105 protein-coding genes and 7 pseudogenes (2 of these 112 only partly in view) are annotated in these 115,080 nt (G+C 60.8%); 36 read left to right on the forward strand and 76 right to left on the reverse strand.

What is annotated here, in order from left to right; genetic code table 11:
• The 4 genes from nifV to nifH all read right to left on the reverse strand — a co-directional run.
• Positions 1–907, reverse strand: partial view of a homocitrate synthase gene (nifV, locus tag LMTR13_RS26450; protein WP_065732987.1) — the 5' portion only. 281 nt of this gene lie to the left of the window's left edge; 907 of the gene's 1,188 nt are visible here — the first part of the coding sequence; the start codon lies at positions 905–907; its stop codon lies off the left edge, out of view.
• Positions 908–1,078: 171 nt separating this feature from the next.
• On the reverse strand, positions 1,079–1,465 hold the full coding sequence (irr, locus tag LMTR13_RS26455; RefSeq protein ID WP_418219726.1) for a Fur family transcriptional regulator Irr: 387 nt from the start codon (positions 1,463–1,465) through the stop codon (positions 1,079–1,081).
• A gap of 145 nt (positions 1,466–1,610) precedes the next feature.
• Positions 1,611–2,318 carry a nitrogen fixation protein NifQ gene (locus tag LMTR13_RS26460; RefSeq protein WP_083219237.1) on the reverse strand — a complete coding sequence of 236 codons (708 nt, stop codon included), beginning with the start codon at positions 2,316–2,318 and terminating at the stop codon, positions 1,611–1,613.
• A 128-nt stretch (positions 2,319–2,446) separates the two neighbouring features.
• A complete protein-coding gene (gene nifH / locus LMTR13_RS26465) occupies positions 2,447–3,331 on the reverse strand; it encodes a nitrogenase iron protein (RefSeq protein ID WP_065732989.1) in 885 nt (294 codons plus the stop codon).
• A gap of 419 nt (positions 3,332–3,750) precedes the next feature.
• Between nifH and LMTR13_RS26470 the strand changes: the two genes are divergently transcribed.
• The 3 genes and pseudogenes from LMTR13_RS26470 to LMTR13_RS39880 form a co-directional block, all read left to right on the forward strand.
• Positions 3,751–4,185, forward strand: coding sequence for a response regulator (locus LMTR13_RS26470; RefSeq protein WP_065730342.1), 435 nt, complete (start codon positions 3,751–3,753; stop codon positions 4,183–4,185).
• Positions 4,186–4,192: 7 nt separating this feature from the next.
• Positions 4,193–4,606 (forward strand): ArsC/Spx/MgsR family protein, encoded by a 414-nt coding sequence (locus LMTR13_RS26475; protein ID WP_065730343.1) that lies wholly within the window; start codon positions 4,193–4,195, stop codon positions 4,604–4,606.
• 385 nt (positions 4,607–4,991) lie between these two features.
• Positions 4,992–5,198, forward strand: a pseudogene (locus LMTR13_RS39880) (transposase); the annotation flags it as partial.
• Positions 5,199–5,559: 361 nt separating this feature from the next.
• Here the strand turns inward: LMTR13_RS39880 and LMTR13_RS26480 are convergent.
• The 6 genes from LMTR13_RS26480 to LMTR13_RS41275 form a co-directional block, all read right to left on the reverse strand.
• Positions 5,560–6,009, reverse strand: a complete 450-nt coding sequence (locus tag LMTR13_RS26480) for an Mpo1-like protein (protein ID WP_236843143.1) — start codon at positions 6,007–6,009, stop codon at positions 5,560–5,562.
• A gap of 353 nt (positions 6,010–6,362) precedes the next feature.
• Positions 6,363–6,488: a hypothetical protein gene (locus LMTR13_RS43200; RefSeq protein WP_257784720.1), complete on the reverse strand. Its 126-nt coding sequence runs from the start codon at positions 6,486–6,488 to the stop codon at positions 6,363–6,365.
• Between the two features lie 482 nt (positions 6,489–6,970).
• Positions 6,971–7,465: an MFS transporter gene (locus tag LMTR13_RS26485; RefSeq protein WP_335622048.1), complete on the reverse strand. Its 495-nt coding sequence runs from the start codon at positions 7,463–7,465 to the stop codon at positions 6,971–6,973.
• 372 nt (positions 7,466–7,837) lie between these two features.
• On the reverse strand, positions 7,838–8,143 hold the full coding sequence (locus LMTR13_RS26490; RefSeq protein WP_065730346.1) for a hypothetical protein: 306 nt from the start codon (positions 8,141–8,143) through the stop codon (positions 7,838–7,840).
• A 127-nt stretch (positions 8,144–8,270) separates the two neighbouring features.
• On the reverse strand, positions 8,271–8,465 hold the full coding sequence (locus LMTR13_RS26495; RefSeq protein WP_065730347.1) for a hypothetical protein: 195 nt from the start codon (positions 8,463–8,465) through the stop codon (positions 8,271–8,273).
• 273 nt (positions 8,466–8,738) lie between these two features.
• Positions 8,739–8,888, reverse strand: coding sequence for a hypothetical protein (locus LMTR13_RS41275; protein WP_156795814.1), 150 nt, complete (start codon positions 8,886–8,888; stop codon positions 8,739–8,741).
• 802 nt (positions 8,889–9,690) lie between these two features.
• Between LMTR13_RS41275 and LMTR13_RS26505 the strand changes: the two genes are divergently transcribed.
• From LMTR13_RS26505 to LMTR13_RS43870, 3 genes are all read left to right on the forward strand, one after another.
• The gene (locus LMTR13_RS26505) at positions 9,691–12,009 is read left to right on the forward strand and encodes a S9 family peptidase (protein WP_065730349.1); all 2,319 of its coding nucleotides are present in this window, start codon (positions 9,691–9,693) and stop codon (positions 12,007–12,009) included.
• A gap of 713 nt (positions 12,010–12,722) precedes the next feature.
• Positions 12,723–13,451, forward strand: a complete 729-nt coding sequence (locus tag LMTR13_RS26515) for an OmpW/AlkL family protein (RefSeq protein ID WP_065732990.1) — start codon at positions 12,723–12,725, stop codon at positions 13,449–13,451.
• A gap of 331 nt (positions 13,452–13,782) precedes the next feature.
• The gene (locus LMTR13_RS43870) at positions 13,783–13,857 is read left to right on the forward strand and encodes a hypothetical protein (protein WP_418219812.1); all 75 of its coding nucleotides are present in this window, start codon (positions 13,783–13,785) and stop codon (positions 13,855–13,857) included.
• Between the two features lie 164 nt (positions 13,858–14,021).
• Here the strand turns inward: LMTR13_RS43870 and LMTR13_RS26520 are convergent, their stop codons facing one another.
• Positions 14,022–14,369, reverse strand: coding sequence for a (2Fe-2S) ferredoxin domain-containing protein (locus LMTR13_RS26520; protein WP_065730351.1), 348 nt, complete (start codon positions 14,367–14,369; stop codon positions 14,022–14,024).
• A gap of 1,877 nt (positions 14,370–16,246) precedes the next feature.
• Between LMTR13_RS26520 and LMTR13_RS26530 the strand changes: the two genes are divergently transcribed.
• Both LMTR13_RS26530 and LMTR13_RS26535 read left to right on the forward strand, forming a co-directional pair.
• Positions 16,247–17,047 carry a type IV toxin-antitoxin system AbiEi family antitoxin gene (locus LMTR13_RS26530; protein WP_083219239.1) on the forward strand — a complete coding sequence of 267 codons (801 nt, stop codon included), beginning with the start codon at positions 16,247–16,249 and terminating at the stop codon, positions 17,045–17,047.
• Positions 17,044–17,859 carry a nucleotidyl transferase AbiEii/AbiGii toxin family protein gene (locus LMTR13_RS26535; protein WP_083219240.1) on the forward strand — a complete coding sequence of 272 codons (816 nt, stop codon included), beginning with the start codon at positions 17,044–17,046 and terminating at the stop codon, positions 17,857–17,859. Before LMTR13_RS26530 ends, LMTR13_RS26535 begins: the two co-directional genes overlap by 4 nt.
• A gap of 246 nt (positions 17,860–18,105) precedes the next feature.
• Here the strand turns inward: LMTR13_RS26535 and LMTR13_RS26540 are convergent.
• The 27 genes and pseudogenes from LMTR13_RS26540 to LMTR13_RS26675 all read right to left on the reverse strand — a co-directional run bounded on the left by LMTR13_RS26540 (position 18,106) and on the right by LMTR13_RS26675 (position 40,529).
• A pseudogene (locus tag LMTR13_RS26540) lies at positions 18,106–18,886 on the reverse strand (beta/alpha barrel domain-containing protein).
• 85 nt (positions 18,887–18,971) lie between these two features.
• Positions 18,972–19,874, reverse strand: a complete 903-nt coding sequence (locus tag LMTR13_RS26545) for a terpene synthase family protein (RefSeq protein ID WP_065730352.1) — start codon at positions 19,872–19,874, stop codon at positions 18,972–18,974.
• Entirely contained in the window at positions 19,871–21,421 is a 1,551-nt protein-coding gene (locus tag LMTR13_RS26550; protein ID WP_065732993.1) for a hypothetical protein, read from the reverse strand. The genes LMTR13_RS26545 and LMTR13_RS26550 overlap by 4 nt, the downstream gene beginning before the upstream one ends.
• Before the next feature lie 292 nt (positions 21,422–21,713).
• Positions 21,714–22,712 carry a polyprenyl synthetase family protein gene (locus LMTR13_RS26555; RefSeq protein WP_065732994.1) on the reverse strand — a complete coding sequence of 333 codons (999 nt, stop codon included), beginning with the start codon at positions 22,710–22,712 and terminating at the stop codon, positions 21,714–21,716.
• 154 nt (positions 22,713–22,866) lie between these two features.
• The gene (locus tag LMTR13_RS26560; protein ID WP_065730353.1) at positions 22,867–24,210 is read right to left on the reverse strand and encodes a cytochrome P450; all 1,344 of its coding nucleotides are present in this window, start codon (positions 24,208–24,210) and stop codon (positions 22,867–22,869) included.
• A complete protein-coding gene (locus LMTR13_RS26565) occupies positions 24,210–25,055 on the reverse strand; it encodes an SDR family oxidoreductase (RefSeq protein WP_065730354.1) in 846 nt (281 codons plus the stop codon). The genes LMTR13_RS26560 and LMTR13_RS26565 overlap by 1 nt, the downstream gene beginning before the upstream one ends.
• Positions 25,042–26,640, reverse strand: coding sequence for a cytochrome P450 (locus LMTR13_RS43455; RefSeq protein ID WP_065730355.1), 1,599 nt, complete (start codon positions 26,638–26,640; stop codon positions 25,042–25,044). Before LMTR13_RS43455 ends, LMTR13_RS26565 begins: the two co-directional genes overlap by 14 nt.
• Positions 26,641–26,734: 94 nt before the next feature.
• Positions 26,735–27,937: a cytochrome P450 gene (locus LMTR13_RS26575; RefSeq protein ID WP_065730356.1), complete on the reverse strand. Its 1,203-nt coding sequence runs from the start codon at positions 27,935–27,937 to the stop codon at positions 26,735–26,737.
• A 154-nt stretch (positions 27,938–28,091) separates the two neighbouring features.
• Positions 28,092–28,571 carry an ATP-binding protein gene (locus LMTR13_RS41960; protein ID WP_065730357.1) on the reverse strand — a complete coding sequence of 160 codons (480 nt, stop codon included), beginning with the start codon at positions 28,569–28,571 and terminating at the stop codon, positions 28,092–28,094.
• A gap of 12 nt (positions 28,572–28,583) precedes the next feature.
• Positions 28,584–28,970: a hypothetical protein gene (locus LMTR13_RS41965; RefSeq protein ID WP_197520924.1), complete on the reverse strand. Its 387-nt coding sequence runs from the start codon at positions 28,968–28,970 to the stop codon at positions 28,584–28,586.
• Positions 28,971–29,204: 234 nt separating this feature from the next.
• Positions 29,205–30,056, reverse strand: coding sequence for a PHP domain-containing protein (locus tag LMTR13_RS41970; RefSeq protein WP_197520925.1), 852 nt, complete (start codon positions 30,054–30,056; stop codon positions 29,205–29,207).
• Positions 30,057–30,416: 360 nt separating this feature from the next.
• The gene (locus LMTR13_RS26600; RefSeq protein WP_065730361.1) at positions 30,417–30,866 is read right to left on the reverse strand and encodes a Rieske (2Fe-2S) protein; all 450 of its coding nucleotides are present in this window, start codon (positions 30,864–30,866) and stop codon (positions 30,417–30,419) included.
• 594 nt (positions 30,867–31,460) lie between these two features.
• Positions 31,461–32,651, reverse strand: coding sequence for a DegT/DnrJ/EryC1/StrS family aminotransferase (locus LMTR13_RS26605; RefSeq protein ID WP_236843501.1), 1,191 nt, complete (start codon positions 32,649–32,651; stop codon positions 31,461–31,463).
• A 5-nt stretch (positions 32,652–32,656) separates the two neighbouring features.
• On the reverse strand, positions 32,657–32,926 hold the full coding sequence (locus LMTR13_RS26610; RefSeq protein WP_065732995.1) for a hypothetical protein: 270 nt from the start codon (positions 32,924–32,926) through the stop codon (positions 32,657–32,659).
• Between the two features lie 34 nt (positions 32,927–32,960).
• Positions 32,961–33,320: a DUF3024 domain-containing protein gene (locus LMTR13_RS26615; RefSeq protein WP_065730363.1), complete on the reverse strand. Its 360-nt coding sequence runs from the start codon at positions 33,318–33,320 to the stop codon at positions 32,961–32,963.
• A 15-nt stretch (positions 33,321–33,335) separates the two neighbouring features.
• Entirely contained in the window at positions 33,336–33,575 is a 240-nt protein-coding gene (locus tag LMTR13_RS26620) for a nitrogen fixation protein NifZ (protein WP_065730364.1), read from the reverse strand.
• Positions 33,572–33,892, reverse strand: coding sequence for a nitrogen fixation protein NifZ (locus LMTR13_RS26625; RefSeq protein ID WP_065730365.1), 321 nt, complete (start codon positions 33,890–33,892; stop codon positions 33,572–33,574). Before LMTR13_RS26625 ends, LMTR13_RS26620 begins: the two co-directional genes overlap by 4 nt.
• Positions 33,889–34,662 (reverse strand): 4Fe4S-binding leucine-rich repeat protein, encoded by a 774-nt coding sequence (locus tag LMTR13_RS26630; RefSeq protein WP_065730366.1) that lies wholly within the window; start codon positions 34,660–34,662, stop codon positions 33,889–33,891. The genes LMTR13_RS26625 and LMTR13_RS26630 overlap by 4 nt, the downstream gene beginning before the upstream one ends.
• A complete protein-coding gene (locus LMTR13_RS26635) occupies positions 34,652–35,188 on the reverse strand; it encodes a tetratricopeptide repeat protein (protein ID WP_065730367.1) in 537 nt (178 codons plus the stop codon). The genes LMTR13_RS26630 and LMTR13_RS26635 overlap by 11 nt, the downstream gene beginning before the upstream one ends.
• Positions 35,185–35,526, reverse strand: a complete 342-nt coding sequence (locus tag LMTR13_RS26640) for a HesB/IscA family protein (RefSeq protein WP_236843145.1) — start codon at positions 35,524–35,526, stop codon at positions 35,185–35,187. The genes LMTR13_RS26635 and LMTR13_RS26640 overlap by 4 nt, the downstream gene beginning before the upstream one ends.
• A gap of 26 nt (positions 35,527–35,552) precedes the next feature.
• Complete coding sequence (locus LMTR13_RS26645; protein ID WP_028350583.1) at positions 35,553–35,765, reverse strand: 4Fe-4S binding protein; 213 nt, start codon at positions 35,763–35,765, stop codon at positions 35,553–35,555.
• Between the two features lie 11 nt (positions 35,766–35,776).
• Positions 35,777–37,276, reverse strand: a complete 1,500-nt coding sequence (gene nifB, locus LMTR13_RS26650; RefSeq protein ID WP_236843502.1) for a nitrogenase cofactor biosynthesis protein NifB — start codon at positions 37,274–37,276, stop codon at positions 35,777–35,779.
• A 337-nt stretch (positions 37,277–37,613) separates the two neighbouring features.
• Entirely contained in the window at positions 37,614–38,477 is an 864-nt protein-coding gene (locus tag LMTR13_RS26655; protein ID WP_065730368.1) for an SIR2 family NAD-dependent protein deacylase, read from the reverse strand.
• Positions 38,474–38,698: a putative nitrogen fixation protein NifT gene (gene nifT, locus LMTR13_RS26660; RefSeq protein ID WP_065730369.1), complete on the reverse strand. Its 225-nt coding sequence runs from the start codon at positions 38,696–38,698 to the stop codon at positions 38,474–38,476. Before nifT ends, LMTR13_RS26655 begins: the two co-directional genes overlap by 4 nt.
• Positions 38,699–38,714: 16 nt before the next feature.
• Positions 38,715–39,902, reverse strand: coding sequence for a cysteine desulfurase NifS (gene nifS, locus LMTR13_RS26665; protein ID WP_156795815.1), 1,188 nt, complete (start codon positions 39,900–39,902; stop codon positions 38,715–38,717).
• Positions 39,899–40,189, reverse strand: a complete 291-nt coding sequence (locus tag LMTR13_RS26670) for a NifU family protein (protein ID WP_065730370.1) — start codon at positions 40,187–40,189, stop codon at positions 39,899–39,901. Before LMTR13_RS26670 ends, nifS begins: the two co-directional genes overlap by 4 nt.
• Before the next feature lie 16 nt (positions 40,190–40,205).
• Positions 40,206–40,529 (reverse strand): HesB/IscA family protein, encoded by a 324-nt coding sequence (locus LMTR13_RS26675; protein ID WP_065730371.1) that lies wholly within the window; start codon positions 40,527–40,529, stop codon positions 40,206–40,208.
• Positions 40,530–40,809: 280 nt separating this feature from the next.
• Here LMTR13_RS26675 and LMTR13_RS26680 point away from each other — a divergent pair, with 280 nt between their 5' ends.
• The gene (locus LMTR13_RS26680; protein ID WP_065730372.1) at positions 40,810–41,400 is read left to right on the forward strand and encodes a hypothetical protein; all 591 of its coding nucleotides are present in this window, start codon (positions 40,810–40,812) and stop codon (positions 41,398–41,400) included.
• 15 nt (positions 41,401–41,415) lie between these two features.
• Here the strand turns inward: LMTR13_RS26680 and LMTR13_RS26685 are convergent, their stop codons facing one another.
• The 4 genes from LMTR13_RS26685 to LMTR13_RS26700 form a co-directional block, all read right to left on the reverse strand.
• Complete coding sequence (locus tag LMTR13_RS26685; protein ID WP_065730373.1) at positions 41,416–41,823, reverse strand: Rieske (2Fe-2S) protein; 408 nt, start codon at positions 41,821–41,823, stop codon at positions 41,416–41,418.
• Between the two features lie 101 nt (positions 41,824–41,924).
• On the reverse strand, positions 41,925–42,260 hold the full coding sequence (locus LMTR13_RS26690; protein ID WP_065730374.1) for a hypothetical protein: 336 nt from the start codon (positions 42,258–42,260) through the stop codon (positions 41,925–41,927).
• A 513-nt stretch (positions 42,261–42,773) separates the two neighbouring features.
• The gene (locus tag LMTR13_RS26695) at positions 42,774–43,694 is read right to left on the reverse strand and encodes an ImmA/IrrE family metallo-endopeptidase (protein WP_065730375.1); all 921 of its coding nucleotides are present in this window, start codon (positions 43,692–43,694) and stop codon (positions 42,774–42,776) included.
• Positions 43,681–44,076: a helix-turn-helix domain-containing protein gene (locus tag LMTR13_RS26700; RefSeq protein ID WP_065730376.1), complete on the reverse strand. Its 396-nt coding sequence runs from the start codon at positions 44,074–44,076 to the stop codon at positions 43,681–43,683. Before LMTR13_RS26700 ends, LMTR13_RS26695 begins: the two co-directional genes overlap by 14 nt.
• 161 nt (positions 44,077–44,237) lie before the next feature.
• On the opposite strand from LMTR13_RS26700, the gene LMTR13_RS26705 reads away from it, so the two are divergent.
• The 6 genes from LMTR13_RS26705 (at position 44,238) to LMTR13_RS26730 (ending at position 50,184) form a co-directional block, all read left to right on the forward strand.
• Entirely contained in the window at positions 44,238–44,948 is a 711-nt protein-coding gene (locus LMTR13_RS26705; RefSeq protein WP_065730377.1) for a multiubiquitin domain-containing protein, read from the forward strand.
• A complete protein-coding gene (locus LMTR13_RS26710; protein WP_065730378.1) occupies positions 44,945–45,274 on the forward strand; it encodes a hypothetical protein in 330 nt (109 codons plus the stop codon). The genes LMTR13_RS26705 and LMTR13_RS26710 overlap by 4 nt, the downstream gene beginning before the upstream one ends.
• Positions 45,193–45,774: a hypothetical protein gene (locus tag LMTR13_RS26715; RefSeq protein WP_236843147.1), complete on the forward strand. Its 582-nt coding sequence runs from the start codon at positions 45,193–45,195 to the stop codon at positions 45,772–45,774. Before LMTR13_RS26710 ends, LMTR13_RS26715 begins: the two co-directional genes overlap by 82 nt.
• Positions 45,771–46,670 (forward strand): HesA/MoeB/ThiF family protein, encoded by a 900-nt coding sequence (locus LMTR13_RS26720; protein WP_083219242.1) that lies wholly within the window; start codon positions 45,771–45,773, stop codon positions 46,668–46,670. Before LMTR13_RS26715 ends, LMTR13_RS26720 begins: the two co-directional genes overlap by 4 nt.
• Before the next feature lie 149 nt (positions 46,671–46,819).
• On the forward strand, positions 46,820–47,965 hold the full coding sequence (locus LMTR13_RS26725; protein ID WP_065730380.1) for an AAA family ATPase: 1,146 nt from the start codon (positions 46,820–46,822) through the stop codon (positions 47,963–47,965).
• On the forward strand, positions 47,962–50,184 hold the full coding sequence (locus tag LMTR13_RS26730; RefSeq protein ID WP_065730381.1) for a S8 family peptidase: 2,223 nt from the start codon (positions 47,962–47,964) through the stop codon (positions 50,182–50,184). Before LMTR13_RS26725 ends, LMTR13_RS26730 begins: the two co-directional genes overlap by 4 nt.
• A 28-nt stretch (positions 50,185–50,212) precedes the next feature.
• Here LMTR13_RS26730 and LMTR13_RS26735 read toward each other — a convergent pair whose 3' ends face one another.
• The 9 genes from LMTR13_RS26735 to LMTR13_RS26775 all read right to left on the reverse strand — a co-directional run bounded on the left by LMTR13_RS26735 (position 50,213) and on the right by LMTR13_RS26775 (position 59,861).
• Positions 50,213–50,428: a PDDEXK family nuclease gene (locus LMTR13_RS26735; protein WP_210184844.1), complete on the reverse strand. Its 216-nt coding sequence runs from the start codon at positions 50,426–50,428 to the stop codon at positions 50,213–50,215.
• Between the two features lie 130 nt (positions 50,429–50,558).
• Positions 50,559–50,798: a hypothetical protein gene (locus LMTR13_RS42955; RefSeq protein ID WP_065730383.1), complete on the reverse strand. Its 240-nt coding sequence runs from the start codon at positions 50,796–50,798 to the stop codon at positions 50,559–50,561.
• A 330-nt stretch (positions 50,799–51,128) separates the two neighbouring features.
• Entirely contained in the window at positions 51,129–51,416 is a 288-nt protein-coding gene (locus tag LMTR13_RS41285; RefSeq protein ID WP_156795816.1) for a hypothetical protein, read from the reverse strand.
• Between the two features lie 608 nt (positions 51,417–52,024).
• Positions 52,025–53,215, reverse strand: a complete 1,191-nt coding sequence (locus LMTR13_RS26750) for a Wadjet anti-phage system protein JetD domain-containing protein (protein ID WP_065730385.1) — start codon at positions 53,213–53,215, stop codon at positions 52,025–52,027.
• 2 nt (positions 53,216–53,217) lie between these two features.
• Complete coding sequence (locus LMTR13_RS26755) at positions 53,218–56,655, reverse strand: SbcC/MukB-like Walker B domain-containing protein (RefSeq protein WP_065730386.1); 3,438 nt, start codon at positions 56,653–56,655, stop codon at positions 53,218–53,220.
• Positions 56,652–57,290 (reverse strand): DUF4194 domain-containing protein, encoded by a 639-nt coding sequence (locus LMTR13_RS26760; protein ID WP_065730387.1) that lies wholly within the window; start codon positions 57,288–57,290, stop codon positions 56,652–56,654. Before LMTR13_RS26760 ends, LMTR13_RS26755 begins: the two co-directional genes overlap by 4 nt.
• Entirely contained in the window at positions 57,283–58,803 is a 1,521-nt protein-coding gene (locus LMTR13_RS26765) for a Wadjet anti-phage system protein JetA family protein (protein ID WP_065730388.1), read from the reverse strand. The genes LMTR13_RS26760 and LMTR13_RS26765 overlap by 8 nt, the downstream gene beginning before the upstream one ends.
• A 168-nt stretch (positions 58,804–58,971) precedes the next feature.
• Complete coding sequence (locus LMTR13_RS26770; RefSeq protein ID WP_236843148.1) at positions 58,972–59,460, reverse strand: GNAT family N-acetyltransferase; 489 nt, start codon at positions 59,458–59,460, stop codon at positions 58,972–58,974.
• Positions 59,461–59,486: 26 nt separating this feature from the next.
• Entirely contained in the window at positions 59,487–59,861 is a 375-nt protein-coding gene (locus LMTR13_RS26775) for a type II toxin-antitoxin system TacA family antitoxin (RefSeq protein WP_236843150.1), read from the reverse strand.
• A gap of 424 nt (positions 59,862–60,285) precedes the next feature.
• Between LMTR13_RS26775 and LMTR13_RS26780 the strand changes: the two genes are divergently transcribed.
• From LMTR13_RS26780 to LMTR13_RS41290, 7 genes are all read left to right on the forward strand, one after another.
• Positions 60,286–60,537, forward strand: a complete 252-nt coding sequence (locus LMTR13_RS26780) for a helix-turn-helix domain-containing protein (RefSeq protein WP_065730390.1) — start codon at positions 60,286–60,288, stop codon at positions 60,535–60,537.
• Entirely contained in the window at positions 60,537–61,862 is a 1,326-nt protein-coding gene (locus LMTR13_RS26785) for a type II toxin-antitoxin system HipA family toxin (protein ID WP_065730391.1), read from the forward strand. The genes LMTR13_RS26780 and LMTR13_RS26785 overlap by 1 nt, the downstream gene beginning before the upstream one ends.
• Positions 61,863–62,113: 251 nt before the next feature.
• A complete protein-coding gene (pdxR, locus tag LMTR13_RS26790; protein WP_065730392.1) occupies positions 62,114–63,607 on the forward strand; it encodes a MocR-like pyridoxine biosynthesis transcription factor PdxR in 1,494 nt (497 codons plus the stop codon).
• A 99-nt stretch (positions 63,608–63,706) separates the two neighbouring features.
• A complete protein-coding gene (locus LMTR13_RS26795; RefSeq protein WP_065730393.1) occupies positions 63,707–64,336 on the forward strand; it encodes an FMN-binding negative transcriptional regulator in 630 nt (209 codons plus the stop codon).
• A 69-nt stretch (positions 64,337–64,405) separates the two neighbouring features.
• Positions 64,406–65,032, forward strand: coding sequence for a LysE family translocator (locus LMTR13_RS26800; RefSeq protein WP_065730394.1), 627 nt, complete (start codon positions 64,406–64,408; stop codon positions 65,030–65,032).
• Between the two features lie 493 nt (positions 65,033–65,525).
• Positions 65,526–65,768, forward strand: coding sequence for a globin family protein (locus LMTR13_RS26805; RefSeq protein ID WP_065730395.1), 243 nt, complete (start codon positions 65,526–65,528; stop codon positions 65,766–65,768).
• Between the two features lie 12 nt (positions 65,769–65,780).
• A complete protein-coding gene (locus LMTR13_RS41290; protein WP_156795817.1) occupies positions 65,781–66,542 on the forward strand; it encodes a hypothetical protein in 762 nt (253 codons plus the stop codon).
• Between the two features lie 626 nt (positions 66,543–67,168).
• Here the strand turns inward: LMTR13_RS41290 and fdxB are convergent.
• The 8 genes from fdxB to nifD all read right to left on the reverse strand — a co-directional run bounded on the left by fdxB (position 67,169) and on the right by nifD (position 74,865).
• Positions 67,169–67,468: a ferredoxin III, nif-specific gene (gene fdxB / locus LMTR13_RS26810; protein WP_065730396.1), complete on the reverse strand. Its 300-nt coding sequence runs from the start codon at positions 67,466–67,468 to the stop codon at positions 67,169–67,171.
• Positions 67,469–67,480: 12 nt separating this feature from the next.
• Positions 67,481–67,681, reverse strand: a complete 201-nt coding sequence (locus tag LMTR13_RS26815; RefSeq protein WP_065730397.1) for a CCE_0567 family metalloprotein — start codon at positions 67,679–67,681, stop codon at positions 67,481–67,483.
• A gap of 9 nt (positions 67,682–67,690) precedes the next feature.
• The gene (locus tag LMTR13_RS26820; RefSeq protein ID WP_065730398.1) at positions 67,691–68,161 is read right to left on the reverse strand and encodes a NifX-associated nitrogen fixation protein; all 471 of its coding nucleotides are present in this window, start codon (positions 68,159–68,161) and stop codon (positions 67,691–67,693) included.
• A 7-nt stretch (positions 68,162–68,168) separates the two neighbouring features.
• A complete protein-coding gene (nifX, locus tag LMTR13_RS26825) occupies positions 68,169–68,564 on the reverse strand; it encodes a nitrogen fixation protein NifX (protein ID WP_065730399.1) in 396 nt (131 codons plus the stop codon).
• Entirely contained in the window at positions 68,561–69,964 is a 1,404-nt protein-coding gene (nifN, locus tag LMTR13_RS26830; RefSeq protein WP_065730400.1) for a nitrogenase iron-molybdenum cofactor biosynthesis protein NifN, read from the reverse strand. Before nifN ends, nifX begins: the two co-directional genes overlap by 4 nt.
• 9 nt (positions 69,965–69,973) lie before the next feature.
• Positions 69,974–71,635: a nitrogenase iron-molybdenum cofactor biosynthesis protein NifE gene (gene nifE / locus LMTR13_RS26835; protein ID WP_065730401.1), complete on the reverse strand. Its 1,662-nt coding sequence runs from the start codon at positions 71,633–71,635 to the stop codon at positions 69,974–69,976.
• 98 nt (positions 71,636–71,733) lie between these two features.
• On the reverse strand, positions 71,734–73,293 hold the full coding sequence (gene nifK, locus LMTR13_RS26840) for a nitrogenase molybdenum-iron protein subunit beta (protein WP_065730402.1): 1,560 nt from the start codon (positions 73,291–73,293) through the stop codon (positions 71,734–71,736).
• A 69-nt stretch (positions 73,294–73,362) separates the two neighbouring features.
• Positions 73,363–74,865 carry a nitrogenase molybdenum-iron protein alpha chain gene (gene nifD, locus LMTR13_RS26845; RefSeq protein WP_065730403.1) on the reverse strand — a complete coding sequence of 501 codons (1,503 nt, stop codon included), beginning with the start codon at positions 74,863–74,865 and terminating at the stop codon, positions 73,363–73,365.
• 290 nt (positions 74,866–75,155) lie between these two features.
• On the opposite strand from nifD, the gene LMTR13_RS43875 reads away from it, so the two are divergent.
• From LMTR13_RS43875 to LMTR13_RS26855, 3 genes are all read left to right on the forward strand, one after another.
• Positions 75,156–75,452 carry a SufE family protein gene (locus LMTR13_RS43875; protein WP_083219243.1) on the forward strand — a complete coding sequence of 99 codons (297 nt, stop codon included), beginning with the start codon at positions 75,156–75,158 and terminating at the stop codon, positions 75,450–75,452.
• Between the two features lie 148 nt (positions 75,453–75,600).
• On the forward strand, positions 75,601–77,901 hold the full coding sequence (locus LMTR13_RS26850) for an NADP-dependent malic enzyme (protein ID WP_065730404.1): 2,301 nt from the start codon (positions 75,601–75,603) through the stop codon (positions 77,899–77,901).
• A gap of 181 nt (positions 77,902–78,082) precedes the next feature.
• Positions 78,083–78,466, forward strand: a complete 384-nt coding sequence (locus tag LMTR13_RS26855; protein ID WP_236843152.1) for a hypothetical protein — start codon at positions 78,083–78,085, stop codon at positions 78,464–78,466.
• A 754-nt stretch (positions 78,467–79,220) separates the two neighbouring features.
• Here the strand turns inward: LMTR13_RS26855 and LMTR13_RS26865 are convergent.
• The 5 genes from LMTR13_RS26865 to LMTR13_RS26885 form a co-directional block, all read right to left on the reverse strand.
• Positions 79,221–80,468: a cysteine desulfurase gene (locus tag LMTR13_RS26865; protein WP_065730406.1), complete on the reverse strand. Its 1,248-nt coding sequence runs from the start codon at positions 80,466–80,468 to the stop codon at positions 79,221–79,223.
• On the reverse strand, positions 80,465–81,790 hold the full coding sequence (gene sufD, locus LMTR13_RS26870; RefSeq protein ID WP_065730407.1) for a Fe-S cluster assembly protein SufD: 1,326 nt from the start codon (positions 81,788–81,790) through the stop codon (positions 80,465–80,467). Before sufD ends, LMTR13_RS26865 begins: the two co-directional genes overlap by 4 nt.
• Before the next feature lie 17 nt (positions 81,791–81,807).
• Positions 81,808–82,560, reverse strand: coding sequence for a Fe-S cluster assembly ATPase SufC (gene sufC, locus LMTR13_RS26875; protein ID WP_065730408.1), 753 nt, complete (start codon positions 82,558–82,560; stop codon positions 81,808–81,810).
• 125 nt (positions 82,561–82,685) lie between these two features.
• A complete protein-coding gene (gene sufB, locus LMTR13_RS26880) occupies positions 82,686–84,182 on the reverse strand; it encodes a Fe-S cluster assembly protein SufB (RefSeq protein ID WP_065730409.1) in 1,497 nt (498 codons plus the stop codon).
• Between the two features lie 189 nt (positions 84,183–84,371).
• Entirely contained in the window at positions 84,372–84,566 is a 195-nt protein-coding gene (locus LMTR13_RS26885) for a 4Fe-4S binding protein (protein ID WP_065733000.1), read from the reverse strand.
• Between the two features lie 903 nt (positions 84,567–85,469).
• Here LMTR13_RS26885 and LMTR13_RS41295 point away from each other — a divergent pair.
• On the forward strand, positions 85,470–85,613 hold the full coding sequence (locus LMTR13_RS41295; protein ID WP_156795819.1) for a hypothetical protein: 144 nt from the start codon (positions 85,470–85,472) through the stop codon (positions 85,611–85,613).
• Positions 85,614–86,403: 790 nt separating this feature from the next.
• Positions 86,404–87,948, forward strand: a complete 1,545-nt coding sequence (locus LMTR13_RS26890) for an acyl-CoA dehydrogenase family protein (protein ID WP_065730410.1) — start codon at positions 86,404–86,406, stop codon at positions 87,946–87,948.
• Between the two features lie 194 nt (positions 87,949–88,142).
• Here LMTR13_RS26890 and LMTR13_RS41975 read toward each other — a convergent pair.
• From LMTR13_RS41975 to LMTR13_RS26905, 3 genes and pseudogenes are all read right to left on the reverse strand, one after another.
• A pseudogene (locus tag LMTR13_RS41975) lies at positions 88,143–88,666 on the reverse strand (hypothetical protein); the annotation flags it as partial.
• 956 nt (positions 88,667–89,622) lie between these two features.
• On the reverse strand, positions 89,623–91,587 hold the full coding sequence (locus tag LMTR13_RS26900) for a glycoside hydrolase family 127 protein (protein WP_065730412.1): 1,965 nt from the start codon (positions 91,585–91,587) through the stop codon (positions 89,623–89,625).
• Positions 91,588–91,859: 272 nt separating this feature from the next.
• Positions 91,860–93,956, reverse strand: coding sequence for a prolyl oligopeptidase family serine peptidase (locus LMTR13_RS26905; RefSeq protein ID WP_156795820.1), 2,097 nt, complete (start codon positions 93,954–93,956; stop codon positions 91,860–91,862).
• Between the two features lie 495 nt (positions 93,957–94,451).
• Here LMTR13_RS26905 and LMTR13_RS43880 point away from each other — a divergent pair.
• From LMTR13_RS43880 to LMTR13_RS26930, 4 genes and pseudogenes are all read left to right on the forward strand, one after another.
• Positions 94,452–94,539: pseudogene (locus LMTR13_RS43880) on the forward strand (IS5-like element ISRhru5 family transposase); the annotation flags it as partial.
• 629 nt (positions 94,540–95,168) lie between these two features.
• Positions 95,169–97,757, forward strand: a pseudogene (locus tag LMTR13_RS26920) (PAS domain S-box protein); the annotation flags it as partial.
• On the forward strand, positions 97,754–98,428 hold the full coding sequence (locus tag LMTR13_RS26925; protein WP_083219245.1) for a response regulator transcription factor: 675 nt from the start codon (positions 97,754–97,756) through the stop codon (positions 98,426–98,428). The pseudogene LMTR13_RS26920 and the gene LMTR13_RS26925, both read left to right, overlap by 4 nt.
• A 116-nt stretch (positions 98,429–98,544) precedes the next feature.
• Entirely contained in the window at positions 98,545–98,934 is a 390-nt protein-coding gene (locus LMTR13_RS26930; RefSeq protein WP_065730415.1) for a response regulator transcription factor, read from the forward strand.
• 1,336 nt (positions 98,935–100,270) lie between these two features.
• On the opposite strand, the gene LMTR13_RS41300 is transcribed toward LMTR13_RS26930, so the two are convergent.
• The gene (locus LMTR13_RS41300) at positions 100,271–100,681 is read right to left on the reverse strand and encodes a hypothetical protein (protein WP_156795822.1); all 411 of its coding nucleotides are present in this window, start codon (positions 100,679–100,681) and stop codon (positions 100,271–100,273) included.
• A gap of 1,420 nt (positions 100,682–102,101) precedes the next feature.
• On the opposite strand from LMTR13_RS41300, the pseudogene LMTR13_RS26945 reads away from it, so the two are divergent.
• From LMTR13_RS26945 to LMTR13_RS26950, 3 genes and pseudogenes are all read left to right on the forward strand, one after another.
• Positions 102,102–103,007, forward strand: a pseudogene (locus tag LMTR13_RS26945) (TauD/TfdA dioxygenase family protein); the annotation flags it as partial.
• A gap of 114 nt (positions 103,008–103,121) precedes the next feature.
• The gene (locus LMTR13_RS43885; protein WP_418219814.1) at positions 103,122–103,301 is read left to right on the forward strand and encodes a thioesterase, FlK family; all 180 of its coding nucleotides are present in this window, start codon (positions 103,122–103,124) and stop codon (positions 103,299–103,301) included.
• Between the two features lie 190 nt (positions 103,302–103,491).
• The gene (locus LMTR13_RS26950; RefSeq protein ID WP_065730418.1) at positions 103,492–103,923 is read left to right on the forward strand and encodes a hypothetical protein; all 432 of its coding nucleotides are present in this window, start codon (positions 103,492–103,494) and stop codon (positions 103,921–103,923) included.
• A gap of 420 nt (positions 103,924–104,343) precedes the next feature.
• On the opposite strand, the gene LMTR13_RS41305 is transcribed toward LMTR13_RS26950, so the two are convergent.
• Positions 104,344–104,580 (reverse strand): hypothetical protein, encoded by a 237-nt coding sequence (locus LMTR13_RS41305; RefSeq protein WP_156795823.1) that lies wholly within the window; start codon positions 104,578–104,580, stop codon positions 104,344–104,346.
• Between LMTR13_RS41305 and LMTR13_RS39910 the strand changes: the two are divergent.
• Positions 104,470–104,837: pseudogene (locus LMTR13_RS39910) on the forward strand (IS630 family transposase); the annotation flags it as partial. The gene LMTR13_RS41305 and the pseudogene LMTR13_RS39910 overlap by 111 nt on opposite strands.
• Before the next feature lie 24 nt (positions 104,838–104,861).
• Here LMTR13_RS39910 and LMTR13_RS39915 read toward each other — a convergent pair.
• On the reverse strand, positions 104,862–106,448 hold the full coding sequence (locus tag LMTR13_RS39915; RefSeq protein ID WP_083219246.1) for a carbohydrate porin: 1,587 nt from the start codon (positions 106,446–106,448) through the stop codon (positions 104,862–104,864).
• Positions 106,449–106,737: 289 nt separating this feature from the next.
• Positions 106,738–107,121: an isocitrate lyase/phosphoenolpyruvate mutase family protein gene (locus LMTR13_RS43890; protein ID WP_083219247.1), complete on the reverse strand. Its 384-nt coding sequence runs from the start codon at positions 107,119–107,121 to the stop codon at positions 106,738–106,740.
• Positions 107,122–108,196: 1,075 nt separating this feature from the next.
• Between LMTR13_RS43890 and LMTR13_RS26970 the strand changes: the two genes are divergently transcribed.
• Positions 108,197–108,718: a hypothetical protein gene (locus tag LMTR13_RS26970; RefSeq protein ID WP_083219248.1), complete on the forward strand. Its 522-nt coding sequence runs from the start codon at positions 108,197–108,199 to the stop codon at positions 108,716–108,718.
• 264 nt (positions 108,719–108,982) lie between these two features.
• Here the strand turns inward: LMTR13_RS26970 and hemN are convergent, their stop codons facing one another.
• The 5 genes from hemN to hypF form a co-directional block, all read right to left on the reverse strand.
• Positions 108,983–110,317, reverse strand: coding sequence for an oxygen-independent coproporphyrinogen III oxidase (hemN, locus tag LMTR13_RS26975; RefSeq protein WP_065730421.1), 1,335 nt, complete (start codon positions 110,315–110,317; stop codon positions 108,983–108,985).
• A 379-nt stretch (positions 110,318–110,696) separates the two neighbouring features.
• A complete protein-coding gene (gene hypE / locus LMTR13_RS26980; protein ID WP_065730422.1) occupies positions 110,697–111,743 on the reverse strand; it encodes a hydrogenase expression/formation protein HypE in 1,047 nt (348 codons plus the stop codon).
• On the reverse strand, positions 111,743–112,882 hold the full coding sequence (hypD, locus tag LMTR13_RS26985) for a hydrogenase formation protein HypD (protein ID WP_065730423.1): 1,140 nt from the start codon (positions 112,880–112,882) through the stop codon (positions 111,743–111,745). Before hypD ends, hypE begins: the two co-directional genes overlap by 1 nt.
• Positions 112,879–113,115: a HypC/HybG/HupF family hydrogenase formation chaperone gene (locus LMTR13_RS26990; protein ID WP_065730424.1), complete on the reverse strand. Its 237-nt coding sequence runs from the start codon at positions 113,113–113,115 to the stop codon at positions 112,879–112,881. Before LMTR13_RS26990 ends, hypD begins: the two co-directional genes overlap by 4 nt.
• Position 113,116: 1 nt before the next feature.
• Positions 113,117–115,080: the 3' portion of a carbamoyltransferase HypF gene (gene hypF / locus LMTR13_RS26995; RefSeq protein WP_065730425.1), read on the reverse strand. The gene runs 292 nt beyond the window's last position; 1,964 of the gene's 2,256 nt are visible here — the last part of the coding sequence; the start codon falls outside the window, past its right edge; the stop codon is at positions 113,117–113,119.

Raw genomic sequence — 115,080 nt, forward strand, 5'->3', positions numbered from 1 at the left:
TGCCGGATTCGTGGGTGAACACATGCTCACCGACGATCGCCTTGTTCAGAGGAATCGTGCGTGCGGCCGCGGCTGCCACCAACGCGGCGACGTTCTCCAGCTCCGGCAACACGATGCCGGTGTCGCGCCCGTAGAGTTGTTTGAGCGCGACCGCGACTTCTTCCAGCGGCGCATTGCCCGCCCGCTCGCCGAGCCCGATGATGGTCACCGAGGCATGGCTCGCGCCGCCCTTGATGGCGGCGAGCGTATTGGCGGTCGCGAGCCCGAGATCGTCATGGCCGTGAAATTCGAGCTCGAGATCGGTGGTCGCGCGCAAACGAGCGATCAGCGCATAGGTGGAGTCGGGATCAAGCACGCTGAGCGTATCGGCAATGCGAAAGCGCCGTGCGCCCGCGGCTTTTGCGGTGGCGATCAGCGTGATGAGAAAATCGACATCTGCGCGGGAGGAGTCCTCGCCCCCGACGGCAACCTCAAGCCCCCGCTCGCGGGCATAACTGACCACCCGTCTCACCTGCTCCAGCGCCAGCTCGCGGTCACCACCAAGCTTGGCGGCAATCTGCACGTCAGAGGCCGGAATCGAGACGTTGACCATCGACACCTTCGCCTCGATTGCCGCATCGACGTCGACTTCACGCATCCGGCACCAGCCGATGCTGGTGAGCGGGAGACCGGCCTCGACCACGGCGCGGATAGCCGCGATTTCCTCGCTGCCCATGGCAGGCGTGCCCACTTCGATCTCGGGGACGCCGGCCCGCGCCAGGGCCTGCGCGATCGCCACCTTTTCGTCGGAGGTGAAGGCAACGCCAGGCGCTTGTTCGCCGTCGCGCAGCGTCGTGTCGTTGAGCACGATTGGACTTCCCCCTACCGTCTCGGACCATAACGGTTTGGCAGAGGTGGCGGCGATCATGGGAGGCTCCTTGTTCTTGGCAAAGCAAGGCTTGAGCAACCCGCATGCCACGCCGGCACCCTCCCAAGCCATTGAATAAGCGCGAAGTTTTCGGCACAGCCGGATTGTCGCAAACGCGACAGCCTCGCAAAGTCGACGCGCCGGCTTACCTCACGGCGCGATGGGATGGCATCAACTCCGCTTGCGGCTCAGATGGATGATCAGATCGACGCAGGAGACTTCGTGGCATGGCAGCGGCTCGGGCACATTCACAAGCAGGAGATCCGCATCGGGAATATCGAGCAGGATATCCTCGCCGTGCAGATAATAATGCGGATGCGGCGTGGTGTTGGTGTCGTACAACGATTGCGACCCATCAAGACAGATCCGGCGCAACAGACCGGCTTGCGTGAACTGGTTCAAAGTGTTGTAGACGGTAGACAATGAGACCGGAAACCCGGTCTCGCGCGCCTCGGCAAATAGCATCTCTGCGGTGACATGCCGGGCGCCCCTGGCAAACAACAGCTTGCTTAAGATCAGGCGCCGGCGCGTTGGTCGCAGCCCGGCCTTGAGCAACACATCCTTCCCGCCGGCGTCGGGACATCGCCCGCTGAGACGGGCAGAGGCCGGTTCCACCTGCACCTCGTCGAAGCCCGTGCGATCCCCGGCGTCACGGGTCGGAAGTCTGGCCAACGGGCGATCCATCCGATGTCGCTCACATTGGCTAAGTGCCGGCCGCAACCGGGACAGCCGCCTGCAGCAGAACCTCGCGCCGGCGCTCGGCCATGCGGCTCTCGCCGCTTTCATCGCCAAAGCAGAGGTTGAAGTCGTTGCATTGCGTGCACACCGGCGTCGTGCACATGACAAGGCCGTCGTCCTCGCACAGCCTGCGATAGAAGAAGCGCTTCCAGCGCATATTATTGATATTGCGCGCGGCCAGCGGCGCGAAATGGCGGCCTAGGAGCCGGGATAGTTCGCCACGACCGCGCAATCCGAGATCTTCCCACAAGTGATTTGGCTCGATCGCGCGACGCGCGATCATCCCAGCTAGCCAGTTGCCGATGTCCCCTTCGGTCGAGCGTTGTGCGAGCAGGAGATCACGCAATATTGCCGCCTCGTCGCTCTCATTGCGCTCGACACGCAAGAGCAACTCCTCGGCGTTTATCCGAATCGACGGGAAGTACTGCTCCAGCAACTCGGCCAGCTCATGGCCGGACAGACCGACCTTCTCGGAAACCAGACCACCATCCATCGTGGCGGCCGCCAGAATGGACGCCAGCACGTGGCGATCGAAATTGCTGTCACTGGTTATGTCGGCATCTGCGGGGTCCGCCCCAGTGAGCAGGCGGTAGGTCGCAATTCCCCTATGCCGCTCACCGTTCGCTTCAGTCGCTCCGGCAGCCATAAGCGAAAACAATTGCGCTTCGAACATGGATTGCCGACCTTTCCACAGTGATCAAGTATGCTCAGCTGCATCGTGATGCTGGTCACGACATCTTTCACCGGAACGCCGACCTCCTTATTGAGCATTGGGAAGGCCGGCCTCCGTCGGTGTGTCCTTTACTCGGCTGCGAGTTCGGCTGCGGTCTTGCCGATGATGGTCTCGTCAACCGGCTTCATGATGCCGTGCTCCATCAGCATGTCCTCGAGCTCATCCATGGAGATCGGGGTCGGGATGATGCCCTTGCCGCCATTGTTGTGGATCTTGGTCGCGAGATTGCGATAGTGATCGGCCTGCTGGGATTCTGGCGCATACTCCAGCACGGTCATGCGGCGCAGCTCCGCGTGCTGCACGACGTTGTCGCGTGGCACGAAATAGATCAGCTGGGTGCCGAGCTTCTTGGCCAGCGCCTCCGCCAGTTCCAGTTCCTTGTCGGTCTGCCGCTCGTTGCAGATCAGGCCGCCGAGCCGCACGCCGCCAGAGTTGGCATATTTCAGAATGCCCTTGGAAATGTTGTTGGCGGCATACATTGCCATCATCTCGCCAGACATAACGATGTAGATCTCCTGTGCCTTATTCTCGCGGATCGGCATCGCAAAACCGCCGCAGACGACGTCGCCGAGCACATCGTAGGAGACGTAGTCGATGTTCTCATAGGCGCCGTTCTCTTCCAGGAAGTTGATCGAGGTGATGACGCCGCGGCCGGCGCAGCCGACGCCCGGCTCCGGACCACCCGACTCGACGCAGCGGATGTCCTGATAGCCGATCTTCATTACGTCCTCGATTTCCAGGTCCTCGACGCTGCCGGCATTCGCCGCCAAGCTCAAAATCGTGTCCTGCGCCTTGGCGTGCAGGATCAGGCGGGTCGAGTCCGCCTTGGGATCGCAGCCCACGATCAGGATCTTGTGGCCCATCTCGGCCAGCGCCGCCAGCGTGTTCTGCGAGGTGGTCGACTTGCCGATGCCGCCCTTGCCGTAGAACGCGATTTGTCTCAGTGAAGACATGTTGCTCTCCATCAACCAATTTGCCAAAGATTGCGCGCTGGCTCGCGCGCTAGCTTGTTTCTCTCTCAGAAACGAGGCACACGGGTTCAAGGGAAGGAGAGCATCGCTCGTCTCGCGCGTCTGCGTGCACTCAGCCCTCACTCAGTGTTGCTGCATCCTGATAGCAACCGCCGTGCCAACCCTGTCCACGCTCTTTAAGTTTCTGATTACACTTTAGAAAATTCGTGAGCCGGTGGATGAAACCAGGTGTTTTGAACGTGACAGGATTCGTGCCGCTGTCAGAAGCCGGACAAGGATCGCTAGCATCGAACGGGCAAAAGCCGGCCTGGCGCGGGCCATTTCGATGCATTCATGCACGGAACGGAAATTGCTAACGCTCTTGCAAGCGCTTTATCGGAGCGATTTTCAGGAGAGCGACAGTGCAGATCGGTGTCGAAAGGTCGAAAGCAGTGGACCAGCGACGGGTGTTCGTGGTCGACGACGACGAGATCACCCGCGCGGCCTTGCAATTCATGCTGCATGACAAGATCGAGACGCACGAGCTTGCAACGCCGGAAGAGGCCTTTGCCGGGGGCGTCGATGGGTTGAAGCCGCATGTGGCGCTGCTCGGCGCCTCCTTTTTGAAGCTAAAGGGGCCGACGCTGATCGGTGAATTTGCAGCCCATTTTCCCGACGTTCGGATCCTGATCGTCTGCGACAAACACGACTGGCCCACCGCGGTCGAAGGCATCAAGGCCGGCGCGCAGGGCGCGCTGCTCAAGCCGCTGACCTTGGAAGCCGTCCGTAAGAAGGTAGATACGATTCTCCGACGTTGCGGCGCCCCGCCGATCGTGCAGCGCAGCGTGCGCAAATAGGCGCGCCATGGCGACGATCATTTTCTATCACAAACCCGGCTGCGCCACCAACGCGCGCCAGATGCAGGCGCTGAAGGCCGCGGGCCACCACGTGATTGCCAAGGATATCTTGAAGGAGCCGTGGCGTGCGGAGGAACTGCGCCGCTTCTTCGGCAATACGCCGGTCGCATCCTGGTTCAACCGCGCCGCGCGGCGTATCAAGTCAGGCGAAATCAATCCCGACACAAGCGACGCGGCGAGCGCACTCGCGCTGATGCTGAGCGATCCGCTCCTGATAAGGCGCCCGCTGATCAACGCCGATGGCGCAAGATGCGCGGGATTCGATCATGGGCCCGTGCTGTCGCTGCTTGGGCGGAGCATGCAAGATGATGTCGAGCGATGCTCGCGCGAGGGAACCGGGGGACACTGCCCGAGCGGGTGAGCTGCAGAGCTCGTAGCTGCACCGAGAGAGAAAGGAACGACGTTTCCCCCGCTCCCCATTCTTGACGGGCGCGAGAAGCAAAGCTCGCTGACGGCGGTCGGGCTCTACACGCGCGTACATTTGGGAGATTCAATGACACTTCGGGGTCCCACTTTCGGTCCACAGATCGTCTTGCCCCTGGAACGAGCGGGTCTCATGACGCGGCAACTCGGCTCGCCACAGCAACGAAATGCTGGTCGCTCCTGAGCAGCTATCCCTCTTGGAAATGCCAAACCAACCAATCAAAACCTCTGTGTCGAAGTACCAAGCAGGCGGTTGAAAAAGGCGCTCGCCGCCGACCGGCGAGCGGGATTCATTGCCTCCGATGAGATACGGAGATCGTTGCGTGCGCGGCGGCGACAATCGAACGGGCGAGCTGTTTAGCTACGTTGACCTGGAGGCGCGGGTGCGGAGTGATCACCCGCTGCGATCATCCATCGTGAGCGAGGCACTTTCGGCGCTATAGCGCGAGCTTGCCGCGCTCTATTCGCCGATTGGGCGGCCGTCGATCCCGCCGGAGAAGCTGCTGCTGGCGATGCTGTTGCAGGCGTTCTGATAGGTGTACTACTCCCCTCTGCGACCAACTAGGACAGCACTCTGCGGTGGAGAAATGCGCGCATCGGCCTGCGCTTTCTACTCGATAAGCCTCCGCACGCAATGTGATACGAACGCCTTCGGCCTTATCGGAATGAGATCGGCGCGTCACGTGATCGGCGATAAATTCCAGCACTGCAGCGCCAATTTCGGCAACTCGGCCGGTCGCCTCAAGGCGCCGAGCGCGGCGGCCACTGATCGCCGCCATGAGTTCGAGAATGTTTCAGCGGGATCGCTTCGCCGCCGAGCATGTAGCGATGTCCAGCACCTGCGCGCCCCATGGCAACGATAAGACCTTCGGCAACGTCGCGCACATCGGTTCACGACGAATTCAAAGGGCCTTGCGGACGCTCGTCGATGATGATGGCGAGATCGCGCCGAAATCCGAGCACGATAAACAATTTCGCCATTACAAACATCGGTCCGAGCAACAGATGGACCGGATTGTCGACCAGCGCCGGTCGGCGACGTTCGAACACCTGGTGTCCAATAACCTGCGATGTGCCGCCAATCACAATCAGGATAGCGGTAAGCGACCACATTCCGGCAGTACTTGCCTGACCCACGATGATGGCGGCGGCCGAAAGCAATACGATCGCAGCCCCAAGGATCGCGGCCCCAAGCGCGAAGTCGAGCAAGAACCAATAGATGAGCACCGGTATAGCAGCAATGGTCGCCACACTGGTTTGGATCCCGAACACGGCGATGGACCATTGGCTGAGCGGAAGAACGGCAGCCAGGAACAGGAGCACGATGCCGAAGACATGCATGGCGCAATTCCAGGGGGCGCGATGATACTCAACATAGTCGGCAAGCTGCCGCCGAAAAAATGACCTCATGCGGCGCTCGCTTCGTATGTTGTATCGGCAGGCGCGGCAAAGCTCATCAGGCGCATCTGCTAGTCTCCGTCGGAAACGTCCCGGCACTTAAACGTGGGAATTGGTCTTAAGTCAAAGCGCGGCCACGTGAATGTTCGCTGTCCGTCGAGCGCGCGACACTGCCGCCAGCATCAAAGTCGTGCGCCCAATTCAGCGACTAACGTCTACAAGGCTACATCATGAAACAGGTATTCGAAATGACCGCGCGACGCGCGGATTTTTCTCGCAGGTGTTACCATTCAGCCTCATCGTTGCGGCCACAGTTGATCCCGCCGGTCATTGAAATCTCCGCGTTTTGCATTGTGGTCCGCATGCCACCACGCGAGCAGCGCCGCAGTTGGCAAATCGCGACGGATAGCGAAATCGATCATCGAATCTATCCTTGCTCGGCCGGCAATTCTTGCTTCTATTCGTGCGCTACGGTCTGTCGCATTGACATGCATCAACCGACGCTCATTATTCTTTGGAGACGCTTCCCAAGCGCTCGCACCTGCGCGCCGAGTACGTGACTCCAAATTTACTCGGTCCGTTATCGAGAGAACCCCAGAATTTGTGACACGCTCTTCTATGGGCGGATTAGAGCCCAACTCGGAATCCGGCGATGCGCCCCGCGATGCGATTCAGCTGGCGCCTCCTCAAACCAGGAGTGCAAGCCAGATGAAATGCTCGATATGCGGGCGCCCAGGACCGGCGCGTCAGCGGCGGCCGCAGTGTCGTCACCAGGCTTCCCGTTATCGCCTACCCTACCTGCGGGAATGGGCCGATGCGGCATGACGACAGCGATCCCTGCTGCTCGCTTTGGTCAATCGCGGCCAGGTCAGCGACAACGCGATCGCCATGAGGGCCTAGCAAATTAGGGTTGATGACAAAGCCTCAACGTGCAGCCAGCCAATGCGGTCATCGCGTCGAAGCCAACAAATTCGCCGATGCTGAATTGCACGTGAAAGCCGCACATCCGCGGACGCTTCGCTGCACGTTCCAGTTCGACCGCCTTGACATTCGCAGCGACGTCGAGCGAGCCGAGCGAGAGGCCGAAGGCAACCAGCGCGGCCCCGAGCGCCAGAGACGTACTGGCAACCGCGAGCCACGGCAGGATGAGCGCAATTCCGAAGGCGCCGATCAGGATGATCGGTTTGCTGCCGTAGCGCGCGCACAACAAATCGCTCAAAAACATCGAGGCGACCAAGCCGACGCCCAGGCAGAGCAGCAGAAAACCGAGAACTCCGTCATCGACCGTCAGCCGCTGCTTCGCGAACGGTACCAGCAGCGCCCAGGCCGCAATGCCGAAGCCGGCGACAAAAAATGCAAGGCGCGTCGCGAGCCGGGTGGCCAGGCGATCGACGGACATCATCGGGGAACCCCGGAGGAAACGTTGGTGGTTTCGTGTTTGGATAGGCTAAGGACATCACGGCGGAGCGTGAGCGGCTGCAACCGCGGTCGCAGTCGCTCGAACATGTTGTTTCATGTCGCCTCACAGCAAATTGGCGGGGCGGCCGGACGCCACCGAGGAAGTGCCGAGTCCGCTCTTACAGCACCCCCGCCTCCGCCCGGTGATGGTGCCCGAATGAAGCAAGCGGCGTTCCGATTTTGAAAGTTGGAGGTTCTACAGTCGCTTCGTACTGGGTGTGTGTAGCGTCAAGTCGCGGACATTGGTCTCAAAGCTGACAAACGGGCGCTCTCGTTCAGTGCGCCCGAAGGCTCTGCCAAATCTGTATCCCTATCAGCGCTGTGTGATCACGTCGGGGTTGTCGCCTGCCATGTCGAGCAGCGTGTCCTCGACCATGCGGCAATCCACGCCATTGATCCGGACGCGGCGAGCATCGCCGGACCGGAATACAACCCAATCTCCGACATTGACGTCCCAGCCGTGGAAATAGGTGCCGGTCTCCGGCTCATCCTTGAAGGCGGTCTTGCGCTTCTTGAGCACCAGGCCGACGGTGCCCTGCCAGACTGATTCCTTGGTCGCGCAGGTCGACAGGATGAGCCCGCTCTTGGTCTTCTCCGGCGCGATGTAGATGCCGACCAAGACCGTTGTTGTTCAGCAGCTCGATGCTGCGCAGAGCGCCAATGAGCTTCATCAGCTCGGCCTTCTGGTCCTCCGACTTCGAGCGCCGTTCCAGTGTCAAAACGCGTACCATCCCTTCCCTCTCCTGCTACTCTTTCAGGATGTTCCATCGTCTCAGCGAGCACCGTGCGCGCCGGCGAGCCCCTTTCGGCACCCCCTCGCGCTGATACCGGCCCCAATCTGTGAGATTGCCGGACGTGATGGCGTCGATCGCCTTCTTATCCAGCTCATCCCGCTTGGCCTTAAGACGTTCGGCCAGCTTGGAGTCGATGGTGACGCTCATTTACAGCCCGCCCACTTGTTTCTCGAGCCAATTGCAGGGAGCGCCATGCGAGTCAGCGGGCATCTGACAAGAAAAAGGCCGCCTGCGTTGCCACAAGCGGCCGAAGTCTAGGGAGGAAACGCCCAAGGAGGGCAGGATGCAGCTTAGGATGATCGCCATCAGCAGCTCAATTGAACGCAGGTAATCGTCGAGCATCCAAAAGGTACGACGGAACGATACGAAGGTTTATGCCGAGATCGGCAAGGGCAACGCCAAAATCACCGCTCGCCGCCGTCATCGGCCACCATATGCCGCACCAGGATCATTTCCGCGGTTCGCCTTGTCGCCGTACTCGAGAAGGCCCTCGCCGCTGCCGGCGCCATACTCCAGCTTGGGGGACGCCTTCACGCGGCCGCCGTTGGCAAGGCCGGCCTTGTTGCTCATCTTTTGGCGCTTTTTGCGGAGCGGCGGGCTGCATCACCCGCGTACTTGAGCTGTCGCGTCCCTTCGATGTGCCCCCAAGACATCCTCCAGACCAGCTCCACATGGTCGGCGGCAGCTGCAGTGCTGGCTCAAGATCGGCCGCAGTAGCTGCGCGGGTTGCGACAAGCGGAAGATTGTGGGCCCCCAAACAAGAACTTCAGATCGCATTTTAAAGACTCGGCTGCGCTTTTCCGGTCCACAACCGAACGCCTTGGCGGCGCCATCGGCGATGGCGCAGCGGATGAAGCAAGCGGCGAGCCGCCTGAAAAAGCTCGGCTGTCGTGCACGTGTGCGGGTCGGGTGCGTCATCTTCTTAATTGCATGCGCCTGCGCCACAAACTGCATGCCGCGCCATAGACGCCCAAGTGCAACAAGCCGAACCGCTTGGAGCCAGATGCGCGCCTTATGGTTGATCATTGACCAAAGTGCCGTAGACGCGGGCGTGGTCGATCTGATGTCGACAGTGACCTGCAACTGGCATGGGGTTTGTGTTGATCTTAGACGCGCGGCTTGGTTCAGCATCCAACGTTCTTGTCGCCTAGACGACCATCGTGATCGAGAAACACGGGGAATGCGCATCGCGCTCCGTTTGGCATCGATTCTGCACACCACGAGCGCATAGGGAGTTGGAAGCAACGTTCACGGTGCTCTACGCGCAGAAGTCCGGTGCGGGTCTCTGGAGGAGACGCTAAACGCAGCTGCACAACGTTCGCGAAGTCAACGCTCGTGCTTCATCCCACACAACCAGAAGAGGTAATCGATCATGTACAAGCTCGGCGTTTTGACGCTTGCTCTGTTGGCTCAGCAGGGGTCCGCTGCCGCGAACGCTCCGACGAATAGCATTGCAAATCAGCTGCAGCTCTCCGATTACAAGCGAGCGCTCACGATAGGCAATCACTATGCAGATCTCACTATCAATGTCCCCGACGGGCCGTTCTGGCTCGCAGATGGTGAGTCGTTCGTCTACCGACGGACGACTAAAGGCAAGCATCAGTTCATTCTGGTGAATGTTGCCACGGGCAGAAAGCAGCCGGCTTTTGATCAGACCCGCCTCGCGGCCGCGCTGAACAGGGCAAGCCACAAGGACTATAAGGCCGACAACCTGCCCTTCGCCCGTTTCAAGCTGGCCGAAGATGCTGGCAGGATCGCCTTCAACATCGAGAATACCCGGTGGAGCTGCGACCTTGTAAGCGATGCCTGCACAAGCAAGACCATGCCACCTGAAGTCGATCAGGAGCGCTACGGCCCCACGCCGCCCGCGGCAAATGATCGAAAGAAGACAAGCGTATCGCCTGACGGCAAATGGCTCGCCTATTCTAAGAACTACAACTTGTTCCTGCGCAGCAAGGATGGCTCTCAGGACATCCCTTTGACCTGGGACGGATCTGAAACCAACTACTATGCCTTGTCGACGCTGAGATGGTCTCCAGACTCGCGTCACCTCGCGGGTTACCGCATCCGTCCAGGGCACAAACGGGAGGTCCATTACGTCGAATCATCGCCGAGGGACCAGCTTCAACCGAGACATTGGACGATGACGTATCCGAAGCCCGGTGATGCCTTGGCACTGCCCCAGCCGGTGCTGTTTGATATCATCAGCCAGCGCGAGATCGCAGTCGATAATGCTTCGTTCCCAAATCCCTACGATTTTTCGCCGATCCAGTGGTGGAAGGATGGGCGCGGATTTACTTTCGAATACAATCAACGTGGGCATCAGCTCTATCGTCTTCTCGAGGTCGACGCCACCACAGGCCAGGTGCGCTCTTTGATTGATGAGGTCAGCCACACCTTTATCGACTACGAGCCACTGGTGGATGAGCCGCATACTGGAAAGACCTTCCGCTACGATGTTGAAGACGGAAAGGAGATCATCTGGGCGTCCGAGCGCGATGGATACGAGCATCTCTACCTTTTCAATGGCCGGACCGGCGAGCTCAAAAACCAGATCACCAGAGGAGATTGGGTGGTCCGCGCGGTCTATTACGTCGATCCGGTCAAGCGCCAGATCTGGTTTGGCGCGAGCGGGATGAACCCAGCGGAGGATCCCTATTTCGTCCATGCCTACCGCATCGACTTCGACGGGAGGGGACTGACCGCGCTCACGCCTGAGCTGGCCAATCATCACATCGAGTTCTCGCCTGACGGCCGCTACTATGTCGACCTGTGGTCTCGCATCGATGTCCCGTCGCGCTTGACGCTGTACCGAGCCAGCGATAGTGCCGAGCTGATGCAGGTCGAGGGCGCCGAGATAAGCGAACTCATCGCCGCCGGCTGGCAGCCGCCACTCAGCTTCCATGCCAAGGGGCGGGACGGCGAAACCGATATATGGGGTATCATTCACCTGCCGATCAACTTCGATCCAAACAAGAGATATCCGGTCGTGGAGAACATCTATGCCGGCCCGACCGGTTCCAGCGTTCCCAAATCCTTCTCGGCCTTGGTCGAGCCGCTCACCCAGCTCGGGTTCATCGTCGTTCAGATCGATGGAATGGGTACGAACAACCGCTCTCGCGCGTTCCACGATGTTGCCTGGAAAAATCTGAAGGACGCCGGCTTTCCCGACAGAATCCTGTGGCACAAGGCGGCGAGTGCGAAGTATTCGTGGTACGACATCTCGAACGTCGGCATTTTTGGCACGTCCGCCGGCGGGCAGAACGCGGTGAGTGCGCTGCTCTTCCATTCTGATTTCTACAAGGTAGCGGTCGCGAACAGTGGCTGCTACGACAACAGGATGGACAAGATCTGGTGGAACGAACAGTGGATGGGTTGGCCGGTCGGCATCGAATATTCGCAATCCTCCGCCGTCGACAACGCCCACAGATTGCAAGGTAAGCTGATGCTCATTGTCGGCGAAACCGACCGCAATGTCGATCCGTCCTCTACTTTCCAGCTTGCCGACCGGCTCATCACGGCGGGAAAATACTTCGACATGCTTGTGGTGCCCGGCGCAGATCACGGAACACCGGGCCGTTACAGCCGGCTCAAGCTCCTGGACTTCTTCGTTCGCAACGTTCTCGGGCAGATACCGCCTAACTGGAACGCCACCTCGGTCGAGCTGCCGAAAAGCAATTCAGGGCCATGATAGAGCGGAAGAGCCATGGTGACTCGCCGCGTTCACCGACCGAGGAGTTCGCGGTGAGTTCAAAAGCTGGCGGGACAAGTACGCCAACACGCCGCAAGGCCGACTACGCCTGGACGACGATGGCGCGCCTGATGTCGTTCGCAAATGACCGCGGCATCATCGCGACCAACCCATGCGAGCGAAGCGGCCGTCTCTACGCGGCCGATCGCAAAGACAAGAGTTGGTCCGAACAGGACATAGCCGCTGTCCGCTCGGTCGCATCTCTCAGGATCCAGTTGGCACTAACTATAGCGTTGTGCAGCGGGCAACGACAGGGCGACCTTTGCCGGCCGGCGCCCTTCAGCTAGAGGAAGCCGGAGAAATTTGGCGAACATTCCCGCGTCAATGAATTCCCGGGCATGCGCGGGGCATGACAGGCGGCGGTGCAACTTCGAGGCCCCTCGACCGCGCGTTCCGCTGCGGCTGGATTGTATTAGAGCATGATCCGGAACGTGGAAACCAGTTTTCCGAGAAGATCATGCTCAAACACAATATAGAGCGGAATAACGCTTCGAAGAAACGTCATCACGCTCTACGGCCGTGATCCTTTTGCAACGTTGCGACTTAATCGCGCCACGACCGCCCGATTTTGATCCGCATCAAATCCTTCGACATCCCGCTGTGTGACAGAGGCGTCGCGCGACTCCCGCGTTGATTTGGGAATGGAGAATTTGATGAGAATAAGAACAATTCTGACGACGGCGTCACTGCTCGTGCTGGCGGCGGAGTTCGGTGGGGCCACCACGTCGGTACAGGCTGCGACGGCGACGCCTTACACCAAAGCGCCGCCGGTCGAATCGTTCAATCCCTGGATGGTCCGTCTGCGCGTGCTCGGCGTATTGCCGGATGCCGGAGGCAGCTCGGTCAATGTTCCCGGTGTCCCGCCCCTGTCGTCGCCGAATTCCGGGCTCTCGATCAGCGATCAAGTCATACCGGAGCTCGACATCACCTATTTCTTCACCAGGAACATCGCCGCCGAACTCATTCTCGGAGTGACCAAGCATCACATCGGCGGCACAGAGACGCTCCACGGGCTCGAGATCGGCGAAGCCTGGCTGTTGCCGCCGACGCTGACGCTGCAGTATCACTTCACCGATTTCGGCGCGTTCAAGCCCTATATCGGCGCTGGCATCAACTACACCGTATTCTTCAACCAGTCTGCAGCCAATACGCCGTTTGCCGGCCTAGCGGTGACGGATTTGCACGTCAGCAACCAGGTTGGCGCCGCGGTCCAATTCGGCTTCGACTACATGCTCGACAGTCACTGGGGCCTCAACTTCGACGTGAAGAAGTTGTGGCTGCGGCCGGATTATTCGGCGATCGTCAACAACGCGATTCCCGTCACCGGGCGCGCCAATATCGATCCATGGCTGGTCGGCGGCGGCTTCACCTTCAAGTACTGACGTAAGGAGCACGATCGGGCAAAGTGGAAACCCGATTTGCTCAAACAAGAAGATCGAGCGAGCTGACGATTCGAAGAAGCGTCGTCTCTCTCAGCGCCGGGAGCCGGGCCCGGTGCCGCATCCGCTTTGGCTGTGAGCTATTGTGCGGAGCCAGCATGAGGTGACGGACGCGATCGAATTGGGTTAGTAATCGATTAGATCATTTTCTCATCTCGGCGCGCGTCGCGGAAAAGCACCACATGGACATCAAGGTCCACGGATTCAAACGGCACGCCGCTAGGGTGACAGCGTCACGGGAATCAAGGACTTGAAGCTCAAAGGCTCGTCCAGGGTGATCAAGCGCGGCACCGTGATCAAGAACATCCATCTCACCGAAGATCCCGATGAAATAAGGCCACACCGATAACTCAGGGCCTAGTGTTGCGCACGGATTTCTTGAAGAGAGGTGTGAGGTCATCACCACTCATCGTTCTGGCGATGAGGGCAATCCAACATTCCAGAGACGTCAGTCGTTGGACGCATAGGCCGCGCCGTACTTGATAGCCCGCGCAAGCGGCGCTAACCGAGCCTTTAGCTCCGCTTCAACACCATCACCAGGCGGTCGACACGTTTGCCTTCCTTAAGATGGGACTCGATGATTTCGTCGATATCGTCAGCCGTGGTCGGGCGGTACCAGACGCCGTCGGGATAGACCACCATCAAGGGTCCGGCGTTGCAAAAGCCGAGGCAGCCCGCCGCCGTGAAGCCGATATCGGTGAGCCCTTGCGCTTCGATCGCCTTGCTCATCCTGTCCCACAGGACTTGCGCGCCAGCCGCGCCGCAGCTGCCGTGCGGATGTGTGGGCGGACGCTGGACGTGGCAAGCAAAGACATGATGCCTGTAGAGTTGAGGAAGCTGGAATTCCGTTTCTGCGTTCATGCGCCTGCCATGCTGGGTTCATCTAAAGAGAGACAAGGTCCGAGTGCATCGCCCCTGGGACAGCGGTCATCAGCGCGCGCGCGTGAAGTTCGTCACCCATTGTCCCGTTGAGCGCCGCATACACAATCTGATGCTGCTTCGGCTCTTGACTGTGAAGGCACGCGGAATGACGCGCGCGCCATAATGATCGCCGTCGCCGGCATGATCTGCCACGGACACCTCCGCCTCCGGAAAGGCCTTCCTGATCAGTGCTTCAATGCCTGGTCCCATCATCGCGATCTTCCTTGCTCCCGCTTTGCTTGCTCCGCCATCTTGCTTCTCAATGCAAGCTTCGAACCAAGATGCGGGATGGCGTGCTTCTGCGCCGATCCTTCTCAATCTGCCGACGTGCAACCGCCAGTCATTGTCACGTTTGCTACAGCAGCGGTCTCTTCTGTTGCGGACGTGACAAACATCGAGCCGGACACGCGCGCCTCCAGCTTTTCCGCAAGCGAGGCCCAAAATAGCCGGAGCATCCCGGTCCTTCTGGATGGCCCGGCTCTTGCAATGTCATCTCAAGGATGAAGCGATCGCCATAACTGTCGTCTTCTTGGAGGAGCCCATCAATTCGGCGATCTTCCTGATGAGATCGACGCTTTGCTGCAGCAAGGCGTGATCGCCTACCGGCATGATCCGGCGCGAACCGAGCGCATCTTTCGGTCAGCGTTGGACCGTGCGACGAGGCGCGCGTGATCGCCGAGCGTGGCTTGCGCGAGATCGCAAGCCAAGCCGGCTAGGAGCCCGACTGGCGCCAATGGCAAACCGCAATCAGCGATGCCAGTGGCGCCGGCGCTTCGCGCTGTACACCTTGAAGGCGCTTGCCTTCAATCAGTTGATTCCTGGGGCGGAGACCTCGATTACAAGACTACGATCAATGGATATGCCCTTTGAATTGCCGCGCGTGACTGGGATTTGTAGCAGGGTTGTTCCCCCTCTTCCTGCACGCACGGCCAATCTGGTTTCAGCGAGTCTCAAAGAACTCCTGATACAGGATCGTTATCTCACCCTAACGGTCCTGTTACGTCTGGGTCTACATACCCCCTCCAGCCCAGACGGAGCCCTCGGCGGCGTTGTGGCCGCCGGGGGCTTTCTTTGTTTCAAGCGCGCCTTGGATGTCACTAGCACCTGCTCGATCTCGGCGCCCTCCACAAGCGCGGGTGTCATCGGAAGCAAAGACCACACCCGGCTTCACCCGACCAAACAGTGCTGGCGTCGATGTTCGCCCGTTGCCGGCCCGCCTCACTCCGTAGACAGCATGGAACCGTGCAGCTCGCGCTCGCTCGCACCCGATTTGTGGATCTAGCAATATAGGGAGAGGCAGCTGCCAATTCTCCTAAAAGGACGCCGGCGTCTTATCGCAGGCCAAGAGAACGGAAAGGAAAAGGCAAGCGGGACTAGGTTATCAGCTTGCCGAGGATTGTCTTAGTGCAGCCATGCTTTCTCGCGAGCTGGAGCTGAGCAGAATAGAGATTGATGGACGCTTTGACCGGGCGGAGCGCGTCGCCCACAAGGCGGGCGCAGGGCAGCAGCTATCAAGAATCAAATACGAGCGTGCGTGGACGGCTTGCTATTGGTTTTCCTTGATGGGCGCTGCGAGGATTTCTTTCTTCAGCGCATGCGGCAGCGCTTCGGAGACTTGGTCCGGCGAGAACGCAGCCTTCGCAGATCGCTCCGCTAGGTGCTTCCAGTGCCGCCGCATGGGCAGGCTTCTATGTGGTCCATCACTCATTGCGCCTCCAATGTCAGAATTGGATGAGAGAAATACTGACAATGTCAAAATATTGGAACTTGGTTATGGATCATTTGCATAAGGTATCGAAAAATGATACTTTACGCAGATGATTTCAGAAAATCGCTTGTATGCTCGAGATTACCTGACGCGACTCGCTGCCAGCGGGCGCTATCATTTTGAGTCCAGTGATGCCCAAAAGGCGCTTGGCGTCTCACCGGCGGCGGCGAAGCTGGCTCTGAACCGTCTCGCCAAGCAGGGTCTGATCGCGTCACCAGCCCGGGGCTTCTACGTCATCATCCCGCCCGAATACCAATCTCTGGGATCTCTCCCCGCAGACCAGTTTATCCCCGCACTCATGCAAAGGATGGGTCTGACATACTATGCGGGGCTGCTAACGGCCGCTCAGTATCACGGCGCGGCCCACCAACGTCCTCAAGAATTCCAGGTGATGCTGGCAAAAAGCCGACGCCCGCTCATCAGTGGTGCGGTTCGGGTCGCCTTTTTCGTCCGCAAGGACATCGCTGCGATCCCAACCCAGAGCTTCAACACTCCACGCGGCACAGTGCTTGTTTCTACCCCGGAGGCTACGGCTGTCGATCTCGTCGGCTACCCCAACCATATCGGCGGCCTCGATCAGGCCGCAACGGTCCTTGGGGAACTGGCGGAGACTCTAAATGCCGAAAAGCTCGTGGCGGCGGCTCAAACGGCGCCGATGCCCTGGGCGCAGCGGCTCGGTTATCTTCTTACGAAGGCAGGTGCAGGTGACCGTACTGAAGCCCTCAAGTCTTATGTCCGGCAGCATGCGCGGCAGTCCGCCGTGCTTTTGCCGACCGCGCCTCACGACGAGGCCGCCCGTGACGATGACTGGAAACTGATTGTCAATGCCGAAGTCGAGCCAGAGCTATGATTCCACGCGACTACATCTCGGAATGGCGGGCTCACGCACCCTGGGTGCAGGATATTCAGGTCGAGCAAGACCTCGCGATCTGCAGGGCGCTCGTCGAGATATTCAAGCATCCTGTACTTTCGAAAGCCCTCGCATTCCGCGGCGGCACGGCTCTCTACAAGCTCTACATCACTCCCGCTGCCCGCTACTCAGAGGATATTGATCTGGTGCAGGTCCGCGCAGAGCCAGCTGGCGCGGTCATGGAAGCCTTGCGCTCCGTCCTCGATCCGTGGCTCGGCACGCCCCGCTGGAAGCAAACCGAAGGTCGCGTCACCTTCGTGTACCGTTTTGCCTCCGAGGATACGCCGCCGATCAATATGAGGCTCAAAGTCGAGACTAATACACGGGAGCATTTTGCTGTCCATGGTTTCAAACAGGTGCCATTCAGCGTCAGTTCGCGTTGGTTTGAAGGAAAATGCGATATCTCAACTTACGAACTTGACGAGCTGCTTGGCACTAAGCTGCGCGCCCTCTATCAGCGCAAAAAAGGCCGCGACCTCTTTGATCTTGCGATTGCTCTTAAACGAGATGGGGTTGATCCAGAGCGCATTGTGAAAACCTTTGCGACCTACATGGAGCATGGCGGTCATAACATCACCCGCGCTCTATTTGAGCAGAACATGCATCAGAAAATGACGGATGCCCAGTTCACCGCCGATATCAGCCCGCTGCTGGCGAATGAATATTCTTGGGACATGAAGAAGGCGGCTGATGAGATTGCAGCGGTCTTGATTCAGAAATTGCCAGGAGATCCTTGGAAAGGCGGAGGGTAATCCCCAAGTTACGAACTTCCCCGCCGCGCATCGCTTCGGCTACCGCAACCGAAATCGTCGCCTTGTGCACATCCAGCCCCACGAAAATGCTATCGTTCATCAGGCCCGCTCCCCATGCTTGAGGCTCGGCGCCGGACCATCCGGCGCAACCCTCGATAGGAGCTTGCCGCGGGGCGGGCCGCCCGTCACCTCAGAGGGCGAACGTAGGGTCTAGGCGCCCGCCGCCACGTGGGGGCGACGCCGGCATCAACCGGCGGGCAGATGCGCCGAGGGCAACAAGCGCGCCTGACGCAACGCCGCCAGTCAGCCGAGCCGGTGCAGAAGCAGGCGACGGCCAACTGGCGGATGACGATCTCGAAATGGGCGACAACCGCCTCGGTGGACACCGTCGCCGCGCGCAGCACGCCGGCAGCCTGCCCGGCGATGTCCGGCCCAGGCGGATGGCCTTGGCCACGATCGGCACGCCCACGCTGCGCGCGGCGCGAGCGATCTGCGCCAGGACGCCGCGCCAGTCGCGGTCGCCCTCCGGCTGTACCGCTTCCTGCAGCGGATTGAGATGGACGATGAGTCCATCGGCCTCCAGCGCATCCACCGCCCGGCGCGCCAGGTCCAGGCCGTCGGTCTCGCGCAGTTGCGCGGCGCCGATATTGGCCAGCGAGGGAATGTCTGGGGCCAGGCGGCGCAGCGCGCGCGTCCGCCCCTGGGAGTTGCGGGATTGCAGGCTCACGCCCTGCGAACCGACGCACATGGCGATCCCCAAGGCTTGCGCTGCCTCGCTCAGATGCCGGTTGATGGCCTCGGCGCGTGGCATGCCGCCAGTCATGGAGCTGATCAGCAGCGGCGCGCGCATGGTCTTGCCCAGCAGCGAGGCGCGCAGGTCGATCTGCGTCAGGTCCAACTCGGGCAAGGCGCAGTGTTCGAAACGGATGTACTCCCAGCCGGCAGCGACCGTGGCCGGCGCCGTTCGCCGATCCAGCACGATGTCCAGATGGTCGTCCTTGCGCCGGCTCAGGGCGGTGCCGCTCATGCTCGCTCCATCCGTCGCATCGGGCGACGGCGTTGCGTCGGATCGGACCGACGGCAGCGCGCGCACGCCGCCGCCTCCCGCGCGTTCAGGCCGGCGCACGCTGGCCTCCCCCCGCAGCGTCGCCGCGGTAGCGGCTGGTCGAGGTCTGGTAGTACTGCGCACGGATGGCCGCCATGGCCTCGATCAACGGTCCCCACGGCGCGGGAAAGCGTTCTTCCGCCATCACCCGGTGCAGCATACGCGTATGGCCGGCCAGCTCGTCGTTGAGGAACTCCACCACAGGCATAGCCGGATAGCGCTGCAGCAGCAGGATCGCCGCGTTGTCGGCCTCGCCCGCCGACCTGTCCTTGTCGCGTCCATGCAGATCGTTCTGCAGGCGCCCTATCGCGGAGATGAGCCGCAGGACCTGGCGAAACGCCGGACGCGCGCGCAAGGTCGCCATGTCCAGCCCCCACAGCAACGACAGGCAACAGAACACGTTCGCGTAGGCGATCGAATCGATGCCATTGTGCAGGTACTCGGCGTAGGACCAGCGTTCCGCCCCTGCCGCCTGCGCGTGTCCGGCGCGCAGCGCCGCGCAGTAGCACCGGGTATCGTCGAGAAGCTGAGCATAGTCGCGACGATCGTATGCGAGCGCGGCCAGCGAAGCGCGCAGCACAGCGCAGCCCTCGAATCCGGGGAGCGCGCACGGCACGCCCTGCCCCAGCGCCTGCTCCACCGCGGCGAGCTGCTCCGGCGCGATCAGGCCAAGGTCGTTGCAATCGTCGAGCCAGAACAGCAGCGCCAGTTCGCGATAGAACGCCACGATCAGCGTTTCGTCCTGCGGATCGCGGCCGGTGCGGGCGCTGGTGTCGCGCAGGCTCGGGTGGATGCGCTGCAGGATGTACTGGCCGCCCCTGACCGCTTCCATGGCATGCTCGTCGGCGAACCCGGTCAGGGAACGCCCCCACTCCAGCACCTGCTGCAGCGCGCGTTCGGTCTGGATCATGGCGCCGCTCCTGCTCCCTCGGCCAGGACGCGCCGCCCCCAACGAAGCGCCAGCCACAACCCGGCGAGTTCGGCCACGCGCACGACCCGGGTGGGGCAATACAGTTCCTTGCCGATCCACAGCGGCGTCTGCGGCAATGCATGCGCCGCATGGCGGGCGAGCATCCACTCCAGCGCACGCGCCACCGCCTGCGCGATGCGCCGGCGCCCTGTCGGCTCTTCGCTCCCGTCCATCACGTGCAACGCGAACAGCGCATAGGCGGTTTCCTCGAATGTGGACGCGCGACCGGCGCCCCAGCCGCCGTCGTCGCGCTGCGCCTGCAGCAGCGCCGCCAGCGCGCGCTCGTCGCGCCACTGGGGCTTGCCTTGCGCCAGCGCAGCGACCGCATGCGCGGTGGGATACAGCCACGAAACGTGCCATTTTTCGTTGTCCCATAGACCGTGCGGGTTGCGATTGGCCTCGACGTAGGCGCTGGTGCCGGCGGCGGGCTTTCCCAACAGTCGCAAGGCATGCAGGGCATGGATGTTGGTCGACACCGAGGCATTGCGCTCGCCGGGGAAGGTGGCGAACAGCTCGCCGATTTCGAAATGGCGCAATGCATCGACCGCCGGGTCGCGGCCAGCAAGGCGCAGGACGCACAACGCAACGGCGGTGTCGTCCGCATCGGCCGCGAAGTGCAAGGCCGGGCCCAGACCGCGCACGCCCAGACGGGCGTCGAGCTGCGCGACGATCACGCGCACCGCCTCGGCGAGCGCGGGATGCGCGAACAGCCCGGCCAGATGCAGGGTGTACAGCGACCAGCATGGCTCGAACACATTGATCGGCCAGACGTTGGGAACGACACCTTCGATGCCGCTGGGCGTCGCCCGCGATGCCGCCTGCAGATACGCGTCGGCGCGCCCGACCTGCGGCGTGTTCCCCTGTGTCACGGCGTGCGCACGCCACGCGGCGGTGGCCGCCGGACTGATGCCGATGCTGCCATCGTCATCCGGGCATGCCGTGGTCGGCGACGTCCCCCAGGCTTCCCAGGAGTGCAGCAACGGATGGCCGCTCGGCAACGTCGCCACCGCCCCCAGCTTGACCAGGCACGCTCGCCGCAACGGCAACAGCGCCGGGTGGCGCGGAAACGCCACGCCGCCCGGCAAGGATGCGGCCTCGCCGCAAAACTTCGGCAGGATCAGCTCCGCGCCGATCGGTGCGTCTTCCGGCACCGCATGCGCGTAGGGATCGGGCTGGCGCTGGAGGAACCGGGTTGCAGCCTGGACTGCGTCGGCAGCGCCGGGAAGAGGATCGGCACGCTGCAATGCCAGCAACGCCGCCCACGTAGGCGCATGGCGGAACAGCGGGAAGTCCGCGCTTCCCCATCCGCCATCGGCCTGTTGCTGCGCGATGAGCCACGCGTATGCGTCCTGCCGACCGGTGACGTTGCCGTGGAACTGCAGAGCTCGCGCCGTGTCGTAGACGGACGGACCGATGCTGCCGCCATCGCTCATCTCGCTCAGCAGGTGGCGCAATTCGGAAAGGATCTGTTCGGACAGCGCGTTCACGCGGGATGTTCCTTCTGCAGACGGTTGGCGAGAACCAGGATCGGGCAGACGCCGCGCACGTCGCCGCAGGCCCGTCGCGGCCCGGCGCATGGGCAGCGCCGGACGGCCGCCCTGCTCCGGCGCGGCGACGCGCCCGATGCTGACCGCCGGTCCGCCGCATAGGCTTGCGCGCAGCGCGCCGCGGCCGTGCCGGGCAACCGCTGCGATCGGCGCCGCGGACTCCGACACAGTGCAGCATGCACCGCCGGCCGATCGCAGCGGCACAGGGGCGCCTCCATGCGGACGGGCGCGCTCATGCGCATGGCGCGTGCTTAAACAGATACGCGTTGGCCCGCTGCAGGATCTGCGCCAACCGTTCTGCACGCGGCCCGAGCGGGGCGATGGCCTCCCCGGCATCGCGCAACAGATCCGGCGCGAACTGGCGCGCTGCCTGCAGCCCCATGATCGACGCGCAGGTCGGCTTCTGCGCCGCCGCGTCCTTGCCGGGGGTCTTGCCCAGCGTCGCGGTATCCGCTGTCGCGTCGAGAATGTCGTCGATCACCTGCAACGCCAGGCCGAAACAGGCGCTGTAGCGATCGAGCGCACAGTACAGCGCAGCGTGCGCGGCATCCTCCGCGATGGCGCATAGCGCGCCCATGCGAACGGATGCGCGTACTAGCGCTCCGCACTTCATCCGGTGCATCGCCACGATCCTGTCCAGCTCGACGTGCTTTCCAACCAGCGACAGATCCATCGCCTGCCCGCCTGCGGCACCCTCGGCTGACACCGCCTGCGCCAGTTCGCGCACGAGCGCGATACGGTTGTCGCCCGGCGCATCCAGGCTCGCCAGGGTCAGGAAGGCGTGCGCCTGCAGCGCATCGCCGACCAGGATCGCAGTGGCTTCGCCGAATTTGACGTGCACGGTCGGAAGGCCGCGGCGAAGCACGTCGTCGTCCATCGCGGGCAGGTCGTCGTGGACCAGGGTACAGGCGTGCATCATCTCGATGGCGGCGCCGACGTCGTCGAGCATGTGCGCCGGCGTGTCGGCCAGTGCGCCGGCAGCCAGACAGAGCAAGGCGCGGGTGCGCTTCCCGCCATGCAAGGTGGCGTAGCGCATCGCCGCCATCAGCTCGGTCTCACCGTCGTCTTCGGCACAGAGAAGACGCGCCAGCGCCTGTTCGACCCGCTTTGCGCCGTCCTGCATCCAGATCTCCGGCAGCAGCCTGCTGGATGCGCCGCGCGCCTGCGCGCCCAATCCGCCGAGCGCGGAAACGCCAGTTCGGTCGTCGTGTAGCGTGGAACCGGTCTGCATGTTGTTCATGTCCTTGTACCTGACAGGAGACGGCCACGGCGAGCGGCGAGCCGCCGCGGTGTTGTCGGCGTCGCACCGAGCGCGCGCGCCGAGTGCAGCAATGCCGCGCGGCGCCGGCGCCGCTGCCTCGCCACACGGGGCATGCGATGCCAGCTCATGAGAATCCGATGCGGATTGTCATGGACGGATGTGCGGTCGGGTAATAGCGCCGGCCTTTTTCGACGCCGCTCGCCAACCGCGGCCGCACCCCGGCCTTGTGCATGGTCAGCGCCAAGGCGATGCAGAACTGCACCAGTTCCAGCCACACCAGGTGGTAGCCGATGCAGACGTGTGGGCCGGTACCGAACTGCAGCATGTCCACCGGCCGTATCGGCTCCGTGCGTTGCAGCCACCGCGCCAGGCGGAACTGATCAGGCGCCTCGTGCAGCAGCGCCGAGGTCGAGAAATGCAGCAGCGGGATGCACAGATGGGTGCCCGCGGGAATGCGCCGTTGGCCGAGTTGCAATTCCTGCAGCGCGCGACGCGGCAGGAGCGTGGTCGCCGGATGCACGCGCAGCGTCTCGCGGAACAGCGCCTCGGCGACCGGACACTGCGCCAGGTCCGCGTGCCGGGTCGGCACCGCGCCCACGCGTTGCGCCTCCTCGACCAGGGCGTCCCACAGCCCAGGCTGCCGCGCCAGCTCAATCACCATCCAGGCCATCGTCGAGGCGGTGGTGTCGTGACCGCCAAGCAGCAGCAAGCGGATATTGGCGACCAGGACGTCATCGGAAAGCGCATCGTCGCTGCGATCGAAGGCGCTCACCATGTCGTTGATCAACCCGGTGCGCGCGGCATGTTCGCGCGCGTCGCGGACGAACTGGCGCAACTGCGCGTCGATCCAGTCGCGGGCGGCGCGGCCGCGCCGCAAGGGCAGTCCGGGCAGGTCGACCGGGGGCGCGACGATCAACTGCAGCAGTTGCCGGTACTTGCGATGCCATCCCGGCAGGTCCTGCGCGGGGATTCCCATGAGGCTGAAGATGAGCTTGAGCATCAAGTCGGTGGTTTCGCGCAGGATGGTTACGTCGCCGCGGTCGCGCCACGCCTGCACCCGCGCCCGGATGACGGGCGCGAACAGGTCGCCGATGCCGGCCTGGGTCAGCCCCTTGGGCAGGAACGCCGCCTGGATCGCATCGCGCGCCTGCCGGTGCGCGCCGCCGTCCTGGGCGACCAACGTTCCGCCAAACAATTCGGGCACGATCTCTTCGATCAGCGCCGAGGACACGTCCTTGTGCCGGAGCAGTGCGAACGCATCCGGATCCAGACAGGTCATCAGGTGTCCGGCAGGGCCGAAATCCAGCCAGAAGTGGCTGCCCAGCGTCCGTTCCGCGCGCCGCAGCAGGCGCGGCAGGTCGCAGACGATGGCGGGAAGATGCCCGACCAAGGGGAAAGCGCCGGGCACGACCGGGATGTCGTGCCGCAGCCGATGCCGACGGTCCAGCGGGTTGAGCAGCATGTCCATCAGCAGCGCGGCGACGCGGCCGCTTCGGCGGTCTCGCCAGCAGGCCGCGCGGCGCGGCTGTTGCCACCGTCGGCGTACGTCGGCACATGCGCCAGCATGCCGCCGTCGATGCACACGACCTGGCCGGTGATGAACGCAGCATCGTCGGAGAGCAGGAACGCCACCAGCGCGGCCACGTCCTCGGGGCGGCCGACGCGCGGCAGGAGCTGGTGCCGGCGCAGATGCCGTTGCATGCACTCGTCCAGCTTGGCGAGGAGACGCTCGGTCATGATGAGACCCGGCGCAACCGCGTTGCAGCGGATCTGCGCATGACCGTACTGGGTGGCGAGCGAGGCCGACAGCATGTTCATCGCCGCCTTCGACGCGGCGTAGGACGTCTGCGCGGTGTCACCGCTGAGCCCCTGGCACGACGACATGTTGACGATCGCGCCACCGCCGCGGGCGATCATCCGTGGGATGGCCTGCCGGCAGCAGAGTAGCGTGCCGCGCAGATTGGTCGCCATGGTCTGATCCCAGACCGCCAGGTCCAGGTCGAGGATCGCGCGGTCGCGCGGAGTCAGATGCATTGCGCTCGCGTTGTTCACCAGCAGGTCGACCCCACCGAAGTGCCGCTCCGCCGTCTCGAACAGCGCTGCCACCGCCTGCGCATCGGCGATGTCGATGGCCAGGGCCAGCGCGTGGCCCGCTTCGGCCGCGATCTGCGCGGTGCAGGCGATGGCCGCCGAGCCATCAATGTCGGCCACCACCACTCTGCCGCCCTCGCGCGCGATGGCGAGGGCGCATGCCTTGCCGATGCCGGCGCCGGCGCCAGTCACCACGGCCACCTTGCCTTCAAACCGTCCCATCGTGTCCTCCTGGATTGCGTTGGTCTTTCGCAGCATGCCGCTCGGCCTCCGCCGGAGAAGGCGCAGGGTCGGCGCTGGCGCGCCCGTCATCGCCAGCGTCGCTTTCGATGACCCGAATGGCGGCGACCGGGCACTGGCTGGCCGCGAGCCGCACGGCGGCGTGCAGCGCCTGCGGGACCGTCGCCCCACACACTTCGGCCACGCCGTCTGGTTCGCGCTGGCGAAAGGTGCCCGGCAGCGTCAGCACGCACTGCCCGGTGGTTCCGCACAGATCCTGGTCGACCACGACGCGCATCTCAGCCCCCTGCGCATGCAGCCGGACCGGCAGCGCGCGGAACGTCCTAAGGAACGCGGAGGGCTCTCGGGTCGGCTGCTCGGCCAATGCCAGCGTGGGGAAGCGCGCCTGGATCCGCGGCAGGCACTCGGCCAACTGCACCCGGGCCAGTTGCGCACCGAGGCAGAAGTGGATGCCGTGGCCGAAGCTCAGCATGATCTTCCCGTCGGTCGACATGCCCGGACTGGTGCCGTAGAACCGCGCGGGATCGAAGCGGTCGGGATCGGCGAAGGCGTGCGGGTCGCGATTGCCGGCCGCGATCAGCACGCGCACGTCCGCGTTCTTCGGGATCACCACGCCGCCCAGTTCGATGTCGCGCTGGGCGATACGCGGAATGGAGCTGAACATGGCGGGCGCGTCGCAGCGCAGGACTTCTTCGACGAATGCCTTCACCCCCACGGCGTCTCCCTGTAGCCAGTGCCGCTGTTCGGGATACGCCAGCATCGCCAGGACCGCATGGTCGATGGTCGCAGCAGTGGTGGCGAACCCGCCCAGCAGCATGCCCCACAGCATGCTGATCAACTCCGCATCCGACAGTGTGTCGGCATCGTCGTCGTGTGCGCCGACCAGCATCGACACGATATCGTGGCGGGGACCGGTGCGCTTGCGCTGTATGAGGTCGCCGAAGTAGGCCTGCACCCTGGCGCTGGCCGCGTCCGCCGCGGCGAGCTGGGGATCGCTGGCGTGCGGGCTCAGGCCTTCCAGAATGGCGTCGATGCCGGCGGCGAGCCCGAACATGTCGTCCTGGGGCATGCCGAACAGTTCGGCGAAGACCAGCATGGGCAAGACCAGCGCGAATTCCCGATGCAGGTCCACCGCCTCCCCGCGCTCCAGCGCGGGCGCCATGCCGTCCAGGCGCGCGGCGACGATGCGCGCGATGCTCGGCCGCAGGTTGTCGATCTGGCGCATGGTGAAATCGCGCGAGATCAGCCGGCGCAGACGCGTATGCGTCGGTGGGTCCTTCATCGCTAGCGTGGACGCCAGCAGATTGAGCGACAGGCTGGTCGCCGCACGCGGGAAATAGCGCGCCAGTTCGCCCGGCGCCGGTCCCCGAAACGCATCGCCCGTGGCCTTGAGCGCCCAGTAGATGTCGGCGTGGCGGCTCAACAGAAAGAGGCCCGACGCCGCGCGATGCACCGGATCGTGCTCGCGCAACCACCGCATGAACGGATACGGGTCGTGGATGCACGCTGGCGACGCCAGTTCGGCGAAGGCGTCCCGGCATGCTGCCGTGGTTTCTTGCACGTCCATCTTGGTTACCTGTTGGCTGGCTGATCTGACCGGCGCGCGCCAGGCGCGCCGGCAAATTGCGGAGCAGATCGCGATCCGCGGCGGCGTCCGCGCATCACCAGAGCACCGGGAACTCCTCGAACCCGCCAGTGATGATCTCCTTGCGCAACTTCAGTTCTTCGGGCGCCACGGCCAGGCGCAGCGCGGGAAAGCGCTGGAAGATCGAACCGAACACCGCCTTGAGTTCCAGCCTGGCCAGCGCCGCGCCGATGCAGGAGTGCGGCCCGTAGGAGAACGCGAGGTGCGGCTTTTCCTGGCGTCCGATGTCGAAGATTTCCGGGTCGTCGAAATGGCGCGGATCGAACGACGTCGCCGGCAGGCCGACCAGCACCTTGCTCTCCGCGGGAATATGCACGCCCGCGATGGTCACGTCGGTCCTCGGATAGCGCATGATGCCGTCCCAGCCCGCGCCCGGCGGGTACATGCGCAGGATTTCCTCCACCGCCTTGTCCACCAAGGATGGATCGCCGACCAGGCGTTCGCGCTGTTGCGGATGGCGGAACATGGCCAGCAGGCCGAATTCGATCTGCGCGACGGTGCTCTCGTGCCCCGCCACCAGCATGCCCGCCGCCAGGCCGATCGCCTCTTCCTCGGTCGCCTTGCCCTGGTCGACCGCCGCGAGCAAATCCGTCAGCAGGTTGTCGCCTGGATCCTGGCGCTTGTCCCGCATCTTGCCGCGAATGTAGGCGCGCAGTTCTTCCCAGGCCAGGCGCGACGCGCTGCGCGGGCCGCTTTCATGCTGGTGCGTCATCACCTCGTCGGACAGCCCGGCGAAAAAGGCGTGATCCTCGTAGAGCACGCCCATCAGCGCGCTGATGACCATGGCCGGAAGCGGAAAGGAGAGGTGGCGCCGCAGGTCGGCGGGCTGGGGCTGGGCCGCCAGCGTCTCGAACAACTGCGCGGCGATCGCCTCGACCTGCTGCGCGAGCAGCTTCACCCTGCGGTTGCTGAAGGCCGGCGCCACGATCGTGCGTAACCGGGCATGCTCGCCCCCCTCATGCGAGACCAGCCACCCCGGCGAACCGAGAATCACCGAATCCGGGGTGAATGCCGCCGGCGGCATTCCCGCGGGCCGGAACGCCGTGTCGGACAGCGCCGCCTTGGCCTCGTCGTAGCCTGTCACCCACCAGCCTTCGTGCCCGGACGGGAAGCGCACGCGGTGGATCGGACCGTTGGCGCGTAGCGCCAACATCTCGGGCGAGGGCTCGATGTGATCGACGCGCCACATCGGCAGCGTCGGCAAGGATTGTTCGGACATGGTGGCACTTCACTCTCTAAGCGATGGAAGCGCGGAAGGTGACCGCAGGCGCTGCGGGCAGCGGCTTCACGTGCGCTTGCGTTCACTTCTGTTCGTCGATGATGATCGACGGGAAGGCGGCCGGACCCTAGGGCCTCAATCTGGCTTTAGCCATCTACCGAATCTTGTAGTAGCCCCCTAAGCTAGAGAAGCCATACTTTTCGCGGCGAAGATTGAAGGCCGCCTTGCCGCCTTCCATGATCCGTTCGATGGCTTCCCGCACGTTGGGAACGTCGATTGCGCCTTCGCCGGCAACGACGTCGCGCGACTGATCGCCTGAAGTCCTGTAGTCGCACCAAGCGACAAGTTCAGCGTCGCCATTGACGACAAGATTGGCGTTGTGGCTTGCAAAGATGATCTGCCTTTTCTGTTTGGCCTTCCAAAGCTGCTGTACGATCTCCAGCATCACGGGATTGTCGAGATCCTCTTCGGGCTGATCGATGATAAGAGGTGTTCCCACTTGGTTAAGCAGGGTCTTTAGCAGCGCGGTTGCCTGTTGGCCGGCGGACGCGTTGCCAAACGGGATGTATTCGTTCTCGCGCGTCCTGTATTCGAACACAGGTACGCTCGGGATCGGAATAAGCGACAGCGCCAACCACTGGTCAGGCTAGAGGTTGCGCGCCAGACGATCGATTTCACCCGCGGTCAGACCGGCCGCAGAAAGCGATGGCGTTTCGGGACGTGGCGCGTTGCTCTCGTTCTCCGGATCGACTTCGGCGAGTTTTTCAAGATCGGCCAACACCGCGCTCCATTGGACGGCGCCATCGGCGGCGGTTGGAATGCCTTCCCCCAGCGATTCAATCTTGCCGCCGGAAATGTGCGATCCGCTCAAGAACTGACGTAGGCTGTTCACGAACTCGGAAGGATCGGCATACGGCTTAACATGCGCACGTATCATTCCATCTGAACTAGCCGTGAGCGACGCGCATTGGGCCCGCATGAGCTCATCACGCTCTCGCCGTAAAGTCAGCCATGCTCGCCCTTTCGGTTTCATAAACGGCCTCGGCGGTTTCTAGCCCGCGCAGTTCCTCGCGGAGGCGAGCAGTCTCGCGGACGTGTCGCGCGAGTTGCTCCTCGATCTGCCGCAGCTACGTCATCCTCTCGGCATGCGTCGAGGAGCGGGCGACCGCAGCATTGTAGTCTCCCTTGAAGGCAGCCAGAGAGGCAGCCCATTGGCGCCAAGGGCTGTCCGGCCCCAATGACTCCAGGATGCCGCTTGCCTTCGCTCTCAGCGTATCAAGCGCTGTTTGGGCGTCGGCCAATAAGCTTTGCTGCTCGGCTCGCGCTGCTTGGAGCACAGCCGCGTCTGGCTCGGCGGGTGCCGGTGCCGATTGAACGAGGCTGGACGCGACCGTGGTGCGGAGACCCTCAGCGCCGGATTTGACCGTCGCAATGCCGTCGCGCCAAGACTGAACCGCCTGGTCGGCGGCATCAAAGTTCTTGCCCTTGGCGATGATGGCACGGTCATCGTCGGATAAGGCCCCCAGTGAAGATTTGATGGCCTCGGCCCGTTCGCTGAGGGAGCGCTCTTCGAGCGCCCCGCTGATCGAGGGTATGCGCGAGCGTGCGCTGGCGGCGGCGTGACGCAATAGCGATCGCGAAGATAGGTGCGCTCGTCGAGCTTGTCTTTGAGCTGCTTCAGCGAATGAATGTTTTGCAACCGCTCGACGTTGGCAGTTTTGGCGTCACCGTTCGGGCTCGGATTGATCGCAAGAGCCGTCATTGCCAACGAGAACAGGTCAGCCGGAAAGTCGGTATCGAAGATCAGTAGCGCTTGGCACGGAACGCCGAGCGTCAGCTCCATTCCGGGGAAAACGACGAGACGCTCTTGCTTAGGCAAGGGCGTTCCGCGCTCATCGGTTTCTTCGTCGGCGGCACAGCGAATGTATTCGACAAACACCATGTCGTGGTGATCGGTAATCGCAATCCCCTGCAGACCGCGCAAGCGACAGGCCTGGACAAGCTGGTTGGCGTACGATTGACGTTGGTCGTCGGCGACGGCCCCGCCGCCCGTCCAATTTTGGTCACGCGGCGTATGCACTTGCAAATCGCAACGGTGGAAATGCGCTCCCTTGTCCATCGGCTCCCCAAGACGCAGCTTCTCGTTGACTCAAAACCTAATGGATTCGCGTGGAAATCGCACCCCCACCGCTGCTGACGCGCGGGCGACGCTGCATGCCTACTGGTTTCCGGCGTTGACTGCAAATAGGCTCAACCCGTTCAGTTCATCATCCACAATGGCTGGCTGCGCGTCTCGCTGTTCGAGTGTCCCCGTACCATTCATTCATCCCGGGCTACAGGATGACTTCCGCCGGCGTGCCCGGCCCTTGATCTCTCACCAGTTCGAAAGCTGCGACAGGCGCAGGCCTGCGCCAATGTTCATGAGAACGACGGCGCTTTACCGAAAAACTCCGGAGCTACGGTCATGAGATCATGCCTGTTAATCCGGATGGATCATGATGTCCATAGTTTCGTCGCCGTCCTCGAACGGATCGGGCAACCCGTTGTCCTCCACCAGCTTCACGCCACAAAGGCAGACGTCGCCGTCGACCACGGCGAGCGCGACCGGCTCAAGGGCTTTTCCATTGCAGGGGCCATCGATGCAAAACCCGCTGTCGATCTCGAAAGTCGCACCGTGCCGGCCGCATCTGATAAAGGCGCGGTCCGACGAGAAAAATTCCCCGGAGCCGATGTTGAGCCAGACGCCGTCATGCGGGCAGCGGTTGACATAGCCGTGGTAGTCGTTTCCGAAGGTCCGCACCACGACAATCGGAAACGGCCGGCTCTCGCCGCTCTCGTCGATCCGCGACAGGCTAAAACCCTTCGCGTCGCCCCGCTCGATTGCATCGGCGTGACAGACGCTGAACACCTCAACCTCTTGGCTGCCCATGTTGCGGTGCTCCCTTGGCTCATGCTGTCGTCACGTTTTCCTGCCTGAAGGCATCGACGGCGGCACGGGTCAGCCGAAGCACGCCAATTCCACCGGCCAGCTCCTGGGAGGGCATCGACGGCCCGCTGAGACAATCAAACATTGGTGCGGCGTAAGGCCGGCCGGGCGCTCGTCAAGCTCGACCACGGTCCCGTTCAGGGAACATTACGTGTTGCGAAGTCCATGTGCCTTCCCCGCCAAAGCTTGAAAGATACCCGAGCCGAAGCCGAAGAGCTCGATGATCATTGCTACCGGTTCCGAGCAACTTGACTTCGGAGGCGAGCCGCAACTTGGAGGCGCCTCCTCCGATCATATTGAGCTTCTCATTCTCTTTGCGCGCCACCCTCGAGAGTTCCTTGCGGCCTTGCCGGACGAAATGTCGGAGGATCCGCGTTTGGTCTGCACTTGCATTTGTTTGGCATTGCGATCTCCGGGTTCTGCAGCACCGCCAAGAGTGATGTGGCCTGAATGACCTCGATCATCTTGCCCCACGGTGAGACGGTGGCTGTCGACATTCAAGCCTTCCTTTTGCGTCCCATTGATGATTCCTCGGCTCTAATAAATTGCTGCGCCAGCGCCGATGTTGATTGACGCGTCCTTCATCGTCTCCACGATGAAGTCGATCTGGTCATCGGTGAGGTGGGTGTGAAACGGCAGCGCCAGGGCGCGTTCGGCGATCTTTTCCGTGACCAGGAAATCGCCATGCCGATAGCCGAGGTCGAAATAATGCCGCTGCAAATGCAACGGTTGGCAATAGGCGGCGGCCTCGACCTGCTCGATGCGCAGGTCATCGACGATGGCATCGCGGCTGGAGCGCGTGAAGCGCGTCCCGAGATGGACCAGATAGAGGAACCAGTTCACCTCGGTCGCATCGGGAGCCACATAGGGCGGCTTGATACCCTCGAAGGATTGCATATGGGCATTGTAGAGCTGTTCGGCGAGCCGGCGTCGCTCCAGGATTTCGTCGAGGCGCCTTAGCTGCGCAAGGCCCAGCGCAGCTGTGAGATCGCTCATGCCGGCCTGGTGGGGCGCTGCGCTGCTGACGACAACGGAGGAGCGCTCATCCAGCCGATGTGCGCGATGGCGACGCAAGCCAACGGCCAAGTCGATGTCGTCGGTCACCACCATGCCGCCTTCGCCGCAGGTCAGGGCCAGTGGCTGGGCGAAGTCGAACACGGCGATGTCGCCAAAGCGGCCGACGAGCTCGCCCTTGTATCGCGATCCGATCGCTTCGGTCGAATCCTCCAGGAGCGGCAGCTGATGGCGCTGCGCGATCGCGCGCAGCTCCGACCATGGCGCTGGATGGCCATTGGGGTTGGCACCAATAATCGCCCGCGTGTTGGCCGTGACACGCTCTTCGACCTTCGCCGGAGCCAAGGCTCCCGACCAATAGTCGACGTCGGCAAATTCGGCCCGTGCGCCCACGAGGCTGATAGCATGCACCGTCTCGCGAAACGAATAAGGCGAGGCGATCACCTCCTGCCCGGGTCCGATGCCGAGCGCTTTTAGCGCAAGCAGAAGCCCGATCGTGCCGCTGGGGACGGCAACGGCATATTTGCGGCCAAGATAGGCGGCGAAGGCTTTCTCGAAGGCGTCAGTGATCGGCCCATTGGAGATTCGCGGGGAACATAGCAGTGCTTCAACGGCAGAGAGCTCGGCGGAGGTGATATCGGGATCGGAGAGCGGAATGAAGGATACGGCCTCGATCGCTTCTGTGCCATCATCGTGATCCTCTGCGAGTGCAATGCCGGTCACCGTCCAGTACTCCTTGCCGCCAGCAAGATACCAGTCGCGCGTGCCGGATCGGCCGTGATCTGCACGCAGCGATCGCAGCCATCGATCAGATGCAGGTCGAAACGCGGAAAACTTCGGAACGGCCGCTCCGTCACGTCAGACGCATCACAGCGCGTGTAGGCGAGGTGCGGAAAGCGGCGCCGCAGCTCGGGGAATGGGCTTGCATCGGCCTCCGCCGCCGCGAGCACCCGTTCTATTTCGATCAGTTCGTCTTTGCCAAGTGCCATCGCGGCTCCCATATAACTGGTCCCCAAATCATCTTCATTGCCAGAACAGCCGCTCTGGATCCGTGTTCAAATCCTCGATCGCTGAGGTCAACCGGAGGTAAATGCTGTAAAACTCCCAGATCCCGTGCGCGTGGTTCATGCGAAACAGCTTCCACATCCCGCTCACCATGTCATAGTGGATCAGCGCGACATCGATCAGGCCGCCGTCCTTGTCGATATTACGAGAGCAGCAGGGACTCTCGATCAGATAGCCACCCCTCACCGGCCTCACATTCGGCGAGACAAAGCGATAGCGCTTGCGCGAGCTCAAGGCGCGCTCGATCCGCTTGCGATCGAGCTCGTTCGGGTGAGGGATCAGTCCGGTGGCTAGTTTTCTCATCACCGCAGCATTCATCGCGAACCGCCACCCTCAAAGCACTGCAATTTCTTCTTCAAGACAGCCGATGACCAGCCGCTCGCCGAACTCGACGAGATAGATTGGCACGTTCGCTTCGGTATGCCTGCCGACCTGCACGATCTCGCCGATCCCTCCGGCGCCCACCAAGAGTCCATCGGACGGTGCATCCGGAAAGGACCCGTCGTTAATGAGGTCGATCGCCGCCTTGACGTGCTGGCCCCATTGGTACTTCGGCAGCCTCGGGTCGATCATGACGCAGCCTCTTCCGGCAACGGCAGGTCCTCAAGCTCCTCGCGCGCCACCGCCGGCACGAGCTCCTTGCGCTTCATCCCGACGCGGTTGCCGCTTTCGAGAAATTCGACGCCATAGATGTAGAACTGCTGCAGAAAAGTGCCGATTGAGACGACGTAACCCACCTCCCCCTTTTTAGCGAGGATCTCGCCAACTTCCTTGCCGGCATAGGTTCCGTCATTGCGGATGGTGCGGTTGGCCCGCACCTTTTCGCCGAAGCTGAAGAAAGGCGGCCCGGTCAGCTCGACGACCTCGCTGTCGCGAACGATGTTGCTCATGTCCCACTCTCTCTCGGTCGTTCGGGCCGGATGGCCACGCGCTCGCGGGCGACTTCCTGCACCATCGAGTCCTCGTCCTCGGTCAGCTCCGCCAACTCGGCCGCCGTAATGCGGCTTGCCACCTCATAGCGGACGCGCCAATCCGGATCGCGGCGCAGCACGCTGAGCGAAACCGGAGACAGCCGCCGTGCGATCTCGAGCCGCACGGTCGGATCGCGATCATTGACCATGCCGAGCAGCCAGTCATAGGGAATGCGGAGCGCAACCACGCGGCGCACCTCGGGCTCGTCATCGTTCATGAGACGCCCAAGCAGCGCCGGCGCGATCCGGCTCGCCACCACCAGGCGGACGTAATAGTCCTGATCCGACATCATCGGCGCCAGCGCCTCGCCTTCCAGCAAGGTCGCAACCCGCATTCTCACCTCCCGATGCGGGTCGCTGCGCAACCGCAGCACAAAGCGCTTGGGAAGGCGGCGCGCCGCGTTCCAGCGCACGGTTTCCTCAGCATCGTCGAGCAGCATCGGCAGCAGGAACAGGTTGGCGTGTTTGGCCGCGATCGCGCGCACCTCGACATGCGGATGTGTGATGTAAGCGTCGGCCAGCGCCGGATTCCAGTTGAAGAAGCGGTCGATGCGGCGGGCATAGCGGTCGTTGACGCAGGCTTGCATCAAGCGGCAGCCGCCGCTGGCCCTTAGCCCGAGATGCGTGCAGGTGCCGCAGTCGACCTCGTTGCCTAACCAGTCGCGGGCCTCATCGATGTCATCGGTCATCGTCCTGTCCCATCCGCTCCAGCACGTCCAGGAGCACCTTGGCGCCGATCTTGTCGGTCGGGTCGAGCTCCACGAGCTTGCTGGCGGCCGCGTGCCCTTCACCGAGATCGCCGAGCCGCATCTGCAGGTAGGCGTAGGCTTTCAGTGAAAATAAATAGAAGCGCGGCAGGCTGTTCTCGTAGCAATCGAAAGCAGCATCGGTCGCGCTGACCCGCCGCCAGTCGTCTAAGAGGCCGTTTTCACGCGCTGCCTTAGAAATACAGAGCTTTGCGACCTCCAACGCTTCGGCCAAGCGAGCCTTGTAGAAATAGAAGCGGTAGAGTCCGATCAGGACGGCGGCGTGTCCCGGCGCCAGCGCCTGCGCTTCGTGCAGGTGTTTTTCCGCGATCTCGTCCAGGTGATAGGAGAGCCCGGCCTGCCACAGATGATCCTCGGCTTCGCGCGGCAGGCCGTCGCCGAGTAGCGTGTGCGCGATGAGCGCCCCTTCGCTACCGGACAGCGGATTGCCTGCCCCATCGAGGTTCATCGGCAGCTTTCCTCTTCTAATGGGCAGACTTTGCGGTGTTGCTGGAGCAGCACACCTGCTTCTGGGAAGATCAGCCCGGTCCGCGCAGCGGTGTCGGTCAAATCGATCGTGAGACCCCCTAGCCTTAGCTGGTTCTCGCCATTGAGAAGCAACTTCAGGCCGTTGCGCTCGACGTCTTGCTGTCCGGGCCGAGATGCCAGCGCAACACCTATATTGGCGGACAATCCCGAGCAACCATCTGCCGTGACGGCGAGACGGACGCTGGCGCCAGCGGTGCCATCGGTGCGCAGCAGGAAACTCGTGAGTTTTTCAGCGGTGGGCGCCAGGGTGAAGGTCATGGGCTCGAGCCTATTTACGGCCGCGCCTAGTAGCGCGGCAATGAGGTGTCGATGACGCATGTGTTATCGACCGGGCACACCGCGACGCATTGCGGCTCTTCGAAATGGCCGATGCACTCGGTGCATTTCTTCGGGTCGATGACGAACGTCCCGCCTTTCTCCGAGATTGCGACATTCGGACATTCCTGCTCGCAAGCCGAGCAGCTCGTGCATTGCGAGGCAATGATCTTGAACGGCATCGACGTCTCCCTCAAGCAGCCGAAATCAGCGCGCCCTGCCGGATCGCCGCCTCGCCCCTCTTGACATGCTGGATCTCGCCGCTTTGCACCCTCTCGAGATAGGACTTGAACCAGGCGATCGCTGATTTTTCGATGAACTCATGGGCGTATTGGTCGACTGGCTCGATCCCGGCCTTCAACAGATTGCTCTTCGGACAGCCGCCGATCTTGGCCACGAACACCGCATGGCAGTCGTCGATGGCGCGGATGATGGTGGCAAGGCTCTCCTCCTCGCCATAACCGCCCCGGCAATAGTGATCGACGCGGCGATGGCCGACGAATTTGGCGCCCGTAGTGGAGAGTTCGTACACTTGGAACTCCTTGGCATGTCCAAAATGCTCGTTGATCAGGCCCGAGCCCTTCGTCGCCACCGCAACCAAGAGCTTGACTCCGCTCATTTCGCTGGCGAGCTCGGCGAGCTCTTCCTGCTCGGCAGCAACCTTGGCGACGCGCTCCACCTCGACCTTGGCCTGATAGGCCTTGCGCATCTCCAGGTCATATTTGACGTCCATGGTCATAACCTTCTCGGTAGTGAACTCCGCGCTGCGGTCCTCGCCGAGCAGGCCGACGGCGTCGGCGCGGCACTGCCGGCAGTGCCGCATCATGTTCATCTCGCCTTCGCAGACATCCTGCAGTGCCTTCAATTCCCGCGCGGTCGGACCCCGCTGGCCGCTGAGACCGAATAGGGTGCCGTGCTCGGGCGCGGAGATCAGTGGCATGATGTTGTGTAGGAACGCGCCGCGCGATTTGACCGCCTTGTTGACCTCGAGCAGATGCTGGTCGTTAATGCCCGGGATCATCACCGAATTGATTTTGCAGAGGATGCCCCGCTCGGTAAGCATCTCGAGGCCTTGCAGCTGGCGGTCGTTGAGAATCTTTGCGGCTTCGAGGCCGGTGTAGCGCTTGTGGTTGTAGAAAATCCACGGATAGATTTTGGCGCCGATTTCGGGGTCGACCATGTTGATGGTGATGGTGACATGGTCGATCTTGAAGCGGGCGATCGTGTCGACATAGTCGGGCAGCATGAGGCCGTTGGTCGACAGGCACAGCTTGATGTCGGGAGCGGCCTTGGCCACCAGCTCGAAGGTCTTGAACGTCTTTTTCGGATTGGCCAGGGGATCGCCGGGCCCCGCGATGCCGAGCACGGTCATCTGTGGGATGGTGGAGGCGACCGCCACCACCTTTTTCGCTGCCTGCTCCGGCGTTAGTTTTTCGCTCACCACGCCCGGGCGCGATTCATTGGCGCAATCATATTTGCGATTGCAGTAATTGCATTGGACGTTGCAGGCGGGCGCGACCGCAACATGCATGCGGGCGTAGTGATGATGCGCTTCTTCGCTGTAGCAGGGATGGTTCTTGACCTTCTCCCAGATCTCGGTTGGCAGCTCACCCTGGCCAGCTTGCGAGCCGCAGCTCGCCTTGCCGCTGCCGCCGGACGTGCCGCAGCCCTTGTGCTCGGCGATCACCTGCATGGTCTCGCCGATGTCGACGGCGCTCCCTGCCAAGCTTGCTTCGTCCAGCGCTGATACGTCCATCCTTTCATTCTCCCTGCAGGCGGAAACTGAAAAGGAGATTTGCAACTCGCGTGCCATGGCCGGAACGGCGAGCAATTTTGATCTAAGTCAAAAAGTGAGCCCGCCTGCCGCGGTTGGCCGTGGAAGCGAAGCCTTCTGCACGACATTAGAAATGTTCGAAGTGTGACAGGCGTCTCGATCCTGACATGGAAATGAGCGCAGGCACCCTGGCGCGAAACGCAAGACAACTCGCGTGCGCCCGCACGCGAGCAACATCGACCCCTATCAAGGTCTGTCAGCCGGCGAGCAGGATCTCGATCGCGCGCGGGAGCGGGATCGCAAGCGGCGTCAGGTCCTGTTCGACCAAAAAGCGCAGCTCATTCCTGGACAGCACATCCGGCTCCACGATGCCGTAATGAACACCGGCCGAGCGCTTGGTGAGCTGCCGCGCATAGGTTCGCAGCAGCTGATCGTTGAAGCGGCAGCCGATGAAGAGAAATCTTCGGCCATTGCGCCGCTCTTTCACCACATCGGGGATCGGCGTCTGAATGTCGATCTCGGTCAGCACCTCGACATAGTCGGCGTCAGAGATCAGGAAGTTCCTGGCAGGCAGCACGCCGCCGTGCGGCTTGTAGAGGACCGTGGTCCAGCTCTGCGCCACAGCGCGATCGACCTCTCTGCCCTCCGCATCATAGAAGCGATACCAGCGGTCCTCGCCGATGCCGGCGCGGCTAATGCCCTGCAGCTCGCCCCACCCATGGTGCTTGCCAAGCGCCGCACGCATCGCGCCGTCATACCAGGCATCGACGATGAGAGGCGGTGATAGGGCGGCGAGATGATGATGCAGTGGCGTCGGCTCGACCGGCGCAGCAAAGGCCTGCGCCATCAATGCCGTCACGGTGGAGCGATGCTTGTTGCTCTCGATGTGCTGCGCCGACGCCCAGACATTGCCCTTGGCCCGGCGCGGCAGCGCTACCTTGGCAGCGAAGAAGCCAGCCAAGGCCTCCGGCGTCATCGGCGCATCCGGATTCGACAACGCGGCGAGGCCAGGTCCGAGATAGGGAACAATGCTGCCGGCACGCAGCCTAGTTGCTACGTCAGTGAGAATCGCCTCCGCATCGGCCGCGTTAACAAAGTCGATTTGCGGGGCCCTCTTCATCGCTCATCCGCGCCCCCACCACGCTTCCTGGCATTTACCGTGATCGGGAGCGGCGTATCGCTCGCCATCTCGGGCAGATCGAGCACCCAGCCATTGGCTATTCTGATCCAGCCGCCCCACAACATCTCGTGCTCCGATTCAACGATCGGCTCCTCGAGATCTTTTTTCGGCACGTAGATCGACAGGCCTGCCTCCGGAGAGCGGCGAATCATGATTTTCATCAGATCAACTCGTGTATCAGGGCGAATTGCTGGCGTGATTGGGATGCTCTCGTGATATGGTGCGCAGGTGAGCCAGAATGCCGGGCACTATTCGGACGACCTGATCGACTTCTTCGACGGTGGTTTCACGCGACAAGGAAAAGCGCACCGCGCCGCGTAGGATCCTCGGAGGCACGTTCATGGCGCGCAGCACATGAGACGGCTTCATTGAGCAAGAGCTGCAAGCTGATCCGTGCGAAGCGGCAATGCCCGCGCGATTGAGATGGTGGACGATTGCTTCGCCTTCGAGATCTTGGAAGGCGATGTTAGCCGTATTCGGCAGCCGGTTGCTGACATCGCCGAGCGCTATGCAGCGGCAGTTGTGCAAGATCGCCTGCTCCAGGCGATCGCGCAACGCACCAATGCGAACGCGCTCGGGCTCGAGGCGCTCGGCCGCAAGCTCCGCAGCTTTTCCAAGACCGATGATGCCCGGGATGTTCTCGGTTCCGCCGCGTCGTCGTCGTTCCTGTGCCCCGCCCCAGATCAGCGGCCTGAATTTCGTGCCATTGCGTAAATAGAGCGCTCCGATCCCTTTGGGGCCATGCAGCTTATGCGCCGACAGCGAGAGCATGTCGATAGCACTGTCTTTCAAGTCGATGGGCTCCCTGCCTACAGCCTGTACCGCATCAGTGTGAAACAGCGCGCCCGCCGCACGCGCCAACCTAGCCAGAAACTCCACCGGGAAAATCGTACCGGTCTCGTTGTTGGCCCACATAACCGACGCGATCGCCGTGCGTGGTCCAAGCGCCCAGCGAAAGGCCTCAACGTCGAGCCGTCCGCGCGAATCCACCGGGATCACATGCGTCTTGATGCCCCTTGTCGCCAATTGCTCGACCAGCGTGAGGATGGCGGAATGCTCGACGGAGGTGGTGACAATCTCGTCGCGCCCTTGCTGGGTCGTAAGCGCAGAAAGGATGGCGGCGTTGTTGGACTCGGTCCCGCCGGAGGTGAAGACGATCTCATGATCGTGGGCGGCCCCCAGCAAACCCTGCAGGCTGCGGCGCGCCTTCCCCACCGCGCCCGCGACCTCGCTGCCGAAGGCATGGGTGGACGAGGCATTGCCGAACTGCTCTGTGAAGAACGGCAACATGGCTTGCAAGACACACGGATCTGTCCGCGTGGTCGCATTGTTGTCGAGATAGATCGGCACAATCGCCTCGTTCAATGCCGCGCATTGGTGGCGCCGGCGACCGGGATCAGGCGAACGAATTCGCCGAGCCTTTCGACCAGCCGCGCCTGAATGCCTTCTAGCGTCGCGCTTGAAAGCTTGCAGAATACGCAGGCACCAGTCAGCTTGACCATGATCTTGCTGCCCTCGATCCCGACCAGCTGACAGTCGCCGCCGTCGCGTTGCAGATTGGGCCGGATCTCCTCGATCACGGCGCGAATGAGCTGCTCCCGATTGGTCTCAATGACCGGCGGTTGCTTCAGTTGTTCTGGTTCCACCAGCATGCTTCGATTTCTCTTTTCATCTGCCGAAGGATTTGCCGCAGGAGCAGCTCGAGCTGACGTTTGGGTTGTCGAAGGTGAAGCCCGAGCCCTCCAGCGCCACCACGAAATCGATCGTCGTGCCGGCGAGGTGCTCATGGCTCTTATTGTCGACGAACACCTTGATCCCGTCGCGCTCGATGACGGTGTCGTCGGACTTTGCCTCGTCGGCGAGGCCCATCTTGTATTTGAATCCGTCGCAGCCGCCAGCCTCGACCATGATGCGCAGGCCGCTCGTCGGCTGCGCCGAAGCCGAGATCGCGCTCTTGAGCGCATTCACTGCGCTATTCGTCAGATTGATCATGGCACCCTTTATTTTCCCGAGTCGTTTGCATGGTAATTGGCAAGTTGCATGCCAGCGCCCACGAGATTGACAATGCTCACCTTTTTTTCGAAACGCGCCTGTTGGCTTTGCGACGGGTGTCGGGTTGCTGACAAAGGTCTTCGAGGGATCGCGCCGGCTTTGCGTGTCTTCTTTATGGATTCCGGGGATGAGCGTTACGAACGCGGCGGCAAACAATTTGCATTGCGTCTCCCGCCGCCGGAGTGTCCGGCGATTGTCTTGGATCGAGGGATGATTTTTCATGACTGCAATCGATAACACCGCGCTAGGCCGGTTGGAGAAGGAGGGGCGCCTGCTCAATGCCATATTCAAGGGCGGGACCACCAAGCAGGGCCGGTTCGGCTTTCGCGGCGATATCGCCCTAAAATTCCAGGACCAGGTCGCGGACGAGAAGCGGCCGCCCCACTATTCGATCGAGCAGGTACTGACGGTCGTGCAGGAAGGCGAAAGCACCATTCCGGTGCTGGCCGGCTATCTGCACTGCTTCGCCTATCTTGCTGATGTCGCAAACGTTCTTGACGGCGCGCTAAGCCCTGATGGCAGCTACTTCATGTTTTGCAACAACATAGACCTGTTGGCGAAATACCGAATCAAGCTCGGTGGTATCACCTTCAACGTGCTGCCGTGCGAAGAATCCACCGTTTGGAAGGAGATGATGGACCTGGTCGGCGTCGACAAGAATGACATCAAGAAGCTCGACGCGCCCGGCAAGCTCGACTACCTGCTCGACGCAACCAAGGATGTCGATGCGTCCTATGATGAGATCTCTTACGAAGACGGGCTGAAGAGGATGGAACCCGTGAGAAACCGTAACGAGAACCGGCCGGTCTAAGCGCCGGCTTTAGCTTTAGCCAGAGGAATCCTCCTCCTCGACAAGCCGCACGCCGGTCACGCAGATATCGCCGTCCAGCACTATCAACGCGACCGGCGTGAGACTGCTGCCCTTGCACGGGCCGTCGACACAGCGGCCGGTGCCGAGCTCGAAGGTCGAGCCGTGCTTGCCGCACATCAGCCGGATGCCGCGGGGATCGAAAAACTGGTTGCGTTCCCAGTCCAGATTGACGCCATTGTGCGGGCATTTGTTGAGATAGGCAAACACCCGCTTGCCCCAGCGCACCACGGCAATGGGCCACGGCCTGTGGCTGCCGTCTTCGTCGACGATCATGAGGTGGAAGCCCATGGCGCGCTGGCTTGGAATATCGTTGAACCCGCAAATCGCATAGGCGATATTCGGTTGCGACCGCTGCTCGTTCATGACAAGAGAACCTTCAATTGATCATCCTGCGATCAGCCTTGCAAAAATCGCGCAAAGTACCGGATCGCCTTACCTTTCTTAGGTCGCAAGCGAGACCACAACTAATTGCAACCGTTGCACGATCGACGATTTGCGCTTTGCGGCCCTCCGAAGGTGGAGGTCACACGTTCGAATCGTGGCGCCATCTTGTTTTTCCCTCCTCGAAAAGCATCCAAGAGCTTGAAAGGCATAGTCGTTTTTGGCGCTCGAAAGCCCTCTTTCGGGCAGTACGCCAGATGCTCCGCAAATGTCAGTCGGAGCACCAGTTTTTGAAGCGCCAAATTGCCGGAAACCCAGAGTTCGTAAGGCTTTGAGAGGAAGCCAACGGCGAGTTCGAACAACTCCTCGAACGAGCCGGGCTTCTTCCCCAACTGCTCCTGCTTTTCGGCGATGAGCAACTTCTGCTTTTCTAGTTCGCTTAGGCAGCGCTCGTAGGCCCTGGCGACTTCGGTCGAAGGCGTGCCGACGATGAGGTCTATGAGCCGTTGTGTTTCTTTTTCGATCTTCGCGGCCTCGCGCTTGTGGCTGTCAGCAAGCTCAGCCAGCTGGGTGGTCCGTTGTCCGATCTCATGGGCGCGCGGGCTACGCCGTTGATGCGATCTTGAATTCGCTCAAACGTCTGGAGACTGACCAGCGGCTCATGCTTGCCCTACGTCGCGATTCGGGCTGTCCGCAAGATGTGTGCTGTCATACAGCACCATCTTGGCAAGGGAGGCCCCGCTGCGCGCCTCCCCTTGCATTCCTCCCGGCTCATGACGCGCATCCGGCATCGAGCCATCTGACGCGTCAACGTTGCGGTCGGTATGACGAGACGGCTGGGACCCTCTGCTCTACCTACACGACTCCGGACGAGTGAGGTTCGTCGAACTTGCGGTCAACTAGTCTCATAGTACACCGACTTGCGGCGGCGCTCACCGACTGGGGATAATCACAGTGACAGCCGTCAGCGCCTTCACCGGATAAATCAGCAAAAGCACATTGAATGTCGTGTCGAAGGCCTCGGCTACGCATTCATGCGCCTGGCCGTTTCGATCTGTAATCGACACAGTGGTGGGACGTGTCATCTTCCTTCCGACTGGCAAAACCCTGCCAAGTGAATGGTCAAGCGTGATCTCGGTCTCGTCAGGACGGCGAAACTGCCGCAGGTAGTCAGGAGACGCCTCGATGCGCCGAACTTTGGCCCGCGCGCCGGTCTTCTCGCAATACGTGACTGGCTCGAGAACATAGACGGCGCAGGCGCGGTGATGCGTGCGCGCAAATTCACGGCATGACGCATAGACCGATGCACCGAACTTGCCGGCCAGCTTCATCGGTGTCTTAAGTTCGAGTTTGTGATCGGCCGCCATCGATGCGTAGCCGTCACCCTGAAACAGAACGAACCGGGCAAAATTGTTGGCCTCGCGCTCGAAGAGGTCAGAGATGGTCGGATCGAGCGTTTTCTCGCAGTCATGGAACAATCGGAACGCACTGCGGTGCGAGGGCAGCTCGTGATGTCCGGCCTCATGCAGTTTGAGGAAGTTCTGCTTGGACTTGTGGACGGTGTCGTCGATATGAATCAGCTGTTCGCCCGCATCATAGATGCCGAACACCTTGGCGATCGCGGATTTGAGTGCGACTGCGGCGCTCTCGGCCTTGCCGAGCAGGTAGTCTGTAATGCGCCTTGGGTCGAACGCGCTTGCAGGCGCAACTTTCAGACTGGCTGCTTCGAGAATGACGGCGGTCGGTGTCGGATAGATGCCCCATGCAGAGGCCCGATCCAGTGCGCGCCGTGCAGCGGCCTGCACGGCGCGCAACTCTTCGGGGTCGAGACTACTGTCGTCAGCCTTGGCCACCAGGTTTTTTCCTGCTGCGCAGATATCCCAGGAACTGGACGAGCTGCGCTTCTTCTTCATCTGTGAGGTTATGGCCTGCGAACGTCGCGACGCGGCCATGGCGCTGCTCGCCGCCGCTGCGCGAGCGTGTCGGCACGATATAGCCGGCGCGCTCCATCAGATCCTCGTAGCTGATCGCGTACAGCTCTGAGAGCGCGTGCAAAATGTTTGGGTTGGGTTTCTTGATAAGTCCGTTTTCGATTTGAGACAAGTACGCGTTGGACACGACCTTGTTGGTAGCCTTCTCCACGTCACGCTGCGAGAGGTCGCGATCTTCGCGAATTGAGGCGAGATATTGTCCAAGCGTGAGCTTGACCTCTGGCTCAACGCTCTTCCGTGCCATGACTTCGCTCCTCCAAACTTCTTGATTCCGTTCATGTATTTAGCTCCGGGTGCTAAGAATGTCAAGCGCGCCTGCAAAATGCTTGACATTCTTTGCATGCCACCTTATCTTATCACTATCGGGCCGGCGATGGGCTGGCGCCAAGATAGAGGTACTTTACGATGAAAAATGCACTCACTGGCGGCCAGGCCCGCGATCACCACGTCGAGACGGAGCCGGCGCGCCGTCCCGGGCCGGACGGCAAGTTCTTCACCACCGTCAACGACATCACCGTCAAGTTCTCGGACGCGACGCCCGCCGGCGAACGCATCCTGGACAAGGCGGGGTTCAAGCCGGCCGGAGATTTTGTCCTGATCCAGCTGATGCGCCGCGGCACCCGTTCGATCGGGCTCGACGAAACCGTCGACCTGACCGCGGCGGGCACGGAGGCGTTTCGGGCGTTCAAGAGCGACCGCATCCTCCGTTTCACCATGGACGATCATGGCTACGAGTGGGGCGTGCGGACGATCGCCGAGCCTGAGCTGCGCGTCATCGGCCGGGTCCGCGACGACGAGGTGATCATCCTGGAGCGCGACGGCAAGGACGTCGAACTCAAGGCCGACGACCATCTCGATCTCGGCGAGAAGGGCACCGAGCATCTGCAGACCGAAAAGCGATTGATCACGGTCTTCTTCGAGAACGAGCCTCGCGAAATTCGTCGCGGGACCTACTCGACGGAGCAGCTGAAAACTCTGTTCGGCGTCCAGGAAGGTTACGTCCTCGAGGTCATCAACGAGGAAGGCAACCTCACCGAGCTGAAGCCGGGCAAGCGGCTGCGCGTCAAGGACGGCATGCGCTTCTTCGAGCAGGTGCCCTGCGGGGGCTCGTCGTGAGCGACGCCGCGCAGCTCGCAGGCCTCAAGGCCATGCACCAGGATGCCGTCCTCCTCAAGGAGGGCGGCAAGCCTGTCGCACTGTTGCCCGCTTTCGGCTTCGTGGCCGGGGACAATCCCTACCGCATGGATTTACTCCTCGTGCCCTTCGCGCATTCCGGTTACGAGACGCGCCTGTTCTTCGAGCGCAAGATCGATGGACGCGGTGCCAACTGGAACCAGCATCGCGTCATCGAGCGTAACTGGTGGGCGCCGTCCTGGAATCACGTGCCCGCCTCGCTGCGGTGGACGCAGATGCTGCTGGCGCATCTGAGGGCCGTGGCATGAATATCCGCTTCAAGATAATGAGCACTTTGCTCGCCGCAATCCGTGCCGATCTGCGGCGGCCGCACGCTTTCGCACATGAACGGGTCGGATTCATTGCAGCCGGCCTTGCGGCCGCGCATGACGAGTTGCTGATCCTCGCGCGCGACTACCGGCCGGTCCGCGACGAGGACTATCTGCGGGATCAGAGCGTCGGCGCCATGATCAGCGCCGAGGCCATCCGCGGCGCGCGCCAGTGGGCGATGAACGAGCGCGTCGCCATCTTTCACGTGCATATGCATGGCGGCCGCGGCGTCCCGGGCTTCAGCGGCGTCGACAACCGGGAGAATGCCCGTTTCGTGCCGAACTTCGTCTCGGTCGCACCGCATGCCGTGCACGGTGCCATCGTGCTCAGCGATACAGCAGCCTTCGGTCAGGTCTGGCTGGACCGCAAGTCGCCACAGCCCTTCATCACCCGCTTCGCCGAGGTGGGCATGCCCATCCGGAACTGGAGAGCCGCATGACCCGTCTCGACCGCCAGAGCTTCCTTGGCGCTGACAGCAATGCCATTCTTGAAACTGCCACGATTGGCATCGTCGGTCTGGGCGGCGGCGGCTCGCATGTCGCGCAGCAGGCGGCGCATATGGGCATCGGCGGGTATGTGAACGCCGATCCGGACGTCATCGAAGAGACGAATACCAACCGGCTGATCGGCGGGACCTTGGCCGACGTTGCGGTCAGCATGCCCAAGGTGTCGATTGCCGAGCGTCTCATCCGCGGGCTTCACTCGAAAGCCCGGATCATCTCCGTGCAGGTCGACTGGCGCGACGCGGCCGACGATCTCAAACGCTGTGACGTCATCATCGGAGCGGTCGACGGGTTCAAGGAGCGCGAGCAGCTCGAGCGGTTCGCCCGCCGGCATCTCATTCCCTATATCGACATCGGCATGGACGTGCACGACCTGGGCAAAAAGGGGTTTCTCGTGAGCGGCCAGGTGATCCTCTCGATGCCGGGCGCGCCCTGCATGCGCTGTTGCGGCTTCATCACGGATGAGCGTCTGGAGCAGGAAGCCAATCGCTACGGGGCGGCCGGCTCGCGCCCGCAGGTCGTCTGGTCGAATGGCGTTCTGGCGTCGACGGCCGTGGGATTGCTGACTCAGGTGCTCACCCCCTGGTATCAGAACCCGCCGAAATTCGTCTTTCTCGATTACGACGGAAACAAGGGTACGATGACGCGGAACGCGCGCATGGAGCTGTTGCGCGATCATGTGTGCCCGCATCATCCGCCTGATGAGACCGGCGATCCCATGTTCGATATCCGCAAGCAGTCGTTTCGCCCGCGGCCTGCGGCGGCGCCCGAACCCGCGCGGCGGTGGTGGCAGCGGATTTGGAATCGACTTTCTGGAAGAGGCGAAACGTAGCAGACAGCATGCCACACCTCGTCCACAGATATCCATTTGATATATCTAATTTATTTTTATCTGTGGACGAGTTTTCTATAGGTGTAGGAGAATTCGTCCACCACCGCTATGCTGGTGACCCAGTGCGTTCGTTTTCGACTGACCGTGATATGGCCCAAGAGAACAAAAAGACCGACATCGAAGCTGACTTCCTCCAGCTTGCCCGCACGGCGCTTTCAGGACGCACCCAGGACGTCCAGGTGGTGCTGCGCCGCGCCGCCAAGCGCTATCAGCCTCTGGTGCCGCAGTTCGCCGAGGCGCTGACAATGCTGCTGCACGAATTGCCCTCTCCTGCGTCTCCCTTGCGTCGCCAGGCTGAGGTGCCGCTCCCCGTCGACCTAGACTCGCGCTTGCATCTGATGCGCGTGGAGCCAGAGCCGGCGCTCGATCACGAACCTGTCTTCGCCACGGACCTCGAGGCCTCGTTGCGCCAGATCGTGGGGGAACGGCGCAATCCGCAAGCGCTCGCCCGTGCCGGCCTCGATCCGACAAGGGCAGCCCTGTTTCTTGGTCCTCCGGGCGTCGGCAAGACCATGGCCGCGCGGTGGGTTGCGCGCGAACTGAAGCGCCCGCTTCTCATTCTGGACTTGGCGGCCGTGATGAGCAGTCTGCTGGGCAGGACCGGCAGCAATCTGCGTCATGTCCTGGAATACGCCAAGACCATTGACTGCGTTCTGCTGCTCGACGAGTTGGATGCCATCGCCAAGCGCCGCGACGACCGCGGCGAGATCGGCGAGTTGAAGCGGCTTGTCACTGTCTTGATTCAGCAGATTGACGATTGGCCGACCTCCGGCGTGCTGCTGGGCGCCACCAATCACCCGGACCTCCTCGATCCGGCGATCTGGCGCCGCTTCGAGCTGCATGTCGAATTCCCGCTGCCCGACCGGGATGGGATCGAGCGCTTCATTGCCGGGACGCTCGCGCCTTACTTTCCGGCGACGAAAGAATGGAGCGCCGTGCTGGCCGTGGCGTTCGCCGGCCGCTCGTTCAGCGATGTCGAACGAGACCTCTCGGCAGCTCGAAGAAGCGCCGCTCTCAGCAACACGCCGCTCGAAGAGCAACTTGCGGGTATCTTGGCCCATAAGTCCCTCTCGAGAGCAAGACGGATTGAGCTGGCCGCGTCCCTGGTCGATCAGGGTATGTTATCGCAGCGCAAGGCGCGTGAGCTGACAGGTGTCGCGCGCGATACCATCCGCAGCCACACGGCGCCGCGGGTGACGAAGACTCATCGCAAGAACGGCAGAGACAGGCCATGACGAAGCGCAATTTTTTGCTCGGGAAGGGCGAGCGTCTTGTCGAGGATGTTGCGGGCGTCCGGGGCGGCGCACCGAAAAGTCATCCCTACACATTCTCCGAAGCGAGGGACCGCATCGCGCCGATGCTGACGCGCGTCGTGCGCGGCATCGATCAGTTGCCGGACTCGGCCTGTCCAGACAATCGGGCGGTGGCAACCGTCACGCTCAACCCGGAATACATCGCCAAGTCATACTTCCCGGAACGACTCTTTGAATCGATCGGGCTCGAGCCGGTCGGCAGCCGGCCGCGCCGCATCACCCCGCAGAAGCGCTCGAAGGGCCGTGAGCCGGAAGAGACCATCACCACCGAACTGTTCGTCATGGGCACCCGCGACGCGTTTCGCGCCTGGCGCAACGCGCTGCCGCGCTGGGGCGAGGATGTGACGGGCGCCAATGAACTACCCACCATCGAGCAGGTGGCCGCCCCATCGCCGCGCGACAAGATCAAGGGCCGGTTGCCGAAGAGCGGCAAGACCTTGTTCGAGGTCGTTCTTCACAGCGACGGCGGGACGGGCTCAAACGGCATCATTCCGCTGTTCAAGGACTACCTCGATGAGATCGGCATCGATCAGCCGCTCGACCGCCGGTTTTCGGCGGGCGGGCTGTGCTTCGTCGAGTTAGAGGCCCCAGTCGAGCTCGCCGACGATATTGCCACCTTCACGCCCGTGCGTGCGCTGCGGCAGATGCCATCCTTGCGAATGTTGCGGCCGACCTTCCGCTCTTCCCGTGTCGCGATGGAGGATATCGCGCTGCCGGCTACCGGTCCCGTCGATCCCAATATCCGCGTTGCGATTTTCGATGGCGGCGTGCCGAAGAACCATCCCATCGGCAAATGGGTGAAGTCCATCGAGCCGCCCGGCATCGGCAAGACTATCGGCGACTTCCAGAAACACGGCGTTGGCGTCACCTCCGCGTTCCTGTTCGGACATATCGACCCGGCTAATCCGGTGGCCCGCCCCTATGCGCCGGTCGATCATTACCGTGTCCTTGATACGGCGCCTGGTCAGAACCCGCACGAGCTCTACGAGGTGCTGGCACGTATCGACCAAGTGCTCGTCGAAAAACAATATCAGTTCGTGAATTTGAGCATTGGCCCCCGTCTTCCGATCGAAGACGACGACGTTCATGCTTGGACTGCCGTGCTCGACGACCGGTTGTCGCGCGGCACGACCCTGGCCACAATCGCTGTCGGGAACGACGGCGATAGCCCGGCGAAGGGCGGCTTCAACCGCATCCAGGTCCCGGCCGACTGCGTGAATGCTCTTGCCGTAGGTTCCTGCGACAGCCCTGAGGCGCAGTGGCAGCGCTGCATTTACAGCTCCGTCGGCCCAGGCCGCAGCCCCGGCGTCGTCAAACCTGACTTCGTCGAATTCGGCGGCTGTCTGCAACGACCCTTTATCGTGGTTAGCGAAACGGCAGCCGCGGCCTTCGAGGCGACCGAAGGGACATCTTTTTCCGCGCCGTCCGTGCTCCGTATGGGCGCAGGCGTGCGCGCGCATTTCGGCGACAACCTGAGCATGCTTGCCATTCGGGCCTTGCTGATTCACACGGCCGAGACATCCGATTATCCGTGCGAAGACGTCGGGCGCGGCCGCGTCGCGCGTTCCGTGCAAGACATCGTGCTGTGCGACGACGACACCGTACGCGTCGTCTACCAGGGCAGCATCGTGCCGACCCGCTATATCCGCGCTCCGATTCCAGTGCCTTCCGGCGTCATTCCGGGCAAGGTTACGATCACGGCAACACTCTGCTATCCGACTGGGGTCGATCCGCATCACCCCGACAACTACACACGCGCCGGGCTTGAGCCGACCTTCCGCCCGCATGATCAGAAGCGCAAGGACCCCAGTCAGGTTCACGCCGACAGCAAGAGCTTCTTCGGCAAGACGCAAAGCGGCTTGATGGAAGACGAGCTGCGGCGCGACGCGTGGAAATGGGAGAACTGCCTGCATACAAGCGTGACCTTCATGGGCAAGACTTTGCGCAACCCCGTGCTCGACATTTACTACAATGCGCGTCTTGGCGGCCGAAACTTCGCGCCGAAAGAGGAGTTGCCCTATGCGCTTGTTATCAGCGTCCACGCCAAGCATCTGGGCGACCTCTACGATAAGATCGTCCGCAAGTACGCACGGCAGCTCGAAACGTTACGGCCAGTCGTTGAGATTCCGGTGACCACCTGATCGGCGGGTATGGTAATCCCGGCGTAGCCTATTTTTGGGCGATCACTTCCTTCACGCGACAAAGGGCGTTGGGCAAGTCTTCCCTAATTTCATCACTGGGAATGCGAACAGCGCGGATACCGAGTGCTGCGGGCTTGTCGGTAATGACAGCGTCCTTTGCCTTTTGCTTGGCCCGCGCTTGGTGTCCTCCATCGCAGAACATAGCAATGCGTTCATCCGGGAAGAACAGGTCCGCCTCCGTCACCAGACCCTCGCGGTGGCGGAACTCAACGTCGTTCCAGAGATGGTACAAGAAGGAAACGTTGCCCCATCTCCATAACGAGCATCTGGCACGCGGGAAACAGCTTCTCCTTCGCCAATGCCTGGATGACGAACTATTCGATGGGCGTTTCAGGGTTGAGCGTGAGTGGCCAGTCCCATTGGCCCATCGGCTGCAAAGTGAAGCTCGCCTCGGCACCGGCGTCGGCCAGTTTGTCCTTGGCGACATTCAACGCGAGGCTTGTAGTCCCGAAATGCACCGGGCCGTTGCGGAAGCGTCTGGTTATTGTGGTGGAGAAATGCACTTGCAGCGGCAATATGCAGAGCCAGGTCGGCGGCGATTTGGGGCCGTACAAATGGATCTCTTTCTCCGTCTCTTTCAGGAAAACGCATATCCCTGCAACTCGAGAGCGGTCCGTCCGCCCACGGTGAGCGGGCTTCTCAAGAGCAATGTCTGAAGCGATATAACGGCTTGCTGCCAGCAAAGTGTCCCGCGCGGGCTATGCCGACACATTAAACGGGTCGGCTAACCTATTGATCAATAATAACTGCGCGTCGAAAGAACGAGCCGATCTTGGCTACAAGAACGAGCTGTTTAACGCGGTTGCCGTAAAAAACGAGTCGACCTCCGCAAGCCTTTGAAGTTCTTGACTTTCATCCGATCGTCGAGCGGATAAACACGGGCGTCACCATCGCGTCGGCATCGGTTCTTTGTTAACCGCTTCGAACCGTTGCTGCTGGGGTACGGGATCAGCATTCCTCGGCACCCACAAACAGGCGCCGAGATGCTTGCCTTGTGGATGATTTTGGAGCGACTTTGGACGCGCTTCGCCGGTCCAGATGAACTTCGGCAGAACTACACGGAAGGCGTAGCGATACATGCTCTGGCCACGAATATGCTCAAGGTGCATCAGCACTCGCAATTCGTAGACCTTGTGCCGCATTTGAGGATGCTCGCGGATGGCGCGATCCACCTGAGGGAGATCCCGCCGGCGCACCGGATGCATACAAGAAGCTGATCGAGCTCTATTGGGCTGGTCTTTGCCTAGGTGCCGGTCTGACGCTCGAACTGCATCCCCACAAAGGCAGACGGGAAGAACCTTGATATCATAACGCGCGCCGGTTTGCGGAACGCGAGACACGACTATGCCTTCAAAACGGTCCGATCGCCACATACGCAAAACATGCTAGAGCACCTCGAAAGGCATTCGTCAGATCGAAGCGTCAGTGAGTACTGAAGGGATAGTGGTGTTTCATCTGACACCGGGGCTGCAGCAAGCGCACGAGATCTGGCCGGACGGCGGCTACTTCTCAGACGAGCTAGTCCCGGTGGGGGATCGCGTCGAAAGCTTGTCGGCAGATGATAACTCGCATCGTCACGGACAACGATTAGTCAAAGATCGACGGCATGTTTCGCGGGACCAAGACGGCAGGGTCTATCCTCTGTCTCGCGTTTTGCCCGACCGTCGCAGCGCACCCTTTAACCGGCAACCCCGTCGTTCAAGTCACAACGGAGAATCCGATTTCCAATGCGCTTGGAACCGAGTTGACGGTTCTCAATCACGATACAGACGGTTCTCGGCTAAGTTAGTGCTGACCTCCGAGCGGTGACTTGGGGCAAGACGGGGTCGAGCTCTTCCTGCTCAAGGGTCTTGGCGCCCTCCTCCGCCAGATAAGTGGCGAGCGCAGCTATGCCGGAATCCGACAGGCATCGCGCTGGTGCGGCCTTTTTAGGCGGAACTTGTCCAGATTGCTTGGCGATTTCGATGCTCATGAGGTGGGGACGGATCGGACGTCCGATAGCGCGCTCGATTGTGTGGAAAATCCAGGTGCCGTCCGGATCGATGTCCGACCAGTGGAAGATCGGCGTGCATTCGGACACCATTCCTGCGATGACCCGGAGCGCCTCTTGCGTCGCGAGCGAAGGATATCCACCCACGTACATCGTTGTTCCCAGTCGCCCGGGGTCCGCCTCGGCGATATGCCTGTTGAAGCTTGCGAAGTTTTCGACCGTCAGAACGTAGACCGGGGGCTCCCGGAAGCGGATACGATCTGCCTCCTTGGGCGTTATTCCGAGATAATGCGGAGAGATCCGGGACAGATCGGCCTCGTCGAGATCGATCCGCCCCGCGATCAGAAGCGGCGGGGCGAAACGCTCAAGCCCGATAGTCCGCAACGCTTCGCGCGGTCGCGCGCCCGGCGGAAATTCGAGGATTCCGCTTAGAAGTCGTACGACGGCGCCTTCGTTGCGTTCGAGTGTCTTGCTGTCGCCCACCGTCTTCCGGGAGAACGTCTTATAGTCGACGTCCAGGTGCTTGTTGTCCAGAATCGCTTGGGCCAGCGCGAACGCGTCGCGGAGCCTCTCGACGTCGGACGACGCGAATCCGTGCCACGTCTTCCCTCGCCCCCAGACGTCGGCGATACCCGCAGCGCTTTCCTTCAGTCCGTCGTGCAGCGACAACCCGGCGACGAGACGCCCGGCAGCATCTTCGGCGATCCGCGACGCCGGGGTGCGGCCGAGGCGTTCATACAAGACGCCCGCCGACACCAGCCGCACGTGTGCGACTTGGTCCCGCCTGGCGCCGCGCCCCCAGCCGAGCGAGACCGCGCCGATCTCTTCAGCCTCCTTGATCTGTTTCAGGAAGGCGTCGGCGGCCGGGACAGACGGGAAAGCGGCATAATCGGGGTGCGCGAGCGGGCTTGAGGCGCCGGCCTCGAACCGGTCGAGAAGATCGCCTAACAGTTCCTTCGCGTCGGTGAAACGGCGCGGCATGGCTATTCGGCGGCCAGCCGTGCGGCAAGGTCCTCATCGGACATGAGATCCGGATCGATGGCCATGAGCTCGCGCTTGGCCTTCTCCGTCAGCGAAACGACAGTCGCCCTCGACTGCTCGCCGATGCGATCCACCTCGACGATGGTGTCCATGTGCTCGAGCACCGCGACACGCTTTTCGAACGGCGCGGCGATCACGAATTGCAGGCCGAGCTTCTTGTAGAAGGCCATCATCTGGCGCTGGTTTCTGCCGTCCATCTTGGAGAACGCCTCGTCGAACATGGCGAGCGCAAAACCCGACGGCTTGCCGGCGCGCCGCTCGGCGCTGCCGTAGACGGCGGCGAGCGAGGCCCCGATCGCCACATAGATTGGCACCTGCTGCTCAGCGCCCGATCCCGTCCCACGACGCTGCTCCCATCGAGTGGACCGGCCTGTGGCGACGTCCTCCATGTGGATCTCGAAGGTGTAGAAGTTCCGGTAGTCCTCGAACTGCGTGAAGTCCTTCTCCGGATCCTCAAGGAGCGCCTCGAGCGCGACAATGGTGTCCTTGTGCGGGAAGTCGTCGGGCACGTCGCCGCGGAAGAGCATGTCCAGCGCTTCCGGAGAGGTCTTGCCGATCTCGATGATCTTGAGGATCGGCTGGAATTCCACGACTTGTGTGCGATGGAAAGAGTAGCGCTCGTTGTGGAAGGGGTGGGTCTGGAGGCTACGGTTCAGCGACTGGAGGTCCCGCTCCATCTTGCCGATCCTTGAGGTCAGGGCGTTGATGAACTCGCCGCGCAGCAGCGTCGAGGCCTTCTCGGCCGCCTCGCGCGCCTGCCGTTCGTACCTGCGCAGTTCGTTGGATTCGATGTCGTCGATCAACTGCTCCATCCAGGGCTTCACTTCCTGGAGCGGCTCGCTTTCGATGCCGACTTGAGAACTCATGCCGAAATCGTCGAAGTATCCGTCCAGGAATTCCCGCACCCGGCGTTCGATACCCTTGCGCTCCACGTCCGACGCCTCGGCATCTTTCAGGGCTTTATCGGCGATGGAGCGATGCTTCTCCGCTTCGCTCTTTTGCAAACGCGTATCGAGGCGCGATCGGTAGGCGGCGCGGCCCTTCATCGCGGCGTAGAGTGACCGATTCTTGAGGAAGATCGATTGGGCGACTCTCAAGTTGAGTTCGGAGCCGGGCACGTTTTCTCCGTCCCCGAGCTTCCCTTCGATGAGCCGCACCTCGCCATTGTGCTTGTTGAAAGCCCTCTGCTGCGTCTCCCGCTCGACGCGCCGGCGTTCTTTGAGGTCCAGCTGCGCCTTCTTCTTCTCACGAAGCCCGCCGTCACCGGCTCCGTGCAGGGCGGATAATCTTGCCTGCGCATCAGCCTTCTCGGCCTCGGCGGCGGAGAAGACTGCCGCACATAACTTCAGGCCGGCGCTCCCGTCGGTGCAAAGGGCCCTGAGGGCCGCGAATGCGGCGTCGGCTGCCTCCGCTTCCCTCGCCTTCTGGGAAACCGCGTCCTCGAGCGCCTCCGCCTGGTCCTGCAGCGCTCGCAGCGCGTTCGCCTGAGCCGCCTTGCCGATCTTGTGCTGCGACGGATCGATCGAACGATGGGTCCGTACCAGGCCGTCGTCGTAGAGACCGTCCTTCATGATGGCCCGGCCCGGCTTGTTAAACTGTTCGAGCGTGTCGGCAAGGCGCACGGAGCCGTAGCGGCGCATGATGAACGACAGCGCGTCCGGATCCTCGGTGCGGAAGATCGAGGGAAACGTTCCGCGGTCCGGCTTGGCCCTGAACTGCTCCAGCTTGTTGAGGCTTACCAGCGAGGTGTGACGGAATTCGCGGCGACCTTCCTTGAATATCGCCGTCGCCGCGCCGATGTCCGGTCGGTCGACGAACACCGCGTCCCGGTCGCGGCCGAGAAGCGCTTCGGCGGCTCCCGCCCATTCAGGGTCCGCGACCTCGATCAACTCGCAGAGCACCCGTGGCGCCATTCCCTTTTGCCGGAGTCTCAGGCACAGGCGCTCAGTGTCCGGCTCCAGGTGCGCACGCGCGCCTCCAGAGGCGTGCTGGCGGATGCGTTCGAGCAGATCGCCGCGTTGCGCGCGCAATTTCGACGCCTCGGCCATGATCGCCTGTCTCGCCTCGTCGACCTTGGCCGACCATGCTGGCGCCGAAGACACGAATGCCTGCTCGGCCACCGAGAGTTCGTCGGCCACGGCTCCGACTTCCGCGTTCTTGGCTGCACCGAGGAGCTTCGCGACCGAGGGAATGAATTCGTCGAAGCCGCAGCCGTACATGGCGAGCAGCGGTCGAAGCCGTTGGATGTTCTCCACCCGCCCCCTGAATTCGGAAAGGGCCCGCTGCGCGGCCTGATCGGCAATCATGGCAGTCTGCGCCAATTCCTTCCGGCCCGTCCTGGCGTCATGTTCCGCGATCGCTGTCGTCAGGCGTTCGATCTCCCTGTCGATGGCCTTGACGTCCTCGTCAATGAAGGCGAGCTCGGCTGTCGCCGCGGCCCGCTGCGCGGTCTCGTCGCGCAGCCTGGCCCGCAGGTCGCGATTGGTCGCCCTGGCCGCCAGCCAGTTGGCGCGCCTGGCGATCCATTCCTCGCGGAATTTCGTCTCAAGAGTCCTCTCCAGGCCCGCCAAGATTGCGCGCAGCGCCTTCAGGGCGTCGAGCTTCTCCCGCATCCTCCGGATCGTCTCGCTGATGTTGCGGTAAGTTTGGATCGACTCGCGCAGTTCTTTGATGCCGATCCGACTGTCTTCCAGGATGTAGTCCCGGACGAACTGGGTGGCGGTCTGGTTATGGTCGAGGGTCATCGCGTTCACGATGGACTTCTGCAGCGCGCTGGCGTTCTGCTCGCCGTAGGGCGCGTGCGGCACCAGATGGCGCATGTATTCGCGCACGTAGTCGCCGGCCCGGTCCCGGTGATTGACGAAATTCTGCTCGCCCACCGCCGCGACGATCCGGGCGCGGACGTCCTCCCATTGCGCGGGGAACTGCTGCGCTCCTTTGCGCTCGATGAAGTCCTTGGCCGTCAAGACCGTGCCGACGGCGACGAAGAGCGCCAGCACCGTCTCCTTGCTGTCGGACTTCCGCGCCTCGAGAGCCATGCCGATCGTAACCGACGGCCGCTCTCGCTCGGTATCCTCGAATCCGAGCGCGATGTAGGTGCGGGCTTCGTCCCGCCGACGCTGGTCTTCGCCGAGCGTACCGAGGCAGTAGTCGACGACGCTGCGCTTGGATCCGCTACGGGACTTTCCGCTATCGCCCGCCACCGCGTTCAGGCGCAGGAAGCGCCGGTTGCCGCCGGTGAGAACGACCTGGGCCATGTCCAGGATGGTCGACTTGCCCGACCTGTTCTCGCCCAGCACGCCGATGTGGCCGGCGACTGCGATGTCGGCAACGTCGAAGAGGTGCCAGTTCACCAAGGCAAGATGCCGCAATTCCATCATGCCTCGCCTCCGGCGTCCCGCGGAAAGCGGGCCTCCTCGCTGCGGACGTAGCGCTCGAGCCTCTGCAGGGCGTCGCCGCCGCTGATGAGCTTGATCATCGGCCGGATCCGGACCTCGCAGTCCTGCTGCTCGTTGTCGAAGTCTCCGATCTCGACCAAGCTGCGCTGGGCGGCCTCCTTGAGGATGTCGCGGAAGCGCTGACTTGAGACGGCGCTGCCCCCGTTGGGCTGCACCATCTCCCGATAGCGATCGAACAGGTCGTTGATGGTGGTGACGACGACCGCCCTGTCTTCCATCGCGCCCGTGTTGATCTCCTGCTGCCAATAGGCGGCGAGGACGAGCATCACGATGGTTTCGTCCAATTTCATCCGCGGCAGCGGCACGTCTTCGTCCATGGCAACGATGCCGGCCCATTGGGCTTCCGGATCGCGATGGAGGCGGTAGCCGCAGGTGTCGAAAAAGCCGTCGACCGCGTCGCGGAAGCGCCCGTCCATGATTGTGTTGTAGATGGTGCCAGTCCGGGGGTCGCCTGCGAACACGAACTGGCGACGCAGCAGGAAGTGCAGCGCTTTGCGCAGATCGGCTGCCTTGTCGGCGCCAGCAGAGCGCTCGATGTTCTCGAACTCGCTAAGCATGCGCTACTCCCTTTCGGAGGCCGCCGCGACGGATCACGAAATTGGCGCATCTGAGCCATTCGCTGTCGTGCGGCGGAGTATCGGGCGATGGCTGCAGATCGAAGCTGCCGGCGACCTGCGGCGGCACCTCGCCCGTCAGGGCGTACCGACGGGCGGAGTCGAACGCGAGGAAGTCGTCGACCGTCTCGATTTCGACGAAACGCGCTTCCTTGGTCCCGAACGGTGGGACCTGCCCTTCGAGGAACTTGCGGACGTCCTCCGGACGAGGCGCGATGCGCGCGATGTACTCGAGCCGGAGTTGCTTCCGCAGTTCGTAGAGCGGGTCGGATGGTGGCGCCGGGAGCTCCCTTGCTTCGACGGGCCGGCGGGGCTGTCGGGTCGACGCCTGATGGTGCTCCGACCAGGGGGAGGCCAGCGGCTCGACGCTCCATTCGACGGTCGCCTGGTCGTGGCGTCCGTCCCGCAGCAGGGCGTCGAGGCGGCGGACCAGGTCGCCGGCGCGGCCGACCAGACCTTGTGCGCCGCGCTCGGCGTACTTGATGGTATTGCGAACGCGCGCTTCGAGTTGTCGCCGGAACGTTTCGATACGCTCGAACATCTCGCCGATCTGCTCGAAGATGTTCTCGATCGCCAGCAGGTCGTCGGCGGCGGCCGTATGGCCGTCTTCGACATCTGACGCCATGCTGGCCGCCGCGTATTCCTCTGCGAGCACCTGCATCGTGTCCGGCGTGTAGGAGATCCTGCGCGCCAGGTCGACGATGGCGTCGCGGAAACGGTAGGGATGGTTCACCGTCAGGATGGACTCGAAGTCCTTCAGCAGGAGCTGATCGACGAACTCCTCGAAGAAGGCCTCCAGGCGGGTACCGATTGTCTTCGACTCCATGACCGTCCGCCTGATCCGCTTGAGGTCGGCGAGGATCGCCCGAAGGCTCTTGGTGAACTGGTCGGCCTGGTTGCGCGCCTCACGCACCGCGAGCGCGGCTTCGCGCTGCTTGCGATCGGTCACCTCGGGCGTGAGCTTCTCCACTGCCTCGAGGTTCAGACGAATCTGGACGATCAGGCCGCCGAATCTTTGGGAGAGGTCCTTGTTCAGGCTCGCCAGTCGCTGGATCACCAGCAAGGGTCCCATCGCCATGTCGACGGTGACCCGCAGGCCGTATTCCTCTTCCTCGAGCCAGCCCCAATCAACCAGGCGCGAGTAGAGTTGTCGGGCCAAGCCGAGCGCCTTGTCGCCTTTCTCGGATGCGAAAGCGAGGTCGGCTTTACGGATCCGGCGGCGGCCCGCCGAGATCACGTCCGGCAGGCCGCCGAAATTGTCGCCCTCGTTCCACAGCGAAGGATTGGCGCGCATGACATCGTAGATGGCGTGCACGACCTGCCGCGGTGTCGGGAATGCCGGAGCCCCCGTGAAGAAGCGTTCGTGCAGATCCAGCAGGCAGGCCGCGTAAAGGTGCTTGTGGTCCCTCGAAAACACCAGGAACGCCTCGTCGTGCAAATGGCGGAACAAGGACAATGGATGTTGCTCCCTGGACCGCCTTCATCCCGGAGGATGGATCAAGCCGGCCTCAAACTCATGACCTGCCGAGAGAATATTTCCACTTGAGACGTATCGCGGGGAAGGCGCAACCCAACACGTTATGTTCATTGAATATTCTCGGCACTGGGTGAATGTGGCGAACTGTTAGGGCAGCGCGTCGATTATCGTTTCTATCGGAAGATAGAAAGTTCTTGAACCGATGGGGCTTTCAATGAACTCGGCCTCTTTCCAAAAGGCTGCTGCGTTATCATCGATGGCATGCACGAGGATTGCGCGAATTCCTATCGTTTCCGAGGCGTGCACAATCTGATGGAGCGCGTGTTGGAGGAGGTCCAATCCAATGCCCTTTCCCTTATAGGAAAGGTCCCGGGCTAAGCGCCCGATAATAGCGACGGGGACCTGGTTCGGCAGCCCATGTCGCTTAATAGGCTTGGGGATCGCCGCCCGCTCAACACTCCCCGAGGCTATGCAATAGTATCCAATGACCACGTTATCTTCGCACATCACGTAAGTGCGCGCGGTCTTGCCCTCGCTATCAAGAGCACGATTCTTCAACCAATCGTCCAACGCTTCATTGCCGCTGTGAAAGCGGCTGAAGTCGTGCGTAGGCTTCAGGAGTGTGGGAGCTATCAAACCCCCACGCCTCCCGGGATGCTCTATTACTTCTGCCAAAGCGGCTTACGCTTCATTAGTGCCTTGAGCTTTGCGCCTGCGGGAGGCGGGTTATCCAAGGCGGCTATAAAAGCGTCGTGCTTCTCTGGCTCAAGGACGAACAGCCTTTGGTCCAATAGAACATCGATCGCATGCTGACGCGCGCTATCGAGCATGAACTCACTGAGCGATTTACCAACGGCCACAGCCGCAGTATCGATTAGATGCTTAACTTGGACAGTTGCGCGGATATGTATATTGGTTTCGCTTCGGGCGCGCCGCGTCTTTGTACGCGTCCTCGGACGCTCTAATACTGCTGCGTGTTCCATTGCGAACTCTCCCACGGTCTCAACAACATCAACTTTTAATTTCGCAACTTTCATCGCCTTCTATATTGCATGTGTGTACACAACGTCAACACAGTTCCTGGGTTCCAACAATAATAGCCCTGATGACGGTCGAAATTGCCGAAATTGGTCCTATATTGACCTAATAGACCGCCCGAAACGCCCCAGAGGTCCGAACCAGCCACCAAACGACAGAGACCCGCTGCGGCACAGCAGGCTTGCGGAACTTCTTGGCCCAGCCCGCCTTTCGCCGCTTCTCCTTTCGCGGCATCAAGCATTGCTTCCTTTTCCCGGCGCGTTCCGTGTCGCGAATACCGAGCGCAACGCGATTGCGGTAACGGAAGCATAACCTTAATCCGATAAACGTGTTTTATGCAATTCGACGCATAATGTCCATTTATGCGCCATCTGCCATATTGCGATTTTATCGGAATTAGCGCATACTAGGTCGCGGTAAAATATGACCGACCTCGCCCGCACACCGAACCAGATTGGCAACCTGATCCGCCGCACCCGTAAGAAGTGGGGGCTCAGCCAGTCGCAGGTCGGCGCGCGGGCGGGCTTGCGGCAGGAGACAATCTCGCTCATCGAAACTGGCCATCCGGCAGCCAAGCTTGACACCATCCTTGCGGTACTCGCGGCCCTGGACCTTGAGTTCCGGATCGTCCCGCGCAGCAAAGGCACAGCCGCCGACCTTGAGGACATTTTTTGATGCCCCGGCGTCGCCGCCATGAGCCGCTGCGCGTGCTCCTCAACAACCGCCTCGTCGGCCTGCTGAGCAAGGCGGCGACTGGCGCTATTGAATACCGGTACGAGGCTGACTGGCTCGGATGGGAACATGCCCTGCCAGTCTCGCTCTCGCTGCCGCTGCGGGAGGATGCCTTCCGCGGCGAAGCCGTCACGGCCGTCTTCGACAATCTGCTACCTGACTCCGACGCGCTCCGTCGCCGGGTAGCGCAAAAGGTCGGCGCCGCCGGGACCGACGCCTACAGCCTGCTCGCTGCTATCGGCAGGGACTGCGTCGGCGCCCTGCAATTCATTGCCGACGATGATGATCATCATGATGATGATCACCATGGCGATGGTCGCACCATCGCCGGCGATGCCGTCGATGACGAAGCGATTGAAAAGCTCCTCAACGGGCTTGCCGAGACTCCGCTCGGACTTACGCGCGACGATCATTTCCGGATTTCCGTGGCAGGAGCACAGGAGAAAACGGCGCTGCTGCGGCACGGCGGCAAGTGGCTCAAGCCGCACGGCACCACGCCGACGACCCATATTTTCAAGACGCAGATCGGGGAGCTGCCCAACGGTATCGACCTTTCGAACAGCGTCGAAAATGAATACTACTGCCTGAGACTTGCCGCCGCCTCCGGCCTGCCGGTGAACCATGCCGAGATTGCGACTTTCGGTAAGACCACGGCGCTCGTCATCGAGCGCTTCGACCGGCGGTGGACGAAGGATGGCCGCCTGCTCCGCCTGCCGCAGGAGGACTGCTGTCAGGCCCTGGCGGTCCCGCCGACGCGCAAATACCAGAGCGATGGCGGTCCCGGCATGGTGAAGCTTCTTGATCTGCTCAAAGGCAGCGACACGCCTGCTGATGATCAGGCGACGCTGCTCAGAGCGCAAATCTTCTTTTGGCTGATTGGTGCGACCGATGGCCATGCGAAGAATTTCAGCATCTTCATCACGCCCGGCGGCCGCTACCATCTGACACCGCTTTACGACGTGCTCACGGCACAGCCGAGTCTGGACACCGGTCAAATTCAGCGCAAGCAGATGAAGCTCGCAATGTCGGTAGGAACAAACAATCACTACAGGATTGCCGAAGTACACGGCCGGCATTTCTTGCAGACAGGCGAAGCGGCGGGCGTACCGAAAAAGCTCGTTCAGGAATCAATCGAACGTGTCGCCTCTACCGCTGAAGCTGCGCTCGCCAAAATCGAAAGCGAGCTGCCAAAGGGCTTTCCCGAGGCAATCCATAATTCGGTGAAAACCGCGGCTATGCTGCGCCTGAGTTCATTGAAAGTGCATTAGCAGAAAGTTTACGGTTGCTACCGGGGGCGAACTGCATTTGCGCCGTATGGCGCTTGCGTCCGCACGGCCGCCGTTGACCAACACGTACGAAGTGGTCGCCGAACGAAGACCTGCTGGATTGGATTCTGCGGCACCGCCCGCAATAGCGCCCCCTGGGTTGCCCGCGCCGCTAACTCCTCAGAACAGCTTGGCATTCAACCCGAATAGCTAGAGAGTGGCTTGTCAAGCAAGCCTAGTTATGCGAACTTTTGATGGCCCAGATGAAGATGCCCCCTGGGCACCGCACCCCGCGAATGGGAGCGCGTCAGATCTACGAAGCGCTTAGGGATCAGATCCTGGGGCGCGTTTACGGCGCCGATGGGCTGCTGCCGTCGTCCCGCGCCCTCGCCGGCGAACTCGGCGTATCACGCGGTACGGTGACGATCGCCTATGAGCAACTCGCGGCGGAAGGCCTCATCGAGATCCGCCATGGCGCACGGCCGCGCGTTGCACAAGCTGTTGTCGAGAGGGGGCGCGTGCGCACGACGTCGCGGCCGTCGTCACGGAAGGTGCGACTGTCGGGCTACGGCGAGCGTTTGAGACAGGTCGCGCCGCGCTCGGAGGAACAACCTCGCAACCTCCTCGCAAATTTTCGGTATGGTGATCTCTCACCTTCGGATTTCCCCGTGCTCGCGTGGAAAAGAGCCGTGGTCGCTGCAATGACACGGCGGCCCGCGAGATTGGCCTACAACGATCCTTGCGGCTCTCGGCAGCTGCGGATGGCGCTGCAGGCCTATCTCTGGCGTTCGAGGACCGTGCGATGCGAAGTCGATCAAATCATCGTCGTGAACGGTTCGCAGCAAGGGCTCGACTTGTGCGCGCGACTGCTGCTCAACTCCGGCGATCGGTTTGTCATGGAAGACCCTGGCTACCTGATGGCAAGGCACGTCTTCTCGGCCACCGGGGCTGCCGCGGTGCCGATTCCGGTCGACGTCGACGGACTGGACACGGAGCGGCTTGCGAAGATCGAAGCGCGGCTCGCGTACGTGACGCCGTCGCATCAATTTCCGCTGGGCGGCGTCATGGCGATCGCGCGTCGGCACCAGTTGCTCGCCTGGGCAAGGAAGTTCCACGCCTACGTAATCGAGGACGACTACGACAGTGAGTACCGATACGACACGAAGCCGGTCCCCCCGCTGCACGCGCTCGCAGGTAGCGAGGACGTCATCTATCTTGGGACCGTCTCCAAGACGCTCTCGCCAACACTGAGGATCGGCTATCTGGTGGTGCCCTCTGAGCTCCAGTCCCTGTTCGCCGCGGCCAAGCAGATCATGGACAGGCATACGCCGCTGGTCGAGCAGGAAGCGCTCGCGACGATGCTCGAGACCGGTGCATACGACAGGCACGTCAAGCGAGTCCGACGGCGCAACGGCGAGCGCCGGCAAATCCTGCTCGACGCTTTGCTCCGCAGATTTGGCGACCGAATCCAAATCGACGGCGCAGCCGCCGGCTTGCATGTGGTGGTCTGGTTTCGCGATCTGCCCCAAACGTCCGAAGCAGCGTTGATCGAGGCTGCTCGTGTAAAGGGCGTGGGCATCTATCCGGTCGCCCCCCTCTTCAATCACCGTCATCCTGGCCGCCGGCATCAGCCGAACGTCATCGGGCTTGTCATGGGTTACGCCGCACTGGAGGCGCGCCAGATCGAGCGCGGCTGTCAGCTTCTGGCTCAAGCGGTCGATCAGCTCCGTTCGCGGCGATTGTCCTAGTCGCATGCCCCTCCAACTGGACCATCAAAATCAGTGATAACTGGCTGTTCTAACCGTACCAGGCTGGGTCTATCTCAGGACCGAGAACGGAGAACCGCCATGTATGTGCCCCCCGCCTTTAAAGATGACGAGGTCGAAAGCATCCGAGCGACCATTTGCTCCGCCGGCGTCGCCAACCTGGTCACGGCCACCGCGGACGGGCCGATTGCGACACCCTTGCCGCTCTTCCTCGATGAGACCGAAGGAGAGCACGGAGTGCTGTACGGGCACTTGGCGAAGGCGAATCCACAATGGCGTTCGGCTCCGACCGGCGAAGCTCTGGCGATCTTCATGGGTCCGGAAGCCTACGTAACACCCTCATGGTACGCCACCAAGCAAGAAACCGGGAAGGTGGTGCCGACATGGAATTACATCACCGTCCACGCGTACGGGCCGGTTGAGTTCTTCCAGGAGCCCGAGCGTCTGCTCGAGGTGGTCACGCGCCTAACGAACATCCATGAGAAGTCGCGCGCGAAGCCTTGGGCCGTCAGCGATGCCCCCGCCGGTTTCATTGCCTCCCTGTTGCGAGGGATCATCGGAGTGCGCATTCCGGTCACCAGGTTCGAGGGCAAGCGCAAGATGAGCCAGAACCGGCCCGAGGCTGACCGCATCGGCGTCGCCGCCGGCCTTGCGGCGTGCGAAAAGCCGCAGGATCGAGAAATGGCTTCCCTCATTCCGATTCCGGCCTGAGGTTAGCGTAATCACCGTGTGCGAAGACCGGCCCTAGACGAACCGGTTGACGCGATTAGAGGGGTGGCGATGCCGGACTTCCAGACCTTCTTCTTGTTCTTGGCAGCGTCGCTGCTTGTGGCGATCACGCCGGGGCCAGGCATCTTCTATATCGTGGCGCGAACGCTTGTCGGCGGCAGAACGGAAGGGCTGGCATCGAGTGTTGGCCTAGGTCTCGGCGGCCTTGTGCACGTGTTCGGCGGCGCCGTCGGCATATCTGCGCTGGTCATGGCAAGCGCCGAGGCATTCACGTTTTTGAAGATCGCGGGCGCCCTGTATCTCATCTGGCTCGGGCTCAAGACGTGGCGAGAAGCGCGCATCGTCGAGCCGACCGAGGTGCAGACGACAGGGGTGCGTCGGGCCTTCCGCGACGGCATCATCGTTGAGGCGCTAAACCCGAAGACGGCTGCATTCTTTCTCGCCTTCATCCCCCAGTTTGTCGACCCATCCGCGAACGTCGCCGCGCAGTTCATCGTCTTCGGGCTCATCTCGGTTGCACTCAACACCAGCGCCGATTTGGTTGCGACCCATTGGGCTGCGAAAGCGAGAGCCGGCCTTGCAAGGCGACCGTCAATCCTCGCCAAAATGCGACAGGTGTCGGGTGCCATCATGTGCGGACTGGGAGCTACGCTAGTCTTTGCCCGTCGCGTGGGTTGATATCCGAAGGTGGTCATATCGATCGACTTCGTGCGCTTGTCTGAATGTTTCCTGTCGGCGCTAGACCGGCCGAGACGCAGCAAAATCGACGCGAATGCCCCTTCTGCGCGATCGGGAATGGCCGAGTTGAATCCGAAATTCGCTCCGGAGCGGACACCCGGACATTCCTGGCGCGCTGCGCGTCCCCCAAAAGAGCAAATCGTTGATGTAGATCATTTCCCGATACTACCAGCAATCGTATGCTGCACATGGGAAATGACGGACGTTCCACATGGCACCGGGCTCAATAGCACATCACGAAAAATGCCCTCAGTGTGGCTCTGGATTAGTCCACCTCGAGTGGCATGAACGCGTCAATGGGCAGGAAGTCCACGATCTTTGGCGCTGCTGGAACTGCAAAAACGAATTTGTGACCGTCGTCACTTCTGACGAGAAGGAGCCGTCAGTCACTGAGATCACAGAACCATTCTTTACCAGCCTGCTAGTCTGATCAATGACGCCCGAGCAGGTCGATCTTACAAAGAAATCATTCGATGCGATGTGGCAGTTGCGCCGCGACGTCGCTGACCTGTGTTACAATCGGTTCATTGGACGAGTCCCCGATGCAAGAGAACTGTTCGCAAGCGACATAGAGCGGCAGCGGATCACGCTGATGGACATGATCGCGGCGCTAGTCGGCTCGCTCGACGAGCGTCCGCTGCTCCGATCGGTACTCACGAATTCCGCAGTTCTGTGACGAGAGCGATAAATGGAACTCCAGGCTATTGTCCGCAGAGGTGTCAACGCGGCCTCGCTTTGTTTTTTGCTCACCGCCTATCCAACTGCGTTACAGGCTGAAGGCGTGGATACTTGCAACGCCATATTGTCCGATGCACTACTGACAAAGCGGGTTGGGACAAACGACCGAAGTTATCAAGCCGCAGAGCATTATTGGGCGTGCAGCGCCAACAGCAGCGAAATTCAGCGCCACTTTCAAATGTCAGAAACCCGGCGAACGGGGGCTAGCAAAGGCGGTGGGTACGCGGGTGTCACCATAAAAGGCTCTCACAGCACGCTCGTCGCCGATCATAGTAACCCCGACGAAATCGATGCCTGGAAGCGGCTGAACTGCCTAAGGACTGATCGTCAGCAGAACGAAACGGCAGCAGGTTTTCTTTCCGAGCAGTACCTCGGACCGGGCGTTGCCGAAAACTGGGCAAAATGTATAGCAAGCCGCGATGGGTTGCAGTGCACCGGCCGTCGCCAAAAAGCTGGAATAAGTTTCACCGTAAGCTATCACAGCTACGAAGTCGCCCTCCCAGTGATAACCGAATTCACGGTTCACCGCGGCAGCACCTTAGAAAGAATCGCTCACGGCGCGAGAGTATTGATCGGGACCAAGGCATCTTTTATCAAACGAGATCCGAGCACTGACACAACAATTACCCTGAATGCGGTACGAGGCGGTCGCATTGCTGTTTCCTGCCAAGTCTTCGTGCCAAAAGATCAACCTCCGCCCGCGCCGCCATAGCCGAGTCAAGTGCGTTAGAATTCGAAGTTGCTGGACCCGCTATCGTCTCGGTCGGAATGGTGTAGTGGAACCATACGGCACGGACCGAAGAGCCACCCGGGGTGGGAATGAGCGTGGGTGAGGCCGAAGAAAACGGCAGGACATTTAGAAGCAAAACGGATCTTGGCGAGACAAGATTTAAGCTCTCGTGGTTCCTGGCAAACGCTACGCTGGATTAGTTTCTGAGGTTGACGGCTATCCAGGGCCAAATGAACACTAAGTTCTCATCATTGAGTTTGAGATTCATGGACACTTAAGGTCTGGGCATGGCGAAGGTGTCGACCGGATTGAGTTTAGCGCACGCAGAGAGGGCGACAGCGGAATGAAGTTATTGAGGATTGCCCGATTCCGCATGGCGCAGACATTTTGACCCATCCGAGCCGGCATTTTCGCAGATTCGAATTTAGATACCTGCGGGCGACGAGGGCATGATTCTACCCTGGGGTCGGCTCGGCACCCGCAAGCTGGCGGGAATGGATCGGCGCCGAGGTACTCTATCCTGGAGCGCAGCAACATGGAGAGTCCCTTCAGCGAGGCTTGGTCGTCCAACACCCGCTTGCCTGCGGGAAAGGCGGACAGAGGCGCCGTCAAGCGGCTTCCGTTGCCGCGGGCTGGTGGGTCTGGCAATTGGTCGGACAAACCCGGGCGCAAGCGCCGCAGCCGATACAAGCGCCCTGGTCATTCATCACCATAATCTTCTTTTCGATCTCATCGTCTTCGTCATCGTCGAGATCGACAAGATCGCCCTCCTCATTGATCCCCTTCAACGTCATGACGTCGCGACCGCAGACCTTGAAACAACGGCCACAACCGATGCACTTCTTGGGATCAATTGAGATCAGGTAGTTCGGCGTCCAGTCGCGGCCGTCGCGCGTTGCAAATGACATGATCGGATACCTTTAGGCCTTTTCCAGCGCCTTGAGATCCTCGCGCTTGCCCTCGAGTTCGGCAAAGGCATCGTGCGCCTTCTGCGCCACCGCCATGATGGAGGTCCAGTTGACGGGAAGTTCCTCCGACAAATCGTGCAGATCCATCTTGGCCTTCGTCGCCTTGACCGACAGCTTTCTTATTTCTGCTTTCAGGATTTCAAGATCACTCATGAGCTGCCCTCAATAGTTCGCCACGTCGGGAAATTTCCGGGTCATCTCGATGCCGCCTTCGACGTATTTGCCACCCTCGGCGGCGAGCTTTGCGAGATTGTCAAAGCCAAAGCGATGCACATCGCGCAGCTGCTTGTTCACCACGACCAGCCGGCCGCCGATAAGCACGATGCGGCCAAAGCCTTCATGGTGCATCTTCAGCATCGGCTGGATCATCACACCCGTCCCCTTCTCGATCGAGAGCGCGACTGCATTGAAGAACAGCTCCAGCCGCCAGACCGTATCCGGATCGGGATCGCCGACGATCGGCAGCGCCCGCCGTTTCTCCTTGTCCAGAATATAGGGTTCGAGCAGATCGAGATCGCTCTTGCCGTCCCACGCGCCGTGGACGTCCTGGGCGCGCCAGATCTTGATCAGTTCTCTCACGAATGGCGCATCGAGCGCGCGATCGGTTTGCACGATATCCGCGGCTTCAGTCATGTCGTCCTCATTCTTCGAAATCGAGCGTGCGCTCCTGGTCCTTTGCCAGCGCCTTGCGCAGCCAGGGTGGCGGCGTACCCTTCAGCACGTGCCGAAGCTTCTCGACCAGCACCAGGATGTTCTCTGGCTTGTTCACCTTGATCGGATGTATATTGTTCGCCACTACCCGTGCGGCACCGGAGCCGCCGATTGCCGCGACATAGAGGATGGCGCAATCCTTGATTGCCTCGATCTTGGGCGCGAGCTTGTCCTCGTTGCCGTCTTCCTTGAGATCGCCGTCGAACTGAATCGCCTTCAGAAATACGTGCCCGATCGGCCCAACATCATAGATCGCGATGTACTTGGCCCAGCCAAAATGCGCATCGACGCGCCTCAAGTCTTGGGTAGCGAATGCGACTTTCATGCAATCGATTCCTCTGTTGAGGCGATGAAGCTGCGGCGGCTGGGCTTTAAGGGCTGTCTCGAGGTCCGCCAGCTATCGGGCGTAGGCTGATGATTTTCCTCGCGGTCGGCGATCACGAGATTGGCGATATTGAAGATCACATCGCGCGTGCCGCGATAGCCGACGGATAGCTGGTGTCCCGCGCCGATTCGATCGAACATCGGAAATCCCGCGCGATAAAACGGAATCTTCAGCCGCGCGGCCGCTTGGCGGCCATGCGAATGCGTAATCAGCAGGTCGCAATTCCTCGTCCAAGCAAGCTCTTCCAGATCCTCGAGATCGCCGATCAGCACCTCGTTGGTTCCGATCCGCTCCAGCACCGGCGACTGCGTGGTCGTCACGGCTGCCGTCACCTGCGCGCCCATCTCGTGAAGCATGCTAGACAGGTCGAACAGGAGGTCAGGCTCGGCACCAATTGCGAGCTTGCGGCCGCCGACATGGAAATGGGCGTCCAGCATCGCGTCGGCGAGCTGGCCGCGCTGGCGCCGATACTTTGCCGGCACAGGGCGGCCACTGATGTCGCTCAGGAAAGCGATGAATTCATCGTTGGGGATGAGGCCGCACAGCCGCTCGAACAGGCGGAACGGCACCCCAGTTTTGGCCTGCATGGCTTCTGCCGCCCGCCGCATCTGCGCACCGATGGCAATGGTCCAGCTGGACCGGCCCATGCCCGCGACTTCGTCAACCCCGATGCCACCAATGGTCGTTGGCGTAAACTCGTCCGGTATATGCCCATCCAGCGATCCCGCGAGATCAGGCAGGAAGGATGGCTTCAGGCCGAAATCCTCCAGGATGGTCCTGAGTTCGTAGAGGTCACCCGGTGTCAGGTGACATCCGGGGAGGACATTCACCCGCGCGGGATCACGCTCCGCCCCGACCGGCGCCTCCACCAGTACGTCGACCATGCATGCCACCGTCTTTTCCCACCCGTCCTGGAAGGCGTCCTTGAAATCCGGCGTCGAGACAAAGACTAGAGGAAATTTGGCGAGCTGCGGATGCTGCTCGCGGATCAGCTTGATGTAGCCGTCGACGTCATCGCCATTGGTTTCGGTCACTCCGGTCGAGCAGATGCCAATGATCTCCGGCTTGGCACGATTGTATATGTTGAAAATAGCCTGCTCGACATTTTCATAACCGCCGAGCACGGTCGCCACCTCGCTCATCGCAGTCGTCTGCAGCGGCACCGCCTCCTTGAAATGCCGCACGAACAGCGTGAGCCCGAAGGATGTGCACCCTTGCGAGCCGTGCAGAAGCGGCATCGCCCCACGCAAGCCCATGAACGCGAATGCGCCGCCAATCGGCTGACTCATCTTCAGCGGGTTGACCGCGCAGGCCTTCTTCGGCGTGGTGACGATGGCCATGACGCCGTCCTATTCCGCGGCCTGCAGCATGGCAAGCGGCGAGGAGGCCGGCATTTTCGCCAGGATGTCCTCGATACGCCGCTTGCAGCAGCCACCGAACGCGTTGGTGTGCTGTCTGACTGCCTCGACGCTGGTCAGACCATGCGAGCGGATCGCATCCTCGATGGTTCCGAGATCGACTTCCTTGCAGAAGCAGACCTTTTTCGCGCGCCGGGTCGTCTCCGGATCGGCGGCAACCGCGGCGGCCTGCGCGTCCATTTGCGCTATCGCCTTCTGCCGGTTTTTGGCCACCTCGTCCCACGGCACCGGTCGACGCAGCTGCTCCCACATCGGGTTGAACAGCGCCCTGTCGATCTCCTCGACTAGCTTCACCATACCGACATAGCCCATATAGGCGTGGCAGCGCTCCTGGTTGATGTCCAGCCAAGGCATCGTCGCTTTCAGCGCAACGAACTGCGATTTGCCACCCGAGAGCATGATGTCCGCTTTCGCGTTCTTCAGCATTGTGTATATCTCGCGTGGCGTCATGTTCTCGATCATGTGGGCATCCTGCCCCATCAGCTGCTTGATGCGCTCCTTGTCCTCCTTGGTGGATTTTTTGACGCTGGTGCCGACCAGCTCGAGACCTGCCTCCTGCAGCGCCGCCACCACGGACCAGGACTTGACGCCGCCGGTGATCAGTAGTGCCCTCTTGCCGGCAAAGCGGGGCTTGTACGGTTCGATCGCGGCCCAAGCGCGCGCCTCCTCGCGCGCGATCACCACCTCGGTGTGCTCGATCAGTTCGGAAGGCGCCCCGCGCTCGACCAACAGCCGGGCAATCTGGCGCAGCGAATCGCTGGAATCCTGGATGCCATAGAACGACCCTTCGAAAAACCGGATGCCGTAACGCTCCTCCATCTTGCGCGCGACATTGATCATCGCCTTCGAACATACCATCATGGCAGCGCGCGCCCGGTGCGATGAGGCGACTTCGCGATATTTGCCGTCCCCCGAGATGCAGGAGAGGATGCGGATACCGAGCTCGTCAAGCAGCGGCTTGACCTGCCAAAGCTCGCCGGAGAGGTTGTATTCGCCAATCAGGTTGATGTCGTAGGGCGTGGTGTAGTCCGGCTCTTGCGTGCCGATGACATGCTCGAGCAAGGCCTCGCCGGCAAGCTTGTTGCCGAGGTTCTTGGGGCCGACGAAGCCAGGCGAATTTACGGGAATGACCGGCTTGCCGAGCTTTTGCGAAGCCGCCTTGCAAACCGCATTGATGTCGTCGCCGATCATGGCGGGAACGCAGGTCTGATAGACGAAGATGGCCGGCGGGTTGTACTTGTTGATGATCTCTTTGATTGCTTTGTAGAGACGCTTCTCGCCCCCAAATACTATATCGGTTTCATTCATGTCAGTGGTGAAGCCGGTGCGCCAGATGCTGGCGCCAGACGAAGCCGCACCGCGGTTGTCCCAGGAATTACCCTCACAGGCGATCGGACCGTGCACCAGATGGGCGACGTCGGTAAAAGGCTGCAGCGCAATTTTGGCGCCGTCGAAGGCGCAGCCGCCTGCGGCGCCGCCCGGCTGCAGCTGCTTGGTGCAGCCCTTCTTGCGCTCGGCATCCGACTTGTTGGCGTTCTTGGCGCAGCCCGGCTCGTTGAAGATCTCCTGGATCGTGGCCGATAGCGAACTCATCCGTCTCTCCTCTCAACCGAGCTTGTTCGCGAAGATCAGTCCATCGTGCGCTTAGGCCATCGCCGACGTTTGCCGGCGATGGCGCGCGCCGTTCGTCATCAACGAATGATGTCGAAGCTATAGTCGGTCTTGCCGGCAATGTTGGTCTTCTTGTCGATCTCGTCGAAGATCTTGTCGAGAATCTTCACCAGCACGTTCATGCCCCCCTGATAGCCCCACACCGGAGAGCGGTGATGGTGATGCCGATCGAAGATCGGGAAACCGATCCGGATCAGCGGCGTGCCGGTGTCGCGCTCCAGATACTTGCCATAGGTGTTACCAACCAGGAAGTCGACCGGCTCGGTGAACAAGAGCGAGCGCATATGCCAGAGGTCTCGCCCCGGATAGGCATGGCAGTTCTGCCCAAACGGCGAGCTTCCAAACAACGCCTGCATTTTCTCCTCCCAGGCCTTGTTGCCGTTCGTGGACAGCACATGGATCGGCTCGGCGCCAAGCTCGAGCAGGAAGGCAGCCAACCCATAGCAGAGGTCAGGATCGCCATAGATCGCGAATTTCTTGCCGTGGATATGCGCGCTGGAGTCGACCATCGCGTCGACCAAGCGGCCGCGTTCTCGCGCCAGTTCCTCCGGGATGTCCTTGCCACTGATGCGCGACAGCGCCATGAGAAACTCATCGGTTGCGGACACGCCCACCGGATAATTGAACGCCACGACCTCCTGGCCATGGTCGGCGATGAACGGCAGCGTCTTTTCCGTGCACCACTGCTGCATGGAGATCGTTGCCTTAGCGTGAACCGCGTTCGCGGCGTCTTCCAGAGTCGTGCCGCCGTCATACATCCGGAACTCGCCGTCGGTCGGTGTATCGAACACATCGGAATTATCGGCAAGAATGGTGTACTGGATGCCCATCAATTCGAAAATGCGCTTGATCTCGCGGATATTGCCGACGGTGTAGCCGTCAAAGCCGCCGATGAGGTTGATCTTTTTGTCGGGCGCGCGCTCGAGTTTCGCGGCTGTCCCGGCCTTGCCGTCCCAGAAATGCTCCAGGATGCCCTTGAGCGCATTGTCGTACCCGGTGACGTGGCTGCCCACGAAGGCTGGCGTGTGCGCGAACGGCACATCGAAATCCGTCGGAACCGAGCCTTTTTCCTTGGACGTCTTGATAAAGGCGTTGAGGTCGTCTCCGATCACCTCCGCCATACAGGTGGTGGAGACCGCGATCATCTTGGGCTTATACATATTATAGCTGTTGGCGAGCCCATCGATCATGTTGTTCAGCCCGCCGAATACCGCAGCGTCCTCTGTCATCGACGAGGAGACGCAGGAGCTTGGCTCCTTGAAGTGCCGCGACAGATGGCTGCGGTAATAGGCCACGCAGCCTTGGGAGCCGTGCACGAAGGGCAGCGTGGCCTCGAAGCCAACTGAGGCGAACACCGCGCCCAGCGGCTGGCAGGCCTTGGCTGGGTTTACCGTCAGCGCTTCCCGCGCAAAATTCTTTTCGCGATATTCGGGCGTCTTCGCCCATTCCCTGATGCGTTCGACCTCCGCGGGATCGCGGGGATTCTCGAACATCTTCTTCTTGTTGGCCAGCATCTGCTGGTATTCCGGACCGCGGAACAGCTCGAAATGATCGAGCACGTGTTCTGCACTCTGCGCCATTGGTAGGATCCTTTCAAAATCGTGATCAATATCGGCTTCGGTTCTCAACAGAGAGCCGGGCCACTTGGGTTATTCGGCAGCCAACAGCTTCGGCTTCGGGACGTCCTTCCACGGCGCTTTGGTCTTTTTCCAGATCGGTGAGTTGATGGCCATGTCCATGTCGCGCGCGAAGATCGCAAATCCATCATAGCCATGATACGGACCCGAATAGTCCCAGGAGTGCATTTGGCGGAACGGCACACCCATCTTCTGGAAGACATATTTTTCCTTGATGCCCGAGCCGACCAGGTCAGGCTGGACCTTCTCGACGAAGCGTTCGAACTCGTAGCCGGTGACGTCGTCGTAGATCAGCGTGCCATCCTTGACGTAGTGCTGGGCAGTGCGCTGGTAGTCGTCATTGTGACCGAACTCGTAGCCGGTGCCGACGACCTCCATGCCGAGGTCCTCGTAGGCGCCGATCACGTGGCGCGGACGCAGTCCGCCAACGAACAGCATCACGCTCTTGCCTTCCAGGCGCGGGCGATATTTAGCGATCACCGCGTCCACCAGCGGCTGATATTTTGCGATCACCCGCTCGGCACCCTCCTTGATCTTGTCGTCGAAATAACCGGCGATCTTGCGCAGCGACTCCACGATCTTGGAGGGCCCGAAGAAGTTGTATTCGCACCAGGGAATACCAAATTTCTCCTCCATGTGGCGCGAGATGTAGTTCATCGAGCGGTAGCAATGCAGCACGTTAAGCTTCGCCTTCGGCGTTGCCTCGAGCTCGGCCAGGGAACCGTCACCGGACCACTGCGCGATCACGCGCAGGCCCATTTCCTCAAGCAGAATTCGGGATGACCAGGCATCGCCGCCGATATTGTAGTCGCCGATGATCGCGACATCGTAGGGCGTCGGCTCGAACGTCGGCTTGCTCTCGGGCGTGACCTTGTCGAACACCCAATCGCGCACCGCGTCGTTGGCAATATGGTGGCCGAGCGACTGTGACACGCCGCGGAAACCCTCGCAGCGAACCGGCACGATGGTCTTGCCCCCATATTCCTTCGACTTCGCCCTGGAGACTGCCTCGATGTCGTCGCCAATCAGGCCGATCGGGCATTCCGACTGGATGGTGATGCCGTTGTTGAGCGGGAACAGCTCCTGGATCTCGTCAATAATTTTGACGAGCTTCTTGTCGCCGCCGAACACGATATCCTTTTCCTGGAAGTCGGATGTGAACTGCAAGGTCACAAAACTATCGATGCCTGTCGTGCCGACGTAATAGTTACGCCGCGAGCCCCACGAGTACTGTCCACAGCCGACCGGACCGTGGCTGATATGGATCATGTCCTTGATCGGTCCCCAGACCACACCTTTGGAGCCCGCGTAGGCGCAACCGCGGATCGTCATCACGCCGGGGATGGATTTGAGGTTGGACTTGACTCCGCAGTCCGACTTGCCGACCTCGTGAACATTGAGGTGCTTGGCGCGCCGTTTTGCGGTCTTCTCCGGATAGACCTTCAGCACCTCCTGAATCAGCTCTTTGTTGCGGGCCTTGATTTCCGCGATGCTCTGGGTCGTGGCGAGACTCATGCTGATATCCTTCAAAGGTTTCCTGTTGCGACGGCGGCTCTCGGCGAAGAGTTTTGCAACGACCGTGCCAGCCGGGGCGTGAGCGAAAAAATCAGCGCAGTTGAAAGTAGATAGCCACGTTCGCGCGGGTAATCGGGCTGTTGTTGCAAACCCGACATCGAGCGTGTCCACAGACGTGCTCGTTTGATCCTGTTCGAAATAAAACAAGGGCGGGCGCGCGTGATATTGCACCGCATTTCCCCTACAAGGCCGCGAGAACATTGCGATACTTGGCGGGCCAGCTGCCGGAAATGGCACGTGACGAGGCGACCCAGCTGCAAGGTTGCGTCAGCCAGTCTGGCTCACCATCGTCGCGAAGCCCGACCGCTGCTCACCTCGTTGGCGACGGTGGTGCGCACATTGCGCCTGACCTCATCGCCGTCCTTATCCCAATGCTATTGGGCCAGCCAGCCAGAGAGATCGTCGCGGCCGACCCGCAGGTGTTGTTCGAGTGCCTGAGCACCTCAAGCCACAGCGCTCGTACGATTCCGCTCTATGGTCTTCTGCATGCGCGTCGACGCCCAGGCCGCCCGAGCGATGCGTCTTAACGCACTAGGGGCTGTTGATGAGGGTGCAATCCGATGTTGCATCCAGGCTGCGGGGCGTGCTTCACATCCGGCTCCATCTACCGGACAACTGACCTCGGTTAGACTAGCACAGAATTGGAAGCTTGGGGTCAGGAAACGCGAGAGTAGCATGTCATCCCATTCTGAAGATCTCCTTTCGGCGGCGCTGGCTTATCACCGGCTGCCACGACCCGGTAAGCTCGAAATCCAGGCGATCAAGCCGCTCGTCAACCAGCGCGACCTTGCGCTCGCCTATTCGCCCGGCGTTGCCGCCGCCTGCACCGAAATCGCCAAAGACCCCGCTGAGGCCGCCTCGCTGACGGCGCGTGCCAATTTGGTCGCCGTGGTCAGTAACGGCAGCGCCGTGCTCGGCCTCGGCAACATCGGCCCGCTGGCGTCCAAGCCGGTGATGGAGGGCAAGGCGGTGCTGTTCAAGAAGTTCGCTGGCATCGACGTGTTCGACATCGAGATAAAGGCCGACACCATCGAGCGCGTGGTCGACACCGTGGCGGCGCTGGAGCCGACTTTCGGGGGCATCAATCTCGAAGATATCCGCGGACCGGAATGCTTTGAAATCGAGGCGCAGCTGAAGGAGCGGATGAAGATCCCGGTCTTCCATGACGACCAGCACGGCACCGCGATCATCGTGGGCGCTGCGATCGTCAACGCGCTGCTTCTCAACGGCAAGAAGCTGCCCGAAGTGAAGATCGTCTGCTCCGGTGCCGGCGCGGCCGCGATCGCCTGTCTCAACCTGCTGGTGTCGATGGGGGCGCAGCGCAAGAACATCTGGGTCTGCGACATCGATGGCGTCGTCCATGAAGGCCGCAACAACTCGATGGACCCCTGGAAGGCCGTCTATGCGCAGAACACTGATGCGCGGGTGCTCGCGGATGTCATCCCCGGTGCGGATATCTTCTTGGGGTTGTCAGCGCCGAACGTGCTGAAACCGGAAATGGTCAAGCAGATGGCCGACAAGCCGCTGGTGATGGCGCTCGCCAACCCGGTGCCGGAGATCATGCCGGACGAGGCCCGCAAAGCCCGTTCCGACGCGATGATCTGCACGGGACGTTCGGACTTCCCGAACCAGGTCAACAACGTCCTGTGCTTTCCCTTCATCTTCCGCGGCGCGCTCGATGTCGGCGCCACCGCGATCAACGAGGAGATGAAGCATGCGGCGGTCGATGCAATCGCGCAGCTTGCGCGCGATCCGCCGTCGGACGCGGTGGCGCCCGGTTTCGACACCGGCGAGACGCAGGGCTTTGGGCCTGGATCGCTGATCCCGAGCCCGTTCGATCCGCGCCTGATCCTGCGCATCGCACCGGCGGTGGCGAAGGCTGCGATGGACTCCGGCGTGGCGACGCGGCCGATTAAGAATTTCGACGAATATAGCGCGCTGCTTGAGCGGTTTGCGTTCCGCTCCGGCCTCGTCATGAAGCCGATGTTCGCCAAGTCCAAGACGCAGCCGGTGCGCGTCATCTACGCCGAGGGCGAGGACGAGCGCGTGCTGCGCGCCACGCAAGTGGTGCTCGAGGAGAAGCTGGCGCGGCCGATCCTGGTGGGGCGGCCGTCGGTGGTGGAAACCCGCATCAAGCGGTTTGGCCTGTCGATCAAGGTGGGCAAGGATTTTGACCTTGTCAATCCCGAGGACGATCCGCGCTATCGCTCCTACGTGCAGTGCTATATCGACGTTGCAGGGCGCCGCGGCGTCACGCCGGATGTAGCGCGCACGGTGGTGCGCACCAACAACACGGTGATCGCGGCGCTCGCGGTGGTGCGCGGGGAAGCCGACGCCATGCTGTGCGGCGTCGAGGGGCGGTACATGAGCCATCTGCGCCATGTGCGCGAGATCATCGGCTTCTTGCCGGGCGTCAGCGATTATGCGGCGCTGGCGCTGATGATCACCAGCAACGGCTCCTATTTCATCGCCGATACCCAGGTGCGGCCCTCCCCAAGCGCGGAGGAACTGGCCGAAATGGCGGCGCTGGCGGCCCTCCACGTCCAGCGCTTCAACTTCAAGCCGAAGGTCGCGTTTGTGTCGCATTCCGACTTCGGCAGCTATGACACCGACTCCTCGCGCAAGATGCGCCGCGCCACCCAGCTTCTGAAGGATAAGCACCCGGAGCTCGAGGCCGACGGCGAGATGCAGGGCGACACCGCGCTGTCGGCCGCTGCACGACGGATGGTGCTGCCGCAATCGAGATTGGAGGGCGAGGCCAACATCCTGATTATGCCGACGCTGGATGCGGCCAACATCGCCTATCAGACGATCAAGGTCCTGGCGGATGCGCTTCCCGTCGGGCCGATCCTGATCGGTCCGGCGTGGCCGGCGCATATCCTCACGCCCGGGGTGACCGCGCGCGGCGTCCTCAACATGACGGCGGTCGCCGCGGTCGAGGCCCAGGAGCGCGCTGGCCGCGCGCAACTCGGCTAATTGAAGGCGGTCGCTTTCCGCGCGCAGACGGATTCGATTTGATCGCGGAGAGCGGAACGACCATAATCGTTCCGCTCCTCCGTCCGCTCTTCGCGCATCCGCACTGCAGTGAGGTCGACCATGCCAGCGTTCGTTACCTTGGCGAGTTCTGTTCGCCGTGCTGTTCATTTACACGGGGGCGATGAAGCTGTTCGGCATACAGCAGACCGCTGATCTCATCGCGACAAACTTTTTAATCCCCGAGGCGTTCGCGCCCTACACCGCGCCGCTTGAGAGCGCGACCGGAATGCCGACGCCGCAATTTCTGTCGGTTGTGGTCGGCGCGCTCGAACTCATCGCGAGGCTGATGATCGCGTTGAACTTTGGTGCGCGCTTCTTTGTCTTTCTTTTGGTCTTCTATGTCGGGATCTCGACTTATCTACGACTTTGGAATCAGCCGGCGCCCGGCAACGCCCAGGTGCTGGTCGATGCCTTGAAGAACCTCGCGATCATCGGCGCGCTGTTCATGACCGCAGGCTATGGCCGCGGGCCGAAGAATCTTGAGGCGGCCTACGGGGACGTATAGGCCGGCCGGCTCTTAGATTTGCGCGACAGGCAGATGGCGACTGAGGATCGGCAGGCCACCGCGCCCGATTGGGGCGCTCCCGTGCTCAGATCAACTTTGAGGGCGAGCCCCCTGCTGCACAGCGTTGCAGCATCTGTCCCAGATCTTTGTCCCTCTCGCGCCATCGTTGCCGTGAGATCACACGTGCGGGTGCCCTCGAGGTGGACGGCTCGAACCGTGCATCAAGCAGCCTCACGCTGAACGGCGGTGCGCCTTCGGAACGGTTCGGTCGGTGGCATACAGGTCAATTCAGGCGGCACGCCGGGCAGGCGTCTCGATCATAATGCGACTAGATAGAATTCGCATCATGATCTCATCTCTTTGTTTGAGCAGGATCTTTCGGAAAACCTGTTCCCACTTTTCGGGATCATGCTCTAGGCCCAGTACCTCGAAACAGCCGAGAGATCCGCCCTCTCGCCGAGACGAATCATCTCGTGAGCGCGAATGATAACGAAGACGGCCCGCGCTATGAACCCAACGGGTGTAGCAGAGATCACGAAGAAAACGCCGGCTCTGCCGCACGATTCCCATGTCGCCCGCAAAGACCAGCGGCTCGCCAACATCCATGTGCGCGGATACATGCGCCGTTCTCAATCAGCGTCAAGGAGCGGACCCACTCGCCTGCGCGGAAGTCCTGCGATACAAGGCTTAGCTCATTGCTGCGGCAACTCGCGTATACACGACGCGCCTCATGGTCTGGGGCCGGCTCCTTCGCTCATGAGAACAGCTCCTGCGCCTTAATAAGCGCGCCCGCCAGCGCATCGATCTCTTCATGCGTGTTGTAGAGAGCGAACGAAGCGCGGCACGTCGCTGGCACCCCAAAACGCTCGTGCAGCGGCATCGCGCAATGGGTCCCGGCGCGCACCGCCACGCCTGCACGATCGATCACGGTGGCAAAATCGTGTGCATGCGCGACCTTCATTTCGAAGGAGATGATCGCGCCCTTCTCGGCCGCCGTTCCGATAATACGTAGGGAGTTGATGCCCCGCAGCTTCTCCTGCGCGTAAGCCAGCAGTGCGCTCTCGTGCTTGTGGATCTGTGCCTTTCCTATTGAATTGATATAGTCCACGGCCGCGCCCAGACCGATCGCCTCGACGATCGGAGGCGTGCCAGCCTCGAACCGGTAAGGCGGATCACCATAGGTGACGCCGCCACGCGAGACCTCGCGGATCATCTCGCCGCCACCGTTGAACGGCGGCATCGACGCCAGATGCGCATATTTACCATAAAGCACGCCGATGCCGGTCGGCCCATACAGTTTGTGGCCCGTCATCACGTAAAAATCGCAATCAATATCGCGGACATCAACATCCATATGGACGCAGGCTTGCGAGCCGTCGACCAACACCGCGACGCCACGTGCATGCGCGATCCTCACGATCTCCTTCACCGGCAAGACGGTGCCGAGCACGTTGGACATCTGCGTGATCGCAACCATTTTGGTGCGCTCGGTCAGAAGCCGCTCGAACTCCTCGAGGAGGAAATTGCCCTCCCCGTCCACTGGCGCCCATTTGATGACAACGCCATAGCGTTCCCTCAGAAAATGCCAGGGCACGATGTTGGCGTGGTGCTCCATGATCGAGAGAACGATCTCATCACCCGGTGTGATGCGCTCGCGGCCGAAGGTCTGGGCGACCAGATTTATCGCCTCGGTGGCGCTACGAGTGAAGATGATCTCCTCGGTGCGACGCGCGTTGACGAACTGCGCCACCTTCGCGCGGCCGCCCTCATAAGCCTCCGTCGCGGCATTGGCAAGATAATGCAGGCCGCGATGTACGTTGGCGTATTCGCTTCTGTAGGCTTCCGTCATGCGATCAAGCACGGCGGTCGGCTTCTGCGCGGACGCGGCATTATCGAGATAGACCAGCGGCTTGCCATAGACCTTCATCGCCAGCGCGGGGAAATCCTCCCGCACGCGGGCCACGTCATAGGCGCCATTCTTGACCGCCGGATGCTGGGTCATGCCCGTGCCTCCAGCCAACGCTGCGCGGCGGCGATTGCGAGCTCGCGCAGATCGTCGTTGACGATGGATTCGATGGCCTCACCAACAAAGGCCTGGATCAGCAGCGCCTGGGCCTCCTTCTCGGAGAGGCCGCGGGCACGCAGGTAGAACAGCAGGCTCTCGTCGAGTGCGCCGGTCGTGGCGCCATGGCCGCAGGTGACGTCGTCGGCGAAAATCTCGAGCTCCGGCTTGTTGTCAGCCTCGGCGTCGTCGGACAACAGCAGTGCCCGCGTCATCATCTTGGCGTCGGTCTTCTGGGCATCGGGACGCACGATGATGCGGCCCTGGAACACCGAATGGCCACGGCCGTCGACGACGGCGCGGAACACTTCGCGGCTGGCGCAATGCGGCACCGCGTGATCCATGAACAACGTGGTGTCGGCGTGCTGGCGTTCGTTGAGCAGATTGACGCCGTTAGTCTCGACCCTCGAGCCCTCGCCGGCAAAGGCGATGGTCGCCTGATAGCGGCTGACGGCGGCGCCGGAGGTCATGCCAAAGGTGTTGAAATGCGCGTGGGCGCCCAGCGTGATGACGGCGGAGGAGATGTTGAACGCGTCGCGGCCATCCTCGACCAGTCGAACATGGTCGAGCCGGGAATTATCGCCGATTGCGACGATCAGGGAGTCATGCGCCTGATAGGCCTTCGCACCCTCGGCCGCGATGTAGCTCTCGACCAGCGTCGCGCCGGTGTCCTTGCCAAGACGCAGCAGCGAACGGGTGAACATTGCAGCCGGCGTGGCGCCGCTCGCGACATGAATGACCTGCAGCGGCTGCTTCAGCACGACGCCGTTGGCGATCTCGATCACCACGCCATCGGTCATCATCGCACTGTTGAGCGCGACCATCGGATTGGCATTGTCGGGCGTGAACAACTGCGTCTGCAGCGCGGCGTCGCCGGTTTCCAGCACGTCGCGCAAAGTGCGGACAGTAAGGCCCTTCTCCAGCCCCTCCAATTCAGAGAGCTTCGGCGCGAACACGCCATCCACCAGCACCAGCCGGCGGGCGCCCTTGATCGCCTGCAGCTTCACGGCTGCAGCAGCCTGCTTCAGCGCGGCCGCATCCGGTGCGGCCGCCAGCGGCAGCACCTCGCGCATCAGCGCACGCAGATCGGTGTATTTCCATTCCTCGAGCCGTCGGTGCGGCAGGCCGACGCGCTCATAGGCCTCGAAGGCGGTATTCCGCGCCTCGGCGACCTTGCCGCCGCCCGGCAGCCGATCGCGCGCCACCGCAAAGCTCTCGCTCAGCGCGCGCCCGGTCTCGTTTTTTGCCAGAACAACATTCATCACAAATCCGTCCGCAGTCAGGCTGCGTCTTCGAACTGGGTGTAGCCGGAAGCCTCGAGCTCCAGCGCCAGATCCTTGCCGCCGCTCTTCACGACGCTGCCCTTCGACATCACGTGCACGAAATCAGGCACGATGTAGTTGAGCAGCCGCTGGTAGTGGGTGATGACGACCATGGCGCGATCGGGCGAACGCAGCGCGTTGACGCCATCGGCAGCGATCCTCAGCGCGTCGATGTCGAGGCCGGAATCCATTTCATCGAGGATGCAGACGGCCGGCTCGAACAGCGCCATCTGCAGGATCTCGTTGCGCTTCTTCTCTCCGCCGGAGAAGCCGACGTTGACGCCGCGCTTGAGCATGTCCTGCGGGATGTTGAGCGACTTTGCGACCTCGCGGACCTTCTTGAGAAACTCTGGAGAGGTAAGCTGGCTTTGGCCGCGAGCTTTGCGCTGGGCATTCAATGCCGTGTGCAGGAAATTCCAGGTGGTGACACCAGGGATTTCAACCGGATACTGGAACGCCAGGAACACGCCCTTGGCGGCGCGCTCGTCGGGCTCCATCTCCAGGAGGTCTTCACCGCGGAACAGAATTTGTCCATCCGTGACTTCGTAACCCGGCTTGCCGGCGATGACGTGCGACAGCGTGGATTTGCCGGAGCCGTTCGGTCCCATGATCGCGTGGACTTCGCCCGGGTTCACGGTCAGCGTCAGCCCGTGGAGAATTTCGTTATCCTCGACGCGGACCTTCAGGTCTTTCACTTCAAGCAATGACATGTCTTTTTTCCGTTTTCACCGCTCGTCCAGAGGAGCGCCGCCAGGCGCGTCTCGAAGGACGTGGCCACAATCTTTCCGCTCATCCTTCGAGACGGCCGCTACGCGGCCTCCTCAGGATGAGGTCGCTATCCCACCGATCCTTCGAGCGAGATCGAGATCAGCTTCTGCGCCTCAACTGCGAACTCCATCGGCAGTTGCTGCAGCACGTCCTTCACGAAACCGTTGACGACGAGGCCAACCGCTTCCTCCTGCGAGAGCCCGCGCTGGGTGCAATAGAACAGCACGTCCTCGGAGATCTTTGACGTCGTCGCTTCGTGCTCGAAGGTCGCAGACGAGTTCTTCGCCTCGACGTAAGGCACGGTATGCGCCCCGCATTTGTCGCCGATCAGAAGCGAGTCGCAGGCCGTATAATTGCGTGCGCCGGTCGCCTTGCGATGGGCGGTGACGAGGCCGCGATAGGTATTTTGCGATTTGCCAGCCGCGATGCCCTTGGAAATGATCCGGCTCGACGTGTTCTTGCCGAGATGGAGCATCTTGGTGCCAGAGTCGACCTGCTGGTGACCGTTCGAGATCGCGATCGAATAGAACTCGCCGCGAGAATTGTCGCCGCGCAGGATGCAGCTCGGATACTTCCAGGTGATCGCCGATCCGGTTTCGACCTGGGTCCAGGAAATCTTCGAATGGTTGCCGCGGCAGTCGCCACGCTTGGTGACGAAATTGTAGATGCCGCCCAAGCCTTCGGAATTGCCAGGATACCAGTTCTGTACCGTCGAATATTTGATCTCGGCGTCGTCGAGCGCGACGAGTTCAACGACCGCCGCATGCAACTGGTTCTCGTCGCGCTGCGGTGCGGTGCACCCTTCGAGATAGCTGACGTAGGAGCCCTTGTCGGCGATGATCAGCGTGCGCTCGAACTGGCCGGTGTTGCGCTCGTTGATGCGGAAGTAGGTCGACAGCTCCATCGGACAGCGTACGCCCGGCGGCACGTAGACGAACGAGCCGTCCGAGAACACCGCCGAGTTCAGCGTCGCGAAATAATTGTCCGAGGTCGGCACGACCGTGCCGAGATACTTCTTCACCAACTCGGGGTGTTCGCGGATCGCCTCCGAGATCGGCATGAAGATCACGCCAGCAGCCTTCAGCTCCTTCTGAAAGGTGGTCGCCACCGAAACCGAATCGAACACCGCGTCGACCGCGATCTTGCGGTTAGCCGACGGCTCGCCGCCGGGCGGGGGCTCGACGCCTTCGAGAATGGCGACTTCGCGCAAGGGAATGCCGAGCTTCTCGTAGGTCTTGAGGATTTCGGGATCGATTTCGTCGATCGACGACAGCGTCTTCTTCGGCTTCGGCGCCGCGTAGTAATAGATGTCCTGGTAGTCGATCTTGGGATAGTTGACGCGCGCCCAGGTCGGCTCGGTCATGGTCAGCCAGCGGCGATAGGCCTCCAGACGCCATTCCAGCATCCAGGCCGGCTCGTTCTTCTTCGCGGAAATGAAGCGGACGGTGTCTTCCGAGAGACCCTTGGGGGCCTTGTCGGACTCGATCAGCGTCTCAAAACCATATCGATATTGGTCGACGTCGATCCAGCGCACCCGGTCGACCGTGTTTTTTACGGCTACCATTGCCCGCTCCGCCGCTCGCGCAAGGACGACTCCGACCATGTCCGACGACGGCTGCGGCGCGCCCCCTTGACCGCATAGGGGATCGCGCAAGTCACACGCAGCTCGGGGCCAGCGAGGCCGCCAATCAGAAACGTCGCCGATAGTGTTTCAATCTTGCTGCGCGCAGCGGACCCGCTCATCGGTCGCTCCTTATGCTTGCACGCACGTGCCGGGCACCGGGCAGATAACGGCGCATTGCGGCGTGTCGCACTGCCCCTCGCATTCGGTGCACTTCTTCGGGTCGATTACATATATGTCGTTCTTGAGGCTGATTGCTGCGTTCGGGCATTCGAACTCACATGCGCCGCAGACGGTGCACTGGGAGGCGATTATCTTGTAGGCCATAAACTCCGATTCCTTGGGCAGGCGATGCGGGACGGCTTCTTCCTTCAAGGCTCGTGCCAAACGCCGAGCTGATTTATCTCGGCTATTTTCACCTTGCGCGTGTCCTGGGCCATACAGCGTGTCGCGATTGCGACACTCGGCTCACAGCCGCTTGATCTGGATGCCGTACTTCCGGGGGTTTACCCGAGGTAGGCGAGCCGCCTCCGCGTGCACTCAGCCCGACCTCTCCATGGCCTCGGTAATTGGGTAGCGGTCAGTCATTTTCGCGCCGATTCTAAATGCTCGACGGTCTCATCCCGGTTCGGCCGCAACTTGCGGATTCGATATCGGATGCGGTGACCAGATCCGCCGGCAGCGGCGCCGGCGCTTCGGCGACAGCGGCACGATCAGCAGCTGCCGCAGTACTGGCTCGTCCGATCCGCGTCTCCACAGCATCGCCGACAGGCACTGGCCGTGAGGAGCTGGCAAAGTCGGTCCTGATATCACAGATTCCTGGGCCAGCGTCGCGCCCCGCTGCACCAATTCTCGAGCTTGCGCACATTGCCGGGAAAACCGCAATTCATCAGCTCGTCAATCGCATTGGTATCGAAGCTCAATCATCACGACCGTTCTCCTTGAAATTCTTCAAGAACTCGCCCCGCGAGCAGCGGGACGTCAACGCGCCTTTCGCGCGGGGGGCGGCTTCTGGAAGGGTGGCGAGATCTCACCGATCTCATGGGAGAAACAGCATTGCCGTGTCAGCCCGTTCGAATAATTCCTTGCGCGAGTTCAGCGCTCAGGTGAAAGCCTCTTCTCATGGGCGGACAATTCCGATCAAGCACCGAGGCAGCCCGGCGCAATTCTTCTTGATAAAGGGTCCCTCGCCGCGCGGCGACAGCTCGTGCACGCGTGGCGACCAACTCCTTGCTGGTCGCAGAACGTCCGCAACAGTACGATCCTGCTGCACTTGGCAACGCCCGCGATATTCTCAAGAGGCCGCGGGGACTGTTTGCCGATGATGCCTTTGAAATGGATCTTCTTGCAGTCGCGGGTGGGCTTCAACTCTGATAGTCTCTTCTGCAGCCAGGAGCACTGCGCCCAATTTGCTCGCGGACGCGCGCGACCAGGCAATGCAGCTTCACGGTTTGACCGACCAGATTGGTTACTCGCTAGAGGGTGGCCGACGGCCGGAATGGCGAGCGGTCGTCCAGCACCCGATCTGCCCGCAACCGTTGCATCATAGCGAATTGGAACACCGATGAACGCCGCGCGCGTATCTTTGGAAGCGCCGAGCGCATCCGTCTTGTCGGAGCCCAACACCGAATGCGTCGCGATCGCAGAAAAACATCGCTCTTATCTGCCTTTCCTGCACGATTCTGCCGAATTGGTGTCCTGAGCTCCGTATTACCGCATTTAGCGATGTTCCCGAGAGTCTTCTGGTGCCTCATCTGTTTTGCTCCCTAGCCGCGAAGCGCCTCCAAAAGCGAAGGTGCTTGCGTTTTGGTGAACGCCTCACAAGCGAGCCTCGTCTCACTCTGCTGGCCATGGGGCGCATGACGGACCTCTCCCTAGGCTCTCTTTGGGACGAATCACCACTCAATGACTCTGAGTGATTCTTGAGGAGAATGGAGCTCACTGACTACAACGAGAGTTCTACTCGGAGAGGTCATATAGACAAGATGCATCTTGATGTGAGCCCGCGCAGCGCTCGCGATAAATCCCGATGAGGGGCAACCTGCTTGTAATACGATGGTATCTACGTATACCAATGTGTACTCGAGCTAGCCACCGGGATGATTGGCACGAAGCGCGGGCGCAATCATTATGCCCTTATATTGTCCAGACAATTCGAGGGGCTATGAACAGTCAAGTCGACTCCCTGTTTGGGGATGCGCAGGAACGCACAGCTGATGGTGGTGCACCTACCCTATATTCCAGTTTGATCGATGACCTGAGTCAGTTGAATTTCGCAGACGCGGATGACCGTCGAGCATTCCCTCCGGCCCTACATAGCATATTAGCAAGGCATGGACTGTTCGGGCTCACTACACCAGCAGAGCACGGCGGATTAGCTCTTCCCTTGCAAGAGGCCATCGACCTCATCTCCGCCACTGCATCCTTCGATGTCTCGGCTGCCTCTACCCTCGTCATCCATAACTTCCTGGCCTTGCCCTGCATCGAAGCGGCACCGCACATCCCTGAACAAAGGCATGTCATGTGGGGTGCAACACGCGGCGACCTTTGCGCTTTTGCTTTGACGGAGCCTGGCGCTGGCTCTGCCCCGCGGCATATAGAGGCTTCGGCTTTCATGCACGAAGATAGAGTTCGCATCTCTGGCCGCAAAATTTGGATCGGCCTCGCTGACTGGGCTCGTTGGATCGTTTGCTTTGCGCGAGCTTCTGGTCCCGATGCGAAAGGTCGGATCGTTGGTGTACTAGTTGATAGGCAGGCTCCGGGCCTAAAGGTCACGCACGAGCATCGCACACTCGGTCTACGTGGCATTATTCAAAATACTCTAGAGTTCCAGGATGTCGAAGTGCCGAGTGCTTACGTGCTCTCTCGCGATCAAGACGGCTGGGGAGCAGCAGCATCTAGTATGAACCGCGGGCGTATCGGTGTGGCTGCTATGGGTCTTGGAGCCCTTGAGCGCGCTATCCAGGTTGCAGCCTCATATGCAAGCCATCGTCGACTAGGTAAGCTGCGCATGATTGAGAACAGCTATATCGAGCAGTTATTTGAGCAGATGGTACTCCGGCGGGAAGTAGTGAAGGCAATGCTGGGGGCATCCTGCCGACTTGTCTCAGCGCAGGGCGCGCCCAACGTCCACCTTGCGTCGGCAACGAAGGTTTTGTCGTCGGAGTGGTGCGGCCTCGTCGCTGATCAATGCGTCCAACTGTTAGGTGGCCGTGGCTACGATGAGGGAACGCCTGTAGCTAAAATCTATCGAGACGCTCGCATTCTCCGCATCTTCGAAGGTCCGACTGAGACGCTCCTATCACATCTCGGCCGCTGCCTTCTCTCAAGAGCCACGCGTGACGAAATAGCCGACCTTTTTCTGTCTCTTGGTGCGGCGCCGGTCCACGCTGCTGCAATTGAGGAACTCTCTGGGCTCAATGAGACAGACGGTGCCGTGCTAATCTATGCGGGTTGGCTCACCACATTAGGACTGGCACAAGCTGTCATGTCTGCTGGTTGCTTCTCCGCCTCAGATTGTGCCGGAGCCGCGGCTGACCTAGTCAGTTCCGAATTAGCAACTCTCCGTACTCGCGCGCCGGCACGGCTATCTTTCGAAGGCCGCATTCCTGCTAGTCGGACTCTGAATTGCTTCCTTCAAGACGCAGCTTCTTCCATCCGCTCCCCTGTCCTCACAGACGATTACCTCAAATTGGTGCAGTATGTCTGAGATGCTAGCTAACAAGGGGAGCTAGGAGGCGGGTCTCACAACTGCCGGTATTGCGAGCGCGCCGATTTCGCGCTCGGTCCTCGACCGAACGCTTGCCAAGCCAACAGACCGGCGATCGCGCATGGAAGGCCGCCAGCCGCCGAAGGCGGTGGCGCATCGCGCCAGCCTTGAGCACGCGCGATCACCGGTCTAGCTTAGACCACCGATCCTCCGTCGAGCAGGGGGGACTTTCCATTGATGTGACGATCACGTCGCTTTGTTCCGCGTCTTCCCCCGGAGCCAAACACCAGTGCGCTTGCTTGCTCGTTGCGCCACAATTTGAGACGACGTTGAGGGGGTCGGAGTACTTTGCGTGGGTAGACCCCCGGGATTTTTTGCCTGACGCTTGGACAGAAGTTCGCTGCTGGTCCGCCACGGCTCGGCCTCGAACCATGTGCGCAGCTGTGGCGTGGCTTTGACGAGCGGATCGGGGCGTCGTCGCGCTCGCTTCAGCTTCGCATTGTGGACACGCGCTCCGTCGCGCTCCTTTCGTATCAAACGACGGCTGGAAAAAGTTCACGAACAAGCGGGCCGAACAGCAAAGCCGAGCCAGCAGAGCAGCCGCTTCGAGCCCCTCGAATCGACGGCAGCCAACCATTCGTCGGACCACCGCGCCGTTCTTCTGATCGACAAAGGCCTGGTCGTTCTTGCGATATGGGCGGCAGCGCGTGAAGACGACCGCGGATCGGAAGATTAATCAAACTCGTGGAAAGCAAGAAGGAACAACGCACGTTCGCCGCCATATTTTGCGGCGATTCGATTCTGCTCCATCTGAGCTTTGCCGGAGGGGCCACATACAAGCCACTCCCGGTCACGAGATGCTCTCGGTCGAAAGTAGTTCAAACGTTCGTCGTTTAGTTACGTTTTGAGCGGCACAGGCTCCGAATTGACTTCAGAGCCTCAACTCACTGGCCGGAGCGAACGTTGAGGCGCTCAGGAACGAGATCAGGCTGGCTGAGCAGCGAACAGCACAGTGGCCAAGAACAACCGGATCTTCCGCGGGCAGTATCGATGGCGACCGCATTCTCGAGGACGTGTTGGCATCATCGTATCTGCCGCTACACCGTTTTCAGAACGAGGACTTCGATTGCGAGCCCCTCCTACAGAAGGAGGTGAGTGCCATCGCGCATGTGCGTTCCTTAGCGGATCTGCGTGCTCACGCTAGCCCGCATGTTTCTAAGGCCGCTATCTGCTCGGACGACCAAAGAGAGGACGAAATTGATATGGCGCGCCTCGCTGCATTGCACACCCAGGGCGTTACAGAGAGTGCTTTTGTGTCGTTGTGCGAGGACCCCTCACGACTGCGCCTTCAAGGGACGAGACCGAGCATGGCAGTGTCACCGCTTGGCCGACCAAAAAAATCAACGCTATTTTAGAGCGCGGGCATGCTCCTGGAGATGAGGAATTGCGAGTTTGGGTGAGGGGAATACCGACTGAGGAGACCGAGGTCTTGTTTCTGGGCGGCAATCTAGCTGACTATCGGACAGCCAGCGCAGATAATCCGAACACGGCTGACGCACGGCAAGATGGTCCGCCCGTCAAGAAAGCAAGGGTCAGCTCCGATGCGCCCGAGATGATACGGCACCATCACGGCCAAACTTGATCGCACCTTGACGCGCCACTCAGGCGTTCGCGTCAACGCTCATTAATCCAAATCCGCATTTCGCCTTCGCCGCGGTTAGCCCAGCTGAACCACGGAATGAATGTCAGCGGCTGCGGTTGTAGCCGTCCGGGCGCTTTGTCGTACTGATAAAGCGCCCTTTCTTCAGAATGCGTGTGTTGCAACCGGGCCCCATCAGCCTGTAGCAAAATCTTGTCGCTAAGGAGACCAGTGCCTTCGATAAGCGAAAACCGGCTTTCTGCAGGAAGCCAAACGTTGTGTAACTCGGTCCCGTTGTCGGCTTCTTCCAGACAGTAAACCAAAGGGCCACGCTGGATAGCCACCTTGCCCGCCAAATTGCGAAGTTGCGGATGACCGTATACGCGGCGTACTTCCATCGGCAGCGATAGTTTGATCCGATCTCCCTGCCGCCACGTGCGGTGAATGTGCAAATAGCCCTTGCGCGACTCGCAATTGACAGGTTCGCCGTTCAGGGTCGTTTCCGGCGCGCTGCACCATTCCGGCAGGCGCAGGGCGAGCGTGTGAGCGATTGGCTGTGCGGATTCCACAGCGATTTCCACCTCGTCCCTCCAAGGATACTTGCCGCTCATGAGCAACCGCAGCGTATGCCCGCCAACCGATACCGCCACGCTATTGCCAATATAGAGATTGATATAGAGCGCGTCGGAGCATGGCGTATAGATGTAATGACCAATTGATGTGAAAATGCGTGCGATGTTCGGCGGACAGCAGGCGCAGCCAAACCAGCGTTGCCGCACCGGCCTGACATGACTGTAGATGCCATTGGACCGCAGCGTTTTGGGATGAACTTCGAGCGGGTTAACATAGAAATAGTGACGCCCATCGAAAGCGATACTGCCCAGGACCGTATTGTAGAGCGCGCGCTCCATCACGTCGGCATAGCGACTGTCCCCTTCCATCTCCAGCATACGGCGCGCGAACATCATCAGGCCAATCGACGCGCAACTTTCCGCGTACGCAGTATCGTTCGGCAGATCGTAATCGCTGCTGAACGCTTCGCCGAAGCTTTGCGAGCCGATACCGCCGGTGACATAGATCTGACGCTGCACCATGTTTTGCCATAGCCGCAGGCAAGCCTGGCGTTGCTGCTCGTTCTGACGAAGACGCGCGAGATGAGCGACCGCAGTCATGAGGTATACAAACCGAACCGCATGACCGGTTGCGGTCCGCTGTTCCGAAATTGGCAGGTGCGCCTGGCTATAGGCTTTATTTTTCACCGTCCAGGGCACGCCAGATGATTTGACGTGGCAGGATTGCCGGCGTTTCTCGTGTTCTATGTCATAGAAGTGCGGCTCTGTGCCGCGTTGCTCCACGAAATAATTGGCTAGCGTCAGATATCGCTGCTCCTGCGTCACTTCGTAGAGGCGCGTCAATGCAAGTTCAATTTCTGGATGGCCGTCATAGCCGTGCAACTGATCGCGCTCCGGGCCGAAAACTCTGCCGAGGTGGTCAGCAAGCTTGCAAACGACCTCCAGCAGGCGTCGTTTGCCAGTAGCCAGAAGGAAAGCGATACCCGCTTCAATCAAGTGGCCGGCACAGTAAAGCTCATGGCATTCGGCTAGGTTGCTCCAGCGCTCCTGAGGCGCCTTTAGCATGAAATAGGTGTTGAGATAGCCGTCGCCGCATTGGGCGGCCGCAATCAATTCAATCAGCTCATCGGCGGCTTTCTCCAGGTCCGGATTGGGTGTCTGGCACAGCGACCAAGCAACCGCCTCTAGCCATTTTGCGACATCACTGTCCTGAAAAACCGTGCCGTAGAACTCCCCCTTCGCACGTCCGGCGGCAATACGGAAGTTTTCTACCGCGTGGCTCGGTGTCGCTTCGGGATTGCGGTCGTTCAGCGCGTCCCATTGATAGGGAATCGCCACTTCCCTCACCAAGTGCTGGCATTTCCCAATCAGCGAATCCGAGACCTGTAGGTCGTGAAGATTGACTTCGGCCACATCCCGCTGACTCATCTCGTTTCTCCTTCGTGTGGGGCGAACGGCGCCTAGCTCAGGCAAGCCAGCTCGCCATGATCGTTGTTGAGGTTGCGGCCTCGAAATTGGCGGCTGCGCAATCGTATTCTCCACGCGAACGTTGAAGCGTTAGAAATGGAAAGGCTGCCCCTATGCCGCTGGACGGCATAGGGCTGACTGGTCAAAACCGAGCTTCTTTCCAATCTCCTACCGCTGAAAATGTCGTGCAACAATCACGCGGGAGTTTGTGGGATCACAAGAGCCGGGCCCGCCTAAGCCTCGCCGTCCAGCCAGCCGATCTTGCTCTTTAGGAATCGAAAGCCCAGCACCTCGTAGCCGGCGCACTCCCTGTGGTCCCGGCCGTAACCATGGCCGCCCGCCGCCGGCTCGTAGAAATAGGCCTCGTAGCCCATCGCCTGGAGCTTCGCGGCCATCTTGCGCGCGTGTCCGGGATGAACACGATCGTCCCGCCGCGTAGTGGCGATCAGGATCGGCGGGTATTTTTGGCCGCACTTGGCGGTATGATACGCGGAATAGGTCTTGAGCCACTCCCACTCGTCGAGCTTATCAGGGTCCCCATATTCTGCAATCCAGCTTGCTCCTGCCAGAAGCTTGGTGTAGCGGCGCATGTCGATCAGCGGGATCGTGCAGAACAGCGCGCCGAAGCGTTCCGGATAGCGCGTCAGCATATTGGTGATGAGGATGCCGCCGTTCGATCCGCCCTGGGCCGCGATCCGCTTCGGCTCCGTCACGCCGCGACGCACGAGATCGGCGGCAACGGCAGCGAAGTCGTCGTGCGACAATTTCTTACGGCCGAGCCGGCCGGCATCGTGCCATCGCGTACCGAACTCGCCGCCGCCGCGTAAGTTCGCCAGCACCGTGGTGCCGCCGCGCTCGAGCCAAAGCTTGCCAAGCGCTGAATTGTAGTACGGCCTCATTGAGATCCCAAAGCCGCCGTAGCCGCTCATATGGACGGGTGCATCGCCCGTCTCGTCGGCCGGACCGGTCTGTACATAGGGGATGCGCTCGCCATCAATCGAAATGGCCTCGTGTTGGGTGACCACCAGCCCATCCGCGGTAAAGGTCTTCGGCGCCTGCTTGAGCACGGTCGGACTGGCGACGTTATTCTCGATCAGCATAAGCGAAGCTGGCGTGAGCGGATCCTGGCTCCCGACGAGCAGGTCGCCATTGCCTTTAGATGGATCGCAATCAAGGGGCCAGAGGTCGACGACCCCGATGTCGGGAAGCTGGCGCAGCTGCGCGCGGCTCCACCCCTTCTCGGATGGTGTGCAGATCTCGAAGAACGGCCGCAGTTCGTTGAGAATCGAAAGCACAAGCTTGCCGGCACTCCAAAAGAACCCCTGCAGCGCGCGGCGCGGGCCTGGTTCGAAAAGAACCCCGAACTGACGGTTGCCTTCAAGGAACGCCGCCAACGAGATGATGAGCACCGTATCCGCGGCATAGGTCCGCCCCGCCACAGACCAGGATTCGCGCGGCTTGATGGCAAGCCAATCGCGATGGGGGAGCATCCAGATGTTGCTTGGCAGGTTGATTTTAGTCGTGGCACCGGATTCGTCACCGAGCCAGATGGCAAAATTGAAGGTGTCCACCCCATCGACGAACCACATCCGCGGCGGCGCAACGGTGTGGTCGACATCGCAGCCGGCTCCGACATGATCGGCTGCGATCTCAAAGATCACTGGCGCTTGATCCGCCTGCGTACCGCGGCGCCAGAGCCTCACCGTACGCGCATATCCGGAGGTCGTCGCCATGCCTTGCCCATGAGAGCTCGACAGCACCAGCGTATCGGGATCGAGCCACTCAACCCCGCCCTTGGCTTCCGGCAAGACGAAGCCATCGCTGACAAATGTCTTCGCGTCAGTATCGAACTCACGCAAGGTGACGGCATCGCTGCCGCCGCGCGAGAGGCTCAAAATCATCCGTCTATGATCGCCGGGCAGTGAGGCCGTCGCTTTCAGAAGCCAGTCTTGGCCTTCGCTGATAGCGAGCTGATCGATGTCGAGCAGAACTTCCCATGACGGCTTCGGCATGCGAAATTCTTCCAGAGTGGTTCGTCGCCAGAGGCCGCGTGGATTGTTGGCGTCCTTCCAGAGATTGTAAAGGTAGCCGCCGCGCCGGCTGACATAGGGGATATTATCCGGTCGGTCATAAATCGAGGTCAGCGCATCGCGATCCCGCTCCAATGCCGCGCCGCCAAACACCTGCAGCGTCTTGCCATTCTGCCGCTCGACAAATTTCAGCGCCCGCGCGCCTTCGATCTGTTCCAACCACAGATAGGGATCATCGTCTGGAGCGGAAAGCGTGGGCTTTCCAGCCAGCGACTTTGTCGTCGCGCTTGCTTTGATCACGCTTCACTCCATCCCTGGTTTGACGCGCACTCCCGAAATGGCATTGCATCAAAGCTTTTCATGTCTTGCATCCGTACTACCTTGATTTGGCCGCCGCGCGGGTTCATTGATGCTGATTGCCATGTGTCCGTCAGTTCCATCAATTGCTGAATTTGGTAGTTGATCGGGCGCTCCGACGCATCTGGCCATGACGCACATCCTCCCCTTTCGACCCAAGCTCCCGGTGGCAACTTTCATCTTCCATGCGAACTTGCCTTTCCTTGCCGAGTAAGACGATATTATCGAGCGGCCTAAGCGACACCGTAGACGCTAAGGGCTGCTGCAAAGCGCCGCTGCGGACCGCCTTCAGACGCCAAATGCTGGTCAGCTCCGGGCCAAACAGGTCGGAGTGCAATCCATCAAACCTGACAATACAGAAGCGGAGCTCACTATGAGTGGTCGCGTTGGTGTGGCTATGTTGAATGAACTCTACTCGACTGCGGTACCGGCCTTCACTTGCCGGAACGATACGGGCCGTACACGACCGCCTACAATCGGTCCAACCGGTGGCGCAAGGCGGCTATCTGGGATCGGCCTGATGAATGCTGTCGTCAAGGCTCACGATGGCAGTTCGATTGTAAGTGTCGATCAGCACGCCTCCGGGGCCAAAAAAAGAGTGGAGATCGTTGTGTGGGCCGAAGCCGAGAAGCCCTCACCACCAAGACACGCGCGGGTCGACACGAAAGGCCGCGCGGTCCGCCTCCAAGATCTCGCCCCGTGCGGTTCACGGCGCCTGGCCGATGCCCTGCTCGAGGCCTAGGTTTAGGAGACTGGCCGACATAGGCATCTCGCCAAAGGCTTCCCGTGATTGATAGTCGGTTTCGAAGTGCCGGCCTGACTGTTGCGCTCTACCGATTCTACGCGCACTGCCGTGTGGGTTCTAAGAAGGCCTTGATGGCCGCCTCAATCGGCCAATTTTTAGCGAGTTTTTTTCGGCGTCATCAAAGCCGGAGAGCACGGAAGTCGCTCTGCCCCTAAACCGTTGATATAATGGCTGAATTTTCCGAGGCATGATAATGCTAGCGCTAGCTGCTGAAACCAGCGCGAGGGCCGGGTTAAAACATTCGTATAGTTCTCCAGCTCCTTTCGATAGTTTAGGATCATGCGTAACCAGCTTACTCAGTTCAAGTTCGGACGCTCAGCCACGCGGTTTTTCGCGCTGGCGTTGATGCGCTAACTTCGTTGTACCTTCAGTCCCAGTTCGCCGCGACGGCGTTCGGCTATTTGGAAATGATATTGGTGTTTTCTCTGATGGGCAGCCTCATCCCCTCTGCCATGCTTTTCATCTTGCCCTTCGCTGCTTTGGCCTACTTTTTTGCGCCGCCCACTTTCAATCTCAACGATCCGCGGGATCTTCCTGTGGTTGTGGCCTTCCTTGTTGCCTCAATTATCGGAACGCACCTGATTGGAAAAGTCCGCCGAGAAAGGGAGGTTGCGCTTGAGGCCGCGGCCAGGCTCCGGCGCAGCGAGGCTGAGTTGCGCGACCGCGAGAAACAGTGGCGCGAAATCTTCGAGCATAATCCGGTCATGCACTTCATGGTCAATGCCACTGGAATGGTCCTGAACGTCAACACGTTTGGCGCAACACAGCTCGGCTATGCGCCCTCGGAGCTTGTCGGGCATTCCGTTCTGAAGGTATTTCTGGAGGAAGATCGTCCGTTTGTTCGCGAGCGCGTCGGGCTGTGCATTGAAACGGTCGGCCAATCGCACACTTGGGAGATCCAGAAGATCAGGAAAGATGGCTCGGTGCTGTGGGTGCGCGAAAACGCCAAAGCCATGCAGTGGGCAGAAGACAAGCTCGTCGTCCTTATCGCCTGCGAAGATATCACCGAGCGAAAGCGGACGGAAACTGCCCTGCGGCGGAGCGAAGCCCATCTGGCCCAGGCGCAGGAATTGAGCCGCACCGGCAGCTTCGGCTGGAACGTCGCCACAGGCGAGGTCCACTGGTCAAAGGAGACCTTTCGTATTTTCCAATACGATCCGTCGACGAAACTGAACCCGCAACTCGTCGTTGATCGAACCCATCCAGAAGATCGGGCTGCCGTGCGAGAGACGATCGATCGAGCGTTCCAAAACGAAGAGGGTTTCGAGCACGAATACCGACTGCTGATGCCGGACGGCTCGGTGAAGCACCTCCACGCGCTGGCACGAGCCATTAGAACCGCCTCTGGTGATATCGAGTTTGTCGGCGCAGTGACGGATATTACGGCTGCAAAGCAGGCGGAACAGCAGTTGCGTCGTAGCGAGGCCTATCTGGCCGAAGCCCAGCATCTTAGCCACACGGGCAGTTGGTCCTGGGACGTCCACCGTCTCGAATTTGTGTATCGCTCCGCCGAAACCGATCGTCTGTTTGGCTTCGATCCGGAACAGGCTGTATCGATAGAGACCATCCGGTCGCGTATCCATCCAGACGACTTGCCGCGGCTTCAGGAAGTACCGCGCCAGGCCATCGAAGACAAGGGAGGGCATTTCGAATATGATTTCCGAATCCTTCTTCCAGATGGCGCGATAAGGCGCATACATTCCGTTGCGCACGCCGTGGTCGGCAGCGATGGCAGCGTTAGCGAGCTCATCGGTACGCATATGGATGTCACCGAGCAACATGCGGCCAGGGAACGACTGGAAAGGGCTCTTGCTGCGTTGCGCGAAAGCGAGCAGCGGTTTCGCGACTACGCCGAAACGGCCTCCGACTGGCTCTGGGAGACCGGACCGGACCATCGGATCACCCGGTTTTCGGAGCACACCAGCGCAGCAGGCATTCTGGCCACAAGGGTCGTCGGCCTGCTTCGCTGGGAAATTGCGGGGGATGTCGAGGCAGAACCCGAGAAGTGGCGACAGCATCGGGCGACGCTCGATGCACGTCTTCCATTTCGCGATTTCATCTATCGCACCGTCACCCAGATGGGATCTCCAATTTACGTCCGGACCAGCGGCAAGCCATTCTTTGATGCTGACGGCAATTTCCTCGGCTATCGCGGCGTCAGCACCGACATCACGGCAACCATCCGCGCAGATCAGGCCGAACGAGAACTGCGGAAGGCACAGGCAGAGCTCGCGCACGTGACGCGCGTGACGACGCTGGGCGAGCTGACAACCTCCATCGCCCACGAGATAAACCAGCCGCTCGCCGCCATTGTCACCAATGGCGAGGCTTGTCTGGGTTGGCTTGGTCGCGAAACTCCTGATCTTTCCGCGGCGCGCTGCTCAGTGGAGTGGATCATCGAGGACGGGATCCGGGCGAGCGAGGTGATCCGCCGCATCCGCGCGCTTGCGAAGAAAGGCGAGATCGAAATGGTGCCGCTTGATATCAACGACATCGTCAAGGACGTAATCGCGCTGGTGACACGCGAGTTGGTCAGCCATCAGGTGTCGTTGCGAACCGAGTTGACGCCGGCCCTCCCCCTGATCCTGGGTGACCGGGTTCAACTGCAACAGGTGATTACAAATCTGGTGATGAACGGGATTGAGGCCATGCAAACGGTCAGCGACCGACCGCGTGAACTGGTTATTCGTTCATCCCATGACGATATGGGACGCGTGCACCTCGCCGTGGCTGATTGCGGTGTCGGGATCACCGAGGAGGACGCGGATCGCGTGTTCAATCCCTTTTTTACCACTAAATCAAGCGGCCTTGGAATGGGGCTTTCGATCTGCCGTTCGATCGTGGAGGCTCACGGAGGGAGCCTGTCGATCGCCCGCAAGCAAGAGCCGGGCGCGACTTTTCAACTCGTCCTGCCGTTGCATAAAGAGGTCGTGTCGTGACCGGGCGCTCCGACTCGCCGCACCAAGGCGTGAAGGCCGAAGAGCCCAGCGGAAGGGCGATCGTGTTCGTGATCGACGACGACGTCTCAATGCGTCGTTCGCTCGCGAACCTTTTTCGATCGGTGAATTTGGACGTTGCTGCGTTCGGATCGGCCCAGGACATGCTGCAAGGCAACCTTCCGGAGGTTGCCAGCTGCCTCGTCCTTGACGTCAGGCTGCCGGGATTGAGCGGCCTCGAGCTGCAGACTGAGCTAGCCAAGTTGAACCTTCACATTCCGATTATTTTCATCACTGGCCATGGCGACATTCCAATGAGCGTCAAGGCCATGAAGGGTGGAGCGGTCGATTTTCTTACCAAGCCGTTTCGCGATCAGGAGCTGCTTGACGCCGTCGTCGCCGCGACCGAACGGGATCGCAAGAGGCGGGAGGTTGAGAAGACGGTTGCGAACTTGCAGTCCTTGTTCGAGACCTTAAGCCCACGCGAACAGGCAGTGATGAAACTGGTCGCTGCTGGCCTGATGAACAAACAAGTAGCCGCAGAGCTCGAGCTCGCCGAAATTACCGTCAAGATCTATCGCGGACGGGTGATGAAGAAAATGGGCGCGCGGTCGCTGGCCGATCTAATCAGAATGGCTGAGACCCTCGGAATTTGTGCCAACCACCCCGAATAAGCCTAAGTATGAGTTTACAATTTCATCCCGTAAGCCCAGCTTGGTCCACAAACCTACTCTTGGTCCAGGCGGCTATGCTTCGGCAAGCGCCTTTCCCGCGTTAGGAGGGGATCGTCTTGTCCACGCCTCCGCTCATTTCCATCGTCGATGACGACGGGTCGGTCCGTGCTGCGATAAATAATCTTTTGAAATCCCGCGGCTATATCGTCCATACATTTGTGTCAGCCGAGGAGTTCTTGCGCTCGCCCCACCTGAACGGAACATCGTGTGTGATTACGGATGTGCAGATGTCCACTATGAGCGGCTTGGACCTGCTGACACACATGCGGGCCCAGGGTTACAGTGCACCGTTCATTTTCATCACCGCCTTTCCCGATGATCGCGTTCGCGCCCGTGCGCTAAGCGCCGGAGCGATTTGCTTCCTGGCCAAGCCCTTCGCCGGACAGCACTTGATCAGGTGCCTCGATACTGCACTGGATAAGCATCGCGGCGGAGCAAGCGCATGAGACGATGAGCACGCAGTCTGCTCAAACTTCGGGTCTGATTTGTGAGCACGGTCCGCGGAACCGCGCGCTTCGCCATACGACAAGGTCGATAAGGACCTCGGCCTCACGCGCAACTCGTCAGCAATTCTTGGCGATCGGGCTCTTTTATTGACATTCTTCGTTCGCTATTCGTCACCTTGCTTGCGGCCGGCCTGCATCACCTACGGTCGTGAGTGCTTTGAGGTCTCCGATGAAGCCATCCGGCCCGTCCTCCGTTGCACTAGCTAACCGAACTTGCTCGCCTCACTTCAGCTTTATGATTTTGGCCAAAAATCCGCACGTTGAAGAAGAAATTGATGTTTGGCTTGCCGAAAAGCACAGCCGGCTCGATTAAGCTGCCCTGGCTGCAGCCGTGATAGCCTGGCAAGATCACGGGTTCGACAGCCTCAGCAAGCTTCTCGATGTACTACTCGATCCGGGCGGTGGGCCCCTTTATGAGCGCGTAATCGATCGGCATCATCACAGCACACATGGTGGAAAGTACCGGGCTTTTTCGCGTACCGGGCTTGAGGCGTTTGAGCGTCCGGACAGTTACGATGCAGCTATCGAGTTCAATGCGGCCGGTGCCAATAGGAAGATTTCGGAGGTCCTGTTGCCGCTGAGTGAAAAGGGCGGCACAACCGACCGATTTCGGAAGCGACCCGAGTGGCCGGCTCTAGCAAACCGCTGCCGCTCGGCGGCGTACAGACACTTTACGGCCGCGCCGGTAGTCCGCAGACGCTTAGCGCTTGCATTGTCATATCTCTCACCGTCCCCTGAAACAAAATAGCCGATGGTGCTTCAGCACGAAGTGTCTAGAAGATAAAATCCGAACAGAACGTTGTGCGCGATATGCAATGTGCTCCCTTCAAGGTCTGCCTGGTTACGGGCCCCATTTATCAAGCCGCTCGCAACCAGCGAACTTTCTGCCGCATATCGCCGCCGCGGCCCCTTACTGGACCGCGGAGGAAAGTATGGGAGCTGTTGCGCATTCTCGCCTTTCGGCGGATAGCCCCTTGCATTTTCTTCATGTCTTCACCACGCTGGCAGGTGAAGTGCACTGATGCCAAGTCTCGCGGCAGCCCAAGAGCTTGACTCTGATGTGCGCGTCCGTGCCGAAGCTGCGCGCTCCATCACTTTGCTTCGCCGAGATTGCTGACTGTAACGATTTGGGCGGCCGATGGGGTGGGTATAGATTCGCCTGGAGTCATCAGCGCCAAGCGAGATGCGATATCTCGTTGCGGGCCTTAGGCGGCTCCGTCGTAAGTTGAAGCAGATTGTCCGCAGGCAGCCCCTGCCCCACGGCAATGGGAGCTCGCTATGCTTTATCGTAAAACCGCTTCAGCAGGACCACGCCTACACTTTTTTGAAGTTCCCCAATCTGCAGTAACGCTACATCGCTTTCTGGGCCGCGCGGAAGCCGCGTTGCTGACGATAGGATGTCGATCAGCAGTTGGAGCAGCTCCTCGATGGCGGCCGCGTCATCGCCCTTCTCACTCATACGAGCAATCTCCTCCATCGCCTTCCAATCTTCCGGAAGCGGGACTTCTCGACAAAAAAGCATCGGTAGAGGGTTTAAAGCTGCGGGTACAGTGAGGCCGCAGACCGAAGAGCTGGAGCAGGCGATGAACGGTGCTTTTGGCAATTTCCGTCCCTTTAGATCGGCGCACGGTCCAATGGATTGCGGCTTTGGGCCTGCGAGCAGTGTCTTGCTGATCAGCGCGGCCACAGCCTCATCCTCAACCGTGCGGGGTCCGCTGGTACGCGTCTCATCGTAGATGATCGGCGATGCGATTTGCGATAAAGCGATTGGGCCGTTTGCCGATCCTATGGGGCCGACCACCAAGCCGCGTCAAGACGATGTTGCTCGGCTCACTTTGGCAGGCCAGCACGATCTCTGTTCGCTGCGTCAGCGCCGCGACAGCGAGCACGACCGTGTTATGGCCGTGAGCGGCGTGTCTTCGTCGCTGGAAATCGTCAGCATCGCCCTCCCGTCCGGTGCGCATCGGTATCTCCTTCATCGGTATACCCGGAACTCATGCAATAACCATGCTACGAAGTTGCGGGACAGAACACTAGCAGCGAGGCGGGGTCACGGTCCTCTTCTCCCGGGAATAACCTGGGCAAACGTGAACCGCGATGTTCTCGTGACGGGATCTTCGATCACTCGCGGAGAGCTGCAAACGATGCGCCGGCGGTATTTGTCGATCAGCACCCGTAACTCGATCTGGGTCTACGCGCATCGGGCGGTCGGCTATCCCAGGAGCAGCTCAGGAATGACAGATGCCACCACATCGAGATCAGGGGTGCCGCGATGATGCCGGAATTTGGTGTGTGCCTTGCTTCACGAGAGAACACACGCGCAGCCGCCAGCATGCCCTTGGATCGACGCTGCAGGTTGTCAGATCTCCGACACCTCCGTCTTAAACCCGACGTGTCTGATGTTGAAAGATGGAAGGTCATCTGATGACTATCGCCTCGCGTGCTGAGCCGGACGGATGCCTGACGATAATGCGCCCCTGTGCCGTTGGCGCCGACCTAGGCGCTCGACCTCACGTATCGTTAGGCTCTGCTTCTTCGCGCGCGCTGGCCATCGGGGCTAGCCGGCCATCTGGTCGAATTATCGGCCTATCCGGTGGCCGTCGCGCCGGTTTTCCCGATTCCTTTGGCGCTCTTGCCGGCAGGTAATCGTTCGCGGCTCGTTTTCGCGGCTGGCACGGTGCTTGCTGGAGATCACTCGCTAAATGCGAGGTCTGCTTTGAAACCCGGTGACGTCACCTGCCGTCCGCCCGCAACCAGGCGCTTCGTATGTTCTTAGAAGGACGAGATCGTATCCGCGATAGTAGAGAAGTTTCACCAAACAAATGATCGAAGGCAGTCTCGATGAGACTTTTCGAAGTTGAACCTGCCGGATCGTCGATCCTCAATCAAGCTAATGCTGCACGGAGGCAAGGGGCACCGGCGAGTTTCAGGCGCATCCCATCGAAAATGGTACGGATCAGCTGCGATACGTGCTTGGGCGTCGCACGAACAGCGCTCCGACCGGCCGATTGCCGCGGATTTTGATGATTAGCAATCTAGCGTTCACCGATTCCGGATCGCAGCTGAATACATCGTTTGGTGAAGAAACCGCAAAGGCTGGAACATCCATGAGCGAGACGACCTTGATCGAGAATGTCATTCCGCGTGCCGATATCGTCAAACGCGCAGCGCGCATCGGCGCCGAAATCAGAAATATCAAGCTCTCGAGCGATTTGCCGGACGAGACGATCGCTGCAATCAACCGCTTGCTGCTCGACCACAAGGTGATCTTCTTCCGCGACCAAAGTCATCTCGGTGACGCCGAGCAGGAGCGATTTGCTGCCCGTTTCGGGAAGCTGGTGCCGCATCCGATGCTTGGCGTTGCCAAGGGAACGGCATCGCTCCTCGAGCTTGACTCCGCTCGCGGTGGTGGCCGGGCCGATGTGTGGCACGCCGATGGGACCTTCGCCGATGCCTATCCCAAGATTTTGGTGCTGCGGGCCGTTGTGATCCCACTATTCGGCGGCGATACGGTCTGGTCGAACACCGCGGCCGCTTATCTCGATCTGCCGCCACCGCTGCAACGGCTTGCAGACGAGCTCTGGGCCGTTCACAGCAACGTCTTCGACTATGCCGGAATGGCCCGAGTCCGCGAGGTCGATAAGAAGCATTTTGACGAGGTCTTCACCAGAACCATCTTCGAGACCGAGCATCCCGTTGTGCGTGTCCACCCCGAGACCGGAGAGCGGACGCTAGTGCTCGGCGCTTTGGTACAGCGTTTTCTTGGCGTCCCCAAATATGACGGCCAAAAGCTATTTGATATATTCCAGTCTCATATCACCGCGCCCGAAAACACCGTGCGCTGGAACTGGAGGGAGGGCGATGTCGCGATCTGGGATAACCGCGCCACGCACCATTATGCTGTCAATGATTATGGCGACCAGCATCGCGTCGTTCGTCGCGCCACCATCCAGGGTGACGTGCCCGTCAGCATTGATGGCCGGTGCAGTGTAACGCGCGTAAAGGTCACCAAGCAGCCGCCCATGACGCGTTCGCACATTCACGGAGATCCGGCCGTTATGGACTATGCTCCCGCGTTCGCTGCTTGTACTAGTTGAGGTCAAACGGCCAGCGCGGGTCTGACGAAGATCTGCTTTTCGCGAGCCTCATCCGCGGTCGGCGCTGCAGTAGACCTACAGCACTGCGCCGCCACGCCTGTAGGCTACCACGCGTGCGCGACGGCCGAGGTAATCAACCTCGAGGGACAGCGAGTTGAGTTCAAGGTGCCGGCAAGCGATGGCATAGAGGAGATCGGCAGCGGCACTTAACGGGTGGTGATCGACTTTCGTTCGTCCAACGAGTGCCTTGAAAATGAGGAGAGCTACTAACCCAACGGTCGGCCTGACATTGCGGCCAGCTTGTGATACAATGCATGCTGGACCTGCTCGTGAGGAAGCGGGTAGCGCCTTGCGATGGCAAAAAGGAGGAAATCGGGTGCGACCAGAAGGCGAGCATAGCGTGGCTTCTCACTGGCAGTATCAGGTTAGGTTCGACGTGAAGGATGCCGCTACGGCGGAATCGGTAGGACGAAAACTCCGTGTTCCGGCACTGGCACCGCTGTTCGATATTCTTGCCAAGCATCGCGCTGCACCGAAATGCCAGTTCGATGCCTTTGCGGAGTATGTCGCCGCAGCAGAAGAGCACGGCGTTGAAAACTATCCGCTCTACCAGTGGACAAAGGCGACGATCGAGAATGCAGCGAAGAAGGAAAAGTATTTGAAGTCCTTTGCGCTCTACGTAGACGAGCGGGAGATCTATGCTAAGGAGATTGCCGACGCGCTGGAGGCGGACTTGCAACCGCTCACCACTAGCGGGCTCATCACGCGAGTATCGAAGTACGATACCAACCCCGCCAACAATCCTCAGCCGCGGCAGGGCCCCCGCGATTAGGGCTAGGAGCGAGCTGAATGCCCGCTCTTGGCCCCAAGCCGAAGACCATCACCAACGACGCGCGGTCCGCTTTCTGGGGCATTGTGTTGCAAAAGTCGATTTTCGCCGATGACCAAAATTCTGCGGACCGTGGGCGCGACTTCCGTATACAAAATGTGAGCGATCTCACGGCGTCACGCAACATTCACAGGCGACTTCAATAAGGCAGTTGAGGTCATACGATCAGCGATCGCTCGCTGCTTAGTGCTTTCGCGAAAATTCCTGAACCCTGCGAACTTTCGACTTCTGCAACACTCTCTGGGGTGAATCGGACAGTGTTGGTGCTGGCCTTTGACCGATGCTCATGGGCCTAACTCGAACGTGTCAGTCTCGCGGGGCGGATCCGACGATTGTGATCAGAAGAGCGCTGGGTGTCGAACCTCAATCAGCCGCATAGAACGCTTCCCGAATGGGATTCGAGATCGCGCCGGAACTAATAATCGTCGCCTTGGTCATGAACCGTTCGGTGACAAATGATTCCAGGCTGTTTCCCGCCACTTTTCTCAAGAAGAGATCGATGCTCAAGTTATTGAAGGGCTGGATGTCCATATCGTCATCGATCACTACGCCACCCACAAGACGGCCAAGATCAAAGCATGGCTCGCCCGCCGGCCTCATTATCATGCCTATTTTACGCCGACGTCCGCGTCATGGATCAATCAGGTCGAGCGCTGGTTGGCTGCACTCACCAGAAAGCAGATCCAGCGCGGTGTCCACACCTCCGTCGGGCAGCTCGAAGCCGACGTCCGTACCTTCATCCACCAGCACAGCAGAAATCAGAAACGCTTCAATGGACCAAGTCGGCGTACCAGATTTTGGGTTCCGTCAAACGCTTCTGCCACAAAGCCCAGGAGACTTTATGTGGCGAACTTTAGAGTCACGTGACTAGCCTTGAGGACTTAGAAGAATATCGAGGTAGACACCAACAAATTCAGAGCATGTCCCGTTTGGCGCGTGTGTGTAATGCTCGTCGGGTTGTTGATGTATGCCAGTCCTACACTTGCATATATCCCGGGTGCCAGATGCGCGGTATAGGTACCCAAGATCGCTGTGCTGTCGCGATGCACGAGATTCCCTTTGGCCAAGGCAGCGTCCACTGCAAAGTTGCTCCAGACGGTGTTAGTGGCAACAAGAGCAATCTGATCACTGGGCCGACTGTCAAACAGTCCCTTCGCATACAAACGAAGCTCGTAATATTGACTCACTCTGTTTAGGTCAGGTGGAGCGTACATTACAGAGAACCCACCATAGATACCACGATATGCAGAGCCCTGGACATCAGACTGCCAGAGTTGCCTGTCCGCTGCGACGTAGTAGACGCTGTTCGCGTCGGCTCTCGATTGCTGCGGATACTGCAAGTTCTTGTAGCTGCTGTTATTGAAACCGGCGCCCGCCCGCAACCAGGTCTCGGGTAAGCCCGGAGCAGCTTTGTTCTTGTAGCCAATTTCATCAAGCAAAAGAATGCCCGCATTGGCCGTGCTCCAGCTTAAGCCGGTAGGATTTTCGGTGATCTGCGCATACTGACCGTCTGGACTGATTGAGCGCTGGATTGTGACCTTGTCATATAGGTGATCATCAAAATTGTACTTCACGTTGAGAGCTGGCGTAGGCGCGGCATTGTTGCTCATGCCAGCTTGATACAGGATATTCGACGAAGGGGCCAAAACGCTTGCTCCTGCGTTCCCTCCGACCAATGTGCCTGCGAACTCATTTACATTTCTGAGGTAACCCATTTTGAGTTCGAGCTTCCTGTCGAAGAACGTCTGGTAGTAGGCCAATGTATTGAGACCCGCTCTATCTGGCCCGCCGGGTTTCCATGTCCAGTATTGCTGCTCGGCTCCCACGATGATCTGACCATCGGGAATTCCAAAGCGGCTGAGATCGTAGGTCACAATCATGAAATTTACGGTACTAAATGTCGGAATCTGGCCCATATATAGCTGATTGGCGGTGGTGGCTCTGGCTGCATTTGGCAGTTGATTGTCTACGAGGCTGATTACTGTTCCGCCAACGTAGCCGATCCCAACATCTGCCAGCGCGGATCTAACGCCGCCTTTATCCTGATCTATCGTATCGGCAGGACCAGGGATATTGAGCCACATACCTTTTTCGCGGAGGTTCTCGAACTTTGCGAATGGGTCGATCTCCTTTTGAGTTCTGTTCTTAGCAATTTCATCCGCACTGTCGCGCTTTATGGTAAGCAAACTGGCAGTTTGTGCTAGCGCCGAGTTAAGAAGCGTTGCTCGTTTGAGCTGGCGGCTTCGGAATTTTGTGGCCGGATCGGACTCCCTCTGAATTCTTCTTCTAGCAACCTCATCTGGAATGTCCCGTTTTGGCTTCGGCCCTTTGGCAGTCTGTGCCAGCGCCGAACTGCCGACGAGGCTCGCTGCTAGGGAGAGTGCGATAGCAAGCCCTCTTTGCTTCGTAGTTGATCGAAAGCTGAAAACGTGTGCCGCAGCCGTCGCCACGACAAAGTAACCATGCATAGTGAACTCCGCGTCCGTATCGCTAGTCTTGAATGGATTGCGCTCCGGCCTGATTGGCCCGGAGCTGACCCCCAACCTTCTAATGTCTGAAGGCTCCGGGGCTGATGCTTGGCAGCAATGGGCCCGTCTATCTCAGCGATACCCGCTGAGCCTTCCCGACCTCGTCACCGGCCGGCACGCTATTGGCTTGATCGGCGACGCACGTGTCGAGCACGCCATACCGCGGCAAGCTAATCGACTGTTCCAACGCGGTTCTGTTGCGCTGCCTCGGTGTCGAGAGCGGCCGGCTTTATTCGGTGCCTTCGCTCGGCGAGATAGTGGCGACGGGCGGACGGCGCCTCGCTGTCCTCGCCACCAATACACTGCGAACGACCCGCCTCTTCCACCACAAGCATGAGGATTTCGGCCGTGCACTCTGGAAGAAGACGTCTCCTTCGAGAAGATAGCAGTCATCAGAAAGCAGGGCTCGCGCGCCAGCGACGACGCGTTGGCTCCATGATGCTTCACTGGCATCGCGGTAGCCGAGAGACGAGGCAACTGACAGGCCCGAAGCCCAGAGACCGTTGAAAACTGTGCGCCCGGCGATCGCGCCAGAAGGTCCATCATGGGCTTGCATAAGAAAGGAGAGATCGCGGTTGGAGCCGATTTGATAGCCGCAGATGCGTTGGCACATCCATCAGGGCCGTTGGAGCGGCCAGTTCTATATTGCATCCCAGTTCCTTTGACGTGTGATCCGCGCGACCTTCATTAACCGCCGATTGCCATGTGTCCGTCATCTCCTCCAACTGCTAACGTTAGTAGTTGACTGGGTCGCAAGGCGTTGCCTGTCGATGCAGGGATCGTGGCTGTTTCGCTGCTCGGGGTGAGGCCCCTCGGCAATTAGACGAACTCTGGCGGTGCTGGCATCAGTCCAGTGGAAATCGGGCGTCGGTCACTCGTGAGCGCTGCAGCCGCTCAGCTCTTTACGCGCCCATCTCTCGGCGGAAACGCAGTTAAACCGCGATTCGTTGATCTGCATCATTAGCGTCGTTCTCAAGCGACGGCTTTGAGAGGTTGCTCGGATGGACCCAGAGAAAAGGTTGGCCGAGTTCGTCGTTCGGGTGACCATTGACGATCATCCTCAGGATGTCGGTGACGTAGGCGAGAGGACCGAGGTCATTGATCTTGCAGATTTATGCCGACCGCCGGACCCGCCGAACGGGTTTGTCTTCCGAATTTTTGTAAATGGGCTCGACATAGTCGGCGTTGTGCCCCGCCTTCGACTGCCCCGGCCAGATAGCTTGAAGAGTATTTGGGCATGAGCCGACTATTCCGGCGCGTTAAGAGTGGACCCATGGACAGCTCGTAGACCTCTAAGTGGCGCGTTTCATCAAGGAACGGACTTGCGGGCAAACGCAAGTGGCGATGCCTGGCGCGATACGAGCCTGAAAGATGGAAATAACGACTGGCTCGCATGGGGGCGCCGGCAAATGGAAGATTGTTCGCAGGCTTTTTCTGAATGGCGAGGAAATGCTGCGCCATGGCCGATGAAGACGAGAACTATTGCTTTGCAGTGGCGCTATGATGTAGGAGCCGGCGATGCGCAAAAAGTATCACATCGCACCGATCATAGGACCGGATGACCCAACGATGAGGGCAACGTTGCGGATAACGATTTGTCGATGGTCGCGGCTCGCTGCAGCTCTTGACCATCGTGTGAGAGCGCGTCAACGAGAAAAGCCAACACAGACCCGGACATCGAGCGAGGGATGATGGAGATCATGGATCAAACGGCCGGTTCGGACTTGCCGCCGGTATTGCATAAGTCGTCGAGACGCGTTTCGTGGCTTTTAGTGCTCGTGGTTTTCCTCGTTGGCCTGTGCGCTGCAGGAGCCTATTTTTGGACCAACGTCGGAGAACTTGTCGAGACGTTGGCGGCCCGTGAAGTCGCCCCAATGCCAGGCTTGTCACCGGAGGACCGGGCGGCCCTGTCGGAGATTCAGTCGGGACAACAGAAGGCTAGCGATGAGCTCGCGGAACTTAACCGCAGCATCAGTGCCCAGCTGGCCGATTTAACACGAATGTCAGATCAAATCGCAGCGCTGACTTTACGAATCGACTCATTGCAGAATCCGGCACCCACGGCTTCTCCTCCTCATGTTCCTCGTCCGACGCCTGGCCATGCCGTGTCGGAGCCGACCAAGACACTCGTGCGCTCGTCGAAACCACAAGGGCCGGTTTCCGTCGGGGGCGCGCCACTGGTCTCAGGACCGAAGCCGGACGAGCCTTGATGACATCCCAGAGTGCTACAGGCTAGTCCAGCCCGCCAGCTGCTCGACGCGGTTGATCGTTTCTCGCAAAGCTGCCTGCCGAGCGATTACGGTGCCAAGACTTGCGGCAGTGCCAGGTCTCCAACGTGACGCTCGCAGCGGCCGTCGACATCGTTGCCGCACCGAGTGCAGTTTGGATCAGATTGCATAGAACCATTTCTACATGGTCGAGGCGCCGTCCTGTTAGCGACGAGCGGTGATCTTTGGATCCGTTTACGCTGCTTGTTAATAGGGTGAACGATTGAGATAAGCGTCGAATGCGGCAGCAACAGCGCGAATCACAAAGCGGTGCTCCTGCCTCACGCGGATGAAACCCTTTTGGATGTCGACTATCCCGTCCTCGGCGAGCATCGCCAAGCGTTCAGCTGAATCGAGAAAAGGGATCGCATAAACCCCGTGGGCGGCACAGATTGCCGGCACGTCGGCCTCCAGATCGCACATTAGCCGTTCGATGATCGCGGCTCGGACGCGGTCTTCATCGGTGAGACGGTAGCCTTTTGACGTCGCCAGACGGCCAGCTCTGATCTTCCGGCTGTAGGAGTTTGTTGCAACATCGTTCTGGACGTAACCGTCGCCGAGACGGCCGATGGCCGACGTGCCGAAGCCGATCAGGGTTTTGCAGGTGTCGGCCGAGTAACCCAAGGAGTTACGCCGCAGGCGACCGGCTTTCTGCGCCAGCGCGAGCTCATCGTCCGGCAAGGCGAAATGGTCGAGCCCGATTTGGTGGTAGCCGGCGGCGACCAGCGTATCGGCCACGGCCGCAGCCTGTTCGGCGCGGGCAGCACTGTCCGGCAGCGCTGCCTCATCGATCAGGCGCTGACGTTTCATATACGAAGGAACGTGCGCGTAGCCGAAAACCGCGAGCCGGTCCGGGCGCATGGCCACCGCCGTCGCCGCGCTCTCGACGCAGGACTGCACCGTCTGATTAGGAAGACCGAAGATGAGGTCGAAGTTGATGCGGCTTATTCCGTGCTGGTGAAGATTTTCGACGGCAGCGGCCGCCTGCGCCTTACTCTGGACCCGGTTGATCGCTTTTTGAACAATGGGATCGAAACTCTGCACGCCGAGGCTCGCGCGGTTCACGCCGGCTGCTCCTAAGGCTTCGGCCATCTCGACCGTCAACGTGCGCGGGTCGATCTCGACGGCGATCGCAGCCGTTTTCCTGAACGCGAAGCGGCGGCGCAGGAGTTCCATCAGGGCCAGGAACTCCGCTGGCTCGATGACGGTCGGCGTTCCGCCGCCGAAGTGCACGTCGCTCACGGGCAGCGCTTGCGGCGCTTTCTCCGCGACCAAACGGATCTCCTCACGCAGCACCGACAAATAATTGAGGATCGGCGCATCCCGGCGAGTGATGGCCGTAGGGAATCCGCAATACCAGCAGATCGACCGGCAGAACGGAATGTGGAGATAGAGCGACACGGAGTCGTCAGCCGGCAGGCGCCTCAGCCATTTCTCACAATCCCGTGCACCGACCTCCGCGGAGAACTCCTGTACAGTTGGATAGATGGTGTACCAAGGCAAACGGGCATCGCAATACTTTTTCAGGATTGAGGCCTGCAACGGTTGTTGTCCCACGCTTACATCAGCGTCACCCTAACCGCTGCGCTCTCCTGTGTCTTTGCGCCATATCAATCGGTCCGCTTTAGCCACGAGATCTGCGTTCCGTCGATGTCCATAAGGCGACCGGTTAGCATGATAGCGGGAGCGATAGCCACTCCCTGACACTCATTTGATGTTTGTGAGGAGAAGGAATTTATCACATGACTGATGTTGAGAGCATGGCTTAATGTCGAGGATCGACGTGCGCGCCGTTCCGCTTTCGAGTCCCATCCCGCATCTTCGGTTTGATTGATGCGCTCGAGGCGAACGAGTGCTTCATGAGGATCGCCCTGGCGATCTCCTCAAAGCAACAACGAAAATGGCAGAAGTGCGGTTATGCTCAACAGATCCGGGGCAATTGTTCGCCCGCCAGCCAATCGACAATTCGCCCGCCACCAAAGCCGGTTGACATCTGCACAAACTGATGATTGTCGGCTACGGCCTCGCCGATATCAGCCGCATCGCACCCGAGCGGATGCGCCTTCATGGCTGCAAGCACGGCATCGGCCATATCAGGCGCCACGATGGCAACGAGCTTGCCCTCGTTAGCAACATGTAGCGGATCAAGCCCAAGGAGTTCGCAGGCGGCGGCAACCGCCGGCTTCACCGGAATGGCCTCTTCCTGCAGACGGAACCCGAGGCCCGACTGATGCGCAATCTCGTTGAGCATCGCCGCAAGACCGCCGCGCGTGGGGTCGCGCATCACCCGGATGCTGCTGCCGCCCGCCGCAACCATTAGGGCCACGAGATCATGCAGCGCTGCGGAATCCGAGACGATCTCGGTCTCGAAAGCGAGATTCTGGCGCCTCGACATGATCGCCGTACCATGGTCACCGAGACTGCCGGAGACCAGCACGCGGTCGCCGACCCTTGCCTTCTCGGCGGAGAGATCGAGCCCATCGGCCAAAACCCCGACCCCTGTCGTCGAGATGAACAGGCCGTCCGCCTTCCCGCGCTCGACGACCTTGGTGTCACCCGTGATGATGTAAACGCCGGCGGCGCGCGCGGCCTCGCCCATCGAATCCGCAATCGTCTTCAGATCCGAGAAGCGGAAGCCCTCCTCGATGATGAAACTTGCCGACAGATAGAGCGGACGCGCGCCGCCCATTGCGACATCATTGATCGTGCCGTGGACCGCGAGCGATCCGATATTGCCGCCGGGAAAGAACAGCGGCGAAACCACATAGCCATCGGTCGTCATCACCATCCTGCCGGCGCCAACATCGAAGGCCGCCTGATCGTTGCCGCGGGCGAGCCATTCATTGCCGAAGGCTTCATGAAACAGGCCGGAGATCAGCTGCGCCATGGCGCGCCCCCCCGCGCCGTGGGACAGGTCGATCCGTCCGTTCTTGACGTCGAGCTTGCGTTGATAGGCCGTCGCTCTCATCACGCCCGCCTCAACTGATAATCGCGAAACCGGCCATACGTCCAATGCGCGGCACAGGCGCCTTCCGATGAGACCATGCAGGATCCTGTCGGGATTTCCGGCGTGCAGACGGTTCCGAACAGCTCGCAGTCAACCGGCCTCTTCACGCCGCGCAGGATGGCCCCGCACTCGCACGCCGGATTATCGGCGACACGCACTTCGTGCATCGCAAAACGCATCTCGGCGTCGAACTGAGCGTAAGCCTGCTTTAGCTTCAGTCCGCTATGGGGTACGAGCCCGAGCCCGCGCCATTCGAACTGGTCACGCAACTCGAAGATATCCGACACCTCTTCCTGGGCGCGCCGATTGCCTTTCCGCGTCACCGCACGGCTGTATTGGTTCTCCACCTCATGTCGGCCTTCGTTCACCTGCCGCACCAGCATCAGGATCGCCTGCATCATGTCGAGCGGTTCAAATCCCGCGATCACGATCGGCTTGCCGAATTGTTGTGCGAGGACTTCGTAAGGCTCCGTGCCGATGATGGCGCTGACATGCGCAGGCCCGAGGAAGCCATCAACTTCGACCCGCCCGATATTGCGGATATCGGGACTCTCGAGAATGCTGTGCATCGCCGAGGGAGTCAGCACGTGGTTGCAGAACACGCTGAAACTCTTCAGCCATTTCTTCTCGGCAAGCCGGATCATCACCGCCGTCGGCGGCGTCGTGGTCTCAAATCCAATGGCAAAAAAGACCACCTCCCGATTCGGCGCCTGTTCGGCGATCCGGATCGCATCGAGCGTCGAGTAGACCATCCGAATGTCGGCGCCGAACGCCTTGGCGGTCAGCAGGGATTTTCCCTGCGAGCCGGGCACGCGCATCAGGTCGCCATAAACACAGAGGGTGACCTCCGGCCGCTCGGCGAGCCTGATCGCCATGTCGATCCGGCTGGCGGGGAGAACACAGACGGGACAACCCGGCCCGTGGATCATGCGAACATTCGCAGGCAGCATATCCTCCAGACCATAGCGGGAAATCGCATGCGTGTGTCCGCCGCAGAATTCCATGAACCGATATTCACTTTGCGACTCGGCTTCGGCGCCAATCGCACGCGCGAGCCCCCGCGCGATGGTCTTGTCGCGAAATTCGTCGGCATATTTCATGACTGGAGGTCCTGCCCCTCGCTGCCTAGCTCCTGTAGGAGCTGCAGCGTGCGCTCGGCTTCGGCTGGGTCGATTCTAGCCAGGGCGTAGCCGACATGGACAAGGACGTAGTCCCCCACCGCGAGATCGTCGATGAGCGCGATCGATATCTCCTTGCTGATGCCGTCGATGGACACGATGGCCATGTCGTCGGGAAGAATTTTCGCGACCTCAGCTGGTACCGAGAGACACATATTAGGCTGTTCCTTCCAGGGCTGACGGCCGTTCTGCAATCTGCAGAGCGGCAATCCAGGCTTGTCCGAGGCTCAAGCCACCGTCATTGGGTGGAACCTGGCGTGGCAGCAGCGGGGTGAGGCCGGCCGCAATGCAGCCGCGCTCGATTTCATCCGCGAGTACCGCGTTCAGGAAGCAGCCGCCGCTCAGAACGACGGTGGCAACGCCAGTCGTCCGCGCCGCGCGCGCGACCCAGTCAACGCAGGCAGCGGCGAACGTGCCATGAAACAGCCCGGCTCCCTCCGTGGCGCCGACGTCGTCTGCAATCAAACGCGCAAACAGCGGGCGAAAGGACAGCACGTCGCCATCGATCATCCAGCCCGCTTCAAGCACCGCAGTCCGCCGCACACGCGCCTCGAGCTTCATCGCGGCTTCGCCCTCATAGCTCTGCAAAGTCGCGATCCCCAGCAGCGCCGCCGCGGCGTCGAACAACCGGCCCGCGCTGGTCGTGGTCGCCACGCCGGGCTGATCGAGCAATAACGACAGACGCTCGGCCTGCGGCTGTGCTGCAAAGCGCAGCCTGATTTCGTTTTCCCGCCCCAGCAAGTGAAATATTGCGCTCGCCATGCGCCAAGGCTCGCGGGCTGCGCGATCTCCGCCGGGCATTTGCAAGGGCGCGAGATGCCCGATCCGTCGAAACCCGGCGCCTTGGCACAACAATAGCTCGCCACCCCAGTTGCCACCGTCGGAGCCATAGCCATAGCCGTCGAGCAGAAGGGCGAGCGTAGGCCCGGCAAGGCCATGCTCCGCGATGGCGGCGGCAGCGTGCGCGTGGTGATGCTGGACAGCGACCAGCGCGCGGCCGCTTGCTTCCGCAAAGCGGGTGGTCGCGATGTTGGGATGCAGATCATGGGCAATGACGACAGGATCGACGTCGAGGGTCGATGTGAGGTGCCGGATCGTATCCTCGAAAAAGCGGATGCCTTCGGCCGTATCGAGATCGCCGATGTGCTGGGAGACGAAGGCCTCACTGCCCCGCGTGACCGTGATGGTCGATTTCAGCGCGCCGCCGACGGCGAGCACGGGCAGCACAGACCTCGCAAGCCGGATCGGTTCGGGAACATAGCCGCGGGCGCGACGAATGAATTGGCGCCGCCCCGCCACCACCGCCACCACGGAATCATCGGCGCGCGTCAGAATATCGCGATCGTGGGTCACAATAAGATCGGCGATGCCCGCGAGCCGCCGCAGCGCCTCCGCGTTGTCGATCGGGAGCGGTTCGCCGCCGGGATTAGCACTGGTGCTCACAACGACCGGACGCCATGCACCTGTCGAACGAAGCTCATGGAAGATGAGGTGATGCAATGGGGCCACCGGCAGCATGACGCCGACGCGCGACAGGCCGGGGGCTATCGCCGGCGCTAGATTGTTGCGCGACGGCAGGAGAACGATCGGGCGGGCGACAGATTCGAGCAGTGGAAGCTCGGCGGCATTCGCCTCCGCAATCTCGCTGACCTGCTCTGCGGAACCAACCATGACCGCGAACGGCTTCTGGTTGCGCTGCTTCCTCCTGCGCAAACGCTGCACGGCGTCATGGTTGCGAGCGTCGCAAAGCAGCTGGTACCCGCCAACTCCCTTTATCGCGACGATCTGGCCGGCGGCTATCGCCGCGGCAATGTCGTTGATCCCATGACTGAGCCGAGGACCGCATGTCGGACACGCAATCGCTTCCGCATGAAACCTGCGGCTCGCCGGATCGGCATATTCGCCCGCGCAGGCGGCACACATCGCAAACTCGCTCATCGCGGTGTTGCGGCGATCGTAGGGAAGCCGTTCGGCGATGGTATAGCGCGGGCCGCAATGAGAGCAGTTGATGAAGGGATAGAGGTAATGGCGGCTGTTCGGGTCGAACAGCTCATCGAGACATTCTTGGCATGTCGCGGCATCGGCGACGATCCGCGTCGACACCCTCCCGTGTTCGCTGG

Origin of the sequence: Bradyrhizobium icense, assembly GCF_001693385.1 — a bacterium.
Lineage (GTDB): Bacteria > Pseudomonadota > Alphaproteobacteria > Rhizobiales > Xanthobacteraceae > Bradyrhizobium > Bradyrhizobium icense.

Excerpts from the sequence above, each read along its gene's own strand:
- LMTR13_RS26865 (WP_065730406.1), bottom strand. The coding sequence starts at position 80,468 with ATGACCCAGCATCCGGCGGTCAAGAATGGCGCCTATGACGTGGCCCGC.
- LMTR13_RS26700 (WP_065730376.1), bottom strand. The coding sequence starts at position 44,076 with ATGGCACGGAAGAGCGTTGAGCCAGAGGTCAAGCTCACGCTTGGACAA.
- LMTR13_RS26800 (WP_065730394.1), top strand. The coding sequence starts at position 64,406 with ATGCCGGACTTCCAGACCTTCTTCTTGTTCTTGGCAGCGTCGCTGCTT.
- LMTR13_RS26730 (WP_065730381.1), top strand. The coding sequence starts at position 47,962 with ATGACGAAGCGCAATTTTTTGCTCGGGAAGGGCGAGCGTCTTGTCGAG.
- LMTR13_RS26680 (WP_065730372.1), top strand. The coding sequence starts at position 40,810 with ATGACTGCAATCGATAACACCGCGCTAGGCCGGTTGGAGAAGGAGGGG.
- LMTR13_RS26545 (WP_065730352.1), bottom strand. The coding sequence starts at position 19,874 with ATGATCCAGACCGAACGCGCGCTGCAGCAGGTGCTGGAGTGGGGGCGT.
- nifD (WP_065730403.1), bottom strand. The coding sequence starts at position 74,865 with ATGAGTCTCGCCACGACCCAGAGCATCGCGGAAATCAAGGCCCGCAAC.
- LMTR13_RS26560 (WP_065730353.1), bottom strand. The coding sequence starts at position 24,210 with ATGGACATGCTGCTCAACCCGCTGGACCGTCGGCATCGGCTGCGGCAC.
- LMTR13_RS26495 (WP_065730347.1), bottom strand. The coding sequence starts at position 8,465 with ATGAGCGTCACCATCGACTCCAAGCTGGCCGAACGTCTTAAGGCCAAG.
- LMTR13_RS26675 (WP_065730371.1), bottom strand. The coding sequence starts at position 40,529 with ATGATCAATCTGACGAATAGCGCAGTGAATGCGCTCAAGAGCGCGATC.
- LMTR13_RS26890 (WP_065730410.1), top strand. The coding sequence starts at position 86,404 with ATGAACAGTCAAGTCGACTCCCTGTTTGGGGATGCGCAGGAACGCACA.
- pdxR (WP_065730392.1), top strand. The coding sequence starts at position 62,114 with ATGGCCCAGATGAAGATGCCCCCTGGGCACCGCACCCCGCGAATGGGA.
- LMTR13_RS26600 (WP_065730361.1), bottom strand. The coding sequence starts at position 30,866 with ATGGGCAGCCAAGAGGTTGAGGTGTTCAGCGTCTGTCACGCCGATGCA.
- LMTR13_RS26670 (WP_065730370.1), bottom strand. The coding sequence starts at position 40,189 with ATGCTGGTGGAACCAGAACAACTGAAGCAACCGCCGGTCATTGAGACC.
- LMTR13_RS41965 (WP_197520924.1), bottom strand. The coding sequence starts at position 28,970 with ATGAAACCGAAAGGGCGAGCATGGCTGACTTTACGGCGAGAGCGTGAT.
- LMTR13_RS41970 (WP_197520925.1), bottom strand. The coding sequence starts at position 30,056 with ATGGACAAGGGAGCGCATTTCCACCGTTGCGATTTGCAAGTGCATACG.
- hypE (WP_065730422.1), bottom strand. The coding sequence starts at position 111,743 with ATGAGAGCGACGGCCTATCAACGCAAGCTCGACGTCAAGAACGGACGG.
- LMTR13_RS26640 (WP_236843145.1), bottom strand. The coding sequence starts at position 35,526 with ATGACCTTCACCCTGGCGCCCACCGCTGAAAAACTCACGAGTTTCCTG.
- LMTR13_RS26885 (WP_065733000.1), bottom strand. The coding sequence starts at position 84,566 with ATGGCCTACAAGATAATCGCCTCCCAGTGCACCGTCTGCGGCGCATGT.
- LMTR13_RS26805 (WP_065730395.1), top strand. The coding sequence starts at position 65,526 with ATGACGCCCGAGCAGGTCGATCTTACAAAGAAATCATTCGATGCGATG.
- LMTR13_RS26855 (WP_236843152.1), top strand. The coding sequence starts at position 78,083 with ATGAAGCTGTTCGGCATACAGCAGACCGCTGATCTCATCGCGACAAAC.
- LMTR13_RS26535 (WP_083219240.1), top strand. The coding sequence starts at position 17,044 with ATGATTCCACGCGACTACATCTCGGAATGGCGGGCTCACGCACCCTGG.
- LMTR13_RS26505 (WP_065730349.1), top strand. The coding sequence starts at position 9,691 with ATGTACAAGCTCGGCGTTTTGACGCTTGCTCTGTTGGCTCAGCAGGGG.
- nifE (WP_065730401.1), bottom strand. The coding sequence starts at position 71,635 with ATGAGTTCGCTATCGGCCACGATCCAGGAGATCTTCAACGAGCCGGGC.
- LMTR13_RS39915 (WP_083219246.1), bottom strand. The coding sequence starts at position 106,448 with ATGCATGGTTACTTTGTCGTGGCGACGGCTGCGGCACACGTTTTCAGC.
- nifK (WP_065730402.1), bottom strand. The coding sequence starts at position 73,293 with ATGGCGCAGAGTGCAGAACACGTGCTCGATCATTTCGAGCTGTTCCGC.
- hypD (WP_065730423.1), bottom strand. The coding sequence starts at position 112,882 with ATGAAATATGCCGACGAATTTCGCGACAAGACCATCGCGCGGGGGCTC.
- LMTR13_RS43890 (WP_083219247.1), bottom strand. The coding sequence starts at position 107,121 with ATGTGCCAACGCATCTGCGGCTATCAAATCGGCTCCAACCGCGATCTC.
- LMTR13_RS26820 (WP_065730398.1), bottom strand. The coding sequence starts at position 68,161 with ATGACTGAAGCCGCGGATATCGTGCAAACCGATCGCGCGCTCGATGCG.
- LMTR13_RS26780 (WP_065730390.1), top strand. The coding sequence starts at position 60,286 with ATGACCGACCTCGCCCGCACACCGAACCAGATTGGCAACCTGATCCGC.
- LMTR13_RS26685 (WP_065730373.1), bottom strand. The coding sequence starts at position 41,823 with ATGAACGAGCAGCGGTCGCAACCGAATATCGCCTATGCGATTTGCGGG.
- LMTR13_RS26530 (WP_083219239.1), top strand. The coding sequence starts at position 16,247 with ATGATTTCAGAAAATCGCTTGTATGCTCGAGATTACCTGACGCGACTC.
- LMTR13_RS41290 (WP_156795817.1), top strand. The coding sequence starts at position 65,781 with ATGGAACTCCAGGCTATTGTCCGCAGAGGTGTCAACGCGGCCTCGCTT.
- LMTR13_RS26655 (WP_065730368.1), bottom strand. The coding sequence starts at position 38,477 with ATGAAGAGGGCCCCGCAAATCGACTTTGTTAACGCGGCCGATGCGGAG.
- LMTR13_RS26900 (WP_065730412.1), bottom strand. The coding sequence starts at position 91,587 with ATGAGTCAGCGGGATGTGGCCGAAGTCAATCTTCACGACCTACAGGTC.
- LMTR13_RS26610 (WP_065732995.1), bottom strand. The coding sequence starts at position 32,926 with ATGGCACTTGGCAAAGACGAACTGATCGAAATAGAACGGGTGCTCGCG.
- LMTR13_RS26625 (WP_065730365.1), bottom strand. The coding sequence starts at position 33,892 with ATGAGCAACATCGTTCGCGACAGCGAGGTCGTCGAGCTGACCGGGCCG.
- LMTR13_RS26720 (WP_083219242.1), top strand. The coding sequence starts at position 45,771 with ATGACCCGTCTCGACCGCCAGAGCTTCCTTGGCGCTGACAGCAATGCC.
- nifT (WP_065730369.1), bottom strand. The coding sequence starts at position 38,698 with ATGAAAATCATGATTCGCCGCTCTCCGGAGGCAGGCCTGTCGATCTAC.
- sufD (WP_065730407.1), bottom strand. The coding sequence starts at position 81,790 with ATGAATGTTGTTCTGGCAAAAAACGAGACCGGGCGCGCGCTGAGCGAG.
- nifN (WP_065730400.1), bottom strand. The coding sequence starts at position 69,964 with ATGGCCATCGTCACCACGCCGAAGAAGGCCTGCGCGGTCAACCCGCTG.
- LMTR13_RS26620 (WP_065730364.1), bottom strand. The coding sequence starts at position 33,575 with ATGATCGACCCGAGGCTGCCGAAGTACCAATGGGGCCAGCACGTCAAG.
- LMTR13_RS26815 (WP_065730397.1), bottom strand. The coding sequence starts at position 67,681 with ATGAGTGATCTTGAAATCCTGAAAGCAGAAATAAGAAAGCTGTCGGTC.
- sufB (WP_065730409.1), bottom strand. The coding sequence starts at position 84,182 with ATGGTAGCCGTAAAAAACACGGTCGACCGGGTGCGCTGGATCGACGTC.
- LMTR13_RS26850 (WP_065730404.1), top strand. The coding sequence starts at position 75,601 with ATGTCATCCCATTCTGAAGATCTCCTTTCGGCGGCGCTGGCTTATCAC.
- LMTR13_RS26515 (WP_065732990.1), top strand. The coding sequence starts at position 12,723 with ATGAGAATAAGAACAATTCTGACGACGGCGTCACTGCTCGTGCTGGCG.
- sufC (WP_065730408.1), bottom strand. The coding sequence starts at position 82,560 with ATGTCATTGCTTGAAGTGAAAGACCTGAAGGTCCGCGTCGAGGATAAC.
- LMTR13_RS41305 (WP_156795823.1), bottom strand. The coding sequence starts at position 104,580 with ATGAGGCCGGCGGGCGAGCCATGCTTTGATCTTGGCCGTCTTGTGGGT.
- LMTR13_RS41275 (WP_156795814.1), bottom strand. The coding sequence starts at position 8,888 with ATGAGCAACAAGGCCGGCCTTGCCAACGGCGGCCGCGTGAAGGCGTCC.
- LMTR13_RS26755 (WP_065730386.1), bottom strand. The coding sequence starts at position 56,655 with ATGATGGAATTGCGGCATCTTGCCTTGGTGAACTGGCACCTCTTCGAC.
- LMTR13_RS26575 (WP_065730356.1), bottom strand. The coding sequence starts at position 27,937 with ATGTCCGAACAATCCTTGCCGACGCTGCCGATGTGGCGCGTCGATCAC.
- LMTR13_RS26785 (WP_065730391.1), top strand. The coding sequence starts at position 60,537 with ATGCCCCGGCGTCGCCGCCATGAGCCGCTGCGCGTGCTCCTCAACAAC.
- LMTR13_RS26630 (WP_065730366.1), bottom strand. The coding sequence starts at position 34,662 with ATGACCGATGACATCGATGAGGCCCGCGACTGGTTAGGCAACGAGGTC.
- nifB (WP_236843502.1), bottom strand. The coding sequence starts at position 37,276 with ATGCAGGTGATCGCCGAGCACAAGGGCTGCGGCACGTCCGGCGGCAGC.
- fdxB (WP_065730396.1), bottom strand. The coding sequence starts at position 67,468 with ATGTCATTTGCAACGCGCGACGGCCGCGACTGGACGCCGAACTACCTG.
- LMTR13_RS43200 (WP_257784720.1), bottom strand. The coding sequence starts at position 6,488 with ATGATCGATTTCGCTATCCGTCGCGATTTGCCAACTGCGGCGCTGCTC.
- LMTR13_RS26645 (WP_028350583.1), bottom strand. The coding sequence starts at position 35,765 with ATGCCGTTCAAGATCATTGCCTCGCAATGCACGAGCTGCTCGGCTTGC.
- LMTR13_RS26615 (WP_065730363.1), bottom strand. The coding sequence starts at position 33,320 with ATGAATGCTGCGGTGATGAGAAAACTAGCCACCGGACTGATCCCTCAC.
- LMTR13_RS26775 (WP_236843150.1), bottom strand. The coding sequence starts at position 59,861 with ATGAAAGTTGCGAAATTAAAAGTTGATGTTGTTGAGACCGTGGGAGAG.
- LMTR13_RS26475 (WP_065730343.1), top strand. The coding sequence starts at position 4,193 with ATGGCGACGATCATTTTCTATCACAAACCCGGCTGCGCCACCAACGCG.
- LMTR13_RS26760 (WP_065730387.1), bottom strand. The coding sequence starts at position 57,290 with ATGCTTAGCGAGTTCGAGAACATCGAGCGCTCTGCTGGCGCCGACAAG.
- LMTR13_RS26635 (WP_065730367.1), bottom strand. The coding sequence starts at position 35,188 with ATGAACCTCGATGGGGCAGGCAATCCGCTGTCCGGTAGCGAAGGGGCG.
- LMTR13_RS26725 (WP_065730380.1), top strand. The coding sequence starts at position 46,820 with ATGGCCCAAGAGAACAAAAAGACCGACATCGAAGCTGACTTCCTCCAG.
- LMTR13_RS26555 (WP_065732994.1), bottom strand. The coding sequence starts at position 22,712 with ATGCAGACCGGTTCCACGCTACACGACGACCGAACTGGCGTTTCCGCG.
- LMTR13_RS26705 (WP_065730377.1), top strand. The coding sequence starts at position 44,238 with ATGAAAAATGCACTCACTGGCGGCCAGGCCCGCGATCACCACGTCGAG.
- LMTR13_RS26460 (WP_083219237.1), bottom strand. The coding sequence starts at position 2,318 with ATGTTCGAAGCGCAATTGTTTTCGCTTATGGCTGCCGGAGCGACTGAA.
- LMTR13_RS26970 (WP_083219248.1), top strand. The coding sequence starts at position 108,197 with ATGATGGAGATCATGGATCAAACGGCCGGTTCGGACTTGCCGCCGGTA.
- LMTR13_RS26485 (WP_335622048.1), bottom strand. The coding sequence starts at position 7,465 with ATGTCCGTCGATCGCCTGGCCACCCGGCTCGCGACGCGCCTTGCATTT.
- nifH (WP_065732989.1), bottom strand. The coding sequence starts at position 3,331 with ATGTCTTCACTGAGACAAATCGCGTTCTACGGCAAGGGCGGCATCGGC.
- nifX (WP_065730399.1), bottom strand. The coding sequence starts at position 68,564 with ATGAAAGTCGCATTCGCTACCCAAGACTTGAGGCGCGTCGATGCGCAT.
- LMTR13_RS26750 (WP_065730385.1), bottom strand. The coding sequence starts at position 53,215 with ATGCCGCGCCGTTTCACCGACGCGAAGGAACTGTTAGGCGATCTTCTC.
- LMTR13_RS26480 (WP_236843143.1), bottom strand. The coding sequence starts at position 6,009 with ATGCATGTCTTCGGCATCGTGCTCCTGTTCCTGGCTGCCGTTCTTCCG.
- LMTR13_RS43455 (WP_065730355.1), bottom strand. The coding sequence starts at position 26,640 with ATGGACGTGCAAGAAACCACGGCAGCATGCCGGGACGCCTTCGCCGAA.
- LMTR13_RS26565 (WP_065730354.1), bottom strand. The coding sequence starts at position 25,055 with ATGGGACGGTTTGAAGGCAAGGTGGCCGTGGTGACTGGCGCCGGCGCC.
- LMTR13_RS26520 (WP_065730351.1), bottom strand. The coding sequence starts at position 14,369 with ATGAACGCAGAAACGGAATTCCAGCTTCCTCAACTCTACAGGCATCAT.
- LMTR13_RS26990 (WP_065730424.1), bottom strand. The coding sequence starts at position 113,115 with ATGTGTCTCTCGGTACCAGCTGAGGTCGCGAAAATTCTTCCCGACGAC.
- LMTR13_RS26795 (WP_065730393.1), top strand. The coding sequence starts at position 63,707 with ATGTATGTGCCCCCCGCCTTTAAAGATGACGAGGTCGAAAGCATCCGA.
- LMTR13_RS43875 (WP_083219243.1), top strand. The coding sequence starts at position 75,156 with ATGGCACGTGACGAGGCGACCCAGCTGCAAGGTTGCGTCAGCCAGTCT.